General features: G+C 45.7%; 85 protein-coding genes, 3 tRNA genes and 1 pseudogene. 24 read left to right on the forward strand and 65 right to left on the reverse strand.

All coding sequences use genetic code 11. The annotated features are described in order from the left end of the window. Positions 1–159 precede the first annotated feature (159 nt). On the reverse strand, positions 160–882 hold the full coding sequence (locus ICN12_RS07735) for a M48 family metallopeptidase (RefSeq protein ID WP_216271934.1): 723 nt from the start codon (positions 880–882) through the stop codon (positions 160–162). A gap of 140 nt (positions 883–1022) precedes the next feature. Beyond that, positions 1023–1616, reverse strand: a complete 594-nt coding sequence (locus tag ICN12_RS07740; RefSeq protein WP_255537756.1) for a hypothetical protein — start codon at positions 1614–1616, stop codon at positions 1023–1025. Between the two features lie 159 nt (positions 1617–1775). On the opposite strand from ICN12_RS07740, the gene hyi reads away from it, so the two are divergent. The 4 genes from hyi to ICN12_RS07760 are packed head-to-tail and all read left to right on the forward strand — an operon-like array spanning position 1776 to position 5118. Then, entirely contained in the window at positions 1776–2558 is a 783-nt protein-coding gene (gene hyi / locus ICN12_RS07745; protein WP_216271936.1) for a hydroxypyruvate isomerase, read from the forward strand. A 60-nt stretch (positions 2559–2618) separates the two neighbouring features. Beyond that, positions 2619–3515 carry a 2-hydroxy-3-oxopropionate reductase gene (gene glxR, locus ICN12_RS07750; RefSeq protein WP_216271937.1) on the forward strand — a complete coding sequence of 299 codons (897 nt, stop codon included), beginning with the start codon at positions 2619–2621 and terminating at the stop codon, positions 3513–3515. 9 nt (positions 3516–3524) lie between these two features. Then, the gene (locus ICN12_RS07755; protein ID WP_216271938.1) at positions 3525–4112 is read left to right on the forward strand and encodes a YqiA/YcfP family alpha/beta fold hydrolase; all 588 of its coding nucleotides are present in this window, start codon (positions 3525–3527) and stop codon (positions 4110–4112) included. Between the two features lie 4 nt (positions 4113–4116). After that, positions 4117–5118: a DUF3108 domain-containing protein gene (locus ICN12_RS07760; RefSeq protein ID WP_216862166.1), complete on the forward strand. Its 1002-nt coding sequence runs from the start codon at positions 4117–4119 to the stop codon at positions 5116–5118. Between the two features lie 23 nt (positions 5119–5141). On the opposite strand, the gene ICN12_RS07765 is transcribed toward ICN12_RS07760, so the two are convergent. Continuing rightward, complete coding sequence (locus tag ICN12_RS07765) at positions 5142–5681, reverse strand: ion channel (RefSeq protein WP_216271939.1); 540 nt, start codon at positions 5679–5681, stop codon at positions 5142–5144. A 290-nt stretch (positions 5682–5971) separates the two neighbouring features. Between ICN12_RS07765 and ICN12_RS07770 the strand changes: the two genes are divergently transcribed. Next, positions 5972–6304: an XRE family transcriptional regulator gene (locus ICN12_RS07770; protein ID WP_216271940.1), complete on the forward strand. Its 333-nt coding sequence runs from the start codon at positions 5972–5974 to the stop codon at positions 6302–6304. Between the two features lie 11 nt (positions 6305–6315). Here ICN12_RS07770 and ICN12_RS07775 read toward each other — a convergent pair whose 3' ends face one another. From ICN12_RS07775 to ICN12_RS07785, 3 genes are read right to left on the reverse strand one after another with little or no spacing between them, the layout of a single operon-like run. Continuing rightward, on the reverse strand, positions 6316–6690 hold the full coding sequence (locus tag ICN12_RS07775) for an HVO_A0114 family putative DNA-binding protein (RefSeq protein WP_216271941.1): 375 nt from the start codon (positions 6688–6690) through the stop codon (positions 6316–6318). Then, complete coding sequence (locus ICN12_RS07780) at positions 6687–7028, reverse strand: toxin-antitoxin system TumE family protein (protein ID WP_216271942.1); 342 nt, start codon at positions 7026–7028, stop codon at positions 6687–6689. The genes ICN12_RS07775 and ICN12_RS07780 overlap by 4 nt, the downstream gene beginning before the upstream one ends. Positions 7029–7083: 55 nt before the next feature. After that, the gene (locus tag ICN12_RS07785; protein ID WP_216271943.1) at positions 7084–8073 is read right to left on the reverse strand and encodes a tyrosine recombinase; all 990 of its coding nucleotides are present in this window, start codon (positions 8071–8073) and stop codon (positions 7084–7086) included. A gap of 676 nt (positions 8074–8749) precedes the next feature. On the opposite strand from ICN12_RS07785, the gene ICN12_RS07790 reads away from it, so the two are divergent. From ICN12_RS07790 to ICN12_RS07805, 4 genes are all read left to right on the forward strand, one after another. After that, positions 8750–10075, forward strand: coding sequence for an amidoligase family protein (locus tag ICN12_RS07790; RefSeq protein WP_216271944.1), 1326 nt, complete (start codon positions 8750–8752; stop codon positions 10073–10075). A 2-nt stretch (positions 10076–10077) separates the two neighbouring features. Beyond that, a complete protein-coding gene (locus ICN12_RS07795; RefSeq protein ID WP_216271945.1) occupies positions 10078–11034 on the forward strand; it encodes a class II glutamine amidotransferase domain-containing protein in 957 nt (318 codons plus the stop codon). 512 nt (positions 11035–11546) lie between these two features. Next, complete coding sequence (locus tag ICN12_RS07800; protein ID WP_216271946.1) at positions 11547–12824, forward strand: SIR2 family protein; 1278 nt, start codon at positions 11547–11549, stop codon at positions 12822–12824. Beyond that, positions 12821–14506 carry an ATP-binding protein gene (locus tag ICN12_RS07805; protein WP_216271947.1) on the forward strand — a complete coding sequence of 562 codons (1686 nt, stop codon included), beginning with the start codon at positions 12821–12823 and terminating at the stop codon, positions 14504–14506. Before ICN12_RS07800 ends, ICN12_RS07805 begins: the two co-directional genes overlap by 4 nt. Positions 14507–14552: 46 nt before the next feature. Here the strand turns inward: ICN12_RS07805 and ICN12_RS07810 are convergent, their stop codons facing one another. The 13 genes from ICN12_RS07810 to ICN12_RS07870 all read right to left on the reverse strand — a co-directional run bounded on the left by ICN12_RS07810 (position 14553) and on the right by ICN12_RS07870 (position 28999). Further along, positions 14553–15632, reverse strand: a complete 1080-nt coding sequence (locus ICN12_RS07810; RefSeq protein ID WP_216271948.1) for a relaxase/mobilization nuclease domain-containing protein — start codon at positions 15630–15632, stop codon at positions 14553–14555. 14 nt (positions 15633–15646) lie between these two features. Beyond that, positions 15647–16099 carry a hypothetical protein gene (locus tag ICN12_RS07815; RefSeq protein ID WP_216271949.1) on the reverse strand — a complete coding sequence of 151 codons (453 nt, stop codon included), beginning with the start codon at positions 16097–16099 and terminating at the stop codon, positions 15647–15649. Between the two features lie 121 nt (positions 16100–16220). After that, positions 16221–16460: a hypothetical protein gene (locus ICN12_RS07820; protein ID WP_216271950.1), complete on the reverse strand. Its 240-nt coding sequence runs from the start codon at positions 16458–16460 to the stop codon at positions 16221–16223. A 26-nt stretch (positions 16461–16486) separates the two neighbouring features. Beyond that, the gene (locus ICN12_RS07825; protein ID WP_216271951.1) at positions 16487–18571 is read right to left on the reverse strand and encodes an LPD7 domain-containing protein; all 2085 of its coding nucleotides are present in this window, start codon (positions 18569–18571) and stop codon (positions 16487–16489) included. Positions 18572–18573: 2 nt separating this feature from the next. Further along, a complete protein-coding gene (locus ICN12_RS07830) occupies positions 18574–18804 on the reverse strand; it encodes a hypothetical protein (RefSeq protein ID WP_216271952.1) in 231 nt (76 codons plus the stop codon). A 29-nt stretch (positions 18805–18833) separates the two neighbouring features. Beyond that, the gene (locus tag ICN12_RS07835) at positions 18834–24098 is read right to left on the reverse strand and encodes an LPD5 domain-containing protein (protein ID WP_216271953.1); all 5265 of its coding nucleotides are present in this window, start codon (positions 24096–24098) and stop codon (positions 18834–18836) included. 264 nt (positions 24099–24362) lie between these two features. Continuing rightward, positions 24363–24665 (reverse strand): LexA family protein, encoded by a 303-nt coding sequence (locus ICN12_RS07840; protein ID WP_518519185.1) that lies wholly within the window; start codon positions 24663–24665, stop codon positions 24363–24365. Positions 24666–24737: 72 nt separating this feature from the next. Then, positions 24738–26999, reverse strand: coding sequence for a type IV secretory system conjugative DNA transfer family protein (locus ICN12_RS07845; RefSeq protein ID WP_370624989.1), 2262 nt, complete (start codon positions 26997–26999; stop codon positions 24738–24740). Between the two features lie 19 nt (positions 27000–27018). Continuing rightward, complete coding sequence (locus tag ICN12_RS07850; protein WP_216271955.1) at positions 27019–27216, reverse strand: hypothetical protein; 198 nt, start codon at positions 27214–27216, stop codon at positions 27019–27021. A gap of 76 nt (positions 27217–27292) precedes the next feature. Beyond that, complete coding sequence (locus ICN12_RS07855; RefSeq protein WP_216271956.1) at positions 27293–27715, reverse strand: hypothetical protein; 423 nt, start codon at positions 27713–27715, stop codon at positions 27293–27295. Positions 27716–27861: 146 nt separating this feature from the next. Beyond that, entirely contained in the window at positions 27862–28305 is a 444-nt protein-coding gene (locus tag ICN12_RS07860; protein ID WP_216271957.1) for a glycine zipper family protein, read from the reverse strand. Between the two features lie 108 nt (positions 28306–28413). Continuing rightward, positions 28414–28710: a HigA family addiction module antitoxin gene (locus ICN12_RS07865; protein ID WP_216271958.1), complete on the reverse strand. Its 297-nt coding sequence runs from the start codon at positions 28708–28710 to the stop codon at positions 28414–28416. Positions 28711–28720: 10 nt separating this feature from the next. Continuing rightward, on the reverse strand, positions 28721–28999 hold the full coding sequence (locus ICN12_RS07870; protein WP_216271959.1) for a type II toxin-antitoxin system RelE/ParE family toxin: 279 nt from the start codon (positions 28997–28999) through the stop codon (positions 28721–28723). A gap of 124 nt (positions 29000–29123) precedes the next feature. Here ICN12_RS07870 and ICN12_RS07875 point away from each other — a divergent pair, with 124 nt between their 5' ends. Further along, positions 29124–29657: an RrF2 family transcriptional regulator gene (locus tag ICN12_RS07875; protein ID WP_216271960.1), complete on the forward strand. Its 534-nt coding sequence runs from the start codon at positions 29124–29126 to the stop codon at positions 29655–29657. A gap of 11 nt (positions 29658–29668) precedes the next feature. Here ICN12_RS07875 and ICN12_RS07880 read toward each other — a convergent pair whose 3' ends face one another. From ICN12_RS07880 to ICN12_RS07900, 5 genes are all read right to left on the reverse strand, one after another. After that, positions 29669–29956, reverse strand: coding sequence for a hypothetical protein (locus ICN12_RS07880; RefSeq protein WP_216271961.1), 288 nt, complete (start codon positions 29954–29956; stop codon positions 29669–29671). 28 nt (positions 29957–29984) lie between these two features. Continuing rightward, positions 29985–30060: transfer RNA gene (locus ICN12_RS07885), tRNA-Thr, on the reverse strand. Positions 30061–30072: 12 nt separating this feature from the next. Further along, a tRNA-Gly gene (locus ICN12_RS07890) sits at positions 30073–30146 on the reverse strand. Between the two features lie 15 nt (positions 30147–30161). Continuing rightward, a tRNA-Ser gene (locus ICN12_RS07895) sits at positions 30162–30251 on the reverse strand. A gap of 146 nt (positions 30252–30397) precedes the next feature. After that, positions 30398–31537 carry an HNH endonuclease gene (locus ICN12_RS07900; RefSeq protein ID WP_216271962.1) on the reverse strand — a complete coding sequence of 380 codons (1140 nt, stop codon included), beginning with the start codon at positions 31535–31537 and terminating at the stop codon, positions 30398–30400. A gap of 391 nt (positions 31538–31928) precedes the next feature. Between ICN12_RS07900 and ICN12_RS07905 the strand changes: the two genes are divergently transcribed. Further along, on the forward strand, positions 31929–33005 hold the full coding sequence (locus tag ICN12_RS07905) for a hypothetical protein (RefSeq protein WP_216271963.1): 1077 nt from the start codon (positions 31929–31931) through the stop codon (positions 33003–33005). A 129-nt stretch (positions 33006–33134) separates the two neighbouring features. Here ICN12_RS07905 and ICN12_RS07910 read toward each other — a convergent pair whose 3' ends face one another. The 21 genes from ICN12_RS07910 to ICN12_RS08010 all read right to left on the reverse strand — a co-directional run bounded on the left by ICN12_RS07910 (position 33135) and on the right by ICN12_RS08010 (position 56487). Further along, positions 33135–35864: a restriction endonuclease gene (locus tag ICN12_RS07910; protein ID WP_216271964.1), complete on the reverse strand. Its 2730-nt coding sequence runs from the start codon at positions 35862–35864 to the stop codon at positions 33135–33137. A gap of 11 nt (positions 35865–35875) precedes the next feature. Then, positions 35876–37747, reverse strand: coding sequence for a site-specific DNA-methyltransferase (locus tag ICN12_RS07915; protein WP_216271965.1), 1872 nt, complete (start codon positions 37745–37747; stop codon positions 35876–35878). Between the two features lie 296 nt (positions 37748–38043). Continuing rightward, entirely contained in the window at positions 38044–38631 is a 588-nt protein-coding gene (locus tag ICN12_RS07920; protein ID WP_216271966.1) for a lytic transglycosylase domain-containing protein, read from the reverse strand. Between the two features lie 11 nt (positions 38632–38642). Then, positions 38643–39068, reverse strand: coding sequence for a hypothetical protein (locus ICN12_RS07925; protein ID WP_216271967.1), 426 nt, complete (start codon positions 39066–39068; stop codon positions 38643–38645). A gap of 299 nt (positions 39069–39367) precedes the next feature. After that, a complete protein-coding gene (locus tag ICN12_RS07930) occupies positions 39368–40078 on the reverse strand; it encodes a hypothetical protein (RefSeq protein ID WP_216271968.1) in 711 nt (236 codons plus the stop codon). 54 nt (positions 40079–40132) lie between these two features. Then, complete coding sequence (gene pilV / locus ICN12_RS07935; protein ID WP_216271969.1) at positions 40133–41437, reverse strand: shufflon system plasmid conjugative transfer pilus tip adhesin PilV; 1305 nt, start codon at positions 41435–41437, stop codon at positions 40133–40135. A gap of 23 nt (positions 41438–41460) precedes the next feature. Further along, a complete protein-coding gene (pilM, locus tag ICN12_RS07940) occupies positions 41461–41949 on the reverse strand; it encodes a type IV pilus biogenesis protein PilM (RefSeq protein WP_216271970.1) in 489 nt (162 codons plus the stop codon). A gap of 9 nt (positions 41950–41958) precedes the next feature. Beyond that, positions 41959–42999 carry an ATPase, T2SS/T4P/T4SS family gene (locus ICN12_RS07945; protein WP_216271971.1) on the reverse strand — a complete coding sequence of 347 codons (1041 nt, stop codon included), beginning with the start codon at positions 42997–42999 and terminating at the stop codon, positions 41959–41961. A 31-nt stretch (positions 43000–43030) separates the two neighbouring features. Further along, on the reverse strand, positions 43031–43510 hold the full coding sequence (locus tag ICN12_RS07950) for a type 4 pilus major pilin (protein ID WP_216271972.1): 480 nt from the start codon (positions 43508–43510) through the stop codon (positions 43031–43033). Positions 43511–43588: 78 nt separating this feature from the next. Then, on the reverse strand, positions 43589–44752 hold the full coding sequence (locus tag ICN12_RS07955; protein ID WP_216271973.1) for a type II secretion system F family protein: 1164 nt from the start codon (positions 44750–44752) through the stop codon (positions 43589–43591). Positions 44753–44766: 14 nt separating this feature from the next. Then, on the reverse strand, positions 44767–46404 hold the full coding sequence (locus tag ICN12_RS07960) for a GspE/PulE family protein (protein WP_216271974.1): 1638 nt from the start codon (positions 46402–46404) through the stop codon (positions 44767–44769). Further along, a complete protein-coding gene (pilO2, locus tag ICN12_RS07965; RefSeq protein ID WP_216271975.1) occupies positions 46394–47647 on the reverse strand; it encodes a type 4b pilus protein PilO2 in 1254 nt (417 codons plus the stop codon). The genes ICN12_RS07960 and pilO2 overlap by 11 nt, the downstream gene beginning before the upstream one ends. 2 nt (positions 47648–47649) lie before the next feature. Then, positions 47650–48435, reverse strand: a complete 786-nt coding sequence (gene pilP, locus ICN12_RS07970; protein WP_216271976.1) for a type IV pilus biogenesis protein PilP — start codon at positions 48433–48435, stop codon at positions 47650–47652. Next, on the reverse strand, positions 48435–50165 hold the full coding sequence (locus ICN12_RS07975) for a secretin GspD/PilQ domain-containing protein (protein WP_216271977.1): 1731 nt from the start codon (positions 50163–50165) through the stop codon (positions 48435–48437). Before ICN12_RS07975 ends, pilP begins: the two co-directional genes overlap by 1 nt. Then, on the reverse strand, positions 50162–50713 hold the full coding sequence (locus tag ICN12_RS07980; protein ID WP_216271978.1) for a toxin co-regulated pilus biosynthesis Q family protein: 552 nt from the start codon (positions 50711–50713) through the stop codon (positions 50162–50164). The genes ICN12_RS07975 and ICN12_RS07980 overlap by 4 nt, the downstream gene beginning before the upstream one ends. Positions 50714–50836: 123 nt before the next feature. Continuing rightward, complete coding sequence (gene virB11 / locus ICN12_RS07985; protein ID WP_216271979.1) at positions 50837–51919, reverse strand: P-type DNA transfer ATPase VirB11; 1083 nt, start codon at positions 51917–51919, stop codon at positions 50837–50839. Then, entirely contained in the window at positions 51916–52230 is a 315-nt protein-coding gene (locus ICN12_RS07990) for a hypothetical protein (RefSeq protein ID WP_216271980.1), read from the reverse strand. The genes virB11 and ICN12_RS07990 overlap by 4 nt, the downstream gene beginning before the upstream one ends. Further along, positions 52220–53476 (reverse strand): DUF1173 family protein, encoded by a 1257-nt coding sequence (locus ICN12_RS07995; RefSeq protein WP_216271981.1) that lies wholly within the window; start codon positions 53474–53476, stop codon positions 52220–52222. Before ICN12_RS07995 ends, ICN12_RS07990 begins: the two co-directional genes overlap by 11 nt. Position 53477: 1 nt before the next feature. Further along, positions 53478–54827: a type IV secretion system protein VirB10 gene (gene virB10, locus ICN12_RS10995; RefSeq protein ID WP_216271982.1), complete on the reverse strand. Its 1350-nt coding sequence runs from the start codon at positions 54825–54827 to the stop codon at positions 53478–53480. Then, on the reverse strand, positions 54824–55726 hold the full coding sequence (locus ICN12_RS08005; protein WP_216271983.1) for a TrbG/VirB9 family P-type conjugative transfer protein: 903 nt from the start codon (positions 55724–55726) through the stop codon (positions 54824–54826). Before ICN12_RS08005 ends, virB10 begins: the two co-directional genes overlap by 4 nt. A gap of 56 nt (positions 55727–55782) precedes the next feature. Continuing rightward, the gene (locus tag ICN12_RS08010; protein WP_216271984.1) at positions 55783–56487 is read right to left on the reverse strand and encodes a VirB8 family type IV secretion system protein; all 705 of its coding nucleotides are present in this window, start codon (positions 56485–56487) and stop codon (positions 55783–55785) included. Positions 56488–57069: 582 nt separating this feature from the next. Here ICN12_RS08010 and ICN12_RS08015 point away from each other — a divergent pair. Beyond that, positions 57070–57273 carry a hypothetical protein gene (locus tag ICN12_RS08015; RefSeq protein ID WP_216271985.1) on the forward strand — a complete coding sequence of 68 codons (204 nt, stop codon included), beginning with the start codon at positions 57070–57072 and terminating at the stop codon, positions 57271–57273. Here the strand turns inward: ICN12_RS08015 and ICN12_RS08020 are convergent. From ICN12_RS08020 to ICN12_RS08050, 7 genes are all read right to left on the reverse strand, one after another. Next, a complete protein-coding gene (locus tag ICN12_RS08020; protein WP_216271986.1) occupies positions 57270–58361 on the reverse strand; it encodes a TrbL/VirB6 family protein in 1092 nt (363 codons plus the stop codon). The genes ICN12_RS08015 and ICN12_RS08020 overlap by 4 nt on opposite strands. Before the next feature lie 9 nt (positions 58362–58370). Beyond that, positions 58371–59114, reverse strand: a complete 744-nt coding sequence (virB5, locus tag ICN12_RS08025) for a P-type DNA transfer protein VirB5 (protein ID WP_370624993.1) — start codon at positions 59112–59114, stop codon at positions 58371–58373. 60 nt (positions 59115–59174) lie between these two features. Next, a complete protein-coding gene (locus tag ICN12_RS08030) occupies positions 59175–61619 on the reverse strand; it encodes a VirB4 family type IV secretion/conjugal transfer ATPase (RefSeq protein WP_216271988.1) in 2445 nt (814 codons plus the stop codon). Between the two features lie 2 nt (positions 61620–61621). Then, positions 61622–61939, reverse strand: coding sequence for a VirB3 family type IV secretion system protein (locus tag ICN12_RS11000; protein ID WP_216271989.1), 318 nt, complete (start codon positions 61937–61939; stop codon positions 61622–61624). A 14-nt stretch (positions 61940–61953) separates the two neighbouring features. Further along, positions 61954–62319 (reverse strand): TrbC/VirB2 family protein, encoded by a 366-nt coding sequence (locus tag ICN12_RS08040; RefSeq protein WP_216271990.1) that lies wholly within the window; start codon positions 62317–62319, stop codon positions 61954–61956. A 110-nt stretch (positions 62320–62429) separates the two neighbouring features. Then, entirely contained in the window at positions 62430–63488 is a 1059-nt protein-coding gene (locus ICN12_RS08045; RefSeq protein WP_216271991.1) for a helix-turn-helix domain-containing protein, read from the reverse strand. Further along, complete coding sequence (locus tag ICN12_RS08050) at positions 63485–63817, reverse strand: hypothetical protein (RefSeq protein WP_216271992.1); 333 nt, start codon at positions 63815–63817, stop codon at positions 63485–63487. Before ICN12_RS08050 ends, ICN12_RS08045 begins: the two co-directional genes overlap by 4 nt. Before the next feature lie 141 nt (positions 63818–63958). Here ICN12_RS08050 and ICN12_RS08055 point away from each other — a divergent pair, with 141 nt between their 5' ends. After that, a complete protein-coding gene (locus tag ICN12_RS08055; protein WP_216271993.1) occupies positions 63959–64513 on the forward strand; it encodes a hypothetical protein in 555 nt (184 codons plus the stop codon). On the opposite strand, the gene ICN12_RS08060 is transcribed toward ICN12_RS08055, so the two are convergent. Beyond that, positions 64494–64862, reverse strand: coding sequence for a hypothetical protein (locus tag ICN12_RS08060; RefSeq protein WP_216271994.1), 369 nt, complete (start codon positions 64860–64862; stop codon positions 64494–64496). The two genes, ICN12_RS08055 and ICN12_RS08060, sit on opposite strands and share 20 nt — an antisense overlap. A 372-nt stretch (positions 64863–65234) precedes the next feature. On the opposite strand from ICN12_RS08060, the gene ICN12_RS08065 reads away from it, so the two are divergent. Further along, a complete protein-coding gene (locus ICN12_RS08065; RefSeq protein ID WP_216271995.1) occupies positions 65235–65609 on the forward strand; it encodes a hypothetical protein in 375 nt (124 codons plus the stop codon). 694 nt (positions 65610–66303) lie between these two features. On the opposite strand, the gene ICN12_RS08070 is transcribed toward ICN12_RS08065, so the two are convergent. The 9 genes from ICN12_RS08070 to mltG form a co-directional block, all read right to left on the reverse strand. Next, complete coding sequence (locus ICN12_RS08070) at positions 66304–66741, reverse strand: single-stranded DNA-binding protein (protein ID WP_216271996.1); 438 nt, start codon at positions 66739–66741, stop codon at positions 66304–66306. Beyond that, on the reverse strand, positions 66742–67788 hold the full coding sequence (locus tag ICN12_RS08075; protein WP_216271997.1) for a ParB/RepB/Spo0J family partition protein: 1047 nt from the start codon (positions 67786–67788) through the stop codon (positions 66742–66744). After that, positions 67788–68774, reverse strand: coding sequence for a ParA family protein (locus ICN12_RS08080; RefSeq protein WP_216271998.1), 987 nt, complete (start codon positions 68772–68774; stop codon positions 67788–67790). The genes ICN12_RS08075 and ICN12_RS08080 overlap by 1 nt, the downstream gene beginning before the upstream one ends. Then, complete coding sequence (locus ICN12_RS08085) at positions 68740–69120, reverse strand: transcriptional regulator (RefSeq protein ID WP_216271999.1); 381 nt, start codon at positions 69118–69120, stop codon at positions 68740–68742. Before ICN12_RS08085 ends, ICN12_RS08080 begins: the two co-directional genes overlap by 35 nt. 99 nt (positions 69121–69219) lie before the next feature. Further along, on the reverse strand, positions 69220–69921 hold the full coding sequence (locus ICN12_RS08090) for an ankyrin repeat domain-containing protein (protein ID WP_216272000.1): 702 nt from the start codon (positions 69919–69921) through the stop codon (positions 69220–69222). Then, positions 69918–70706 (reverse strand): TatD family hydrolase, encoded by a 789-nt coding sequence (locus ICN12_RS08095; RefSeq protein WP_216272001.1) that lies wholly within the window; start codon positions 70704–70706, stop codon positions 69918–69920. The genes ICN12_RS08090 and ICN12_RS08095 overlap by 4 nt, the downstream gene beginning before the upstream one ends. An 11-nt stretch (positions 70707–70717) precedes the next feature. Beyond that, positions 70718–71863, reverse strand: coding sequence for a DNA polymerase III delta subunit-related protein (locus ICN12_RS08100; protein WP_255537759.1), 1146 nt, complete (start codon positions 71861–71863; stop codon positions 70718–70720). Next, complete coding sequence (gene tmk, locus ICN12_RS08105; protein ID WP_216272002.1) at positions 71864–72502, reverse strand: dTMP kinase; 639 nt, start codon at positions 72500–72502, stop codon at positions 71864–71866. It abuts the gene before it with no gap. A gap of 2 nt (positions 72503–72504) precedes the next feature. Further along, positions 72505–73584, reverse strand: a complete 1080-nt coding sequence (gene mltG, locus ICN12_RS08110) for an endolytic transglycosylase MltG (protein WP_216272003.1) — start codon at positions 73582–73584, stop codon at positions 72505–72507. A gap of 19 nt (positions 73585–73603) precedes the next feature. Between mltG and ygfZ the strand changes: the two genes are divergently transcribed. Next, the gene (gene ygfZ / locus ICN12_RS08115) at positions 73604–74611 is read left to right on the forward strand and encodes a CAF17-like 4Fe-4S cluster assembly/insertion protein YgfZ (RefSeq protein WP_216272004.1); all 1008 of its coding nucleotides are present in this window, start codon (positions 73604–73606) and stop codon (positions 74609–74611) included. 26 nt (positions 74612–74637) lie between these two features. Beyond that, positions 74638–75495: an NRDE family protein gene (locus tag ICN12_RS08120; RefSeq protein WP_216272005.1), complete on the forward strand. Its 858-nt coding sequence runs from the start codon at positions 74638–74640 to the stop codon at positions 75493–75495. Positions 75496–75504: 9 nt separating this feature from the next. Here the strand turns inward: ICN12_RS08120 and ICN12_RS08125 are convergent, their stop codons facing one another. Then, complete coding sequence (locus ICN12_RS08125) at positions 75505–75987, reverse strand: PaaI family thioesterase (RefSeq protein WP_216272006.1); 483 nt, start codon at positions 75985–75987, stop codon at positions 75505–75507. Positions 75988–76042: 55 nt separating this feature from the next. Here ICN12_RS08125 and ICN12_RS08130 point away from each other — a divergent pair, with 55 nt between their 5' ends. The 8 genes from ICN12_RS08130 (at position 76043) to ICN12_RS08165 (ending at position 81556) form a co-directional block, all read left to right on the forward strand. Further along, complete coding sequence (locus ICN12_RS08130) at positions 76043–77509, forward strand: protein adenylyltransferase SelO (RefSeq protein WP_216272007.1); 1467 nt, start codon at positions 76043–76045, stop codon at positions 77507–77509. A gap of 18 nt (positions 77510–77527) precedes the next feature. Further along, a complete protein-coding gene (gene msrB / locus ICN12_RS08135; protein ID WP_216272008.1) occupies positions 77528–77941 on the forward strand; it encodes a peptide-methionine (R)-S-oxide reductase MsrB in 414 nt (137 codons plus the stop codon). 26 nt (positions 77942–77967) lie between these two features. Beyond that, positions 77968–78516, forward strand: a complete 549-nt coding sequence (locus tag ICN12_RS08140) for a septation protein A (RefSeq protein WP_216272009.1) — start codon at positions 77968–77970, stop codon at positions 78514–78516. Next, complete coding sequence (locus tag ICN12_RS08145; protein ID WP_216272010.1) at positions 78513–78797, forward strand: BolA family protein; 285 nt, start codon at positions 78513–78515, stop codon at positions 78795–78797. Before ICN12_RS08140 ends, ICN12_RS08145 begins: the two co-directional genes overlap by 4 nt. Positions 78798–78848: 51 nt before the next feature. Next, complete coding sequence (locus ICN12_RS08150) at positions 78849–79643, forward strand: peptidylprolyl isomerase (protein WP_216272011.1); 795 nt, start codon at positions 78849–78851, stop codon at positions 79641–79643. A 90-nt stretch (positions 79644–79733) separates the two neighbouring features. Further along, a complete protein-coding gene (gene gloA, locus ICN12_RS08155) occupies positions 79734–80120 on the forward strand; it encodes a lactoylglutathione lyase (RefSeq protein WP_216272012.1) in 387 nt (128 codons plus the stop codon). Between the two features lie 12 nt (positions 80121–80132). Then, positions 80133–81305 carry a GNAT family N-acetyltransferase gene (locus ICN12_RS08160; RefSeq protein WP_216272013.1) on the forward strand — a complete coding sequence of 391 codons (1173 nt, stop codon included), beginning with the start codon at positions 80133–80135 and terminating at the stop codon, positions 81303–81305. Continuing rightward, entirely contained in the window at positions 81302–81556 is a 255-nt protein-coding gene (locus ICN12_RS08165; RefSeq protein WP_216272014.1) for a DUF1289 domain-containing protein, read from the forward strand. Before ICN12_RS08160 ends, ICN12_RS08165 begins: the two co-directional genes overlap by 4 nt. On the opposite strand, the gene ICN12_RS08170 is transcribed toward ICN12_RS08165, so the two are convergent. Both ICN12_RS08170 and ICN12_RS08175 read right to left on the reverse strand, forming a co-directional pair. Next, the gene (locus ICN12_RS08170; RefSeq protein WP_216272015.1) at positions 81553–83160 is read right to left on the reverse strand and encodes an ABC-F family ATPase; all 1608 of its coding nucleotides are present in this window, start codon (positions 83158–83160) and stop codon (positions 81553–81555) included. The two genes, ICN12_RS08165 and ICN12_RS08170, sit on opposite strands and share 4 nt — an antisense overlap. Positions 83161–83261: 101 nt before the next feature. Beyond that, positions 83262–83879 (reverse strand): annotated as a pseudogene (locus tag ICN12_RS08175) (queuosine precursor transporter); the annotation flags it as partial. Positions 83880–84006 lie beyond the last annotated feature (127 nt).

Consider the following 84006-nt stretch of genomic DNA (forward strand, 5'->3'; position numbering starts at 1 on the left):
ACCCTGAGGTAGCCCCCAGACTTTAAATACTCAGTAACTACTTTTAGCTTGAACTGCGTACTGTATTTGCTCATGAAGCTGACCCCTTTGAGTTGGATTTGGTGTCCAACTTTTGTGGGTCAGTTCAAACAAGGGGCTTTTTTTATTTCAACAGATTCCTTAAAGCTTCTTAGGGGGTAGTGGTTTGGGTGCCACTTTATATAGTGGCTCTACGGCTGGCATAAGCGCGGTTAATTGCTCAATCCTAGTTTCACCAGAAGGATGGGTAGATAAAAACTCTGGGGAGCTCTTATCTTTTGTAGCCTTGATCATTTTTTGCCACACGGTGATTGCGCCGTTTGGGTTATATCCAGCTCTTGCTGCAAGCTCTAGACCAATCGCATCAGCCTCTGATTCATTCTCTCTTGAGTTTGGCAGTACAAATACATAGTGGGCAACTTGATTAGCGGCGCTCACTGCTGAACCATAACCGCCAGCTGCGGCCATTGCAACATTCACTGCCAAGTTCTGCGCCATGGCTTGTGATACACGCTCTCTACCATGCTCTCGGAGTGCATGTGCAATCTCATGACCCATGATGGCAGCGATTTCATCGTCATTTAAATTCAGTTGCTCAATAATCCCAGTGTAGAAAGTAATCTTACCGCCAGGAGCGCAGCTTGCATTTAAGACCGGAGCATCAATGAGGGTCAGGCGCCAATCCCATTGCTTGGTGTCATCACGAAATGCTTGAGTCTGCGGAATAAGTCTATTGGCTATGATCTTTAAGCGATCATAGCTTGGACCCGATGTGACCAATAGATTTTTTTCTTTTGCCTTTTGATTCTGCTCGTTATAACTTACAGCAGAGAGGCGATCCACTTCCGCAGAAGAGGCCATCATAAATTGAGATCGACTAACACCGACAACCCCTGGGCGAGTGGTGTTAGCACAAGCCGAGAGGAGGGTAAGAAGGGCAGGGACCCAATAGATACGAATGTTCAGATTAAATCCTTGCTATTACAGCGTATTGCTTTTATTTCTTACTTCTTTTTTGGAGATGTAATCGATGCAGCCATTGCATCAAAGTAAATCACCTTCACTTGTTCTCCAACGTTCACATCAGCCAACAACTGTGGGTTCTTGACTGTCACTACAGTCACCTTGCCACTTGGACCTTTAACTGACACTAATTTTTTAGCGCGATCCACATCAATAATGTCAGCAATGATCGTAGTTGTATTAGTGATAGTGCGGGCTGGTTTTTCACCAGGCTTGGAAGCAACCTCAGATGAGGTTTCCACCTTGCTACGAATGCCGTCACTCTTAGTTTTGATTAACTCAATAGCAACTGCTAGTTCGTATGTAACGCTGAGACGATCACCTTTTTTGATTTGATCAAAGCTTTTGATCTCTGGACCAGCAATGAACTTCGATTCACCTTCTTTATTTTTGAAGAAAATCGTACGAGTTTTCTTATCAATCTTGGTTACTGTACCTTCGTACAACTGGAAAATATTGTCTGTAACTGCTGCATCAACCACGACAGCATTTGCAGCAGTAGGGGCTTGAGCCATCACTAATGCTGGACCTGCCAACAAAGCTGCTGCTACGAGGGTAATTGGGGCAAATTTCATTTTCATAACTTTCCTTATTTTTTGAGTATTTCTTCCTAGATATTAGCGTATTTTTAGCCCCAATTTGTCTTTAACAGCCCTCCCATTGGGCTCAAGGTAATTTATGGGCTTCTTTGATAACATCAGTTCTTTCGCAGCTCCACGACCCAAAGGAATGAGATGCCCCGTTTTGCAGCCAACCTCACGATGTTATTTACCGAAGCACTATTCTTGGAACGCTTTGCGCTAGCCAAGACCGCCGGGTTTAAAGCAGTCGAATTTCTATTTCCCTATGCCTTTGATGTAAAAGAGATTAAATCCGCCCTAGATAACAACGCCTTAAAACTGGTTTTGCACAACCTTCCTGCTGGAAACTGGGATGCTGGTGAGCGTGGAATAGCCTGCTTGCCAGATCGTGTCACCGAATTTCGCGATGGAGTTGCTAAAGCCATTGAATATGCAAGCGTCCTAGGCGTTCCACAGTTAAATTGTCTTGCTGGTAAGGCGCCAGCTGGGCTTGATCCAAAAGTTCTGCACGATACCTTTGTTAGTAATCTTCAATACGCAGCGAGTGAACTTAAAAAAGCCAGCCTAAAACTCCTCATCGAGCCGATCAACACCTTTGATATCCCAGGTTTCTACCTTTCAAAAACAGAGCAGGGAATTGCCATTTTGGATGCAGTCGGCGCCGATAATGCATTTTTGCAATACGACATCTACCATGCGCAACGCATGGAGGGTGAGCTAGGTAATACGATTCAAAAGTATTTAAGTCGCATTGCCCATATTCAATTGGCTGACAACCCTGGACGTAATGAGCCCGGTACTGGTGAGATCAACTATAGCTACCTCTTTGATCTATTAGATCGCATGGGCTACTCCGGCTATATCGGCTGCGAATACAAACCCCTCAAAACCACCGAAGCTGGTCTTGGGTGGATGGGGCAATACGAGCAAGAGTGAGCTCTCAAATCCGGCCCCACATATAAAAATATAGAAAATTAAAATTTGGAGAATGCAGTCATGGGTAAATTAAAACTGGGTTTTGTTGGTTTAGGAATAATGGGCGCCCCAATGGCAGGCCATTTAGTAGCTGCTGGACATGAAGTCTTCATCAGCACTCGTAGCAAAGTGCCGGAAGAGCTTGCCAATAGCGCAGCAATCGTCTGCGCTAGCCCTGCAGAAGTTGCAAATAAGGCGGATATTATTTTCACGATGGTGCCAGACACCCCTGATGTTGAAAAAGTACTCTTTGGCGAGAATGGCATTGCCTCTGGCTTAAGCAAAGGCAAGATCGTAGTTGACATGAGCTCAATCTCCCCAATTGAGACCAAAGCATTTGCTCAAAAAATCAATGCACTCGGATGCGGGTATTTGGACGCTCCAGTCTCTGGTGGTCAACTTGGAGCCAAGGGCGCAACACTCACCATCATGGTAGGTGGTAGTGAAGAGACCTTTGCTCAGGTTAAGCCCATCTTTGAATTGATGGGCAAAAACATTACCTTGGTCGGTGGCAATGGAACAGGTCAAATTACAAAAGTGGCCAATCAAATCATCGTGGCTTTGAACATTGAAGCTGTTGCTGAAGCGCTCTTATTCGCATCTAAAGCCGGAGCAGATCCCGCCAAAGTGCGCGAGGCATTGATGGGTGGTTTTGCTAGCTCCAAGATTTTAGAAGTGCATGGTGAGCGCATGATCAAAAGAACCTTTGACCCTGGCTTTAGGATTGAGTTGCACCAAAAGGATCTCAATCTCGCACTCAGTAGCGCTAAAGCCTTAGGCGTCTCATTGCCTAATACCGCTACAGCCCAAGAATTATTAAACTCTTGTAGCGCTCATGGCGGTAAAGCCTGGGATCACTCTGCCATGGTGAAGGCGCTTGAGAAGATGGCAAACTTTGAAATAGGCCAGAAGGTTTAAGAGTCTCTGATGAAAACAACCCTACTCGTTTATCTACATGGCTTTCGTTCATCTCCAAATTCAACTAAGGCGGTGATGACGGGTGAAGCGGTGAGTGCGCTCTCGACAAGCAACCATACATACGAATGGTATTGCCCGCAATTGCTAGCATCACCAAAAGAGAGTATGGAGATGGTGATTAAGCACATCGATCAATCTAAAGCGGATCGCATAGTGATCATCGGATCTTCTCTGGGGGGCTTCTACACAAACTACCTAGCAGAAAAATATCAATGCAAAGGTGTTGCCCTTAATCCTGCGGTGTATGCCGCCAGAGAATTAGAGCCACATGTTGGCATGATGACCGCCTACGATAGCGAAGAACCTTTTGATTTCAAGGCCGAGTACATTGACGAATTGCGAGCCTTGCAAGTAAATACAATTTCAGATCCTAAGCGTTATTTTTTAATTGCTGCTAAGGGCGATGAGCTTCTGGATTGGAAAGAGATGATTGCTTTTTATCCTGGAGCAAAGCAACTGGTGTTAGAGGGCAGCGATCATGGAATTGCTGACTATGCCAAGCACTTATCGGCAGTGATTGATTTTATCGAGCATTGATTTCTTGATTGATTCATTTAGCAATCTAATTCACAGTATTCGCAGAAAATCTCTGTGGATTCTGCTTGCTGCAATCTTTATATCCATCGTTGGCCATCTCATCCTATTTTTTGGTATTCCCTTTATTTCATTTGCTAGTGCACCGCCTATCTCCGAAGATCTCATTATCAAAACTGATCTTCGCGTTGAACCCCCTCAAAAGATTCAACTTGCGACAGCGCCAAAGAAAAAATCTCCACCCAAGAAAACCACCGCCGTATCGGCAGACTTGCCAGAGGCAAGCAATGGAAAGCAGGGCGCCTTGGGAAATCAAACGGGGCAAGCATTTCGCCTGCCCGAATCAGGAACGTATTATTTTGACGCCTATGTTGATGGTCAGTTATATCAAACAGCTCAACTGGACTGGATAACAGAGGGCAACAATTGCCGCCTCTATATCAACATTCCTTATGCAGTCGTTGGACCATTTGTATTTGAATCCCGAGGATCTGTAGATGCTTATGGAATAGCGCCTTCGATTTACTGGACACAACGTGGAACAAAGCCCCCGCGCTATTCTCGGTTCGATCGAGATCAAGGTGGAGCAGGGAAGATGTATTTCTCCGAGAAACCGGAATTTTCCCCCGATTTACTGCCAGGCACTCAGGATCGGTTTAGCCTCATGTTCCAATTTGCCTCTCTTTTAAATGGCAGCGATAAGATTGATGAAGCGGGTAGCGTTAAAGCGCTTCCCGTGGTTGACTACAACACCTTAGAGATGTGGCAATTTAAGAGCTATGGTGAGGTGGAGTCGGACGACATCCCAAGCCTAGGAAAGTCGGTGAATCGCCATTACGCCTTAATGCAGCGTGAAAATGATCCATACAAGCGTCAGGTCGATATTTGGCTGGCTAGAGATCTTGACTGGCTTCCTGGCAGAATGCGTTCCCTAGAGGCTAATGGACGTGTTCTGGAGCTTATTTTTAAGCAGAAGGCGCCCATCGATAAGGCGAAACTCATCGATTAGAGGACTCCGAATAATGGTTGATCCTAGAATCCAGATCCTGATTTGGGGTTTTTGTTTGATCTGCCCAGCAACGCACCCATCATTGAGTACATTGCAGCGCCGGACATGGAGACGGCAAAGATCCCCGAGAACGAGATGATGATCGGGAGAATTCTCCATTGCTCAGATAAGGTGTAGTCACCATAACCAACAGTCGTATACATTTCACCAGCAAAATAGAAGGTTTGTGGATTGGTTGGGAATACCTGTAAAGCCACGCAAATATAAGACCAAGCTACGATTTCAAGCAAGTGGCTAGCAATAATCAACAAAATCGCAATGAAATACGAGAGAAAATTAGCGCCGTAAACCCGCTTGTTTTCAAGCCTGCTATCCAACCAATGGAAGGTGCCAGCAATCATCAAGACAGCTACACCATGAAGTGTCAGCATGAAGCATGCCAGTAGCAACACGAACCAGATCTCACTATTGCCCATATCCGTATTAATCTCAGAGAACAGCGTGCTAAAGCTGGGGAGATTGTGAAGACCGGGAAGGTTGGCTATACGCTCAAATAAGGACATGGACTCTTAAAGATTAGGGCTTGGGTTTAGTCTAATTTCTTGTTTGACATAATAATGATTATACGCATCTTGAATTAATTTAAAAAAGACAAGAAAGAACTAGAACCATCCTCCGTAAGAATTAAATTAACGACAGATTAACAAAGAACTCACGCAAATGCAAGGGTTTAATGCTAGGTTATGACAATAACGATTTGACTGCAATTCATTAGTAATTCACATAAGGTAGAGTAGATGAATGTCAATTTTTAGTAGAAAATTACCTAATTAGGTAATTTTATAAGGCTCATATGAAGGCAACGCAAACCAAGGTTTCTGGTCCATTTCAGACCTATAACAATGCTAATGCTCTACGTGAAGATTTGGCAAATACCATAGCCTCGCTGATTGAGTGGCGGGAATTAAATCAGGTAGAGGCTGCTGCACTCATGTCTATAAGCCCATCCAAATTGTCCGTATTGCTTAAATACGCAAGAGAGCCAAATGCCCAACTAGGTACCCTCAGCATAGGAAAAATGATTGAATGCATCAATTGTTTGGGGGTTGATGTGGATCTTATTGTGCGCAGACCCAGGAGCAACAAACCCCAATTCCCAGGGCAAACAAGGCTGGGTCTTGCATAGGTTAGTAGTCCCTACCCTAGGGTGGCAAACATTTCAATCTTTGGTGAAACAGCTTTAACCACCTTTTCAATGCCATGCCCAGGGTTAGTTCGTTTTTGTGAAATCAGCAACCCAACCTTTTCCAAAAGGCTAATATCCCTAGTAATGGCAGAGCGCTCACGATGCAATTTTGTCGTCAATTGGGTGATGGATTTTGGCTCCTCCATTACCTCCAGCATTAGACGCCTGCGCGCCTCAGAAAGAACCATAAACATCTCTTGAGGATCTTCAAACGAGAGGGTTGCTACCTTCTTAAATGACTGTGAGCAATCTGCCTTTTGCGCAGCTTTGCGTGCTCGAGAAAAAAAGCTCTCAACTTTATCGGCACGAATAACCATTTTTGTCATCTCTTCTCCTTTTTGATCTTTTGAATAATGCCTTGCCACTCTTGCTCAAACTGCTCCAGCGTGTGCTCGTAACTCACAAATTCTACCGGCGTCACCTTGCCCATGAAATGCCTGTGATGGTAATTATGCGCATTATCAAATCCAAGTACCCTGCCATTGTCCTTTTGACAAATCAATCTATTGATATATGCCAGGTTGTATCTAGTGACAACGGTATGCCCATCCTCAAAATAACCCCACACTTCAAAGCTAAGGATCCCCCCGCCTTGACTTGCTTTAAGGTAGAAAGTCTCCCTCTCAATTAGGGATTCAACTTTCTCTCGCTTACTCTTGGCCATGACCAATTATATACCAGTTATGTAATTATTTATCATATCTGATCATAAGGCAAATTTAACGGACATTAGGATAATTAAAGCGGTGCAATTGATAGTGCCTACCTTTTTCGAGGGATATATTGTGAAAGCTCCCCCCTCTAGGGTGATGCTGTTTGTGAACTCGTTTTAGCCTCGCGATTGAGGTATGGGTGTAGATTTGAGTGGTTTGAACGCTCGCATGGCCAAGTAACTTTTGGATCACAATTAGATTTGCGCCGCCATTGAGTAGATGGGTAGCAAACGAATGCCTCAGGGTATGCGGGCAGACTTTTTTGGTAATACCGGCACGCAGCGCATGCCGCTTCACAATTAAGCGGCAAGTTCGAGTATGAAATCGCCCTCCTTTGCCCTTGCCAAGGAATACGAAATTTGCTCTGGAGCCAGCCGCAACCCTCATTCTGTAGAGTCTCGATCGTATTTCCTCTAGGTACCGAGATAGCCAGTGTGCTGCAATTGCCCCGAAAGGAACAATGCGATCCGACTTGGATTTACTCGTATTGGCGCGAACGATAATGTACTGATCAGGCAGATATAGGCTTGTAATTTCCAGCATAACCAGCTCACTTACCCGCATCCCAGTCGCGTAGAGTAGCTCGAGCATGGCCCTATCCCTTAGGCCAATTGGTGTCGTTGTGTCCGGCGATTCAATGAGCCTGGTTACCTCTAGCTCCGAAAGAATATTTGGAAGGGATTGCTGGGACTTAATGGGTCTGAGCCCTAAGCATGGGTTTAATTCTAGTTTGCACTCACGATCCAGGTATCGATAGAGGCGTCGCAAAATTGAGATGCGTAAATTATGTGTACGCACTCGATTGGTGGCCGTGATTTCTAGAAAGCCTAAAATATCTTCAGATGTTGCGCCTAAGAGGCCCTTCCCTTCATATGCTTTAAGCCACTTGCTAAAGGTTAGAAGCTCCTTCCGGTAGGTTTTGATGGTGTTGCTGGACCAATAATTATTAAGCCAGCCAGAATTTAAGAATTGCTCTATTAGTTGCTCACTCCGCATTAGCTACCATTTGCCGTAGATTTTCCAGCAAAAGATTTTAGACTCGACTGCACGCTAATGCCGACAAAATGCACCGCTTATTTATGGAATGCAAAACTTAAAAATAAAAATCGGAGTACCCAATATACTTTCACACTGATACTTTTCGACTATTGACTTAAAAGTTAATTTAACTGGGTCATGGCACCACAGAAATACAAATCAAATTTACAAATGAATTTTGCCGCGCTTAGCTAGCAAAAGTTGCTTTTCAAACTTTCTTTTTACGGCCTATAAGTGTGTGCTCGTTCGAGCACACGATATTGATTTGCCAAGCTTGCAATGAACGCGTTCATTGCTGCGCCTGACAATAACTTTCAACCTCACAGTTGTACCGATCTTGGTTCTCTGTGTTCTACGGGTCGTTTAGGGCTCTTTGTGCTCATGCTTAGCACAAACGCCCTGCTCTTCAAGAGACTTTCGCGGCATAAAACGCCAGGGACACACAAGAAATTTCTTGGTGTGTGCCCCTGACATTTATTCCACGGTTCTCTTGACCCGTAGCCCCCATCGCCCTGCAGCTCGTCCAACCGTGAGGAACACCCAAACCCTTGAAAGATGAAAAGAAAGGAAAAAAGTTTTAGGAAATACAGGGTGTTTTTTGCGGTTCTTTTGATTATTTAAAAAGGACAAGCAAATGAATTTAATTGAACACAGAAGTAATGGTGCAACCAATGAGTATGTTCGGTTTTGCATTAAATCAAACATAACGGGCAATACGCTTTATCACCGCAATGGTGGTGGGCTTACAAATTTTATTAGCAACAAGAGTAAGAATTTTCAACTAGGCAAGGCGATTGCTAAGGCAATTCGCAATAGTGCCTCTGATGAGGCAATGGAGCTAATCAATGAAAGTGCAGTCCATATTTCAGAAGCCTATCGTTTGTTTGAAAATGCCTTTGGTGTAAATGTATGCTGGTGCGACCATTGCCGAAAGTTGGTCTATGACGAAGATTGCTCGTCAGTTGATGGTGATGGTTCGTATTGCCAGCATTGTCTAGATGAGCACTATTACTGGTCAGATCGTGAAGATCGTTATGTATCAGATGAATATAGCGATGACTACGATGATGATTCTAGTGATGGGGCGATTGGCTGTTATCACTCTAGCAAAAGAAGATTAAACAAAATTCCATCGAGTTTTGATAGTAGAAAGCCAGCCGTTTATCTTGGCATGGAATTGGAAATTGAAATTCGGGATGGTGATAGAGAAGAACGTGCCGAGTATTTACTCGATAACCTTTCTCTACACAAAACCAGTAACGAGCAAAAATACCTCTATGCCCTTTGTGAGAATGACGGCTCACTAAATCATGGTTTTGAAATGGTTACTGGGTGGACTGGACTAGATGTCCACGAAAAGCAATTATCTTTCTTTAAAGAGCGTTTTGTAGGCGCACGAAGCCACGACACTAAAACTTGTGGGCTTCATGTTCATATCTCCAAAGCGGATATGAGCGTCTTACATGGCACAAAAATTATCGAGTTCATTAACGACCCTGCCAATCGCCTATTAATCAAAGCTATTGCTAGACGGGATGAAAGTAGATGGTGCGCCTTTAAGGACAAGAAGAATAACCAAGAGTGGAAGAAGTTTGCCGTTAAGCACTTTAAAAATAATAAAGAGCATCAACTATCAAACCTTAATCAAGATCGCTATGAGGCGGTGAACTTTCAGAATCCAGCCACGATTGAATTTCGCTTATTCAAAGGCACATTACGTTTTGAAACGATTATGGCTTGCTTGCAATTTGCTTACGCCACCTATTTTTTCTGCAAAAAATCATCTAAAGCAAAGCTAACCACCGAGCAATTCTTGGAATACCTATGCCAAGCAGAGAACCTAAAAGATACCAAATACCTAAGAGAGTATTTAGATCAAAAAGGGATTATGCGAGCCGATGGCTTAACTCTGGGCGCATTTAGTTTAATCAGTCCTGATAGCTTGAAGGAGGTAGCGTAATCATGTGCTTACTCGTTATTCAACATCAAGATGCGCCAAAGTTAGGCAAAGAATGGTTAGCAGATTTTTATTCTCATAATCAAGATGGTGTCGGCGTGATGTATGCCGATGGTGGCAAGCTGATTGTCAAGAAAATATTGCCTAAAACTGCCAAGGATTTTGAGAGCTTCTATAACAAAGAAATCACAGGCAAGTTTTGCGCCTTTCACCTTCGCATGAAAACGCATGGCGATATCAATCTTGAAAATTGCCATCCCTATGAAGTATTAAATCAACAAGAGCATGGCATTGATTTATGGCTCATGCACAACGGAATTTTATCAACTGGTAATGCTTCAGATGAAACCAAGTCCGATACATGGCACTACATCAAAAATTATCTTGTACCGATGTTGGCTAAGAATCCTGATTTTGCCTTCACAGAACCATTCGCTGAAATTGTGGCTGAGCATATCGGGTCAGGGAATAAGTTTGTGCTGATGGATAACACGGGCAGATACCAAGTTATTAACCAAAATGTAGGGGTGCAATGGGGTGGTTTGTGGTTATCCAATACTTACGCATGGTCAGCACCATATCAAGTATCGAAAAAATCGAAAAAGGCAAACTGGGGGCAGGAAGTGACTGTATTGCCAATAGCCAAATCTCGCTACGGACTTAGTTCATGGGGTAATCAATCCTTAATCGAAGAAGAAACGCTAGAGCTAGAAGATGAGGAAATTTATCTGCATATTGAGAGCGAACTTGCTGATCTTTCATATTTTGGGTATCAGCAAGCCAGCGACATTGATTTTGCGCTTGCCTATGAATTTATCTATCGCATGGGTATGGATGCTTTCTTTGAGATATTGGAGTGCCTAAGAGAGGGCAATATGCTGGAGCGTGAATTTATAGCGGTTATGGAAAATCCTGTGAAAGCTACTCGCTATATCAAGACACTTGTGGGGGAGGACTACTAGGGATTAGGTACAAAGCTCATTTTGCAGGTTCACCATCCCGTGTTGGGGTGGTGAATTCAGAAGGAAGTTACTCATGAGTAACTGTAAAAAAGTTCCTACGTAGGAACTCTGAGCCTTATCAAAATCAATCGAAGATCAAGAAGGAAATCAAAATGAGGTGGGTGATGCGCTTAATCAAGATCGAGGCACGGGAGGGCATCTTTGGGGTGCAATGGGCGTTTGATTGACTAGGGGAATCTGCAAATTCAGCCAAAACCCAAACCTTCGACCCATCTAGCAAAATCGGTGGTGGAATGACTGAAAAGTTCCTACGTAGGAACTCTGAATCTAGTGCAGGATAGGCTTATCGCCGGTATGAGTGTTACATAAGAAATACATTAGTAAACTACAGGGAAGTAAAGAATGCTCAATCCGGGAATAAGCTCTGCACGGTAGTCTGTAGAAACGATTAAGTGTTTGCTGGGCCAGGCGAAAGTAATGGGTTTATTGTTGTAGCTATAAATGGGGGTTAAATGAAAATCAGGTCTGCATACACAAATAAATCATGGCTGATGCCATCATCGATTAGTTCAACGGCATCAGGTGAAAAGAAGTCGGACCGAGACGAGGCGAAGGAGCAGATTCACCGCTCACTGGCTGAAATTGTGCGGTGCCAAAATTTGATTGTGCTCTCAGGTCTTGGAACCTCACTTTGCCTGATAGATGATTCCGCTCCTCCAAAAAGAAAGGCTCCAACAATGCCCGACCTCTGGGGGCGAGTGAAGGCAGCCTATGAATCAGGCGATGAAAGCCAGTGGAAAGAGCTTCTTGAAAGCGTTCGTCACACCACAGGTAACGAAAACATCGAGGAATTGCTGTCAGCTTGCAAAATCGCCGAAAACTTTCTGCGCGATGGAGAACTAAAGCGGCTTCAGGCTTTTATCCAACTGGCGGAAACAGAAATTCGTACAGCCGTCAACTTCTTAAAAAGTGCGGACTCGTTGCCTGTACATGGCGCATTCCTTCAACGGATTGCCCGTCGCTCCTCCGGGAAAAGTCGAGCAAAGATTTTCACCACCAATTACGACCTCTGTTTTGAGCACGCAGCAAAAGCTGGGCGCTTTGTTGTGATTGATGGTTTTTCACCCACACTCCCGCCAACGTTTGATCCTGTCTATTTCACGTACGACATAGTTCGGCGAGGTTCGGAAGGTGATGCATCGGCATTCATACCCAATGTTTTTCACCTTTACAAGCTGCACGGGTCAATAGATTGGGAACGCTGTGCGGGTGATATTGAAAAGAAGCACGACACCGACAAACCCCTTCTTATTTATCCGCGAAGCAGCAAGTATGAACAAGCCTTTTCACAGCCGTATCTTGAAATGATCGCTGCCTTGCAGTCCGCATTGAGAGAGCCGAATACGGGTTTATTGATTGTTGGCTTTGGATTCAATGATAATCATATCGCTGAACCCATCCTGTCTGCAATACGTTCAAACCTTGGACTCAAGGTTGTAATTGTTGATCCTGCCTTGGTCAAAAGTGTTGATGCTCACAAACACGTAGCGGACGGTGGTGATAAAAATGACTTGAATGAAGATGATGAACAAACTGGCAATTTAGGCACAGCCAGGACAAATGCGTACCTTTACAAAATCATGAGCCTGATGGATCAAGGCGATGCTAGGTTGACATTTCTCAATGGGACATTTGAGGATGTAGCCAGAGAAGTACCTGATATGGCTGCCGAAACCGATCTTGAGAAGCACATGCTGCGGATGCGTGTCATCGAGGGAGACACGCCGTGAGCGGACTGCCAATAGCACCATTTGACCCAGCTCGTTACATCGGTACGGTTTGTCAGGTTGACCCGAACACGGTCAGGGTAAATCTTCCTCACGCAGCATCTCCCGTGTCAGGCCATCATGCAGGTTATGGCATGCCTGCAGGGCAAGTAGGCGAGTTCGTCCTGATTGAGAGTGAAGAACACGCGATTGTCGGACGGATCACGGAAGTCAAACTTCCTGAACGAGACAGATTGACAGTAGAGCCCACCGCTGACAATGGCAGTGATGCCAATCCGATAGGGTTGATTCAGTTGCTCACATCCATCGAATTGGCCTCTGGAAAAACTGTTCGTGGAATACCTGCGCATCCTCGCATTGCTCAGCACGTATTTTCGGCCCACCCTTTGCTTATTAAGCATGCTGTCGAGCAAGGATACGAAGCCGACCGAAGCATCCGCCTAGCTTTCTTGCCCCACTCATTGAACACAATGGTGTCGCTGACTCCTGAGGCACTTTTTGGGCGCCACTGTGCAGTTTTGGGGGCAACAGGCGGCGGCAAGAGTTGGACTGTAGCGCGCCTTGTCGAAGAGATAGTTCGATTGAAAGGAAAAGCCATTCTGTTTGATGCAACGGGCGAATTCGAAGCATTGAATGATGGCGTCAGGCACGTTCATCTAGGAGGACAACCAGAAAATGCAAAGGGCGAGACGCGGGAGTTTGTCGGCTATCCATTCAACCATCTAAATGAAGCGGATTTTTTTGTGATGTTTAACCCGACGATGGCATCACAAGCGCCCAAGCTAAGAGAGGCTTTACGTAGTCTTAAACTTCTAGAGATTGATGGCACCCTTGGAACCGATGGATGCTTAATCAAAGCGAATAAATCTAAAAAACCAATCGAAGATAAATTCATAGAGTTTGCCGACCGAATTGAGGCGGAGGGAGCACCTTTTAAGATTAAACATCTAGCGAGGCAAATTGAACACGAGTGCGTAAAAAGTTGGGGGGATAAGTGGAATGGAAGTGACGAGCAAATCCTAGGGTATTGCTCCACACTACTAGCCAAAATAAACGTGGCACTTCAATCTGCGCATTTGAAATGCATATTCAATCCTGAAGACTTGACATCACTACCTGAAGTGATCAATTCCTTTTTAGAATCAGATAAGCAGGTTCTCAGAATTTCGATGGCAGATCTACCGTTTGAACACAACACTCGTGAATTAGTAACAAACGCAATTGGTAGGCATCTATTGAGATTGGCGCGAACAGGTACTTTTAGGGCCAAACCTACCGTCGTCGTGCTTGACGAAGCCCATCAATTTTTAGATAAGTCTCTGGGAGATGAGTACAGTCGGGTTTCTCTAGAGTCATTCGGACTCATTGCGAAGGAGGGTCGCAAATACGGGCTAACCACATTGCTGGCCACTCAAAGACCGAGAGACATTCCAGAGGACGTACTCAGTCAGATGGGCATGTTTATTGTCCATCGACTAATCAACGAAAGGGATAGGCAAGTGGTCGAAAAGGCTTGTGGGAATATGGATGCATCAGCCGCGGCATTTTTACCAACGCTAGGTAAAGGCGAGGCAATCGTTGTTGGCATTGATTCTCCAATGCCCTTGCCTGTTCAAATAATTCCCCCCTCAGCTACGCCCCAGTCAGAAGGACCGCAATATGCTAAACATTGGAAACTGATATAGCAATGTCGAACAGATATGAAGTTTGAAGATAAATATCTTCAGCAACTTATTTAGGAATTTTAATTGGCGAGATTCCGTTATTTTTTTTCTCAGGCAACTCTTTTGGCATTTCGAACTTTTTGTAGCTATCAACAGAAAACTGACTGGCTGCAATGCTTAAAGCTCGATCTTCAATCAAAGAAGAGCCAGCCAGTAATTTTGCAATCCCCGACCAGGCAATAATTGCCCCCGCAAACTGAAATGGTTTTTTGGCTCCAGTTAATGAACTGGCAATCGGCAACTTCTTAAATACCAAAGAAAGATCATCGCTACGTGACGGTTTGGTTATTTCACTCGCCTTTACAGCCAGGCGAATTTTCTTCTGCAGAGCAACTTGGGATAGCGGAAACTTAGATACCCCTCTTGTTCGCCTTGGTGTAGCGTTGGCTGCTATGCCGATATGACGCAGTTGCTGCGCAAACTGCTCTCGCCACCTGGAAAGGTCAGCTTTGCGTGGGTTTAACCGTTTTCCCCCTCCCAATGGTGCAACCTGGATACATGCATGTATATGCGGCTTATCCGTGTCCGTATGAAGCGCGAATACATAAGCATGCTTGCCACCAAAGGTCTCCGCTAGAAACGCCCTACCTGCAGTCAAAACTGCATCCGGTGGCGTACCCTTTGGCATGGATAGCATGAAATTTATGGCGAGACGATGTTCGCTTTTCTCGGGTAAGGGTTTTCCGGTAATGCCTTGCTTCCACTCCTCCTGGAGAGCCTTAATCCCGGGTTTGGTGCCGATTATTTCGCCCTGGTCTGTCTCAAGCTCTACTTTACCGTTACGGCTAATGTAGTCCAGATGATTGCCTATTTGCTTCATGCCCTTGCCAGCCTCTTTTTTGGAGGTAACCTTGAGCATGACTTCAGGATCTCTTTTAACTGTCCGATCAATTTGATCGCGTAAGAGCCCTCCCTTGTTAGCTGCGCTACTTTTACTCCAGCCAACCCCCTTTTCTTTGTCAGAGATTGGATCTAGTAGATTAAAAACCCGAGGCTTTTTAATGACAACCCGCTTAACCGGCTCCTCAAAAAGCTTATCGCCATAGCCAAGTAGGCGGCCGTCTATGTAGATTTTTGAGTAGGGCATTTAATACCGAAATCCTAAGTATTCCAGCGGGTAATATTTGCAGCCAGTACTTGTCTCACAAGGGTAGTATGTCGACCAATTTGTTCGCGCAATTGCTCTAATACACCAAACCGGAAATTACCGATGACTGATAAATCAGCATTTGCAGCATTGGCGGTTTTGACATCGATCACGAGTTGGTTGAGGTTTCGACCAATGGCCATCATCTGACGGTTAGAGCTAACCAACGCCTTGAATTCTTCAAGATTTAATTGGGGTGATCCTGTAGCTTTGACGGCTAAAAGAGCTACAGCATAACGATTGAGAGTGGGGAAACCTTCCTTTGCAGTAAGTTCATTAAGTGCCTCACATATATCAAGCGGTACCTGTAATTCTAAGCGCCTTATTTCATTGGAATCATTAATTACAAAATCACTGTCATTTTCGTTGAAATGGCCTTCGCCATTAGCAGAGAGTTCGGCACTCATTAACTTTCGCAGTAGATTTGCAGAGGAAGTCTTTCGGGCTCTACAGTGGGCAAGCCAGGCGGCTTTCAATGACCCCGCCCGTATAGTCATGTGCCCAGAGCTTTGCCCTGCAGGCATTTTCTTACTCATACGAAACGGGAGCATTCATATAATGATCAAGCAGTGAACCTTCCCCTAGATGGAAATCCAAAACAAATAAAACATAGTTCTCTGGGGAAAGATTACTTTTGGAGGCATTATGAAGTAAAGACTTAGCGATATTCGCGGGAAGAAATATTTGCAAGGGAATTACCGCTTTGCCTATCGATTCCCCATCGGTCTTTGCCGTATCTCCATTGGTTGAAGTTGAAACCTTTTTCATAACTAAAACTTTCTATAAAAAATAAATTAGCGGCCAATCGACTGACTACGATCGATCTTGGGTTTTTTCTGGGTCTTTTCAGGGTTTAGAGTCTGCACCATGGGTTTGGCTGGTGCATTAGGATCAAAGACGGTTGGCATGGGAATGGCAACACCATTTTTAGCCAACTTATGCCCTTTGATTAAAGCCGCCCTCACAATCAGATTTACGGCCTGGCTATTTGCGCCTTTTGCTTTTGCCACCGCTCCAAAACTAATGGCTTGACTGTAGATAGCGACATCTCCGCCCTTTATCTCCCAAGTGCTACCAGTGGCTTGCGCAATATCTAACAAATCAGCCTTTTGGTTTGATATGCGAATTGATTTGGAGATTGCGTTTTTACTCAGCTCAATGGGTTGGCCGATCGCCAGCGGAGTTTTTTTAATGGCGCCTTCAAGCCCTGGGTCCCTTATCGTCTGCACTTTACCGAATAGATCTTTGTAAGAGATAAAGTAAGAGTTGTCCCCCGTTTTTCCGTGGTCAACTAAAACACCAATTTTTCGTTCATCAATAATTTGAATCTGTGGAATATTTCCAGACAGGATGCGGGCATATAGCCCTTGTTTAATTTCTGTCAATATTTCGCCGCGCTTTTCCTCATTTGGAACCGTCTTTTCAAAATAGGATTGCGCCGCTTTAAATGCCAGGAGAGTTTTACCCAGCTCAGGGAAGGCCCCTAATACCTGTTTAGGATCTCCATTTAAAAAGGCTTTGGCCTTATGAGCCCATAGAGTGTTCGAATTTGCTGGCAAAGATTGTGGCGACTGCGTTGGCCCAATATTTTGGGACTCGGTTGCGATTGAATCAACCTGCCCCGCACCACTACCGACAGAATGTGTTGGCTGGCCAAGATTAGCCAATTTAATTTCCCAAGCGTTTCTCTCGGTGGTAATCGGCTCATGGCCAAGCAGCTTTCCCGACTCATCCCAGATGGGTTTATCAGTTACAACCTGCTCTTTTCCCAGCCTCTTTAGCGAGATTTGGTCATTAATCTTTACTCCAGAATGAATTAGGGCGTCCTGTAGCCCGACACCCCAGTAGATTCGCTCTTTTCCATCTTGGCCTTCGGTTTTAATAAAGTAACTTTTCTTTGCCCCGTCACGTTTATCAAATTCATATGGAGCAGCTCCATGCGCTACGAGCCTCTCCCCTGCAGGAGAGAGGGACTGTTCGCTAGTATCACGATTTGACGGGTTGTCAGATTGGTTGGCAGTCTTAGCGCTTCTTTCGTTCCTTTGATTTTTAGAATCTGCTTTAGCAATTTTCTCGACATCCTTTCTCGCTTTTTCTGCTTGATATTTCTTTGCAGCATCGAGCCTGGCGTAATCCGCATCACTTGGGATGTAGCCAATTGTTAGCAGGCCAGCAAGCTGCGCTTGTAACCAAACTTCCTTTTTGAACTCATCGCTACCGCTAACCCTAATACTTCCCCACCCTCTACCAATTGCCATGGCAACCATAGAATCAGCAACAACAGGGTCATCGTGCTTCGTTATTAGTTTGATGCCCGTATCGCTAAATGCAAGGTCATTTTTGCGGTCTCGAAAAAAGAATAGCCCAGGATTGGCTGGGTTGCGTAAGTAACGCTCTTTAACAATTTCCGGAACATCCTCGGGATTGAGTGCGCCTAAGTTATCAGGCTTGGCGGAGCTATCTTGTGCTTTTGAAGGGGGGGCGCTGTCTACGCCTGCTTGCCCTGCAGTTTTGTTAATTGGGCCTTCCGCATACTCATAACCCTTGGCTATAAGCTCTTCAGCGCGAACGTGTTTTTTTGAATCCTGCCAGCCTGGATTTAAGCCTAATAACGCGCGATTTGCCTCACGCATATAGAGCAATAGTGAGGCCGTGTTATCGCTTGATATTGGTGCTGCCAACATACTCCTAGCTTTCGCTCCTAATGCCAGTGCAGTTAGGTCTGTAGCTTGCGCAGCGTCTTTGGAAAGTTGATCGAGCAAACCTCCAATATCCTTACGCAATGCTTGTGAGAAAAAGTCGGGGAAAAGCGGGGTTGCGTGTAGGAGAGAATTTTCAATTGCTAAATCCTCAGGGCTAGCATTTTGTAAGGTGGCCATAGTTATTTGGTATCCAAAAAAGAAGGTGAAAAAGGATTGGCGATGGGGTTAGCTTTAGCTTGACCATCTTTGGGATGATCAAAAGCTGTCGGCATGCGTACTCGAGAATCTAAGTACAGCTGGCGATCAAAAACATCATCTACAAGATCATGGATATAGGTTTTGAGCTCAGGCTCATTTATTGACCCTGACGGCGAAAACAAATCTAAGTCGTGATTAAGTTGCGTGTTCATGTCATCTCATCTATCGGATGTTGTGCTTTTTAGCGCGACCTAGTTGGCGCATCTTGAGCACTCGGGGCTGGGGCAACGATTGTGTGATCAGGGGCAAGCTGCTTTTTAGGTTGGCGAACTTGCTGAAGCTGCTCTAGGCGCTCACGACTCATGCGCTCCCAAGATGACGCCATAATGTTGTTGAGCATCTCGGTAAACTCAGGGGGCTGAGCCATAATCTCTGCCGACTCCTTCATCTCTCTACAAACTTTTAGAAAATTGTCGTGCATGCGATCGTATGGTCGCACCTTGGCTTGATCACCTTCATAATTAATTTTTACCTCCAACCCATTAATGCGGTTGTCTTTCTCAAGCGCAGCGATCTTATCGTTCTTATATTCAATCTTGCTTTTGTCATGAAACACCAGGGCTCTTGGGCTAACTTCTTGAATCAAATAATTCGAGGTATTTAATACCTCACCCTTGTAGGGACCGCCGTTTTCACGCGGTGGATAGTGGTTGTGACGTGAGCCAAAAAAACTACTCGCTGCGGTACGCACTTCGTGAGGAACCTTAGAAAGGTCATATAAGGGCTCACCTACCGAGCGGGATGGCTCCGTCTTTTCAGGTGAGGTTGATAGCCTGGACTCCTCAAGAGTCTTCTCTGAAGGTGCGGCTTGTTCTGGCGCACTAGTTTTGGCTTGTTTGGCCATGTTGATATCTCCTGAAGAGGGAAAATTAGCGTGAGCTGGCCCAATAAATTGGCCTGCGACATTGAACTGCTTCTCTTCTTTGGAGTCGTTGGCATCGCTTGATGCCTTTTTAAATGAAGGGTCAGAGTAATTCCAACTTGGGCTAAAAACTGGTGCAGCCCCTTCACGCAACTTGCTAAAGGTGTTTGCAACTAAATCTCTTGCTTCTTTGCCGGCAGCAACAGCTCGCCATTGTTTGGCAGCCTCTGGAAATCCACATTTATCTGCAAGTACCGCAACCCAATTACGGACAGTGCGAATTGCCTTAGCCTCAAATGAGTTTAGTTGATATCCCGATGGGTTGGTTTGAATAATTTCAGCAAGATCTGCTAAAGCCTCATCAACGCCTCTGGCTTTTACATACGCAGGATCTTTGGGATTACGCGCAAGAACATCTTGTCCGTCAGGTGATGCTATCCATCGATCGGCCTTATTGGCAATCCACTGATCTTTGTTATATAGTTCATTTAGATTTTTGCTATATTCATCTTTAGTTAAAAATCGTCGCAACCCAAAATGGAGCATTTCATGCCACAACGTTTTCTCGACATCAGCGATGTTCCCAAGCCCTTCCCTAATAAGGAAAATGTGCTCCTGGTGCGTTACGCCGGAAACTACAAACCCGGGATCAATAGCGCCCAGCTCCCGAGTCGTTTCCAACAACTTTACGGGAATGGTCGATTTAAATGGCTTAATAAGCTGATCAATTTTCTCGACAAGCAAGCTGACTGATAAACGCTGTGCCTCCGGCACAGCGCCTAAACGGGCTTCGCTATAAATAGCCATACCCTTATCCGTCTGTCTTGTTTGCACTTGCGCAAACAAATTCCCAAATGCCCCATTAATTGACTCGACCTCCCGATCAACTGGATAGGGGTATCGAATTAAATCTTCACTGTTCCATTCTTTCGGGGCAAGGTAGTTAACGAGATAATCGTTGCGAATGCCTAGCCCTGATAGCTTCTCGCCTACATACCCCTCAAAGCATCTGGCAGACATTTCTATTGGGGTTGCCCAGTACGCAGAGCTGCGAAACTCATCCATCTTGGCCGATCTTGCTGGCAGATTAGAGAGTTGAATTTGCTCCATCACCTGCACAAAAGACTCTTGAAGGGCATTACGCAGAACTACAGCTTGCGGGTTTTCGCTTACAAATCCCAATGGGCTTTCAGGTTTGTTAGTTCGCACCAGGTAGTTATCTAATGCATGCCACCACTCATGAGCTAAAGAGCCTGCACCCTTTTCTTTGGTGAGGTTAATGACCACATGGCCAGCCTCATAATGCGCCTTAGCTGGATCAACACCACCTCTACCCCTGGCCCCAAAAGCTAAGCCTAATTCACCGTTGAGAGACAGTGCGGCCGGTGGTAGACCTAAGGCCTTAGAAAGGTCCATCAATGCGTCATAGGCCTCGTTTAAATCACTTTGACGCCTTCCCTGCTCAACCCAGTTTCCAAATTCGACCCCTCGGAAACCAAAAACTTCATTAAACTCTTGCGGGGTGATATTTTGATCGCCACGGTAATCTATGCCTAATCGAGGTTCATTTTGTAAAGCCCGTATAGCAGGCACCTCTTTTAGTTTTGCTAATGATTGCTCTAACTCATTTAAGTTAGCGCTGCGATAATCTCGAGCTTCCTTTACATCCAAAAAAGGCCCAGCTAAATCGATGTAGCGCCTGCCAATTTTTTTCGCAATAAAGAGTGGGGCTCCCGCCCTTTTCCGATAAAGGACAAATTGCGGTTCTTTATTAGACTTACTTTTTTGAGAGCCATCCAAAAGAGATTGATGCTCACTTGAGAACCGCTCTAGAAGGGCTTGCCTTGTATCGGCAACAATGAGCTGCTTTGGCCATGAGCGGCCCTTGGTTTTTTCTTCAATAGACCACAGTGTTTTAGCTGGGTTATGAGTTACCCCATCTAGCATGGAATAACTGGCAATCTTTATTTGATAACTTGCCAATGATTGCTTGTGGCCAGCAATTTGGTAGAGCATGGCACGGTCAGCAATTTCGGGGATGGAATTAAATTTATCAAAAATAAGTTCAAGGGATTGAGGTTGATCGATGACTTCGTTAATCTCTTGAGCAAGCGATTTGCTCGCCTCTACTTTTGCACTCCAACGGGAAAGCTTGTAGGTAGCCTTCGGCTTGCTAGGGACTACATCTCGCAGCGCCCGAAGATAGGCAATCGCTTCAGGATTCTGCCCTGCCTCAATGAGTTTTTGATAATTTGGTTCAGGCCAGTATTGAGAAAATGGAACCTCTCTGGCTGCAAGTGTTTGAGCGGATTTAAGTCTATCAAGGTAACCAGTCCACACATCCTTCCTGGCACCACCAATCTTTTCTCCAAAGTCGCTGATCGCAACCGATTCATTGCCGGCTTTTAGAAGGGCTCTTCTGGTGTTGTCTGATCCACGTTCGTCTGATGTGACTCCTCCAAGGCCTTTGCTAGCGTCTTGCAAAAAGGGTCGTCCTGAGCTTCCGTTGAGAGCGTGACTGTAAATGGCTTGGCTAATGGATCTAGATTGGTAGCGCTGCTCAAGATGGCTTGAGAGTCGGTGTTTGATGGTTTCATAGTTGCCTTCGGAAAAGAGTTTTGGAAGATGATCCCAGCCCCGCGCAATAAGCGGGCTTGCTGGATCTGTGCGATCGACGATAGTTAGTTTAACGGCCTCGCCATGAGCCTGGGCAATCAATTCAAGGGTATTGGGTAATGTAGCAATCGAAGCGGCAATATCGTCAATTGTTGCGCCCCGCCCTACCGTCTCAAAACGCTGCAATGACGCATCAAGGGAGTCGACAGCCTTAGAGTGAACGGCTAGAACATCAACTTCCATGCCCATATCAACGCTTTGGGCGATCATCGATTTTACGAGCTCTAAATTATCAAGCTGACCCTCATAAATGCATGCAATACTGGGGTCGCTGGCTATTACTGCCTTAACAAAATTCGATTTGCCAGCTCCAGGCATTCCAGCGATTAAGATCACTCGATTTTGATTTTTTGCCCCATCCTTGAAATTGCTTTGCGCAATCTCCAAATTCTGACGAAAGAGCATATTTGCCAGCATGGTAGCGCTGTTATGCACAGGAAGATTATAAATATCCTTCGACTCTTTTGATTGGCGATATGGCTCGAAGGTTTTTTTAAATAGATCCACATTGATATAGAGCCCGCCATGCGACCTAAGATCATTCTTGTAGAGGTCAATAAATCTCGTTGGAGCGGCTTTCACAGCATCGCTAATTTGAAGTTCTACGCTAGCCTTATCAGCATCATTAAAGCCACGAAGGGGTACAGACTCGATGCCCTGGCTCTGTTCAGGTGACGCTGACTTAAAAGGCTTTTTTGAGGATAAATTGTCTCCCCTGGAGCTGGCGCTTGTCTTGATTTGAGTAGTCAATGCGGCCCCTTCATCGTTACTCACCACCTGGCCATCAATCAATTGATATCCGAGGCTTTGTGGTGTTTGAGCAGCAAGCAGTCCAACAACTACTTTCTGATCACCGGCAATTAATTGCAAATCATTGAAGTCATTTTTATCAACAGTTTTCTGGCTGGCTAAATCAACATCGCTAAAACTTGGTTTTGACACCATGCCACCCACCATTAGGGCCACCTTAATTGCCGCTTGTTCTCCGGGGCCTAGATCACTCGCAATAACTATCAAACTATTTGGATGCTGAGCACGGAGTGCAAGCGCAACAGAAGGCATGTTGCCGGTTGAAAGTGAGGCTACGATGAGGGCGTCCGGCAAGCCAAGGTCAGCTTGTAAAGCGCTGTAAGAGTGCTCGATCGACCTGGTAGTTGCAATACCTTCCCCAATGTAAATTACCGACGGCTCATTGGTTGATTGCGCAAGGTCTTTGGCCACCCAATAAGACTGTAATTTTCGTCCGCCAGCAAGAGCCGATTTACGTCCATTCTCATCAATTAACTCCAAGGTATTAATTGAATCATTTTGCTTAACCGCTGCAAGCAATATGCGGCCAACCAGAAGCTCGTCATTTGCCTTTGGGGCATAACCAATGAGGGATGCTAATTTGGCTTGATCAATCTCATGAAGATTTTCGCCGGTTATACCCTTGCGAACCAAATATGGATGATCGCTCCCCGCAGGAATGGTTGCTTGCCAAATCTGGGAGGATAGGCTTGCTACCTTGCTGTATCGCGCCTCTTTTTTTGCAATCTCTTCTGCTTGCTCTTTGGCGCGTTTAGCACGTAGCTCCGCTTGCTCTAATTTGGCTTGCGTTGATAGCGGTTCATTGCCAATGCGGCCTGTTGGGTCAAAGCCACCTTGCTTGGCCAAATGAAAGACAGTTCCTAGCCCAGCTTTACCAGGCTTAAAACGGTCCCATGTGTATTTAGCTGTTTTAGCGTTATAACTCTCAGCCTTAGAGCTCCATTCATCCCATAGATCAAAAGCGTCTTGGCCAAGCTCACGTTTTAAGGCTGCCCCGACAATTAGCCAATCATCCCTGCTGGTAGAGTCTACGTAACCAAGAGCATCTCGAACTTTGTCGAGCTCGGAAATCCAATTGGCACCATTTACATTGGCCATTACGCTCTCCAGCTCTCTATGCTGCACTGGGAAGCATAAAACCATTGATTAGAGGTGAAAATACCTCGAAAACTAATGCTATCGCTAAAGAAATTTGGCATCTGAATCCCATCAAGTTTTGTCATAAACCCAGAGCGCTAACTCTTGATGGGTTGTATGCATGAAATTAAACCATATTTTCCCTTGAAAAGGAATGATTTAGAGCGGTGTTTTGGCGGGGGTCGGGCGGCCTAAAAGCATCGGCCGACTCACAAATTTCGTGAATCAAAGCTTCCTAACAAGCCCAACTACAACACCCCAAATATCTAATTGCTCATCACTCTCTAAGGATATCAGTGGATAACCCTCGCTCTCAGCAGCTAGCTCCACCCGTCCATTCGATACATGTAAGCGTCGAACCAAAAACTGCCCTTCATGAACTGCAACGACTGTATCGCGGTTTTTAGCCTTGATTGAGCGATCGACCACCAGCCTGTCGCCGGAATTAATTCCTGCCTGCGCCATAGCATTGCTGCCCACACGGAAGAAGTAGGTTGCTGCTTTATTAGCTATCAAGAAGCCATCAATGTCAAAGTGTTGCTAAAAAATGTGTGAGGAAAAATCCTGGTTTAGTGTGGTTGCCATATTACGTTTATATATTTAAAGGTTATCAAACAGATTGTTTAGCTCATGTGTTGAGGGCGTTTTATTTATGGACACTAAGACAGCATTTTGACCGCTGTCAATCATATCTAAAAATTGAGCGCTAGTTTTGATGCCCGTAGCATCGATACCCTCACCCGCCTGTAGATCAACCTCAATCTTTTCATCTAACAGAAGAGTGGCATCCTCGTGATCGACGTTCCTAGCGTAATTAGCATGATTATCGTCTGCAAGACCCTCTTCCAATGCGCTAATGTCAACACCCAAGCTCGAAAAGCAAGCATCTGCAAATTCATTTGCATCTGCCTCGCTAAAATCGCTGTTGTCAGAAATATCAAAACTTGGTGCATCTGCCAGCAATGCAAGCTGATCAACGGCTAGCGGAGGATCTCTTAAGGTTTGAGAGTTAAAGTCAATTTCATCCGCACTCAATTCCCTAACCTTATTTTGTGATCGTGCCACAAAACTCTGAATGTCTAGAGGGGTGATTGATGGTGGCGGCAATAACTTTTCAGTAAACAAAGGATCTTCATAGTATCTAATTTTTGTGCACCGGATTGGCTTGGTGTATTCCATCAAGACGATTTGCTCATCTTGATTCATCTCCTTTAGTTCTTGAGGAAGCATTAATGGCCGTTTTTGATGCGACAAGCTTTCACTACCGCCAGCGCGTTGATTGAAAATACTCCGTGATCGACTGATATTGGCTGATAACTCCGTGTATGTTCCCAGCATTTCTGAATACTCATTTGCGTCTTTTTGCTCTTTTGGTGGATACACCAGCCTCACCGCAAAGTTGGTAATCATCGTTCTACTATCCTCTTTGCCGTATACAGACTCGAGCTGGGAGGGTGACTGAATAATGATGAGTAATCTTAGGTTGTAACCGGCAATATAGCCAATTGCTTTTGCAATAATGTCGACCTTGCCAATTGAGGTGAACTCATCCATCAATAGAAGGCATGTGTATTTGAGTGATTTGTCTTTTTCTGGCAGCGTTTTTGTGTTCAGATTGATCAGTTGGCTAAAAATCAGATTGAGAAGCAACTTGGCTTCGGCTAAATGATCGGGAGTGATCCCGATGTAAATCGTCATTCTTCTTTTGCGTACATCGCGTAAATCAAAATCATTTTCGGAGGTTGCCGCGTCAACGATTGGATTGCGCCAAATTGTCAATGGGGCATTAAAGGTAGAGAGAATATTGCCAAGCGTCTCTGGGGGTGCTGATAAAAAGTTTCCAATTGAATCCACGCATTCCGAAGAGAGCCAGGTATATTCTTCAAGAAGACCGGCCATATAATCCCTAACAGAAAGGCGGCTTCCTCGTCCCGCAGCTTGCCGCAGCACCTCTCCCATGGTTACCGGGTAATTCGGTAATTTTGACCCAGGGCCCTCTAGCTCCCTCTGGTCCTTGATATCTAGCAACAATAAGACGATCGCCAAGAATAGATTTCGGGCGCTATCGTTCCAAAAGGAATCCTTGCCACCGGATGGCCATATTGCCGAGCCTATAGCAAGCGTATCACCGACTCTAAATACTCCTTTTGAGATTGATGACAAAGGGTTATATCGGTGAGTTTTTGGTGCCTCAACGCCATTAATTTTATCCTCGGCAAATGGATTAAACAGATAAACCTCTTGACCAAGTACATCCCTTCTATAGCCGGCGGTAATGTCATAGAGTTCTTGCTTAATATCCAACCCAACAACGGACTCCGTCCAGCTGAGCAAGTTTGGAATAACAAAGCTAACCCCTTTGCCCGATCGTGTAGGAGCAGCCACAAGGACAAATTGTTGGGTAGAAAAGCGTAAGAATTTCTTGCCAAATTGGCCCAATACGATTCCGATGCCATTTAAAAGGCCGCTTTTTTTAACATCTGCAAGGTTTGCCCATCTTGCGCTTCCATGCAGCTCCCTACTTAAATAGGCTTTAATACCCACCCCGTATGCAACAAGCGTCAGCCCATACACCAACATGAAAGACAGCGCCCCGCTTACGACCAATGGCTTATATTGATTCTGTATATAACCATTTTGATAATCAGTTACACCATCAACCCATGTCCAGACGTCGGGAGATAGTAAATTTAAGCGAAGGCCAAAATACCAAAAGATTCCGGCTAACTGCAAGGCGACCGGGAGCATCAAGGTGAATACAACAACTACCAAGCAAAGCTGGCAGGAGCCAGTGCATTTAAATGCGCCGATAGCCTTGAGGTACTTGGCGTAGGTTTTCTTTAGCTTGTCCAAAATAATCACTTAGTGTTGCAATATAAAGTTAAGGCTTAGGCGATTTGCTTGACTCAAAGGGGCCACAATAGGAACGAACTTGAGGTAATTTGGCAACCTCAAATTCGCCTTCTTTTGCCCAAAGTACCTTTAGGCCCGGCCCAAATACAGCGCGGTACTGGGCAACTAGTTGTGCAATCAATGGCATGTCGCGATGCAGGGCCTCCCTAGTTAGGCGTTGGCGCACTTTCACCCGATTTCACTCCTGCTTGATGGCGGAAATTGGAAGGTCATTTTGATGAGCATTTCACCAGAATTAAGACTCAAGCTCTTCTGGAGAGCATTGCAAGAGAATGCAATTGATTGGGTTTCGCAGCATAAACCCGATGCGTTCTGCCATCCATTAACTCTGGCCATAACTCAAACCTTGATTTTGCAATCTCAAAACCATTTTCACGCTGGCGTTGCTCTGCCTGACATTTAGCCATGCAGAGTTTCGCGTACATCTCTATACCATCCGGGTGGCGAACGCTGGTTTTCAGTGTCGAGGTGATTTGCTTTTTAGTAACCATTTGAGCCAAGAGTGCCCTGCACTTTGCCATGGATACTCCACTTAGCAACGCAATTTGGCGTAATTCCAACCAGGATCGAGCCTCCCGAACAACGCTTAATACGGCCTCATAGTGGATAAGGTTGGTGTCAGTAGAATTCTTCTTCGCCTTAGGCGAAGCTGTGGGCTTTTGCATATGCATCCTATCAAGTTTTAACAAAGTAAGAGGCGCTAACCTCTTATAGAACTGAAAGTCTACGCTAGTTTTTAAACTAGCGAAACCTTTTTAATCCGCGTTAGCCGCAAGCGCTGCGGCAGGCTAATTTTATAAAGCTTAACCGATTAATAGCCCTTTTTGCTTAAATTTGAGGCGCTAGGCACTTGATTTCCCTTGGCGTACATACATTGTTGATAGGCGACGTTATATTGCGTCTGGGCGGTCTTATCTGAAGAGTAGCTACTCAAGGCTCCCCCGAGCGCACCCGCCAAGAGGCCAGCGCCTGCCCCGGTACCCACTCCCGCATGACTCCCGCCACCAATTACTGCGCCAGCAATAGCGCCTACTGCAGCTCCAAGTCCCGCATCTATGGCGGCCGACTTAACCCCTTCTTCGCTTGTAGCTTTTGAGCTGGTTTGGGCAAACTGGCGGCACACCTGGTCATCTTGCTGAAAGACATCGAAAGGCTTTCCTTGTGCCGGCATTACTGCGATAGTAGGCCCGGTTGGACCAGATACGCAGGCAACAAGTGAAAGACCAAGAACCAAGCAGGAAATAATAAGCTTCATAAAAACTCCTCAATAAATATACAAGAAAAGCAGTTGAAGTATTAACGCCTAGCTATGGTTAGAGTTGACTCATCTATTGAGACAATGGAGATTCAATATATAGATCTTTTATGCATGCAAAGGCTGCACTTCCCTTTCGATCTTCTTGGCCACCGCCTTTTGGGCCACCTTCAAATCATAAGCTTGCTGCAGATTTAGCCATGATTGTGGGTCTCCGCCAAAATACCGCGCTAAGCGTAAAGCGGTATCTGGCGTAACGCCTCTGCTCCCTCTCGCAACATCGTTAATTCGTGCTGGCGTGACGTGCAAGGCTCTAGCCAATGCGTTAGCACTCATACCCAAAGGCAGGAGGTAGTCTTCTCGCAAAATCTCGCCTGGGTGAATTGCTCTCATTCCATTCTTCATTCCATTCTCCTTAGTGATAATCCACTATTTCTACATTAGCTGGGCCTAAGTTGGTCCATGTAAAACAAATCCGCCATTGCACATTAATGCGAATACTGTATTGATTGGCTCTATTGCCTCTCAAACTCTCTAAACAATTACCGGGAGGCGATCTTAAAAATTCTAAAGTTGCAGCACTATCGAGTTGCTGCAACTTACGCTCAGCCACTGATTTAATCGCGCTAAATTGCTTGGTTTTCCCGGTGGTAAAAAGGGCTTCTGTCTGGGCGCATTTGAACGATTGAATCATCACATTATTTTATATCATATATCGGTATAGGGTACAGATTTATGAATCAAAGACGCCTGACGGGTACTTGATCTACCCCAATTGCAGGGGTTGCCGGATTGAGCGCTTGCGGTATAGTTGCTCTATGAGAATTACCACCAAATGTAAGATAGCAACAGATGCTCTGCTGGAGATCGCCGCTCATACGGAAAAAGGGTATGCCATCTCGCTGCCCATTGTTAGCAAGAGACTAGCCGTCTCTCACTCTTACCTTGAGCTCATTTTTTCTAGTCTAAAGGCTGCTGGACTGATTCGCAGTCATCGCGGCCCTGGTGGTGGGTACTCCTTGGCTAAAGAACTAGGAGCGATTTCTGTCAAAGATATCGTTGATGCCACTGGTGAATCCCCTTCCTTGGAGGGTGACCCTAGCGCTCAATTATGGGTCAATTTAGATGCGCATATGCAAAAGCAAATGGCGCAAATTACGCTGAGCCACCTCTTGGCCAGGACCGCTATTCCTATTGAGCCCAGCCTTACGCGCCTTCATCTCAGGCTAGAAAAAGCATCAAAATCCAAGGCGACCAAAGCATCGGCAGAAAAGCGATCCAATAAGATTCGGAAACCTACAGGACCAAACTCCGTATTTAGCTTTGGAAAATACCTATTACATAAGCAATAGCAATCCAGGCATTAGTGAACGGCTGAACTTCCTCGCGTTGAAGAAATCATTCTATCAACCAACACTTGATCCCACATGCGATCGAGCAGCTCTTTGGCTTGACTCCTCTCACTCTCGGAAAGCTCCATACCAATTAAGGTAGATTTAATCATCACGGCGTATGCCATCATCACTTCTGCAGTACTAGAACCCCTGACATGGGGCAATATTTCCTGCAAGGCATCAACGACAATTTCACCTACCTTCTTAGCATCAATAGTCTTTTCAAGATCGTCTAAATCCTTGGAATCCGCTGTCATATGCCCCGCTAGTATTTAATGTTGTTAATGGTGCCGTTGAGAAGAATTGAACTTCCGACCTACGCGTTACGAGTGCGTTGCTCTACCAACTGAGCTACAACGGCATTACATGCAACTGGAGCGGGTGATGGGAATCGAACCCACGCTATCAGCTTGGGAAGCTGAAGTTCTACCATTGAACTACACCCGCGCATTGATACTGCTTTGGCGGAAACGGAGGGATTCGAACCCTCGATACTTTTTCAAATATGCCGGTTTAGTAGACCGGTGCCTTCAGCCGCTCGGCCACGTTTCCTTGATCCGATTATAAGGTCGAGTGAATCATGAAATCATAAGGAAATACCTCGTCAGCGTTTATGTCGCTGATAAGAGGTGAAAGACCGAGAACCTTGCTTTCCAGGGCTTATGTGCTTATACCTCAATCCCATTTAGAAACCTGACTTATCGTAACTTGTTTGATTTATGCATGTGCATGATGTATGGGGTAAGTTTCTCCAGCAACAAACTAGAGAGTTTCTTAACCTGACTCTCTGTGAGAATTTCTCCATATTTAGCACCACAGTTTTTGAATGCGTATTCCGTAGCCTCGGCTATTACTCGCTCTCTCTCGAAATCGTCTTTCTTTTTTAGCGCTGCTGGCATTACTGCATGGAAGGCAGCTTCAATCGCGCCATTTGGAATCATTTCATATCTATAAATTGCATCAATTTCACTTTCATTGAAATCAAGGTTTACTGACAAGTAAAGTTCTTTGCCTGTTCTGGGGTCAATTGCATAACTGGATTTAACAACCTCTCCACAATACCCTTTTCCCAAACAGACCACCACGCGATGAATACCAAAGTATTCGGCATATCCCAATACAAGGCCAGTTACTGGATTGGCATTAACAGCAACGCAATGAAGCGGTGTCTCTAGAGGCCTATTAGCAACAAGATTGGTCGCTTGGTAGTAGCCAAAGCAGGCGGGTGCTGTATGATCACGTAGATATTGAATGGCATCATTACAGAGATTGGCAGCAATTCCTGCTTGGTGAGCAAGTGCAAGAACGCTTTTTACAATAGACCTGCCTGAAACCTCCCCACCAAAGTCTAACTGGTGATGCACCATTCCCGTTGGATAAGAACTTGAAAACTCAGCATTCGCCAGCAGTTGATCAGTGTTGGTATTTGGATACTTTCGCTGCACACCTTTAAGCATGCTTTTCGCCTCATTAACATCACGTGCCACAATCTTGATTTGCACGCCATCCGGAGTAATCTCCTCCGAAAATGATGGTTTATTTGGTGAAAATCCACCATCTGGCCTCATGATTAAATTCTCACCGGTGGTGGTGCTTATTGGCAAGCCAGGGGTGACGCCTCTCTGACGGGTAACTCCAAAGATGTGGGCTAATGGGAGTAATTGGGATGCAAGTTTTGCATCCCATGTACGACCAGCCTCATTATTACAACTCTTGCAAATAAATCCACTTACCCTAAGACGCCCGCCAATTGCCTCCGTAATCACATGCTCTTTAGAATTATTGCCTGCGCTAATCTGCGTGTTGCAGATTGCACAATATGGCGACCGTATGTTCATAGCATCCAATCCAATCCCCAAGACTCAGTATTTTTCCAGATAAGATCGGCTAATTATGCGCCTGAACTTGCATTCTTAGCTATTCCGATCTCCAACCATGTTTTGCACGTAACGGATGAATTGCACATTATCAACCTGGTGTCCAACTTTTGTGGGCCAGCTCAAAAACATCCCTCGATCTTTCCATGCCGTGTCCACAGATACAGACGCAATCATTGGATGGAATAAAATTGCGATCTTATTTATTCAAATTTAATGAGCGTTGATGTTAACCATTACACAATCCGAACTACTTCATCGCATACGGGGCTTTGCGATTGGATTGCTAGCCTTTGTCCAAGAGAAGCCCGCTTTACCCATATTAGTGGTGAAGGCGCCTAAAGAAGCTATTTTGGCTGCCAAGCTTAGTTCTTTTTTAAAGATCTATGTCGTTCCAGTTCATATTAATGGCTTTGATTCAATGGGGTTGATCACAGCATTTTTTGATGATTCAGATGAGCCTCTAATTATTAGATCGCAGCTGTTTGCGGAGGACGCGGCCACAGAAAGTTTGATGGCTACCTTAAGGGCATCAGAAATTGATCTGCATTTCTTCGATGAGCATTCACGTGAGATGCTTGCTTATAGATCGAAAGTATTGATGCCGAAACCAACTGCACTGCGCCTCAATAGCATTTCGCTTGAAAGATTTGATGGCGTTAATCATGGGGCAGTCGATGATCAAATGCAACGCTGGTTTTCTCAGCGCACCCCAGTTGATGATGAGAGTGCCATAACTGTAAGGCTTGGTGAGCCGCTCATGCCGGAAGAGATCGTGGTGCTAAATTCTAACGCCCCCAATCACTTTTATCGTGGCTCACCTTCAATCATCCTAGCTTCCCTAGAAAGAGAAGATCCTGGAGCGCCGCAAGAGCATGATATCGCCCTTTTGCTTGGTCGAATATTTCTACCAGAGCAGATTATTAGAAGCCCATTGAAAGTTACTGACAATGAGGAGGCCGCAGATATTCTTGTGGTCACCAAAAAGCACCTCATCATTATTCAAGCCAAGGATAGCCCAAATTCCGCAAACATTCTTAATAATACAATTTCCAGAAAAAAGGCGACTGCAAAAAAGAGTCTTCGCAAGGCCGTCAAGCAGCTGGCAGGTACCATCCGGTATGCGCGAATGCAAGACCCAATGACAATTGTGGTTGACAACAAAAATCTAGCCTTTGGTGTGTCGGGGTTGCAATGGCGAGCAATTGCAGTTGTAAAAGAATTGTTTAGTGATAATTTTTCAGAGTACAGTCGTCTGCTTTTAAGGCTCAATGAAGATACTGGTGTTCCTTCTATTGCATTGGACTATGCGGAGCTCAATATGTACACAGCGAATTTGATTGATGAGGCATCATTTATCACCGCCATTGATAAGGTCTTCAATCATGGAATAAATACTGGGGCATTCCCTCGCCTACGAATTTTTTAGCGTTGATACTCTGGCATTCATAATCCATGCTAAGACTCTGAGCAGAATCAACTGCAGCTTACATGTGCCTACGCTAAATTTCAAACTGAGACACTGCCAAAATCTCTCACTTGGAAAAACATTAAAAAATCAACGCGGGTCGGTGAACTCAAGCAAATCACTGGCTGTCACCGCTAATTGATAAATAACGCCTGTTTTAAGGGCATCAATACACTGCTTACCCATCAGTACCTTAAATTTTTCATCTCCTCGTAACTTACTAGGGTCACTGGTGCCCTTTGTCTCAGCCACAAAATATAACTTATTATCCCGCTCTAACACAACCGCCCAGTCCGGCGAGTAGTTGCCAATCGGCGTGGGGATTTTGAATCCCCGGGGTATTTTGAAGAAAAATTTGACCTCTTCACTCACTTCACAATCGCGGGCAAAACAGTCTTCGGTTTTACTGTCAGTTCGGTAGTAGTTAAAGGGTGTTTTGTCTTCATAGCCCTCTTTGACTTGCAACACCTGTTCTTGGAGCACTTCTCCCAACTCGTCGGTAAAAAGTTGTTGCGTGTAGCCCAAGCCCCATGCTGCCCCGCGCTCATACTTGACGCCGCCTTCATACAAAATTTCATTCCTTGCGCGTTCAAACGCTGCCACCATGTGCTCTAAAAACCGCTGCGGATTCAGCATCAACTCATTGGCACGGCCACACTCCTTGAGCACGGCCACGATAGATCCCCGCGACAATTTGATGCGGCTTTGAATAAAGCTAAACACATCGGGCATCATGCAGGAGGTCAATTCTGTAGACTTAACAGCACTGCCCTTACTTAGCGGGCTTAAACCTGCCCCATCCATTTCAATTTGCGCCGTGTTCGATTTAAGCTGCAAGCGAGCAATGGTGGGGTAATGGTTGGTGTCTTTCAAAAATGACGCCGCTTTACTCACTAAAACGGCATCGTCATAGTGAACGGCGTAGCGGGTGTGAAAACTTACCTTGTCCCACAGCTCAAACAACAAAGGGTAGTTCTCTCGCGTCAGCTCATGCTTGGTGTATTTCACCACCACCTTGTCGCGGTTAGCATCCCCAATGCGCCCCGTAAATGGCACACCCGTTTCTTCTTCAATTTCAGTTTGTAGGGCTTTGGTAAAAGCCTCATAGCTTTCATTGGCAATGACCGTGAGCAAGTTGATTTTTTTGTCCGTGATGCGCTCACCTGTTTTGCTGTTGACTGGCAAACGCAAACCACGGCCTACCTCTTGACGCTTTTTCACATCGCTTGCGCTCTCGTTCAAGGTGCAAATCTGGAACACATTGGGGTTGTCCCAGCCCTCACGCAAGGCGCTGTGAGAGAAAATGAACTGCACAGGGTTATCTAGGCTCAACAACTCTTCTTTGTTCTTCATGATAAGGTTGTAGGTATCCTCATCGTCTTTGGTGGTGCCCTTGGTATCCTTCAATACGCCTTTTTTGTCCTGAGAAAAATAGCCCTTGTGAACCCCATTGGCTGGGTGGGGTATCAAGCCTGGGTTTTGCTTATTAAACTTTTCAAACGCCTCTTCAAACCACGCTTCAAACTTGGCTTTTTCGCCATCCGCGCTGCGATAGTTGGCCACCTTATCAATGAAGAAAAGCGACAACACTTTGATGCCTATGGGGTGCAGTTTTTTAGCCCTTTCAAAGTGCCATTTGACCGTTCTCTCAACTTGGAATTTTTGGAGCTCATCGGTTAAGCCACCCCGTGAATCGCCCTCATGCAGCACCAAGCCACCTGTGAATTTAATAAAGCCCGCTTGAGCGTCGATGTCTTCGACAATGAAGCCATCGCGGTAAATTTCACGCTGGTTTGACTTCACAAACAAATCATCGCCCGCCGACAATACCGCATCTTTTTTGAGCACGCCGCCCGCCTCACCATTGGCAAAGAAGCTCAACTTCACTTTGATGGTTTTCTTGGCTCGCTGGAATTCCTTCAGCGCCACAAAAGCTGCGTTGTAATTTTGATCAGCTGTGACGCCATCCACCTGAATTTGTTTCACTAGCCCCAGGTTGTAGGCGTCCACGGGGGTTAAGCGTGAAATTAAGTTATAGGGGTTCTTGTGCGTTGCACTATATCGCAGGGTGCAAAATGGGTTCAGGTTGTGAATAGCTTGGCGGCGGAGTTCCGTTTCCATGTTCTGCGGTTCATCCACAATCACAATTGGGCGGGTGGCTTGCAAGAATTCAATCGGTTTCACGCCCTGTTCGCGCACCGTGTTGATGATGTTGCTGTCGCTGGCAAAGCTGTCGATGTTGATAACCAAAATTTGCAGCGAATTGGAAGCCGCAAAGTTGCGTAGGCCATTACGGTTCTTGCTGTCCCACACCGTGTAATTGGCTGGGACTCCATATTGAGCCTTCATGTCCTTGGCGGTGATTTCCAAGTTTTTCAGCGTGCCTTCACGAATGGCGACACTGGGCACCACAATGACAAATTTGCAAAAACCATAGACACGATGAAGTTCATAAATCGTGCGGATATAGGTGTAGGTCTTGCCTGTGCCCGTCTCCATCTCAATGGATAAATTCAGGTCAACGGCTAGGGAATCATCGTTGGCTTCATTGGTGGCTTCGCTGGTGGCCCTTGGCACAAGTGCCGTGGACACCTCCAATTCATTCTCTTTTTGAACCTCTTGGATATTGGCTAAAAACTGCTCTTTGGACAACACTAAACGGTTGCCAATGCCTTTGTCACCAAACTCTACAGAACCGACTTCACCACGGGTATTTTCAAAAGCGGTGCCCGCCTGTGGCTGGCCTTTAAATACCTTCACCACAGCATTGAGCGCCGCCATTTGGTGCGGTGCGTGGTGGTCAAACTTAAATTCCATCATCCAGGCACCCCTTACAGCACTTCAAGCGCAATGTCTGCGTCTTGAAGTTGTAGGCTGAAATTAGTCAAAGCCTGGCTATCCACAAAACACTTGTTCAAACACAACACCTTTACAGGCTTGGCTTTCAGAATAAAGGTCAGAACATCTCCCGCATGGTTTGCGGGAGCCTCAAAGAACATCGCCACATGCTTGCCGTTGTCGGGTTTTGCCATATAGGCCGTGGCCGCAGTCGCATCATCACCCACTTTGTGGCTTTCAATGGGAGTTGTGATGGGCAAAGCCAATTTCAACAACAACTCATACACCATGCCGCCCGCTTCGCTGTCGGGCTTGGCGCTGTCAACGTGGTATTCCAATTGCGCCAATAAATCAGCTTCATTATCAACATCAGTGCGCCACTCTTTAAAGTTCGATGGGGCAAGTTTGAAGGCGTTAAATCCTAACGCTTGCTTTTGCATATCGCCTTGTGTAAGAGCCCCCTGCGCCAAACCCTCTAAGCGCTTAGACTCAATTTTTTCAAGCACCTTGGCAATGCGAGCACGGCCAATGTCGGCGATGGTGCGATAACCTACTTTATAGGCCTCACTTGATTCATCCAATACCTCGGGCATTTGAACGCAAATGAACTGGCGATTACCGCCGTCTTCTTCGTTAAGATCGAGAACGGCTTGGGCGGTTGTGCCGCTGCCTGAGAAAAAGTCAAAGATTAAGTCATTGCTTTGAGTTGCCGCATTGACTAAAAAACTTATTGTTTTAGATGGTTTTGAATGGACAAAAATTTTTGCCATATCGAAAAGCTCAGTCAATTCTGCCGTTCCGTCTTCGTTTAAACCATGCTTATCCCACCAGCTCTCAATTTTCAATCTTTTAGATTTTCGTTCATTTAGGAAAACTTTTTGAACGGGTCGAGCATCACCACTTTTTCCAAAAATTATTCGACCATCTTTAATTCTTTTTAAAGCCTCCGTTTCATTAAAAACCCAATACCGCCCTCTGGAAGGAAGAAAACTTTCCTTTGTTTTAGGATTGACAATCGGATAATATGGACCCTCATGATTTGCAGATAAATCCATTGTTGTCCATAGCCCTCGTTCGTCACCATCAGGATTTGAATAATTTTTTGAAATGAACTCTTCACTCAATGGAAGTCCAAAATTGTCCTCGGGAATGCTTTTTGCATTTTTTGCATAGGCAAAAATAAAATCATGAACGGGAGGGATTAGACCCATATTATTTCCGTTTGTTTTCTTCTTCCATACAATCTTTCCAATAAAATTTTCTTCCCCAAAAATTTCATCCATCAACAGCTTCAAATCAGCCGCTTCGTTATCGTCAATTGAGACAAAAATCACGCCATCATCACGCAACAAATTACGGGCCAGAAATAGGCGGGGATACATCATGGACAACCAAACGCTGTGGAATTGGCCGTTTTCTTTGGAGTTCTTTTTCCAAAGCGTCTGCTTGTTCACAAAACCTGCTTCGTCGGTTTGACCTGTGCGGGCTTGGTATTCTTTCAGCGTCTCGCTGTAATCGTCTGGATACACAAAGCTGTCATTGCCCGTGTTGTAAGGCGGATCAATGTAAATCATCTTGACCTTGCCAAAGTAGGCTTTTTGAAGGGTGCGCAGCACCTCCAAGTTCTCACCTTCAATGTAGAGGTTTTGCGTGGCATCCCAATTCACGCTGTTGGCCGTATCAGGCCGCAAGGTGGCCGTGGTGCGCTTTTGGATTTCAGCCCTAGCATCAGCTTTGCCTGCCCACGAAAGTTCATAGCTCTCTCGGCCAGTGGCTACGTTCTCGCCCAGAGTTGCAGTCAAACGCTTAATGTCAATCTTGCCTTCGGTGAAAGTCTCGGGGAAAAGTTGGCGCAATTGCTCCATCTTTAAGCTGACCACATCGAGACTTTGAGATAGATCCCCAACTTTGGAGGCCTGATTAGTTTCTGAGTTGTTCATTTTTTGCACTTAAGGTTGCACGTCACGTTTGACCCCCAATTATGCCGTAGCGCATGGGGCACCTGTGGCACCTGGGGCATATCTACCTCGTACCTAGACCAATTGCAAGGCACTTGCCAGCCCAGTAGGATTACCCCTAGATAATTGGCCCCTTACAAATATGCCGGATTTAGTTGGTCATAGGGCTGATGAAAGGCTGGGGGCTGCCCACTTCTTGGTCATCAAATCTTCTCAACCAATTTAAATCGGTTGTAAAGATAGAGAACATTACTTACATAGGCTTGCGTCTCAGCATATGGCGGAATTCCTCCGTATTTCTTGACTGCTCCAGGACCGGCATTGTATGCAGCTATGGCTAGCGGCCAGCTTCTAAACGTGTACCATTGAGCCGCCAGGTAGTAGGCACCTGTCGCTAGGCTTTGCCTGGAATCCCACAATGCATCAGGATGGTGTCCTAAAGAGATTGCGGTGCTGGGAATTACTTGAGTAAGCCCTCTTGCCCCAGCTTTGCTGATGGCATTCGGGTTATAGGCCGACTCAACCGCCACCAAGGCTTTTAATAATGCAGGTTCCAAGCCTTGCTGTTTAGCGACCTGATTGATTAGAGGCTCGATAGCCCAGTAGCGGCCAACAATAGCGTTACAGTTATTGCCCCGGTACCTAGCGTCTGCTTGCAAACAACGTACCAAGCCTTCAATACCCGAGGATTGGGCTTGAGCATGGGCAGGTATGAGGATAACTAGGATAAAACAAGTACTTACCAGTAGAGCCCTGAGGCCACAGTAGCATGAAAGCAAATTAATCCTCATGCGGGCTTAATTTAAACGCCTACCCTTGGCAGTATTGAGTCACCAGAAGGTTCGTAGCGAACACGGAGCGCCGCCAATAGGGCTAAGGTAAAAAGAATGCCGAGTAGATCAAATAAAAATTGATTTGTCGTAGAGCCTTTGGAAAAGGCAAGTCCAATATTGAATTCCCAACAAAAACTAAAAACCAAATATGCAAACGGCACCAACAACATAATGGCTCTTAGGATGTAATTACAAGCCCTAACTGGGTCTTTCTTCCCTTTGATTAGCAAAACAGAAGAAAGCGTACCAACCACAAAAAGGCAGCAGCCAATGGCTGTTATGAAATGCTCTAAATTTACAATCCAGTCGAGATTGATGAAACCTAAACTTTGCAAAGGGATCCCAGAGAACTCTAGGCCACGGACTACTCTTAAGGAAAAAGCTGAGAGAGTCAAGGCTGACCCCCAGAATATTGAGGTGGGTACAAATTTAGAAAGTTTCATAATTAAAGGGAATAAAAATAGCTTCGATTAACTGGACTTAAGTAAGCTTAAGAGGTGGCCGGCCTGATTAAGTCATCAGTACTTCTAGTCGCTTGATCTCTTTGTGATCGTGAAAGGCAATAAATACATCGCCACTTACTTCGATACCCGCCAGCAACCAAACGCATTTGATCGATATTTTTAGTCATCATGCAGGACGGGCAAAACTTTTCGGAAGTAAGTGTTTTCATGTAGCGAGTAATTGGCTTAAATTAAAACCGATAGCCTACACCCAATTGCAACACTGGCAATAAATTGTATTTAGAGAGGCTGTTGTTAATTGATTGCTGTTGAGCGGTAATATCGGTAGCCAGTTGTGTACAAGTTGACGGTGCAGTTCCTGCAGAGCAGTTAGCTGACAGCGTAACTTTTGGAGCCCCACTAAAGATCACGCCAACGTCTGATGTGAAATACAAACCACCATTAGTAGCGCTATTAAAGCCATCGTAACCAAGACCAAGGTAAGGCTTAACGCCACTATATTTAGCGCTACCATCGAACGAGTTCACCTGAGAAGTTGAATAGGTATTGCCATTAATAGTATAAGAGCCAGCGCCTGTTGTGGCACCAGTTAAGCTCAATTGTGTACTTGGAATATAGGCTCCGGCACTCACTCGGAAACCATTGGCAAAGGGATGCGCATCAACCAATAGATCCCATCCACCTAGCTTGAGCTTGCCATTAAATTGTGAGCCGTCATTGGTGAAGTTGCGGCTAAAGTCCATCTGACTGTAGCCACCACGCAATTTGAAGTACTCATTAATACCATAGGTCAAATCAACCCCAAGACCCATGGTTCCTGCTTTGGCAGAAATACCAAAGGGGGATGCAGACTCTTGTGCAAATGTTGCATTTGATGCCCCAATCGCTGCAATCAAGGCTGCATATGTTGCAGCTTTTCTGAATAAATTAATGTGTTTCATGAATACTTCCTTTCTTTTTGTTAAAAAAATAATGCTCAAATTAATAAAGCTTTGTTAATACATCTCTGCCCAGCTATATTTCCCAAAACGACCAGAGGTCGCGCGGTAGCAACTACCTGGCGCAACAATTCCAAATGCATTTAAATAACCTGAGCCACCGTTCCAGTTACCTACGGAGTACTCAATAAGGACTCCATCTATGTACAAAGCAAGATCGCCCCAGCCTGGTGAAGGATTCGGGCCACCACTTATGCCTACAGCTATCGGATAAGTAAATCCATTGCAATAAGTCGTTCCGAAAGAACGGGCAACGGCATGCCATGTCTCACCACCTAGACCAAGACCCTTAGCGGATGCTGATTTCCAAGCGCCCCATCCAGCACCCACAGCTCCGGATTGTTGAACCCTTGTATAAGGAATTCCCACATTCGCGCCTGTCATGGCGTATGCGGTTTGTACGGCGTAAAAGTTGCCACTGTTCACGTGGCGATAGGTGTCAACAAAGTACCAATCAGCTGAAGGTGCATTACCCATGCCAGCGCCATTGACGCAGCTCTTAGTTCCGGCCAATCCTTCAAGAACATTTAGATCGCCCGAGTATTGTGGGCAAGCTATATTGCTTGTCCAAACATTGCTTTGGCACGTTAAAGCTAAGCCAGTGCCATTTTGAGCAATCGCTCCATTAGTTGCGCAAGCACCGCCAATGGTTTGAGTAGACGCCATAATGATGGGCGTATTCATCGTATTCAGGCTGGTATTGCCTACGTTATTGCGATAAAGATAATTGCTAACGAATTGACCGTTGCTAAAAGTAAGGAGCGAGGCAATATTGCCTCCAGCAATTCCAGTAAAACCTGCCGTAGGTAAGCTCCAGCCCGCATACGCACCTTGTGCTGTTGCGGTGCCAGTAGGCCATGTACCCGAATCATTTAATGGGATAAATCCTCCAGGGGCACCGATAAGGGCAGCCACTCGTGAAGCCACCTGATCAGTTAATTGGGTGCCTCCAGTACCTAGCGCTAACGCGTTAAGATTTCCGGCGGTAGGCTGCAACACTTGCGCTTGCCAAGTTTGGCCAAATGGGTTTGTGGCGCTAAAGGAGCTTGGTAGCAATCCTACGGCAGGCGCTTGGAGCATAGCTACTGTAATAGTCGCCGGTGTTGAAGCCGTGGCTACCGCAGAGATATTGCTACTGTATTGCGTGATGTAGGATTGAACCGCAGTATTAAATTGCGTGGCTTGCTGCGCTGTGGCGGCAACCTGCATATTTAAATTACCTTGTTTTTGATAATTCATAAACAAGATGACAAATGCCACCGTCAATACTCCAGCCAAAAGCGACCCTAGTAGATCTCTCATTTAAATTCTCTTAAGTGTTTTCATTACAAATCGAACCCAATAACCGAAACAATATTTCCGCTCGTAATTGGTGTGGCCAGCGGCATTGCAGCAGTTGAAGCGCCCACTGCTGCGCTCGTCCAGGTAGTTCCATTGGAGATTCCAAAGGAGGCATCGTTATTGGCAGCGATCGAGGCTTGCTCAGCTACGCTTTGGGTAAAAGGCGCATAACAAATCACCACCCTGGCATTACCCACTCCGGTCGCAATGACAATGTTATTGACCTGCCCTAAAAAGCTGCTGGAAAAAGCACCGCCAATAGCGATAATTTGCGCCACCGGTATCACGCCGGCAAAGCTAGGATTATTCTGCTGATAAGTCATCACCGCATTGCGGTAAGCCAAAAAGGATTGACCATTACTTTGTATCTGAGCCGAAGTAGTGTTGATTGCAGCGACTTTGGACTCTTGGCCAAAGATAGCCAAAAATCCTAAAAACATGACTGAAAAAATTAGCGGTGCAAAAAATCCCATTTCCGCCCCTTAAGATCGACTCTGCAGCATGTGATTGCGCTGGCGCGAAATCTCTGAAGAAAGCATTGAAAAATTACCGCTACGAACGACCGACGCTAAGGCGGTGCCTTCAGGACCCAAGAACCATAAAAAATCAATAGTGAGTTTTTTACTATTTCTAATGCTAGCGGGCGCATTTTGTTCTTGGCCTTGTCCCCGCCCATCGCTTAAGGGGCTTGCAGACTTTAATGAAAAAAGTTCTGTTTGATCTTTGGTCTCACACAGCTCCAAATAGGCCACTGCAGAAAGTGCATCGGCCAATAAATTGTTATCCCCAATAAAGCCTGCAAAACGGGCTAAGGCACCTACTAATGAATGGCCATGAAACGTGGTGATAACTAAATGGCCTGACAGGGCTGCCAGCACGGCTTCTTTGGCCACAAAAGCATCTCTGATTTCTCCAAGGAAAATAATATTGGGAGAGGTTCTCAGAAAATTGATTACCGCATTAGCCATCTCTTGATCGCTACCAACCTCATGCGAAAAACACATACCATCACCATGGCGACCAGCAATTTGTAGCTCTACGGGATTTTCTGCGGTAACGCAAACACCACCCAAAGTAGTTAGACGCGCCACAATCATGCTATTGGCTAAAGTCGTTTTACCAGAGCCTGCTTTGCCGCCCAGCATGCACAAACCCTGCGTTAATGTTGGGCTTAAAAGGCGCTCAATGATCGGCTTAGGAACCCCCAAATCTGCTAAGGTGGCCACTCCCTGTCGATAGCGCCGAATATAAAAAACAGTCTGGTCATTACTGCCAACTAAATTAGTCACCCGAAGACGCATAGCGCTTTGTGTGGCAGCGGGCCATAAGGCCGTCATGCTCCCCGGCGCACTAGCATCACACCGCTCACCAAGATAACGATAGAGCTTTGAGAGCTCTTCGTGCAAGGGCGGCTCGAATTCACGCAAACGCAGTGAATCGCTTGACTCTTTGTAGCGGCAGTCCCTGGGATTCTCAAGTAAATAAATGTCTGAGAACACCAGGTCTAAGAGGGTTTTAGGCATACGAATTTGACTCTCGAAAATAAAAGCAAAATTAATGGCCGAAAGTAAATACGAGTGAGTTGGAATTGCCTGTGCAGGTACCTGCAACCACACTAGGGTCTGCTGGTAGAGTCACGCTGGTACCGTTAATAGAAAGAGCGCCTAAGTTGCTAATGGCGGTCGCCATTTTTACGCAGGCATCATTGGGAACTGAAGGTTCGGTAACGGTAAAAAAGCTAGTATTAGCTGCAGGTGCCACAGTCACATTACCACCCCAGGGGTTAATGAGCGCTGCGCCAGAGATCATCGTAGCTGGTGCTAAATTGCCGTTGACAACAACAGTCGCTGAGAGATTGGTGTAGGACGGATGACTAATATAAGTCGCTTGAATTGACCCAACCATAGAGGTTAGATCCGTTAACGCTTGACTGGACTTATTGCTACTGGTGACGTTGTTGTAAAGAGCGATTAAAGCCACAATACCAATGATGGTTACTAAAGCGGCAAAAAGACCGCCAATAAGATCACGCATTTTGATTCTCCTAAAGGGTTGTTACTGCCAACTACTGATTAAAAGGTTGAACTGCTTTTTTATAACTACACTGCCGCACTACTTCACTACGGTGCCAACTTGATTTGATAGATCTTGAACTGCCAAAATTAATATCGCCATTCCAAACATCATTGAATATTCAAAGAATTTGGAGGTGGTATTGGCCAAGGCCAATGTACGAGCCTCAATTTGAGAAGCCCACGTCGTTACAAGTTTGGTAATGCGCTCCGGAAAATTAGCAAATCCATAAAGAGCAATAATTGATTCATTAATTTCTGGCGATGGGAAATTCATCGATAGCCCACCTTGTCGTGTGGGTGAAATTAAGGCTTCTGGCAAGCTCATGCCGCCACTACGCAAGCGATGAAATAAGAGTGAAAGACGCTCTGAAAGATATGGGCTTGCACCTTTAGCCTGCATTTGCAAAATTTGCACATCAGAAATTCCGGAGGCCAAAAGAGTAGCGAAAACCATTAGCCATTGGTAGCCCACCAAATCACGGTAGTAGCTATACGGAAAGTGGCGTTCGGCAACGAGGCGTGTTGGCCCAGTCCAACGGGGCAGCGACCAAAGCAAAGCCGCTAATGCTGAGCCAATGAAAACAGGGATTAAGAAAATCCAGGCAGAATTCACAAAGCCGCTTATAGCGTACAAAAAATGGACTAAGCCTTGGGCTTTTGCTCGCGGCACGGCAGACTCTAAGCCTGGTATCACAGCACTTGCCAGATACCACAACACCGCGCAAGCAATGAGTAAATGCCCCACAGTGCTTGAGAGTCCTTGTCGTAACGTCTGCTTTAACCGAACACTGCGCTCACGCTGCTCCAATATGAGCGATAGAGCAAAAGGCAACTTACCGCCAAGCTCACCCGCACTGATGATTGCGAGTTCTTCGCTACCTACTAATCCCTCTAAGCTTTCTGAGAATTTTTTACCATTTTGTAGCTTTTGAATAATCAGCAAAATGATTCTGGCATACGCATGCTTTTTGGTGCGCAGCATACGATCTCTAAAATGCACTAAGGCTTTTTCTAAAGCAATCTCATTGCCCACCTGGTCAACTAAGTGCTGATAAAAGGGGCCCCTAATTTTCCAATCTAATTTACTTTTCCGGCTAAATGCCCCCTGCAGTTGCAAAGGCAGTAGCCCTCTTAAACCTTCGAAATACTCAGATGCAAGAGACTGTGTTAGGCGGGCTTGACTGCGTTTTAAAAAACCCATTTGTGAGTTTTCCATCACGCAACCAATCCGTAAGGCATGGAGCTGGCAGGGTTAGAGCTAATTAAGTCAACGGTTTTTTCCACCGCCCGAGGGTCAACCTCACCAGTAAAAACTAAGTGCAGCGCTTGCTCCAATAAGGGTCGATCCGAATCAACTCTTGCGCGATAATTTTTACGCGCAACGCTTGTGCCATGATTGACAAAATCGTCCATCAAGGCTTCGTCGCATAAAACCACTTCCGCAATCGCCACCCTTTTGGATTTGCCGGTGTAATTGCAATGCTGGCATCCACCCTCTTTTTCCAGATAAACCTGATTAACATCACCCCAAGTTCCCAAAGCGGATAAAAGTCGCGCATCCAATGAAAAGCCCGAAGCTGCGCTATCGCTCAACGAAACCTTGCAGTGGGGACAAGCTCTTGGGATTAATCGCTGCGTGATCACTCCACAGAGAATGGCAGGATCGCAAAACCGTTTACGCGGCAATAGAACGGGGTCCATTGTTTCGATACGATCGATCGCTGCAAACGGGTCAGGAGTATGCAAAGTAGACCATGCTTGGTGACCTGTTAAGGCTGCTTCAATGACGGATGCGGCAACTGCTGGCCCTCGAATTTCTCCTAAAAATAAAATCTTAGGGGCCATACGCAACGCCCCGCGAACCAAGTTTGCGTACTCTATACCCACTTCTTCATCGTTTTTGGCGTTGGTGATCACCATTTGCACCGCCCAGGGCATCGGGTTTTCAACCGGATCTTCAACAGTGACCTGGCGGTTATAGGGCTTGATTCTGGCTAGGTGTTGCAAGATCTGAAACAAAGTGGTGGTTTTACCGGAACCAGTAGGCCCAGTAAAAAGAACAACCCCCGCCGGGGTATTCATCAAAATGTCTATTTTTGCAATTTGTGCTGCAGAGTAACCCATCTCCGCCAATGCAAAGTGTCCGGCGGGACGCTCTGGATAGGACAAGGGGTCAAGCCCATCTTCTTTTTTATGTCCTGCCAAATATTGCAAACGGATTGTCATAAATCCGCCGCCTTGTGCGCCTAAAGAAAAAGCTGGCCCTCTAAAAATACGGCAAGAAGATAGTTTGCATTCTGGCGGAAACTCCGAGCCGGAAATTTGCGCATTTTGATATGCAAGCTCTTCATACATTGCAGCCTTAGTTTGGGCAATGCCTTGAAAAATCGCTCTGGCGATAGCGCCACCTTCATTGTGAAATACTGTCAGAAAGTGATATAGATCGCCACCAATTTCAAACTGCACATCCGCATGGGTACCACGCATCATGATATGAATATCAGATGCACCATACTTGCTAGCCTGGGCAATCAGATCGAGCGCATAGTTACGCACCAATAGCTCACTTTTGTCGCCACCAATCGCTTTTTGAGCAAATCCTTGTTCGTGCAATTGAGCGATCTGGGCGATTTCGCGAAGCTCTACCGTTATTGAGCCATCATTGCGCTTTGTCTTATTTAGCCAAGTCATAAAGTGTGGGTTGCCCGAGGTGCGTAGATCTGTAAAGACGGTTTTAGTCTTCACGTCTAGCGCAACCTTATCCAAAAGACGAAGTGGTAATAACTCAAACTTAAAACCCATGGAAGGTCTTGAGCCATTAAATGAATTTAAAACAGATTTTCTAGTATCCATAAACCATGCCCTCTAATTTGTACCCAGCACTATCGACCAAACTGCTAGAAAGATGAGTCATTCGCATTCCCGGCACGCTCGAAAAATCAATTGAAAATGGAGCTGTTGAGCTAACCAAAGTGAAACTTTGTTTTTGCAACGGCTTGACTTGAGAGGCGGCGTTATTGACTTGTTGCGCCATTTGATTAATCTGGCCTGGTAAGGCGTTTGCGGCAGTATCAGTCGGCGTTGTTAGCTCCAAGCTCATGCCGGTGCTTTGCGCAATAAAGCGCAAAGCCAGAAGATTGCTTTGCAAACTGCCTGGTGGCTCGATAGAGGCGCTATTCTGGCCAGCGCTCACCCCAAAAGATAGGGGCAGTAGTTGTGAAATATTTGCGCCATCGTTACTGAGCGCCCCTTCTGGTCGATTTTTTACCGTTGCACCAGGCGCTAATTTCCACTGAGCCAGCGCTTCATTATTCTGACAATCTATTCCCACTAACTTCCAGCCAGATTTAGTCAGGGGTAGTGCATACACCGCTGCTTTACAGGCAGTAAGCCAACTATTGGGCATGGGCGCATTCAAAGGCGCTAATGCTTGGTCAGCCATCTTTTGCTGTTGCGCTGCTAGCACCTGAGCAGCATGAATGCGTGCCTGCTCTTCTTTTTGCAAGGCATGCCAATAAAACCCACCTCCTACCAGTCCGGCGCAAACCATTCCAATCGTGACGCCCTTCCAGGGCAACGCTTTGCTTGCCCCAATGGCATTGACTGTAACAAGCTTACTTTTAGCAACAATCCCAGTAGCCTCGCGCTGGGCAATATTGGCAAGTAACTCATTTAAGGCACTTAAATCCCCTTCAACACTTTTCCAATCTTTAAACCCTGCATGCGCTGAGCGCACTTCATCAATCTCTTGTGCAGTGCCAATAATGTCGCCATCCGGGAGAATGGAATAGCCATCTCGAACGGCAATGTACCAATACACACCATCGCCTAGCTGAAATATGCCAAACCAAGGCTCAGCAACGGCGCTTGCTAAGCGGGCTGCAAGCGAAAATGTCTTGTTCGACTTTTTAGTAAGCGCTCCATCGCTATCGTAAGCAAACCCTGCTTGAACTGCGAGTTCGCTAACCCGCAATGCGTAAAGATTGGCTCCATAATGCTGCGCTTCTGTTTTGATTTCGCTAAAGTTGGGCGCTGTATCAAAGGCATTCCAATGCATGCCAAGATACCAACGCGTTTTGCCAAGCTGGAGAATCATTCTTATTGCCCCATGACAAAATCAGAGTTGGCGCTATTGCCAACCAAGGGTATAGATCGTTTAGCCTTACCCGAGCCAAACAGCACTTCATTTGGTGTGATGGCGCTAACTACGCCATAGCCAGCAATAACAGTTCCTACTGATGCTGTAATAGTCTGGCCATTTGGCATCGAGACATTGGCACGGTAATTATTCTCGCCACCGGCAATCATTAGTACGCGAGGTCCTCTCGCTGAGTTAGTGGGGCCTGGGCTTTGCGCTGCATTGGGATTGGGTGCCCCAGGGATGCCTGGGACACTACCTTCTTTAGCAATTTTTGTTTTGAGCTCGGCATTTTTTAGTTGCTCGGCAAGCATGGCATTTTCAGAACGCAGTTTTTCTAGATCACCTAAAGTTGGGGCAGCCCAATCGGCAGGCGTAGAGGATTTAGCGTCTGGAGAACCTATAGCAGCAGAGGCTTTTTTATTCGCAACAGTCCCCACTCCGTCCTGGCCCGGCTGTGTAGCGGTCTTCACCACTTCTTCATTCTTGGCTAAACCTGATGCTTCAGGCTTGCTTGTAGCCGGGACATTAGCCGAGGTTTCTGGGCTTAAATCCATGGCCGCCTTTGCATCAGTTTGGACTTGAGTAAGGACAAGCCCTCCTGACTGTACTACGCTCTGCGGCCTCTTTTGAGTCGGCTTGTCAACACTACTATACAAATATATGGCAGCAGCAAGAATGGAGCAAATCACTATAACTAGCGCGAAGCCAATAATTTTGTTTTTTGGAATAAGAGAGAGTTTCATTAAAGTACTTTCGCTGTAACAACGATGGCCATAATTTGCTTGCCTGCAGTCGAGTCAAATCCACCTCCGAGCAAATAGAAGAAAGGAGAAAAGATTCCTGAGTTTTGGTTTGAGCCAGTCTCTTTGGTAAGGCTGGTGAGAAGCAAAGCATCGCCAGGCGTTAAAGTCACCGTATTTTGGAAAGTGCTGGTATCAATGTCGGGTGTTTGAATAGAGGCTTGCGAAGAACCTGAGCCACTGGTGACCGTCTTAAGGGAGACTAATGCGCTATTGGTCATCGTCATGGCCAGCACAATCTTGCCGTTTATGATGCGCGGCACAAACATCGCCGTAAAACCAACTGTGAAGGTCCCTGGCGTAAGTGACGTTGTAGTGCCCACGTTGGCAGACGTTGTTGAATTAGATGAGGCAAGGTAGCTTTGCTGTCTTGCCAATTGCACCGGTGTTGGTTGACCATTCATCGCAATTGCTTGCTGATGGAGTTTTTCAGTCACCTTACCAATTGTTGATAGCGCATTTAGAGCCGCGGTAGATCCAGCATAATTCGATGAATTAATGACTGATGCACCAATATTAAATGGCGTCATGCCGCCAATCACTGCTGGGGTTTGAACGCCGGTAACGTTAAAACCCAGATTGCCAGCGGATTTAAAAATCACACTAGGGTTCCAGCTGTAGTTTTCTTCGCTATTAACCGCAACCGTATAGATGTTGACGTCAATCTGAACCTGTTGGGACAACTGGTCAGATAAGGTCTTTACCCATGTTTCCATATGACGAACTTCTGCGGGCGAACCGGTCACCGTAATGGAGCCAGCGGCAGCATTAATAGCTACTTCAGCACCCTTACCTACGACCTTGGCAGTGGTTTCAATATCCTTCCAAAGATCTACGTCATAACGGGAAGTGCTCTCAGCACCAGAAGAGCTGCTTGCTCCCCCTGAGACATTGGCACCACCAGAGCCTGATGATCCTGAAACTGATGCTGAGGTAGTTGTGATGGTTGAGCTACCCTTAAAGCTGCGGGCAATAGTTGGAAGATAAAAAGTTTTTGATTCACTACGAAAGAACATGGCCTTACCATCTGCAAACTTCCACCACACCCCAGTCTTTTGCGCCAACTGATCTAAAAGACCGTTTAAGGTGCCCTCGTAATTAAGATTCATTGGAATCTGTAATGGCAGGCGCGCTAACTGCGTATTCGTTGGAGCTTGAAAAACGCCGCCGGTATTACTTGCGGGCGCAGAAACACCAAGCGGAGCCGGCAAGCCAGCGCCCCCCGATAGATTGGAAGCAAGCGCTGTAGCAGCGCTTGGCAATGCGCTGGTGTTAAGCGCTCCAGGCATAGATGTGCCGGTGGATTGGGTCGTCGTATTAACCTGCAATCCCGTTAAATCCGCAACGAGATTAAATTCTTCGCTAATCCAATGAGCAACGTCAGGCAACATTACGGAGCGACTCGGTTTGTAAACCACCTTCTTTTTAAGAAGCGGCGACAACTGCTCTGCAACTGTAATTTTCTCTCCAGCAAGGTAAGCCCCAGTTGATTTAATCACCACAGGTCTTGCGGGATCAACATTGCCCTGTTTTGCAATTTGCTCTTCATATTCAGCCTGACGCTGATTATTCTTGGCCCCAATAAAGCCTGAGCAAGCGGTAATAAAGACACAGCCAACTAACAGCGAGGCCAATAGTACTAATTTTTTAGTTTTTGAAATGTAATTTCTCATTGTGGCGTGACTCCCGGGCCTGTAATTACTAAAGTTTTGTTTGCGCTATAGAAATTAGCGTGAATAAGAATTCCATTGGAGGAAAGTGTTTCAATCACTTTGGCGGCGGCGATATCAAAGCTGCCAGTAAATTCTGAGTTAGAAGGAATTACCCAGTCTTTATCGAACTGCCAAACCAGTGACCAATTCGAATCCTTCGCCCACTTGGTAAGCTCAGACCTTATGGTTTCTCCCTTTTTGAGCTGCCAAATCAGCTCAGGCTCTGGCGCTACTGGAATTACGATATTGGCCTTCGAGATTGTTGAGACAGCTGCAAGCCTCACCTGCACTTCAGCTGGCGAGTCCTCGAGAGTTAAATCAGGAACTTCCGTTGAAGGGATTGTGTTGATGGGTTCATTTATGGCGATCCGCGCTTGCCCATCAGGCAGTAAGACCGGTCTAGGACCGCTTGAGCAGCCGACAATGGCTAAAACCGCCATGCTGGCAAAGCATAGTAATAGCAAACGCTCAATGACAATAGAAGCGAACTGCTTATAAAAAACAGACATGTTAATCCTATCAAGTTATGGTGCGCGCTAACGCATACACCTATTTTCACTCATAAAAAAATACTTGGCAATACCTACAGCTTTCCTACTAAAAATTTTTGTCAAATGTCGTTAATGCGCCCATTAATGACCATAAGCCAACTCACGCTTCTTAAACGGATCAAAATGAATCTCGGTCATCACCCTTTTCTTCCCAATTAGCTGATCGCCTTTAAAAATAAATCGGGCTTGCACATGAGCTACAACATCGATCGTCATTAAAAATAATTTCGCGATTTCGGCTTGGGTATATGCAGCGGCTTCCTGGTGCTCCTTTGCCATGAAGACAAACCTTGGGATTGCTGTTGGGCAGCTTTCAGCATGGAATGAAGTCAATGAGCCACTATGGCCCGTGGTCAAGAGCTTAAGAAAGTCGTAACTCTCTGACCCGCGTAACTCAGCAAGAAGAACGCGATCGGGCTTCATGCGCATATTGCTACCAATCAAATCTGCGGGTGTAACGTTTGCCTTACCTTGACCACCTTTTGAGTAAAGTAAATTGACTTGATTTGCTTTATCTTCCATAAACAGCTCTCGAACATCTTCAATGGTGATCACCCTCTCCCAGCTCGGAATGTATTGGCATAGTGATTTCATAAATGTGGTTTTGCCAGAGCCTGTATCGCCAACCACTGCAACGTTTAAGTGGTTTTCCACAGACGCCTTTAAGAATTCAGGAAAGCATTTGCTTTCAAGTAATTTCATTAGCTTCTGACTATTGGGGTCAAGCTTCTCAATGTTGCCCTCTGGCTTGCTCCAAAAAGTATCGTCAAAATATCCTCCATCAACATATGCTGACATGGGAATTACCTTCATTTGAGGGCGGCGAATTGTAAAGCTAATGCAGTCTGGTGGAACCGCTGGCTCCATTACGATTTGTACGCGCTCTTGACCCGGGAGCGTGGCCGACAGAATCGGGTGCGATGAAGATATTTTTTGATCAGTGAAGGTAGCAATGCTTTGCGCAAGCTGTCTTAGGTGAAGTAATGTCAGCTCAGGCACCGAATGGAACTCCCAACCATTATCTGATTCAGTAACTAACTCTCCAGGACGATTAATAACCATCTCTGTAACGCCATCCTTGAAATATGATTGCAGGGGTAGCATTAATTGCTTGACCATCGAATCTTTGCCAAGAGAATCAATAGGTTTAGAGGCATTGTTCATGGCTGACCTGTTGGAAGTTGTGGTTGAGAATTGGAACCCTGCGAGCCAGATCCGTTGGTTTGAGGTACAAAGAATTGCTGTGGCGCAGGCGCTTGCGCTCTATCGCAAGTTGGCCAAGGGCGTTTATTTCTTAGCGCATCATAAAGACGCTGCATAACCGGAACGCACTCAGGAACCGCTGTGGCTCCAGCTGGATTGGCCATGCATAGCGCAACTTGACAACCCCAGTCGTCAGCCTTTGCCAATTGCGGGAAAAGCGCTGACGCAGAGAGTAAAAAGGCTAATAGGCTTGATTTGAAATTAATGCTCATGACCAGCTCCTTCGTTTGAATATGAATTTCCCTGCAATTGAGGAAGATTAGGTAAAGGTTCGTTCAGTTTCCAGATCCAGCTATCCATATCGCTATTGGCGATTAATTCGGTTTGCTCGTTGATGAAATTTGACTGATTAACTTCTGATGGCGTCAGGTAGAGTGCCGTTGGCTTTGGACCTGTGTCCGATAGAACTGCACTTGCTAGTGGCTTATGAATACTTAAGTTGTAACGCATTCCTTTTACAAAGGTGCGCTCCTGCTTTACCAGCAAGCTTGTTAATGCAGCATCGCCCATAGACTCAACTGGTAGCCAATTTTCGTCTACATACATTAACGCAAGCTCTTCAAATTTGGCTGTCAAGGATTCATTTATTCCAAAGGTGCCGATAACCATTAGGTGCCCCCCTGGAAACGCATTGCGTAGGGTCAGCTCTCCCTCAAAATGCTTCAATAGTTTTCGATGCACATCTGCATCCATGTAAAAAGGAATGTGTGGAATTTGTTTAATCGCCATCGAGTACCCAAAACGAGACTCGGAAATATTTTTAACTTCTCCAATAAGAAGCAATAATTCCTTTTGATTAGAATCAAACTGAGAAGCCTTAATCCATCGCTCCTTCCGGCGCATTTCATTTTCAATAAATTTAGGATCGGTTTCCTCTAGCCATCTATGAGGCAAAAATGATGACTCAGAAAGAGAAAGGTGCTTAACCATAGATACATTGAGCGCCTCATTTAAATACTTCCCAATCACTACCCAATTACGCTTACCCTGCATCTTTGGAGTCCATCGATTAAAGCCAGCTTCTGCCCACAAATATTGCAAGAGGCTTCTAAACCCCAATCTCTTCCCCTCTGCTTTAACGCTAGAAACTGATGCATCGGGATTGGCGACTGGTGCCGCTCTACCCGGCATTTTTCGTAGTGGGAAGCCGATCTTAAGTGTTGTAGTGCCCAGCTTGGTGTTTTCGATAATTGCGGTTCCCAAAAGCTCACCAAGCCCCGATAACTCAATTGGCGGCTCGTAGGAGTCGCAGTGGGAGGCATGTAAAGCCCCGGTTCCAGGCATGCGCTTTAGAACGTATTCGTCACTAAATTTTGATAAGTACATGGGAGGATTGCGATCATTGCAAAGGCAAATCGGGTGATCACCAACCTCATACGCCTTGCTTAATAAACTTTGCCAAACATGGTCTGAGGGGCTAGCAATACGATTGTTAGATCCTTCGAACTTATATCGCATATTAATTGGCCTTTAACTCATAAACACTACTAAAGTCCAAATCACGAGCCACTGAAATTGAAATTCGATCACCTTGATTCTTTTGAAGTGTCGGCGGAATTCCAATCGAATTGCGAACAATCTCTGTCGCTAAAGAGTTTCCTGATGACTGCGTGTTTTGTATAACGCTGGTGCTATTGCTCCCAGTGCTTGCTTTCGCAATGCCATAGCCCACAACATCCTGAAACATGGAGACGAGAAAAGCAGCGCCAAATCGCTCCATAAAGTGGTTATCAACATCCCCGGAAATTCCGCCACGACCCAACGAATCAGCTCCTGGAGAATCCAAATCAATCACTACCCCAGTTGGGGTCTTGATTCGCGTCCATAAAACAAAGACGCGTGTTTGGCCTTGCTTAATACTGGTGCCGGATTCGCCGGTTGCTTTTGATCCTTTGTCGATTAACACAACCTTTCCGTCATCGCTATACACATTCTTCGTAACCGTGCATGACAGCTGACTTGCTGCATCAGAAGAGAATGCGGTGTCAAGACCGCAATCAATCGAAGCTCCTTTGGCCAACATTAGACTGCGATTGCCTAGTAACGTAGCTGTGGCTTTTGGTGTTTTGCTAGGAGTTAATTGATTACCAAATGCACCAACGGGTTGAGTTGGTTGTGCTGGCATTATTTTTGATATGTCAGGGAAAGCAGGCATCGTAGGTTGCGCAAGCCCACCGACTCCCTGAGAAGTGCCAGCTGAGACCGCTACTCTGTTTGCCCCAGCCATACCCGGCATGGCTGATGAGGCTGAAATACCATCCTGCATTACCAGCGGGGAATCAAATCGTGATCGCGGAATCATTGGTACATTAGGGTCAACAGCCCCGTAAGGTGAGGTTGGCGCTAAGGGCTGTCCAGGCCCGCTTTGTTTTAATGCTTGCGAAGAAGATAGCGGTCCAGGAACACCAGCCCCAGGAGCAGTTGATCCATCCTTGGCCTGCGTACTGCCCTGCTCAGTTGGCTGACGGCCTGGTGGGGTTGCGCCTCCAAAGCCATCGGAATCAACCCCTAATGTGCGTCGTGTACTTGTTGGCTGCCCTGCAGTTGCACCAGGTGCAGCATTGTTGGAATTTACTTCGCTCGCCTTATTGCCTAAGGCGGCCAAATGATTAGCGCGTGATTTTTGATAAAACCAATATCCGCCAGCTATAAAAGAAGCTATGAAAACTAGCGGGATAGCAACCTTCCAAACATTTGTTTTGCGCTTAAGGGCAGTATTTGAGCCAATATGGGATCTGCCTCCCCCGGCCAAGTACTCATCCTCTTCGTGCGGCTGATCCCCGGACTCAATTTGATTAAGTTCGCTCACTTTTGAACCCCCTTCACAACTCGGATTACGCCTGGAATTGTGGTTCCGTTTACTGCAGGCACGCCATCAGGATCGTAGCTCTCATTCCAAATACCAACGACTTGATTTGATAGGCGCAATACCCAGCGCGGCGCTACTTGGTGAGCAACCAAGACATCGTTTTCAAGATGCGACTCAACCATTGACTCTTGATTGTCAGGCGCAACTTTAAAAATTGTAGGAATTGAGCGGTTGTTTGGAATTCGAATATAAGTAAACCGACCGTCATCCCAAACTTGGTTTGGAATAATTTCCTCGGTACCTTCGATTTTCTGCATTGTGTAATTCGTATTACGCTTGATGCGTACAGAGCTATTTAAGCGTTCATCTAACAAGACGCGGCTCTTTTCTGCAGGCGACTGCTCTATAGATGAGTGCTGAAAAGCAATGGTCCAATTCCCATTTTGCTTTTCCTTTTCACCAAGCACTCGCAAATCAAATGCATAGCGATATAAATTAGTTTTTACCAACAAATTGGTATTAGCTGCAGCTAAGCCAGGCTTTAGAGTTATCGAATCATCACCTACCTTCCCAAGCAAAACCCAGCCGTCAGAATCACCACCAAAAACACATGGTGTTGAGCCCGCAGCACAGGCTTCAATTCGCTCCCCTGGCGCAAAAAATAACTGCGTTGCAAATCCCAATTTAGTCAGAACGGGCACCACCGTAGACTGCGAGTCTGCGTCGTAATCGACATTTAGGATTTTTGGAATTTCAGGGGTTAAGTTTGGCTTTTTCGCCATCACAACGACTTTAGGGGTTACAGCAACCTCTTTCTTTGGTGCGCTTGCATCCTCACTCTTGGGTTGGCTGGTTTGCGCATAAGCCACTTGAGAGGCAATGAACAGCATGATTGACATGCAAAAAATTGTTAATAATTTCGGTGAGTTCAGCGCCAATCTAATTGACCCGGACATCATGGGGTCACCTTGGGTCCAACGCCGGTAAGTTCGGCATCAACGACATATCCATTAACGGTAAAGCCTAACGGGTTATCGATAGCGAAACCTGTTTGAACATTGTTTGCTAGTGGCTTATAGGCGTAACTAAGGGTCGCTATTAACTTCTCTGGTGGCTTATCAACACCACCCTGTCTGGTTACGCGATCAAATCGAACCACCGCCTTACCAGGCTCTCCGGGCGGAAGAGAAACGGTTAAGCGTGTTATGCGCTGATCCGTATCCGACCCAAGACGTTTATCCTTGGCATTTATTCCCTCAAATTGAGCGTCATACATCCTACCGGTTCGCTCATCCGATAAATTCATCACATGATCATGGTCATGTTGCAGTAGAGTCCAAACATAGCGCTCGCGAGATGAGACGTAATCGGCTATGTAGTGCTTATCAATTAATTCGTTTGTTTGCACTGTGGATGAACCGGTAGCATCAATTAATTGAGTTTCACCAGTGGTCTTGTCCACTTGGAAAACAAGAGGTATTACCTTATAAAACGGCAACATTATCAACAGCCCGATAAGGCATAAGAGGGTAATGACTACAGCTACTCGAGCAATAATCCACGCCCTACCCTCTGATTTTTCAAGCATCTCTTGGCGACTGGTTTCCCAGTGAGCTGCCGCATCGTAAAATTCACCGTCTAAAGGCTTTTTGCTGGCCATGAAAATCCCATCAAGTTAATTGCGAAGGGCGCTAACCCTGTTGGTACCGCTATTTAAAAAACAGTGCTTTGATATTTAATGAATTGCCTAGAGGCTTATCCTATCAAGTTCAACGCGCTAACGTTTGGTAATCTAACGAGAATAATTTTACTACACTCACCACGAAATTCAAGAGCTTTTAGTGTTTTCTGTACCACATGATTGTATTGGCCCAAGGAAGATAAAATTTCCACAGATATCCAAATATCAATATAGTTGACACAACATTCACAATCGTAGATCCAGGTTTAATCAGCCCCGCCCAAAAGGGTGCGCTGGCAGTGAAATCGACGAGTTGGTAACTCATCATCGGAATTCCCACCATGTAGAAATACTTCTTAAGGGCAGAGCTTGCAACTGCGTTTGGTTGCTCAAAGGCGCCGCATCCTGTACAAACAGTAGCGCCAACCGAAATACTGGTGAGGCAAAAAGGACATTGTTTCAAATTAACTCTCCATGTAAGATAAATAGTATGGCGCTTGTCATCAAAATTGTTAACTAGGCGTTAATATATTAATACTCCGACGAACAACTAAGGAAAATATGAAAAATAAACTCACGCTGATTGCAGCCCTATTTCCACTATTAATCCTCACAGCCTGTAACGAAAGTGAAGAAACAAAACCTACAAGTCAAAATTCGGGTAGCGCAGAGGACAAGGTGATCAAAGCCATGAGCGGCACAAAATTGCCTAAGTTCATGGAGGCACCAAAACCGAATAACGCCTCTGAAAGCACAAAACCTTAACCATTGCGCTTTCGAACCATCTCCCTCCCCCGCGCAGCGATTTTCCCAAGATTTTGACCAAGACGCTCCGACCTTGACTGTGTAGGGGGACTCCCATTAGTAATTGAGCCACCTTTATCTCCGCCTGGACTCTTCGGTGGTTTTGGTATTCCAGCCCTATTTATAATATTTCTAGTAAGCATTCCACCTAGGAACGCAGCTGCAGAACTACCTGCAGGAGATGAGCCTGAAAGTGCTGCAGCAATCCCAGAAATACGAGTTCCAACCCATCCCAGCATTAAAAACATCAAAACCAACTGTGGCACAAGAAGCAGAATGTCAGTATTGGCATCTGCCGCAATCGCCCATGCGTCGGCACTCTGTGCTGTCGCGCCAGGTAGCGCTTCAATCAATATGCTCTCAATAATAGAAACCGTCATCCCCATGTAAGCAAAGCAAAGCATCGAGAATACGCATAAATTCCCAACTTTAGAAATCCAGCCATCAAAGTATTTTTTGGTAGGCTCAAATGCCAGAGCACAAATAAATAATGGTCCAACCCCTAAAATAAGCTGAAGGGCAAGATAGCAATAGAGAATTTCAACCGATATCACCAAGTAGTAGAAAACAATCCCAATTGATAAAAGAGTTGCATAAATCGCCACCAAAATTGAAAGCCCTATATTTGTGAGCCCTCCATTCTTTAATGCAGTCCAAAATGCTTTAGTAAACTCCATTGAGTGAGACTCATTGCAGTCGATCATCTGAAACACTTGGCTTGCGCTAAAATTACAGTTGTTAGAACCTTTTAACGAAACCAACTTTCCAAGACTAAAGAACACATCATTGACAACGGGAATAATCTGCGACTGATATGTGCCAACACTAAGACCCAAACCTAAGATCATGGCAATTTTGGTTGCCTTCCACGTGAAATCCATTACTGGGGCCTGGGCCTGCCCCCTGGATACTGCAAGTCCGTAGTTAATGATCCAGATTGTTACCCCAATTCCAACTATCGGGGTGATGGCCCCAATGATTGCTGCCGAAGTCTGATTGACATAAACATCAACACCATTTTGCAAGCCCTGAGCTACAGTAGTTATCATTCCCATGATTTATTGACCAACTGCAAAAGTCTTGGTGGTAAAAGTTGGTCGCCCCGTTTTGGAAAGGGCGTTCATCATATACTCATTTTTCTCTTGCTCAATCAACTTTGTTTGAGTCTTAGCTAACTCAGTTGCGATACTTAGCTTGGCCATTGCGTTCTGCTGAAATGATTGCTCAACTGTCAATCGCGCCTGCAATTCTGCGATAGCTTTAGGATCTTGAGTAAAGTTAATTTGAGCCATTAGGTCAGCGATTTTTTTATCATGTAACTGAACCTGTTCATAAGCTTGCTGAAACAAGTCTTGGTCAGCAAAGTTCTTATTAAGACTGCTCATGCAGGTATTTCTTGGGATGCCAGCCGGAACAGACTCGCAACTAAAAATTGTCTTGGCATTCCTAGCTGCTTGTGCGGCGCTATTTAGCGTAATCCAGGGGTTTTTAGTGTTGATCGCCGTATATACGTTACGAATATCTGCCGGCAAAAATTGCTGCAGCTGTGGATTTGATAACAACGAGCCATACCCTCTAATGCCTGTAAGAGCTTGGTATTGAGTTACAGACTGGTCGTATTGCTGTTTCATCGCCGCAATCTGCTGCTGCCATGCAGTAATTGTTTGAATCATATTGGTGTAGTTGGCCGCGTCAAATACCGGGATTCCCTGCGCATGTGAATGTGAGCTCATCGACAATACGCTCGCAAGTAATAATGGTTTAATTATTCTGACAATACTTTTTTTTGTGCAAAACATCATAGTGAAAATCCTTATCAAGTAATTTAAATACTCCGCGCTAACGTCTTTAGTGCATCTGATTTATTGCTTACGAAGACTCTTTTCTTTCTCCTGAGCCTTGCGTAATTCCATATGCTCTTGAAATATTGGTAGCCATGCTTCGGGCGCATCTCCCACTTCGGCACGAATAGCATCAAGCATTGCTAAGTTGTCCGTCGAAGAGCTCAATATATTTAGATACTCACCCAGTCCGCCAAGGTCAAGGGTCACTATCGCAGTTCCATGACCTTGCTTGATTAGCATTTGTCGGCTATGAGGTTCGAATGATTTAATCGTTTCGAACTCAGCCTTAGTAAGCGAGAAGCCGTTTACATAATCGTCATAGCTAGCCTTTGGGTTTGGGAGAAATATTTGTGTTGCGCTTTGCTCAACCATTGCCGCTACGTGAGGAGTTTTTAAAATTTGCGCTGGTGATTGGGTATCAAATACGCCAAATCCATTTTGTTTGCGAATGGTGTATTGCTTGTTAACAGCAAAATCAGTACAAGCTGGCAACTCAAGTCGCTTCCAAAACTCAGCCATGAAATACATGAACCTACGCCCATCTATCAATGAATTGGCCATGTGTAGCAAGATGGAGGTAATAGGATCAAGCACCTCTGGCGACTCTAGTAAATCAGTGTCATCGAATCCCAATAGGTGGTCAGATGAAAAATCAATTGTGAGTTCTGGGTTATCCGCAACCCACGCCAAACTGCCTCCTGTAGTAGCACACCATTTTGCCAAGTGCGCGGCTACGCCATCGTCATCGGTATTAGGTAGCTGTTGGTGAACCATGGAGAGACGCCTAAACTTCATCTCCATTTTTAGCACTTGGGTGACTGCCGCAGTGATTTGCTCCTCTTCTTTGGGCGTTACCCTTCTTGGTACTCGTTCTTTAATAAATTCAATGTTATAGGCAGTGTTCTGCGGATTGGCCGGAAGCTGCAGTGGATTTAATCCGGTTGGAACGCCTCTTTTAAAGGTTCGGTAATTTCCACCCAGCGCACGAATCGCAATTTCAGCACCCCTATCTTTGTCCCAAAAAAGAATGGTTGGTTTATATTTCAGGCTCATCATCATGAGAAAGAGCTCTACAACTGTTTTACCTGTACCCGTGGCCCCGATAATTGTTGTGTTCCCTGGCGCTTTATCATCAAAACTATCAACATCATCACGAGTCGCGTGCCAATTGAAGTAGTACGGGTTGCCGTTAGGCGTCTTCAAAACTGTTACCGCCTCACCCCAAGGGTTTCCATTGCGTTTCCCCATTGCAAAGCCATGAAACGCGCTCATGCCGCAATAATTTCTACTGGTTAATTTAGCCTCTCTTGGTCGATACTTCCAATTGCCTGGCAGTTGGGAAAACCATGCTCCATCTGCGAGTAGATCTATCAATGCAGTTTGGAAGCCAGCCTCCTCTAGAGTGGTTCTTGCTCCGGACAGGTTTTTTCTTGCGGCTGCAGGCGAATCTCCAAAAACCGCAAGGCTGTAATGGAACTCCCCATAACAGAATACCCCGTCACCCAAATCGTCTAGCGCCCTATTGAGGGCCTCTACTTGAGATGCAGCAATATCTTCGGATGCTCGCAATTGTTTTTGCTGAAGCTTGATTGCTCCTTCAGCCTGCCTTTTGCTCATGATCGTAAAGCTCATGGTCTCAATGAACTCATAATCCAAGTACAGAAGCAAATTAATAATTCCAGGCGATGTTTCTGGCGGGTAATCCTGTAAATCTAGTAGGGCTACATACTTAGACCCTTTTGGTCCGCGCAGCTCAATTAATTCGTCCTGGACAAACTGGCGAGTCGTAGGCAGCGATTGAGAAATTGACTGGTAGCTAGCGCTCCTGACGGGCTTCCAGTAGCCATTTACCAAATAGGCATAAAACTCCCTTTGTCTATTAAAAGTATCGCCCTCATAAACATAGTCACCCAGTAATGTAGGGTCATATTCTCGAAGGCTAGAATTCATTTTGTTAATGAATTCAGCCATCTTTTTTAGATCTTCAGCCTCATCATGTCTAATCTGTTCTAGGCTTCGCATTGCCTGACGAGAAAAGAATCTTGATAATCCTTCGGAAGCCTGTTTGGCTCTTGGTGGCTTGTAAACTAAAGTCAGATAAAACTCATTGGCCATCATTCGATAGCCCTGGAAGGTTTGGTAATACTTGGTTGCAATCTCTTTGGCAACAGGCTCTTCGTAATCCGTTTCAAGACGGTCACTAATCTTGCGACGTAGCCTATGTGACCAGAGGGCAACCCCAAATCCTAGGCTGCGCACCATGCTGTTGAAACTGTCATGTCGCAGCTCAATATCTTCCGGGTCTTGCGCCTCAAATGAGATTCCATCAAGCCTCCATGTCGCCAAGTATGAGCCGTCACTATTCTTAACAATGCTCTCGGTAATTGGTGTATTAAATGGAATAAAGTCGGCAAGACAAGCCTCCCTTGTTGCCAGCTCTTCATGTCTTGGTATTGCGCCCATAGTTATTTCCGGTTTCGTTTTTTATATTTGATTGGGGAGTAAGTTATTGCCCCCCAATGTTTGGCTGATACATGCTTTGCAACCCTTAGCAAAAAGCGTTTTAAGAGCTGTAATAGCCGCTGGTCATCATGACTACTAACTTTGCGCATCCAAAAGTAAACAAACCCTAATAGGCACAAGCAAACCAAAGTAAGGTATGGACTTATAAATAGAGACCAAAATGAGAGCAAAATTAATGGCATGGCCACAGCCATTAGCGGGAGCATTGGAACTCCCGCCAATAGCGATGGCCTTGTGCAACCTTTAAATACAGAGTCCACGATCTGCCTTTACCTTACGGAGCCATTAAGTAGCCACCGATGGCAGTTGCACCACCAGCGAGTAGGCCACCACCCAATAGATGAGACACATCACCAAAGCTTGCGCCCTTAAACATCATTTTGTAGCCAGTCCACAACGACGCGGATGATCCGGTTGCAATGCCAACCGACATAAGCGTTGTGGACACCGTATTAGCAAATGTGGAAGCTCTAGCAAGCTGTGCAAACGCTGGGTTTGCTTCAAGGGCTACACCCAACATTGCAATTTGGAACCCCGCATGAACAAGACTGATATCACTAGATTTACGATCAAATTGATTTTTGGTGTTTCTTAAAAATCTTTTGCCTTTAATGGTTAATGCATTTTTAAAAGTCTTCATAACTACTCCTATCAAAGAGACTCCCCACTATTTCCGAGTGGGGTTTTCGGTTTTTCTTTTCTCTTCGATGGAGTCGTTGGGTTGCTTCTATGGTGCTGCTTATGGTTAATTTATTGGCTGACTGAGTATTCCCTCCTATCTCGCTCGTATTGCTCGTAGGGTATCTGACGGTAAGCTAAAACTCGGAACTTAAATTCCGGGAAGGGCTCACCAGGGTGAGGTTTGCACCCTATCCGATTCGCTTCATTTTCAATGCCAGCATCAGTGACATACCATGGTGCAGCATTGAGACCCGAACCATTTCCACTCGCTAGGGCACTAGTAGACTTTCCCGCCTTGCCTGCAGAGGCGATGATTGAATCCAAATAACCGATGGTTACCGGAGCTGGATCACCCTGCTTTTGACGTTGAGCGACCGCAGTGTCGTAGGCTGCCTTAAGGGTGTTAGAGGAAACCCCGACTTGAAGCCAGTAGGAAATTTTTGTGCGATCGCTTGGTGAGACTTTGACCGTCTTACCCCTACCCTGCTCCCAGGTTGAAATTAATTCAACGACTGCCCCCAAGTCGTTATGCTCTGCAGCATTTGTTTTTTGGTTTTCAGGGTTGTGGAAAACTTCATTCTCTGTCGTCGTCGACGATAAAGGATGGTTAAAGGGATGGTTATGGGTGACAAATTGTCGGGGTGGTGGTGACAAATTGTCTAAATTACGACCGTTTGTCGGGGGTGACAAATTGTCGGGGGTCCCTACAGAATAAGGGTTTCCTGTTGGGGGTGACAAATTGTCGGGGTGACAAATTGTCGGGGCGTCATTTTGACGGGGTGAATTTTTGTCGGGGTTGTGGATAACTTTTACACCATCTTGGTGATCATCTTCGTCAACCTCAACCCACTCTTTTCGCTTTAACTCCACCAATCTAGAAAGAAAAATAGTGAAATAAGTTGACCGTCCATAACGCGCTTGGCGAGAAATTAAGCCATCTTCCTCAAGTTTTTTTAGGCTTCTTTGTACGGATCTATCCGACAAATTGCACTTGGCAGCAAGGTAGGCAATACTTGGCCAACACTCTTTGCCAAAGTCGTTAGCTTGGTCAGCCAAGGCTATCAATACATACTTTTGGTTATGCTCAATATCGGCATCCCAAACCATTGATTGCACTTTTACACTCATAACGCATCCTCCTCGTGCAGAGCTTTGCGAAGCTCAGGAGTCCATTTCGGGAATCGATCAGGAAGAATTTGGTACCCATGACTAATTGTTGATTGGCCATTGGGATTGCGAATTGATACAGATCGGTTTTCAATAATTCCTTTTTCTTCTAAGGACGTTAAATGCGCCCCAATCTCTTCGTCAGTGAGGCTTGTATCACTTGCCAGCCGGTCTAACGGCAGTATTGCTAACCCCCCATCGGTAGCGGTAAATGCTAAGCGCAGAAGCACAAATTTTTCCCTTGAGGGCAAAGCGCAATCAGAGACTTGTCGATATAGATGGAGGCTCATAAAAAGCTCCTAACACCAAAATTAGGGGTGGTTGAGTTTCCTAGGTAGAATTTATTACTCACTTCTTTCCGTGCGGGTGGAGCCGCAATACGGGACCGGTGGGTAATTTTCAGAACCCTACTTCGATAAGGAAACTCAACCGTGGACAATATCTGGGAAGCTTTAGTTTTAGTTGTCATAATGTTTATGTTGGGTGGTGGAACTGTAATCACTCTTCTTGCTATTGTTAGCTGCTTTTGGAAGTGGCGATTAAAAATTCGCATCATCAACTGCTTTAATCTTGGAATTGAAAAATCGCTTACGATGGAAGAAATTTTTATTCTTTCAAAAAGGCATGGCTTAAGTAAATTTGAAATCCAAAGTACCTTAAAGTGGGCCTTGGATACGGCAACAAAACTAGACAGTCTAGAATTACGCCAATATTGTTTACAAAAATTAACTGCCCTAGATGAACACACGGCATTCGATGATCTACCCGACACAATTCGCAACAATCTTTTAAAGATAAACAGCGTGTTAGAGGGTTCGCAAAAAATTCTAGCGTTGAACCTAGCGGATAATCTCCAAGAATTCTCTAAGAGGAAAAATACCCAAAGGTGGGTGCAAATATTTATCTCATTTGTAGGTGGTACGGTCACGGTCTTAACGTTGCCATGGATAGCCGCTTTAGATTGGATCATGAGTTTTCTCCGTTAGCGCCTGGTAAGTGAATCAATGCCAAACAAAGGCATGTCGGAAATGCTGCCCAAAGTATTAACGCCCTGGTTGGAGGGGTTATGTCAGCAGTTACCAAGATCAACATCAAGTACAGCAAGAAGGTATTAAATAATGCGAGCCATTTCCAGGCAGGCAGCAGGCGCAGCCAGCCAGTGGAGCGGTCGCTATATCGGAGAACTAGTACCGCAATTACAAAATTGAACATTACGGCAAGCGCAGGGATCCATGCTTGATTCTTAAAGTGCAATTCGAGCACTGTTGCCGCAATGGGGGAAACAAAAATAAACTGCGCTGAAACAAGGTTTTTCCAGAATAGATGCGTCCTCATACGGGCACCTCGGCACAAAATTTAGTCGCAGACAGTTTTATACTACTCGTCGCGCAATGCAAATCTTGACTTAGTTTCGCGTAAATTCCTGGAAAAAAGGTGGCGGACCCCCGTGCAAAGCTATTGCCATGGCAAGCCCCATTCGCAGTTGACGCTGCATTAAATGGGGTTGATTGCCATGTTTCCATCAAATCACCTCTCAGGGAGTCCACCATGGACAGTACTTTTGGAATTTGGCTAGAGCTTCCAAAAAATGGGGTGATCAGATCCCCTGGGTAGAATTGCTTAACCACTTCTTTCCGTGCGGCAGGAACCGCAATACGGGACCGGTGGTTAATTTCAACCAACTTAACCTTGATAGGAGATCTGATCGTGGACAACTTTTTCGTACTCTGGCTTTGGCTATCGGCCGTAAGCGGGTTTGGCGTTTTATATACCGTATTGGTGTATACCCAACTAATTGCCGAGATACGGTTTGCCGATGCGCTATATATGCTTGCCGATAGCCCAGTAAAAACTGGGGCTTTGTTTGCAACCCTCTCAACAATCATTAGCCTTGTTTCTCTATTACTTTCCAATATTCCATATTGGGTATCAGAGAAGCCATTTGGTTGGCACAACTTGGCGACGCGATATGTCATCGTGCATGACCAATTTGGCACCTTGCTGGTAGGTGGGTCGATTGGTGGCGCGGCAATTGCAAGCCTGCTGCTCGCAACACTCCTAAAGCGCCAATTTGTAATTTGATGTTTGTGAGTAAACCCACCCCTAGCCTGAGTGGCTCCTTCTGAGTGATGCCCAGAAGGACGCTTCTGACCTACTAAAGGCTGACCAACATCGATCAACCCGGTTCCTGTAATTGCGGGGGTGTAGCGCATTACAGGCCTATCTCCCATCGCAGTAATGTCAGACCCAGCGCTAACTAATGCCTGCATTTCAAACCCACGACGGGCGGGCCGTACCGTTACCAAGAGAATCAAATGTCCTTCTGGTAAGAGGGCAGTCCGGTTAAAGTCCGATTGGCCAAGGTGCCATCGGACTGAGTTGCTACTGTATTTATTCAGAGTTACAATAAAAACAACCGAAAGGCAGGCATACCGTTGAAGCGGTAGCACTAATTTATTAGCTACTACCCTCCTATCAAGGCGGTGTGTCTCCAGCAGGCTAGGGTTAAGAGGGTGCGCTAACACCCTCTTTTTCCCGCTTTTTATAGTGTTTGCATACATATTCGTCCACACCATATTTCTAACGTGGGTTTTAGCTAACACTGAATTATCAATTTTCCGATCCTGCATATAGATCGGATTTAGGGAGTGCGCTAACACCCCCTTTTCCTCACCTACAGCCACCCTCCTATCAGCCTTATTGGTTGTATTTAGAGACGCTTTGAGCGCCCAATTTTGATGACTCCAAGATGGCTGCATCGTAGTGAAAGCGACATTCATCTCGATACCCCCTTCTTCACAGACTCTAACTTTGCAGCCTCAAATATTTCCGAATCACTAATTGCGGGTGGCTCGATCTTGATTGCCTCGCCTTTAGGAACCGGGAAATTACTTGTTAAATGCTTAATCTCCTTAGCCTTAAGGTAAGTGCGGCTGCTGCCAGGATTGCTTGGTGTTGGCCAGTTTTCAATGCTGCCCGCAACTCTTAAGAGCATTCCTTTTTTTAAGAAATCGGCTGAGGTAGTGGCCAGACGACGATAGGCATAAATTGTGTGCCAATCTATTTTTTCGTTTAAGGAGCCATCCAAACCTTTCCAGCGGCTTTGCGTAGCAATTTGCAAGATGGCAACCTGCTCACCATCTGGCATATTTTTAAGCGCTGGAGCATTACCCAGATAGCCAATAATTTGAAATTGATTCACGGTTGAGCTCATTTAGTCGCCAAAATAGTTAGTTAGAACTAAAGCCTCAATTCGGCTCAACGCTACAGCGGAAGGGTTTTTTGATAATTGCAGTTTGATGTTGTGTATAACTCCTGCAACATCTACTGAAAGACTCTTGTTGATCACAACTTCCTCTTTCGTTTTGATGGGAAGAGGCTTAACAGTTGTGTGATCTTTAGTTTCTGCTTGAGGCTCATTATCTTCATCGAGTTCATCATTATTTTCAGATGGAATTTCAGGAAGAATATGCTTGCGAGATGTCTCCAAAATTTGGTCTTTGGTGCTAATTTCATCAACAGACTTATCGACGAATTCAGCGGGAGAGTTTTCCGGAGTTGACTCGTCTTCGGTTGCCAAAGATTTTGATACAGCTCCCAATGATTTACTGGCATCATTAATCATTTGATTGGTGATGCTTTCATTGGCCCTCAACAAGTCCAAAGCCACATCCGCAGACTTCTGATACAAAAGATTTAGGTTGTAAATTGATTGAACACCACGAATTCTCTTCTCCATCACGGCATCAAGAATTTCAGATGGGGCTTCCAAAATTGCTAGGTGATAAGTTATGTACTTCTTATTTTCATCAAGCTTCTTCGCAATCTCAACATTAGTCTCACCCCTATCTTTTCTCTTCTGGATAAAGCGAGCTATATCAATTGGAGATAGGTTTGCGCGCTTAGTATTCTCAGCCACTTGTGAATAGTCATCAAACAAGATTTCATCTGATTGAACAATTGCGGGAACCGTTTCTTTGCCCGCCAAAACGCTAGCGCGATAGCGTCGAGCACCCTGAATGATTGTGTAGAAGCCATTGTTAGCGGGGCGAACAGATATGGGCTGTTGCACCCCTCTAATCCGAATATCTCCAGCAAGGCTTTCCAGCTGCTCTTGGTCGAATTCAGTTCTCGGTTGATCCTTGTCTTCGCAAATCTCGCCTACAGGAATTGATAAAACAACAGCCACTTGGTTATCAGCAATCGCTGGCGTATCAAATGCTGATAGATCAAACATTGGCTTTTTATTGACAGCATTCATTATTCGTCTCCTGTCAATTCTTGAGCTTTAGTTTGCTCAATGACTGCTATGTCATCGGTCTCAACCTGGCTATCAGGTCCATAAAGTTTTGCCAGCTTTGCTTTTTGCTTTGCTGCTTGTTGCTCAAGATCCTGCTTTTCTTTTAAATCCTCCAGGAGCGCTGAATAACCCATTCTGTCCAAAACTACATCAAAGACATTGCGTAATTTCCACCATGTTTCACGGGCACCATTGTTGGTGGAGGTCATGCTGGCAAGGGACACGCCCAAGCCTTGAGCCTGCCTAATACATTCACGCTTAGGAATAACCATCAACTTGCCGTCGTTATCTCGCAAGAAGTGCTTTCCCAGTGACTCAGATAAGTCCGCCAATGCTGTCTTTTGTTTTGGGGTTGACTCAACCATATTAGGCAAAAAGCCTAAGAAATCTAACTTTGGGTTGGTGGTTCCCTTGATGCGCAAAATTCCTCTAGATGCGTTAAGCGTAGAGGCCATTCCCTCAATAGATTCTTGGCTTAATTGAATTGGGCAGATCACATGACTTGCCAATGCAAGCGCCATGGTGACGCGTGTATCCAGAGCTGGAGGCCCATCAATAATGCAAATGTCGTAGTGGTTTTTTGCTGAGTCCAAAAACTTTGAAAAGTTTTGGTGTGCAAGTGTTGCAATCTCGATGGCCACGCCATCTTGATCCGTCTTTAATCTTGCCCGCTCAACTAGCTCCGCGGTCACCTTGCCATCGGCCGGCAGCAGATCAAATGTGCCGTTAAATTCTGGCAGATCACCTTTTAGGACTTGCGTAATCGTATTTTTCAATACGTTCACATTTGTCCTAATAAGTCCCTGACTAAAGTTACCCTGATCATCTAAATCGATCATCAACACGCGAAGGCCTAATGTGCCGGCATAGCGGGCAAGTTGTCCGGCTATGGTCGACTTGCCTACGCCGCCTTTATTTATGCTTACTAGTAGTGTTTGCATGTTCATGCTTTTTTCCCTCCTCTGGGGTGGTTTGGTTGATAAGTAAAGTGGTTGGTTTGTGCTTGTTGCTCAAGATCGGCTCCGCAGGCCAATGGACGTGCCAATCCAAGGGGCGAAAACGCTCCTTTTTAATTAGCCCATTGCTGAGCTTTTCTATGGTTTTTGCTGTTGTTACGGGGACGGGGTTCTTGAGGCTCTTCCAGGCAGATATGGCTGCAGAGCTGATTTTTAGACGACGAGCAAGGGCCGCTTGCTTTCCAAAGAATTGGATAGCGTCATCTATAGCAAGTAAGACCTGCTTTTGGTGCTTCTTTGTTAGTTTTTGAGAGGCTTTAGAATCAAGAACCGACATTTAGTCAGTTCTAGTTTTTTCTTTATCTAGATGTAGATCTTAAGAACATCGCATGAAGTGCGAGTATTAATGATTATACGCATTTAGCGGATATGTCAGTTATGAAGGAAACTTCCTTGGGCCACCTGGATATGGCTGTTTATAGAGCTTCTGCCAGCGTGACATTAGGCCCTCACGAATATCATCCTTACTGAATAATTCAGCAACATCAATCGCTGAATAACCTTCATGGTTACGCATACGCATATCTGCGCCGTTATCCAGCAAAAACTTAATCAGTTGATCGTTGCCAGAACTGACTGCCATCATTAAAGGCGTTGTTTCGCTTTGGCTTAATGCATTTACTTTGGCGCCTTTAGCGACCAAGAACTCAGCTACGCTCAGCTTTCCAGTTGTGCAGGCGTAATGCAATGGTGTCCAGCCAGTCTTATTGACGTCAGCCTTATTTTTGAGCACCAAGGTCTCAACCAGCGACAACTCACCTTCAATGGAGGCCATCATGAGTGGGTTTTCACCACTTTTATTACTTAAATTGACATCAATAGCCTTATTGGCAAGCAGCAAATCAGCAACCTTGAGGGATTTATCTCGAATAGCGACGATCAGCATGGGGTTGCCTTTTGGGTCCAATGTATTTGGACTAACTCCAGCCTTAATTAAGGCTTGAACCTCTGAAACGTCATCAAACTTAGCTGCTTTAGTGAAATCGGAAATTTGATCGGCCGTCTGGGCAAAAGCTGCGCTAGAAATGCACAATAAGGCAGCATTTAGGCTGTGAATGAATTTAAATGAATTTCTCATGAGAATTGTCTATTTACTTGAAAACATTGGAAAAAATTAGTAGATGTCTGTTCAGCTAGCTTGTCAACAGGGACACCCTTCAGGTTAGCTACAAATTCACCAACCTTAGATACCCAGGCAGGCTCATTCGTTTTGCCGCGATATGGAATCGGTGCCAAATAAGGAGAATCGGTTTCGATCAGCATTCTGTCTAAAGGCACCTGCCTGCACGTTTCCTGAAGGTTTTTAGCGCTCTTAAAGGTCACAATGCCCGAAAACGAGATATAAAAGCCCATCTCCATCGCAGCCTTGGCTACTTCAGTGGTTTCTGTAAAACAGTGCATAACCCCGCCAATGCGATCAGCGCCCTCTTCCTTGAGGATTCTGAGGGTGTCTTCAGAAGCTGAGCGGGTATGAATGATCAAGGGCTTTTTAGACACGATAGATGCCCGAATATGGGTCCTAAACCGCTCTCTTTGCCACTCCATAGACTCATAACTGCGATCACCCATGCGGTAGTAATCAAGGCCTGTTTCGCCGATGGCGATCACCTTGGGGTGTTTAGCTTCCTCAACCAGAAATTCAAAGCTAGGCTCTGGCGTATCTTCGTAATCTGGATGTACGCCAACTGAAGCAAACAAGTGGGCGTGGTCTTCAGCTAATTTGCGAACCTTTGGAAAATCCGGAATATCTACCGATACGCAAAGAGCGTGACTAACCTTGCAGGCAGCCATATTGGCCAACACCTCTGGTAAGCGGGATTGGAATTCAGGGAAATCGAGGTGGCAATGGGAGTCTATAAACATGACTAGCCATTTTAGTCTTCAAATACCTGCTGGTATTGGGAAAGCAAGGCTTCCAATTGAATGCGGGTGGCCAAGGGATGATTTTCATGGCGACGGGCTTGTATCAGGGACTTCCAGAAACGCAGTAGCTTAGGTAGGCGCGCTTGCTTGGCAAGGGTCTTGATAGCAGCCTCATGTTTTGGGTAATACCGAGGATTGCCCATTTGCGCACAACTTTGCAGGTCGGAGACCCAACGTTGCATGGTAGCCAATAAAACTGAATAGCGCGCTTTTTGCGCCTTATCCGCAGCATCCAGCCAATTAATTCGAGCACCCTGTGACATCGCTTGCAATAAATATCTCGAGGCTTGGATGGCAATTGTGAGCTCATCTTTTTCATCTTTATTGTGGCGAGCTATTAACGAGTCAAAAACTGCGTAGGGCGCCCCGCCCTGCTCGTCATAAATGGATTCCACATCCGCTTCATTCAATTTTAAGCTGGGTATATTGCTTAATTGAAGGTGTAACCACTCCAATCCAGTAGATCGATCAGGTCTTGGCGCTGATAGCAAACGGCAACGTGAACGAATGGTTGGTAATACACGGTCAAGGCGATCAGCCAGCAAAATAAAAATCGTATTCTTTGGCGGCTCTTCAAGAGACTTGAGCAAAGTATTTGCTGAATCCGCTCTCAGCATCTCCAGTGGATATACCAAAATCACCCGATTGCCACCACGATGCGAGCCAATAGAAAGTCCTTCGATTGCGCTACGGGCATCTTCAATAGAAATGCTTTTCTTTTCTTTTTTTTCCGGAGCATCGCCATCGCTATCAGCCTGACTAGCCTTCGATTTTTTAGGTGCTTCGGCGTCCGTATCAAAATCGCCATGAGGTAAGAGTTTGCGATGTGTTTCTGGTACGAGCGCTATAAAGTCTGGATGATTTCCAGAATCAAACCAGCGGCAGGCTTCACATTGATTGCAGGGTTTAGCTGCTGGTGAAGCCTCGCACAAAAGTGCTTTGGCCAGCTCAATTGAGAATTCAAATTTACCAATACCTGATTGGCCGTGAATCAATACGGCACTAGGAAATTCGGATAAGTTAATACCATCCCAAATGGACTCTAGCCATGGGGCTATTTTCTTTACAGACCCACCCGGAAACATCAGATCACCCATTTAGAGCTTGATCTCCAAAGACTTGAGCTCACTCCAGATCACTTCTGGGGTTTGGGTAGCATCCACTAGATGAAAGCGTTTAGGGTCCGCCTTCGCTCTACGCAAATATTCCTGACGAACCTTTTCAAAGAAGTCCAAATCCATCTGCTCAAACTTATCTGGGGCACGTACTTTGGATCTTCTAGCCTCAGCGATTGCGCCAGGCAAATCAAATAAAAAAGTGAGATTGGGCTGCAACAATGAACCGTCCGCACGTCCTTGAACCCATTTTTCCAAATCATTTAATTTTTCTAAGTTCAAACCACGGCCACCACCTTGATAGGCAAAGCTGGCATCTGTAAAGCGGTCAGAGATGACAATCTTGCCAGCTATCAACGCTGGCTCTATCACTTGCGCAATGTGTTCGCGACGCGCAGCAAACATTAACAATGCCTCTGTTTCTAGATTCATGGGGGCGTCAAGCAATAAGGCGCGTAATTGTTCGCCTAATTGAGTGCCGCCAGGCTCCCTAGTCATAACGACTTCGCGACTTGGGTAGCGTTCCTTCATCAGCTTGGCAAACGATTCGATGTGCGTGCTCTTGCCAGCACCATCAATGCCTTCAAAGCTAATGAAAAATCCAGGGAATTGAGTTGTCATAACTATTGCGGTGAATTCGTTTTAGATGAAGCACTACGTTTACGTTGAAACTGATCAACGGCGTTTTCATGCTCTTTTAAAGTTTTTGAAAAATGACTGCTGCCATCGCCACGCGCCACAAAATAAACAGCATCACTTTTTGCTGGATGAACAACCGCCAGGAGTGACTCCTTGCTGGGCATTGCTATCGGGGTTGGCGGCAAACCTTTGTGCATATAAGTATTGTAGGGACTGTCTTTACGAAGGTCTGCTTTTCGGAGATTTCCATCAAATTTTGGGCCAATGCCATAAATTACCGTTGGATCTGTCTGTAGTGGCATTTTCAAGTTCAGGCGGTTAACAAATACCGCAGCGACTAAAGATCGATCGCTTGAACGCCCCGTCTCTTTCTCGACTATTGAAGCCAGAATGAGGAGTTCATAAGGCGTTTTCAGAGGACTTGATCCATCTCTTTGCCCCCAAGCCGTAGTTAACTGCTTTTGCATTGCTTGAGATGCACGTCTGTAGATTGAGAGATCAGAGTCATCTGGGTCAAAAATATAGGTATCTGGGAAGAACAGACCTTCGTCACCTGGATATGAAAGGCTCAAGGCTTGTAATAGTTCTTTGGAGCTCATTCCCTTGGTCTGATGAATTAAGGCTGGGTGAGCATCAATTAATGCCCTTAGCTGCCAGATAGTTATCCCGGGAATAATCGCCACACTCTCCCGAACGCGGTCGCCACGGGCAATTTGGAGCAAGATATTACCTAGGCTCGCTCGGGTCGGCAATAAATAGGTTCCCGGCTTCAATTTTGAGCCGACAAAAAGTGCTCTTGCAGCAAGCTGAAAGGTCACAGTATTTGATGAGACGCCCTGCTCTGCTAGCTGTTGAGAAATTGCGCTCAAGCCAGATTGGGGAGCTATCTTTACTTTATAGGCGCCACTTTCTGCAATATTGCTTATAGCAGGTACAACGGGCCATAAAAAGATGGCGCCATAGAGAAAGGCAAGAAAAGCCAGTAGATACAGCGCGTAAGATCGCCAAGATGGACCATTTGTTTGTCTTAAAAAGAGACTTCTTCTCTGAAATTTTCTGCTCATCGAGCTATGATAAAAGCTCATGACCATTAGCCCCAAAAACACCACCATGCCCAATACCAGCCTGAACTATGGATTTACCCCTCTATCTGATTGGGGTTTGATCATGGTTGAAGGTCCAGATGCCGCTACCCTCCTCCAAAATCAGCTGAGTAATTCTGTATTGAGTATGAGGCGCACCATTTCTGGAGAGATCGCACAGGGTTTTGACGCAGTTCGCCTCGTCGGCTATTGCAGCCCCAAAGGCCGTCTTTTGGCTAGCGCGTGGCTTGGCTTATTTCTAGAGTCGCCCGAGGCGGATGATCGATTCGCTCTGTTTATCTCTAAAGATATTGCCCAGAGCATAGCGAAACGACTATCGATGTATGTATTGCGCTCCAAGGTGAAAGTGGTGGATGCCTCAAATGATTGGGAAGTTTTTGGCACCTACGAGACTAATCAAGAGCAAGGCACCTTAGCTATGCCCAAAGACTCACTCGCATTGCGGATGCCTGATGTCTTGAATGGCGACAAATCATTTAAGCGTGTGCTGATTGCTCAAAAGAGAAAAGAAATGAAAGAATCCATGGCGGATGAGGCTGCGCTAGCCCAATGGAACTCTTTGGAAGTCTTGAGTGCGATCCCTCGCATTGTTTTGGCCACGCAAGAACAGTTTGTTCCGCAGATGATTAACTTTGAATCCGTTGCAGGAGTGGATTTCAAAAAAGGTTGTTATCCGGGCCAAGAGATTGTTGCCCGCAGCCAATATCGTGGCGCCGTGAAGAGAAGACTTCAGCTGGCACATACCGCAGTAAACCCATCTGCTGTAGGCATGGCTAAACCTGGCATAGAGTTATTTAGTGAAAGTGATGCTTCTCAGCCCTGTGGCATGTTGGTACTTGCAGCACCCAACCCATGCCATCCTGATCGCCTCGACTTTCAGGCGGAGTGCAAACTCGATGCCCTAGAGGCTGGAGAAATTCATCTAGGCAAGAGCGATGGCCCTGTGTTAAAAATAGATTTACTACCCTACCCATTGTTAGAAATTTAACTCGACTATTTCGCAATTCATTTTTTATGTGCCTAATTCTCTTCGCCTGGAAATCACATCCAGACTATCCATTGGTAGTTGCTGCGAATCGAGATGAATTCTATGAGCGTGATACTGAGCCCATGGGATGGTGGCCTGAATACCCCCATGTATTGGCCGGCAAAGATAGAGCGGATGTACTAGGTAGCCCAGGAACTTGGCTAGGTTTTACAAAAACTGGTCGCTTTGCTGCGCTTACCAATGTCAGAGCACCCAGCGAAAAGAATCCTGATGCGAGAACGCGTGGTGAACTAAGTTTGCGCTATCTCATGGGCCAACATAAGCCCCATGCGTATATTCAAGAAAATGCCAAACGGTTTGAGCAATACAACGGTTTTAACCTCCTCATGGCAGACCTGAGTGATCCAGAAAATGCAGAAATGCATTGGGTTAGCAATCGCCTCATGATGGGGCAGAATATCCGCCCAAGAAAAGTGTTCCCTGAGCAAGCCTTAAGCCCCGGCGTATATGGCTTATCGAACGCAATGCTCGATACCCCGTGGCCTAAAGTGAATCACCGGGTTGCAGCTTTTGCTCAAACATTAGCAATGGATAGCGGTCTACTCAAGAACTCAGACCACTATTTACGTTTGTTGGCAGATACACATGAGGCTAGCCCGCAAGAGTTACCTAATACCGGTATCAACAAGGATTGGGAAAAAGCACTATCTGCAGCATTCATCAAAACCCCCGCCTATGGCACACGATCTAGCACCATTTTGCGTGTTCGCAAAGATGGGCAGTTCGAGATGGTGGAAAGACGCTTTGATGCCAATGGCACAGTAGGCCATGACGTTGTCACCGGAGCACTTAGCGCCGCCCCAGGCTCCAACCTTGCCGTCTAATTTTTGCTCTTACCGCTGACGCAAGTCTTCATTAACGACGCGCTCACCATTCGCATTCTTAGTTGCTAGGCGCTTTAGAAATTGGAATGTGCCTGTCGCCATGCAACAGATTTCACCTTGATCGTTGTAGAGCTTGGCTTCACAGAAAGCCATTGTGGCAGTCCGACGAACAGTATCCGCCTTCACCCGCAAGATGCCATTAGCCGCTTGCATAAAATTATTCTTCATCTCGATGGTGACCACGCTACGATCACCAGGATCTCCGGACCGAGCAGCAACAGCCATGGCTACATCCATCAGAGTGAGCAACACGCCACCATGGGCTACATCCCAAGTATTGGTATGTTCCGGCTTTAAGGCCAAAAGGATTTCACCTTTACCCATTTCCGCACTAATGCAACGGACCCCGAGAAGCTTTAAAAAAGGAACATTCAGTTCTTCGCCCAGATTGGCAAGCTGAGTCGCCGCATTCAGTTGTACTTTATTTGTCATAAGGTCATTTTAGAGGCTTCTGCGACAGATGTGAATTACCCCTAGAATACAAAACATGCCTTTCCCTCTCCGTGGCAATGATGTATGCCAGCCCACCTTACCCACACCCATACCCGATCCTTATTGGGTCGCGTTTTCACCTGCCGTGGCCCAATTAATCAATCTTCAAGTTGGGCCCGATGGATTACCAAGCAATCCTGACTGGCTAGCAGTATTGGCGGGCAATCAAGTACACATAGATCAGCTTGAGTTTACTCAGCCGATTTCTACGGCTTATAGCGGGCACCAATTTGGGGTCTGGGCTGGTCAACTGGGTGATGGACGCGCCATTCTCCTAGGTGACATGAATGACCTAGAACTCCAATTAAAAGGCGCAGGCAAAACGCATTACTCCAGAATGGGTGATGGCAGAGCAGTCTTGCGATCATCGATCCGTGAGTTTCTGTGTAGCGAGGCAATGCATGCTTTAGGTATACCCACTAGCCGTGCCCTGGCAGTGATTGGCTCAAAACAAGCCGTTCGGCGTGAAACTATGGAAACAGCGGCAGTATGCTCTCGCATTGCCCCGAGCTTTATTCGGATCGGCCATTTTGAACATTTTGCTGCGCTTAAAAATACTACGCGCTTAAAAGAATTGGCAGACCTCATGATTGCCCATTTTTATCCAGAGTGCAACACCGATAAAGACCCCTATTTATCTTTATTCAAGGCGATTACCAATCGCAACGCTAAATTAGTTGCTCAATGGCAATCGGTTGGATTTTGTCATGGTGTTCTCAATAGCGATAACATCAGCGCTTTAGGACTGACGATTGACTACGGACCGTTTGGATTTTTAGATCACTTTGAGATTGATCATATTTGCAACCACAGTGATCAAGGGGGCCGCTACGCCTATCACCGCCAGCCACAAGTCATGCATTGGAATATGGCCTGCCTCGCCAGTGCCATGCTCCCCCTGCTGGAATTAGATCACTCGAGTGAAGTATCCCAAGATCTCTTACGCACAGCCCTAGAAGAATTTCCACTAGTCTATGCCAGAGAATGGCAGCAACTATTTCGCTCTAAATTAGGTCTTCAATTACCGCAGGAGAGCGACATTCAGCTGATTGAACGCCTCTTACAAGCAATGCATGACTCAAAGATCGATTACACAAACTTTTTTCGCAGTCTTAGTAAGATTAAAAAAGATACTTTGCCAGCAGGTATATTGCAAAGGAATGATTTTATTGATCGAGAGAATATTGACCAATGGTTTGCTGATTACCTCAATAGGCTTCAGTCAGAGATCATTAGTGATGAGTCTAGAAAAGAGCTAATGGATCGCATTAATCCAAAATACATTCTCAGAAACCACTTAGCACAAGTCGCAATTGAAAAAGCGCAGCAAGATGACTTTTCTGAGGTGGCGACCTTACTCAAGATACTAAGCAATCCTTTTGACGAACAAGAAAACCTTGAGGCTTACTCAGAGCCACCACCACTAAGCATGCTGAAGATTGAAGTCAGTTGCTCCTCATAAATCAATACAGATATCACTATGACTAAAAAAACCGATCCAGAATACAAACAGGCATTAAGCGACATTCAATACCGAGTGACTCGAGAGGCTGCCACTGAAAGACCGTTTTCCGGTGAGTACTGGGATCACTGGGGGGATGGGCGTTATAGCTGCGTTTGTTGTGGAACCCCTCTATTTCAATCGTCTACCAAGTTTGATGCCGGTTGTGGGTGGCCAAGTTACAACGCAGCAGAAAACGATCAGGCAATCACTGAAATCCGTGATGTATCGCATGGCATGATTCGCACAGAAGTGCGTTGCTCCAAGTGTGACGCCCATTTAGGGCACGTTTTTGATGATGGGCCACAGCCCACCGGTCTACGCTACTGCATCAACTCGGCATCCCTCAATTTCGAACCTTCTGAGAACGCTACATCTAGCAAAGCTGAGTAATCTACAAATAGCTGGATAATCACCCTATGAAATTTCTATTCGACCTCTTCCCCATCATTCTTTTTTTCATCGCCTTTAAGTTTGCTGATATTTACACGGCTACCATCGTTGCCATGGTTGCTACCATCGGACAAATTCTGTGGGTGTATTACCGCCATCGCAAGATTGATGCCATGCAATGGGTGAGCTTGGTGATGATTCTTGTTTTCGGAAGTTTGACCATTTTCTTGCACGATAAAACATTCATTCAACTCAAGCCAACGGCACTGTATTGGCTGTTCTCAGGCGCTCTATTCGTTAGTGCGCAATTTTTTCAGAAGAACTGGATTCAGGTTTTGATGGGCAAACAGATCACCCTAAAAGAACATAGTGCAAAGTCTGTTTGGCATCAAGTCAATATGGCTTGGGCAGCCTTCTTCTTTTTTATGGGGGCGCTAAACCTCTATATTGCCTTTGAATACTCAGAAGAAACTTGGGTGAACTTCAAGTTATTTGGTAGCACAGGCTTATTGGTGGTTTTTGTGATCCTTCAAGGCGTTTGGTTAAGCCGTCATATGGAGCATCCAGAAGAATGAGCCTCAACCAAGAACGCATGGCCCTGTTTCATGCTGATTTGAGGTCAGCATTCAAGGTGGAACAATTGAATATTGAGGATGAAAGCCATCTTCATGCAGGACATGCAGGCGCTGCTAGTGGCGGCGGACATTTCAAGCTAACGATCGTAGCCCCAGAATTCGAGGGAATGGGCAAGGTGGCTCGACACAGAGCGATCTATGCAGCCTTAAATCAGCATTTCCCCGCTGAAATCCACGCCCTTACTATCTTGGCATTCGCCCCTAGTGAAAGCACCAATTAAGCCCGCCTTGCTTTAATATCGCCTTTTATTCCAACTTAATACATCTTCATCATGTTCAATACACGCCAAATTTTGACTATTAGCGCTTTTAGCGCCGCCCTTCTCTCTTCAGCTGTCTGCGCACAAAATGCAGCGATTGTGAATGGCAAGCCCATCCCTAAAGCACAGTTGGATAAATTGGTTCAAAAATCGAATCAACCAGACAATCCTCAAGTACGAGATCAAGCCAGGGAAATGCTAGTGACTCGCGAACTGATTTTGCAAGAGGCGAATAATCGCGGCATTACACAGAAAGAGTCGGTCCGCGAGCAACTCGAGCAATCCAAAATGGGTATTTTGATTGCCGCCGTCTTTGAAGACTATGTAGAAAAAGAAGGTGTTGCTGAATCAGAGTTAAAGGCAGCCTATGAACAAGTGAAGGCGCAGTACACCGGCAAGGAATATCACGTTCAGCATATTTTGGTAGAAAAAGAGGCAGATGCCAAAGCGATTACCGCTCAAATTAAAGCCGGCGGCAACTTCGAGCAAATCGCCAAAGAAAAGTCTAAAGATCCTGGCTCTGCACCCAATGGTGGAGATCTTGGTTGGGTTAGCGATAAAGCGCTCGTTCCAGAGTTTTCAAAAGCCATGGTGCAACTGAAAAAAGGTCAGATCACTGATAAGCCAGTAAAGACTCAATATGGTTGGCACATTATCAAATTGGATGATGTGCGCGATGTCAAAGCGCCGAGCATGGAAGAAATCAAAGACCAACTCAAGCAGATGATCACTGCCGATCAAAATTGGCAGAAAGCCAAGTTCTCTGAAATGATGCAAAAGTTGCGTGCTAAGGCCAAGATTCAATAAGCCTGATTACGCTCCACCTCAAACCCAGGCCAATACCCTGGGTTTTTTCTTGTCCAACGAGAATGCAAAATTAGCTTTATATTGGAACGTATGATGATCCTTCACACCATGCTCCGAGTCGGCAATATGACTCGCTCTATTGATTTCTATACCAAAATACTGGGTATGAATTTGCTTCGCACTACCGAACGTCCAGAGCAAAAATACTCTCTTGCATTCGTTGGCTTTGGTCGAGGCAATCAAGATGGTCAATCAGAAATTGAATTGACATATAACCATGGGGTGGAGAGCTATCAAATGGGCGATGCCTATGGCCATATTGCAATTAGCGTTCCCGATGCCTATGCTGCTTGCGAGAAAATAAAGACTGCTGGTGGCAATGTCACTCGCGAAGCCGGTCCAGTCATGGGCGGTGCTACCGTTATTGCCTTTGTTACCGACCCCGATGGTTACAAGATTGAACTTATTCAAGACTGATTTTTTACTCCATTGAATCCAGCCTCTTGCCAACTCCGAGTTATTCAGAGTATTTCAGAGATTGATGAAAGTAATTGGAACGCCTTATTATCTCCAGATGCGGGCCCATTTCTGAAGCATGAGTTTCTGAATGCGCTAGAAAAAACAAGATGTGTTGGCGGCAATACCGGTTGGCAAGTTACCCATCTGCTCGTTGAGAATTCAAATTCAGAGCTCATTGGTGCAATGCCTCTCTACCCCAAGCAACATTCTTATGGTGAGTTTGTCTTTGATTGGGCATGGGCTCAAGCGTATGAGCAAAATAATCTGCCTTATTACCCAAAGGCCCTATCCGCCATCCCTTTCACCCCTGTTCGTGGGCCAAGGTTGCTGGTGTCCAGCAAAGCCGACAAACTAGCTACTCAGGAGATCTTGGTTTCAGGCCTAAAAGCACTCGTCAGCCAAAATGATCTTTCATCCGCCCATGTACTATTTCCAGAAGATGGTGAGTTACTCGAGTTAAAAAAACAGGGTTTCATGTTGCGTGACTCGGTACAGTTTCATTGGCATAACCAGAGGTATCAGGATTTTGAGCAATTTATTTCTGACTTGACCATGAAGCGCAGAAAAAATATCCGCAGAGAGCGCGCTGAAGTAGCTAGCAATCAAATGACCTATCGCCACATTGCCGGAGCCGAGGCAAGTTCGGCCGACTGGTCATTCTTTTATCGCTGCTATGAGAACACCTATAGAGAGCATCATTCAAGCCCATACTTAACGGAAGACTGTTTTCAATTATTGGGGCAAGTAATGCCAGAAAATTTTCATCTGATTATTGCAAGTCAAAACGAAATGCCAATAGCGTCTTCGCTCCTTGTAGTCGACAGACTGACATCAACAGCATACGGGCGCTATTGGGGTGCTATTGAACACATTCCCTGCCTACATTTTGAGTTGGCCTATTACCAGTCTATTGAATATTGCATCAAGGAAGGTATTCAGACATTTGAGGGGGGCGCCCAAGGTGAGCATAAGATGGCTAGGGGCTTTTTACCAACCACCATTCAGTCGGCTCACTGGATAGCAGACCCTGGTTTTTCTGCTGCAGTGAAGCGCTTTTTGGATCGTGAGCACGAAGGCATGGTTGCGTATGTAGATGAGCTTGAGCAACACATTCCACTGAAATCGACTAAAGTACGGTCATGACTTCTACAAGCAACAAATCAGAACAAGGCGGAGCCAATTCCTTAGCGGTTGGCGACGATGCCTCTGATTCACCCTGCATTGGCGTATGCACCACCCTTTACGATGAAATCTGCCAAGGCTGTGGTCGCACCTTAAATGAGGTCAGTAACTGGGTATTTTTCAGTCAGGAAGAAAAAGATTCAGTGTGGAAACGCATTCGGGCCGATGGCACAGCAATGCGCTTCCAACGTCAAGCCAAAGAAAGTAATTAACCAGCTAAAGCTTGGCTTCTTAAGTACTCTTCGTAAGTTCCAGAGTAGTCAGAAATCGTTCCATCCATCTTCACTTCTAAGATGCGATTTGCTAATGAAGAAACAAATTCACGATCGTGAGAAACAAAAATCAGAGTGCCTTCGTATTTCTCAAGAGCAATTTGTAAACTCTCGATCGATTCCATATCCATATGGTTGGTTGGCTCATCCATAGCAAGTACGTTATGCTTTTGAAGCATCAACTTACCCCAGATCATGCGACCCTTTTCTCCACCGGAAAGTACTTTAACGGATTTACCGATATCGTCACCAGAGAATAAAAGACGACCTAGAGTGCCGCGAATCACTTGATCGTCATCACCCGTGTTACGCCATTCATTCATCCAATCCATCAGGATTTCATCTTTAGCGAACAGCTCAGTATTATCTTGAGGCATTACGCCGACGTTGGCATTTTCTGCCCACTTCACATCACCGCTATCGGCTGCAAGACCACTAAAGCGCTTACTCAGAATCGTTTTCAGCAGAGTTGTTTTGCCGGCACCATTTTGACCAATAATTGCAATCTTTTCACCAGCACGAATAGCGATCTTGAAGTTTTTGAAAATAGGACGGTCGTACGCTTTCGAGAGTGCATTGCACTCAACCGCCATGTTATGGAGCTTCTTCTCAGAATCAAAACGAATAAATGGATTCTGACGGGAGGACGGCTTGATTTCGGTGATTTCAATTTTCTCTAACTGCCTCTGGCGTGACGTTGCTTGACGTGCCTTAGAAGCATTGGCAGAGAAGCGACTTACGAAAGCCTGTAGTTCAGCAATCTTTTCCTTGGCCTTATCGTTCGAGCTTAACTGTTGAGCGCGGGCCTGGACAGAAGCCAACATATAGGAGTCATAGTTACCGGGATAGACCTTCAGAGTTCCGAAGTCCATATCGGCCATATGTGTACACACTTCATTTAAGAAGTGGCGATCATGAGAAATGATCACGATCGTGCTTTTAATTTCATTCAGAATATCTTCAAGCCAGTGAATCGAATGAATATCCAAGTTATTGGTTGGCTCATCTAATAGCAACACATCTGGATCAGAGAACAAGGCTTGCGCCAAGAGTACGCGCAATTTCCAACCAGGGGCCACATTACTCATGGGGCCATTGTGTTGCTCAATTGGAATACCAATTCCCAATAACAACTCACCCGCTTTAGCTTCTGCTGTGTAACCGCCGTACTCGGCATAACTGCCCTCGAGCTCTGCAGCCTTCATGTAATCTTCATCAGTGGCATCTGGATTCGCGTAGATAGCATCGCGCTCAGCAGCCGCTTTCCACATTTCTTCATGACCCATCATTACGACATCTAGTACACGCTGATCTTCGTAAGCGAATTGATCTTGGCGCAACTTACCTAAACGAATGCCTGGGTCTAAGCTCACATTACCGCTGCTGGGCTCAAGTTCGCCACCCAAGATCTTCATGAAAGTGGATTTACCGCAACCATTGGCACCAATCAAGCCATAGCGATTACCGCCGCCAAATTTAACGGAGATGTTTTCAAACAGGGGTTTTGCCCCAAACTGCATGGTGATATTAGATGCGGACAGCACGGATGTGTTCTTACTTTCTGATAGGTAAATTCGAGGGTGCGGATGCAGGTTTTGCATCAAAGACCGTTATTTTAACGGCTAGCGCCTAAAAAAGCCGTAAATTAGACTTTCAGCTTAAATGGCGTGAAATTAGTATGAATATCGTAGTGGTCTTGATTTTCCTTGCGCTTCAGGAATCCCACCACCCAGTAGGTTAAAGGGGTAGCCAGAACCTCCCAGGCCGTTTTAAGGAGGTATTGAGAAACAGCTACAGCAAGGACCTCATTTAGGGGCTAGAGACCGTAAAAAGCGAGCATATAGAACAGAGAAGAGTCGACCAACTCTCCAGTGGCAGTTGACCCAATTGTCCGCATCCATAGGAATCGCCCGCGGGTCAATATCTTCATTTTGGCAAGCGTATAGCCGTTTACAAAACTACCGCTCCAGAAAGCAACCATGGAGGCCAGCGCAATACGCCAGGAGTTTCCAAATACAGTTTCCAAGCCCTGCTGGTAATTTGCCATATAAGACCCAGGGGCTACCGGCAAGGCAATCACAATCTGAGCCATGATCGCAGCAAAGGCAAGTGCCGCAAAGCCGGCCCATACAGCACGTCGGTCGTAGGCATAGCCATAGACCTCGGTCAGGATATCGCCAAAAAAGTATGAAATCGGGAAAAATAGAATGCCAGCCCCAAAAAACACCTTGCCGAAATAAGGAAGATCTATCTCCGCAGCCTTACGGTAATCCCCCCATTTTTAACTTAAGCTAAAAGTAGAAGCTGGTACTGCAAGTGCTAGTTTTTGCTTTGGTGTAATTCCACCTAAGCCCATGTTCGGTCTTTCATGATTGTATGTCCACATCCAA

The organism is Polynucleobacter sp. AM-25C3 (assembly GCF_018882335.1).
Classification (GTDB): domain Bacteria; phylum Pseudomonadota; class Gammaproteobacteria; order Burkholderiales; family Burkholderiaceae; genus Polynucleobacter.

Coding starts and splice junctions, on each gene's coding strand:
- ICN12_RS07735 (WP_216271934.1), bottom strand. CDS start 882: ATGATGGCCTCTTCTGCGGAAGTGGATCGCCTCTCTGCTGTAAGTTAT.
- ICN12_RS07740 (WP_255537756.1), bottom strand. CDS start 1,616: ATGAAATTTGCCCCAATTACCCTCGTAGCAGCAGCTTTGTTGGCAGGT.
- hyi (WP_216271936.1), top strand. CDS start 1,776: ATGCCCCGTTTTGCAGCCAACCTCACGATGTTATTTACCGAAGCACTA.
- glxR (WP_216271937.1), top strand. CDS start 2,619: ATGGGTAAATTAAAACTGGGTTTTGTTGGTTTAGGAATAATGGGCGCC.
- ICN12_RS07755 (WP_216271938.1), top strand. CDS start 3,525: ATGAAAACAACCCTACTCGTTTATCTACATGGCTTTCGTTCATCTCCA.
- ICN12_RS07765 (WP_216271939.1), bottom strand. CDS start 5,681: ATGTCCTTATTTGAGCGTATAGCCAACCTTCCCGGTCTTCACAATCTC.
- ICN12_RS07770 (WP_216271940.1), top strand. CDS start 5,972: ATGAAGGCAACGCAAACCAAGGTTTCTGGTCCATTTCAGACCTATAAC.
- ICN12_RS07775 (WP_216271941.1), bottom strand. CDS start 6,690: ATGACAAAAATGGTTATTCGTGCCGATAAAGTTGAGAGCTTTTTTTCT.
- ICN12_RS07780 (WP_216271942.1), bottom strand. CDS start 7,028: ATGGCCAAGAGTAAGCGAGAGAAAGTTGAATCCCTAATTGAGAGGGAG.
- ICN12_RS07785 (WP_216271943.1), bottom strand. CDS start 8,073: ATGCGGAGTGAGCAACTAATAGAGCAATTCTTAAATTCTGGCTGGCTT.
- ICN12_RS07790 (WP_216271944.1), top strand. CDS start 8,750: ATGAATTTAATTGAACACAGAAGTAATGGTGCAACCAATGAGTATGTT.
- ICN12_RS07795 (WP_216271945.1), top strand. CDS start 10,078: ATGTGCTTACTCGTTATTCAACATCAAGATGCGCCAAAGTTAGGCAAA.
- ICN12_RS07800 (WP_216271946.1), top strand. CDS start 11,547: ATGAAAATCAGGTCTGCATACACAAATAAATCATGGCTGATGCCATCA.
- ICN12_RS07810 (WP_216271948.1), bottom strand. CDS start 15,632: ATGCCCTACTCAAAAATCTACATAGACGGCCGCCTACTTGGCTATGGC.
- ICN12_RS07815 (WP_216271949.1), bottom strand. CDS start 16,099: ATGAGTGCCGAACTCTCTGCTAATGGCGAAGGCCATTTCAACGAAAAT.
- ICN12_RS07820 (WP_216271950.1), bottom strand. CDS start 16,460: ATGAAAAAGGTTTCAACTTCAACCAATGGAGATACGGCAAAGACCGAT.
- ICN12_RS07825 (WP_216271951.1), bottom strand. CDS start 18,571: ATGGCCACCTTACAAAATGCTAGCCCTGAGGATTTAGCAATTGAAAAT.
- ICN12_RS07830 (WP_216271952.1), bottom strand. CDS start 18,804: ATGAACACGCAACTTAATCACGACTTAGATTTGTTTTCGCCGTCAGGG.
- ICN12_RS07835 (WP_216271953.1), bottom strand. CDS start 24,098: ATGGCCAATGTAAATGGTGCCAATTGGATTTCCGAGCTCGACAAAGTT.
- ICN12_RS07855 (WP_216271956.1), bottom strand. CDS start 27,715: ATGCAAAAGCCCACAGCTTCGCCTAAGGCGAAGAAGAATTCTACTGAC.
- ICN12_RS07860 (WP_216271957.1), bottom strand. CDS start 28,305: ATGAAGCTTATTATTTCCTGCTTGGTTCTTGGTCTTTCACTTGTTGCC.
- ICN12_RS07865 (WP_216271958.1), bottom strand. CDS start 28,710: ATGAAGAATGGAATGAGAGCAATTCACCCAGGCGAGATTTTGCGAGAA.
- ICN12_RS07870 (WP_216271959.1), bottom strand. CDS start 28,999: ATGATTCAATCGTTCAAATGCGCCCAGACAGAAGCCCTTTTTACCACC.
- ICN12_RS07875 (WP_216271960.1), top strand. CDS start 29,124: ATGAGAATTACCACCAAATGTAAGATAGCAACAGATGCTCTGCTGGAG.
- ICN12_RS07880 (WP_216271961.1), bottom strand. CDS start 29,956: ATGACAGCGGATTCCAAGGATTTAGACGATCTTGAAAAGACTATTGAT.
- ICN12_RS07900 (WP_216271962.1), bottom strand. CDS start 31,537: ATGAACATACGGTCGCCATATTGTGCAATCTGCAACACGCAGATTAGC.
- ICN12_RS07910 (WP_216271964.1), bottom strand. CDS start 35,864: ATGATGGAATTTAAGTTTGACCACCACGCACCGCACCAAATGGCGGCG.
- ICN12_RS07915 (WP_216271965.1), bottom strand. CDS start 37,747: ATGGAGCAATTGCGCCAACTTTTCCCCGAGACTTTCACCGAAGGCAAG.
- ICN12_RS07920 (WP_216271966.1), bottom strand. CDS start 38,631: ATGAGGATTAATTTGCTTTCATGCTACTGTGGCCTCAGGGCTCTACTG.
- ICN12_RS07930 (WP_216271968.1), bottom strand. CDS start 40,078: ATGAAACACATTAATTTATTCAGAAAAGCTGCAACATATGCAGCCTTG.
- pilV (WP_216271969.1), bottom strand. CDS start 41,437: ATGAGAGATCTACTAGGGTCGCTTTTGGCTGGAGTATTGACGGTGGCA.
- pilM (WP_216271970.1), bottom strand. CDS start 41,949: ATGGGATTTTTTGCACCGCTAATTTTTTCAGTCATGTTTTTAGGATTT.
- ICN12_RS07945 (WP_216271971.1), bottom strand. CDS start 42,999: ATGCCTAAAACCCTCTTAGACCTGGTGTTCTCAGACATTTATTTACTT.
- ICN12_RS07950 (WP_216271972.1), bottom strand. CDS start 43,510: ATGCGTGATCTTATTGGCGGTCTTTTTGCCGCTTTAGTAACCATCATT.
- ICN12_RS07955 (WP_216271973.1), bottom strand. CDS start 44,752: ATGGGTTTTTTAAAACGCAGTCAAGCCCGCCTAACACAGTCTCTTGCA.
- ICN12_RS07960 (WP_216271974.1), bottom strand. CDS start 46,404: ATGGATACTAGAAAATCTGTTTTAAATTCATTTAATGGCTCAAGACCT.
- pilO2 (WP_216271975.1), bottom strand. CDS start 47,647: ATGATTCTCCAGCTTGGCAAAACGCGTTGGTATCTTGGCATGCATTGG.
- pilP (WP_216271976.1), bottom strand. CDS start 48,435: ATGAAACTCTCTCTTATTCCAAAAAACAAAATTATTGGCTTCGCGCTA.
- ICN12_RS07975 (WP_216271977.1), bottom strand. CDS start 50,165: ATGAGAAATTACATTTCAAAAACTAAAAAATTAGTACTATTGGCCTCG.
- ICN12_RS07980 (WP_216271978.1), bottom strand. CDS start 50,713: ATGTCTGTTTTTTATAAGCAGTTCGCTTCTATTGTCATTGAGCGTTTG.
- virB11 (WP_216271979.1), bottom strand. CDS start 51,919: ATGAACAATGCCTCTAAACCTATTGATTCTCTTGGCAAAGATTCGATG.
- ICN12_RS07990 (WP_216271980.1), bottom strand. CDS start 52,230: ATGAGCATTAATTTCAAATCAAGCCTATTAGCCTTTTTACTCTCTGCG.
- ICN12_RS07995 (WP_216271981.1), bottom strand. CDS start 53,476: ATGCGATATAAGTTCGAAGGATCTAACAATCGTATTGCTAGCCCCTCA.
- ICN12_RS08005 (WP_216271983.1), bottom strand. CDS start 55,726: ATGTCAATCATGCTGTTCATTGCCTCTCAAGTGGCTTATGCGCAAACC.
- ICN12_RS08010 (WP_216271984.1), bottom strand. CDS start 56,487: ATGGCCAGCAAAAAGCCTTTAGACGGTGAATTTTACGATGCGGCAGCT.
- ICN12_RS08015 (WP_216271985.1), top strand. CDS start 57,070: ATGAAAAATAAACTCACGCTGATTGCAGCCCTATTTCCACTATTAATC.
- ICN12_RS08020 (WP_216271986.1), bottom strand. CDS start 58,361: ATGATAACTACTGTAGCTCAGGGCTTGCAAAATGGTGTTGATGTTTAT.
- virB5 (WP_370624993.1), bottom strand. CDS start 59,114: ATGATGTTTTGCACAAAAAAAAGTATTGTCAGAATAATTAAACCATTA.
- ICN12_RS08030 (WP_216271988.1), bottom strand. CDS start 61,619: ATGGGCGCAATACCAAGACATGAAGAGCTGGCAACAAGGGAGGCTTGT.
- ICN12_RS08040 (WP_216271990.1), bottom strand. CDS start 62,319: ATGAAGACTTTTAAAAATGCATTAACCATTAAAGGCAAAAGATTTTTA.
- ICN12_RS08045 (WP_216271991.1), bottom strand. CDS start 63,488: ATGAGTGTAAAAGTGCAATCAATGGTTTGGGATGCCGATATTGAGCAT.
- ICN12_RS08050 (WP_216271992.1), bottom strand. CDS start 63,817: ATGAGCCTCCATCTATATCGACAAGTCTCTGATTGCGCTTTGCCCTCA.
- ICN12_RS08060 (WP_216271994.1), bottom strand. CDS start 64,862: ATGAGGACGCATCTATTCTGGAAAAACCTTGTTTCAGCGCAGTTTATT.
- ICN12_RS08070 (WP_216271996.1), bottom strand. CDS start 66,741: ATGAGCTCAACCGTGAATCAATTTCAAATTATTGGCTATCTGGGTAAT.
- ICN12_RS08075 (WP_216271997.1), bottom strand. CDS start 67,788: ATGAATGCTGTCAATAAAAAGCCAATGTTTGATCTATCAGCATTTGAT.
- ICN12_RS08080 (WP_216271998.1), bottom strand. CDS start 68,774: ATGAACATGCAAACACTACTAGTAAGCATAAATAAAGGCGGCGTAGGC.
- ICN12_RS08085 (WP_216271999.1), bottom strand. CDS start 69,120: ATGTCGGTTCTTGATTCTAAAGCCTCTCAAAAACTAACAAAGAAGCAC.
- ICN12_RS08090 (WP_216272000.1), bottom strand. CDS start 69,921: ATGAGAAATTCATTTAAATTCATTCACAGCCTAAATGCTGCCTTATTG.
- ICN12_RS08095 (WP_216272001.1), bottom strand. CDS start 70,706: ATGTTTATAGACTCCCATTGCCACCTCGATTTCCCTGAATTCCAATCC.
- ICN12_RS08100 (WP_255537759.1), bottom strand. CDS start 71,863: ATGGGTGATCTGATGTTTCCGGGTGGGTCTGTAAAGAAAATAGCCCCA.
- tmk (WP_216272002.1), bottom strand. CDS start 72,502: ATGACAACTCAATTCCCTGGATTTTTCATTAGCTTTGAAGGCATTGAT.
- mltG (WP_216272003.1), bottom strand. CDS start 73,584: ATGAGCAGAAAATTTCAGAGAAGAAGTCTCTTTTTAAGACAAACAAAT.
- ygfZ (WP_216272004.1), top strand. CDS start 73,604: ATGACCATTAGCCCCAAAAACACCACCATGCCCAATACCAGCCTGAAC.
- ICN12_RS08120 (WP_216272005.1), top strand. CDS start 74,638: ATGTGCCTAATTCTCTTCGCCTGGAAATCACATCCAGACTATCCATTG.
- ICN12_RS08125 (WP_216272006.1), bottom strand. CDS start 75,987: ATGACAAATAAAGTACAACTGAATGCGGCGACTCAGCTTGCCAATCTG.
- ICN12_RS08130 (WP_216272007.1), top strand. CDS start 76,043: ATGCCTTTCCCTCTCCGTGGCAATGATGTATGCCAGCCCACCTTACCC.
- msrB (WP_216272008.1), top strand. CDS start 77,528: ATGACTAAAAAAACCGATCCAGAATACAAACAGGCATTAAGCGACATT.
- ICN12_RS08140 (WP_216272009.1), top strand. CDS start 77,968: ATGAAATTTCTATTCGACCTCTTCCCCATCATTCTTTTTTTCATCGCC.
- ICN12_RS08145 (WP_216272010.1), top strand. CDS start 78,513: ATGAGCCTCAACCAAGAACGCATGGCCCTGTTTCATGCTGATTTGAGG.
- ICN12_RS08150 (WP_216272011.1), top strand. CDS start 78,849: ATGTTCAATACACGCCAAATTTTGACTATTAGCGCTTTTAGCGCCGCC.
- gloA (WP_216272012.1), top strand. CDS start 79,734: ATGATGATCCTTCACACCATGCTCCGAGTCGGCAATATGACTCGCTCT.
- ICN12_RS08165 (WP_216272014.1), top strand. CDS start 81,302: ATGACTTCTACAAGCAACAAATCAGAACAAGGCGGAGCCAATTCCTTA.